The 115343-nt window shown below is 59.5% G+C and carries 100 protein-coding genes (2 of these 100 running past the window's edge); 54 read left to right on the top strand and 46 right to left on the bottom strand.

Annotated elements, in window-relative coordinates:
* The 4 genes from MRS74_RS03670 to MRS74_RS03660 form a co-directional block, all read left to right on the top strand.
* Window positions 1-357 carry the final stretch of a M24 family metallopeptidase gene (locus tag MRS74_RS03670; protein WP_254578918.1) on the top strand. The gene continues 858 nt to the left of window position 1, outside the view, so only the last 357 of its 1215 coding nucleotides appear in the window; its start codon lies off the left edge, out of view; it ends in the stop codon at window positions 355-357.
* A gap of 288 nt (window positions 358-645) precedes the next feature.
* Window positions 646-768: a hypothetical protein gene (locus tag MRS74_RS23965; protein ID WP_256557764.1), complete on the top strand. Its 123-nt coding sequence runs from the start codon at window positions 646-648 to the stop codon at window positions 766-768.
* Window positions 769-784: 16 nt separating this feature from the next.
* Window positions 785-2293: a sodium:solute symporter family protein gene (locus MRS74_RS03665; RefSeq protein WP_254578917.1), complete on the top strand. Its 1509-nt coding sequence runs from the start codon at window positions 785-787 to the stop codon at window positions 2291-2293.
* Between the two features lie 98 nt (window positions 2294-2391).
* Entirely contained in the window at window positions 2392-2919 is a 528-nt protein-coding gene (locus MRS74_RS03660) for an ACT domain-containing protein (protein ID WP_254578916.1), read from the top strand.
* 9 nt (window positions 2920-2928) lie between these two features.
* On the opposite strand, the gene MRS74_RS03655 is transcribed toward MRS74_RS03660, so the two are convergent.
* Both MRS74_RS03655 and MRS74_RS03650 read right to left on the bottom strand, forming a co-directional pair.
* Window positions 2929-3813, bottom strand: coding sequence for a LysR substrate-binding domain-containing protein (locus MRS74_RS03655; RefSeq protein ID WP_254578915.1), 885 nt, complete (start codon window positions 3811-3813; stop codon window positions 2929-2931).
* A gap of 156 nt (window positions 3814-3969) precedes the next feature.
* Window positions 3970-5394: a sigma-54 interaction domain-containing protein gene (locus tag MRS74_RS03650; protein ID WP_254578914.1), complete on the bottom strand. Its 1425-nt coding sequence runs from the start codon at window positions 5392-5394 to the stop codon at window positions 3970-3972.
* Window positions 5395-5628: 234 nt separating this feature from the next.
* Here MRS74_RS03650 and speB point away from each other — a divergent pair, with 234 nt between their 5' ends.
* The 4 genes from speB (at window position 5629) to MRS74_RS03630 (ending at window position 11279) form a co-directional block, all read left to right on the top strand.
* Complete coding sequence (gene speB, locus MRS74_RS03645; RefSeq protein ID WP_254578913.1) at window positions 5629-6585, top strand: agmatinase; 957 nt, start codon at window positions 5629-5631, stop codon at window positions 6583-6585.
* Between the two features lie 79 nt (window positions 6586-6664).
* A complete protein-coding gene (locus tag MRS74_RS03640; RefSeq protein WP_254578912.1) occupies window positions 6665-8074 on the top strand; it encodes a YjiH family protein in 1410 nt (469 codons plus the stop codon).
* 115 nt (window positions 8075-8189) lie between these two features.
* Window positions 8190-9812 (top strand): 5-guanidino-2-oxopentanoate decarboxylase, encoded by a 1623-nt coding sequence (locus MRS74_RS03635; RefSeq protein WP_254578911.1) that lies wholly within the window; start codon window positions 8190-8192, stop codon window positions 9810-9812.
* An 18-nt stretch (window positions 9813-9830) separates the two neighbouring features.
* Window positions 9831-11279 carry an aldehyde dehydrogenase family protein gene (locus MRS74_RS03630; protein ID WP_254578910.1) on the top strand — a complete coding sequence of 483 codons (1449 nt, stop codon included), beginning with the start codon at window positions 9831-9833 and terminating at the stop codon, window positions 11277-11279.
* A 400-nt stretch (window positions 11280-11679) separates the two neighbouring features.
* Here the strand turns inward: MRS74_RS03630 and MRS74_RS03625 are convergent, their stop codons facing one another.
* Window positions 11680-15126 (bottom strand): adenylate/guanylate cyclase domain-containing protein, encoded by a 3447-nt coding sequence (locus MRS74_RS03625; protein ID WP_254578909.1) that lies wholly within the window; start codon window positions 15124-15126, stop codon window positions 11680-11682.
* 370 nt (window positions 15127-15496) lie between these two features.
* Between MRS74_RS03625 and MRS74_RS03620 the strand changes: the two genes are divergently transcribed.
* On the top strand, window positions 15497-16678 hold the full coding sequence (locus MRS74_RS03620) for an acetyl-CoA C-acyltransferase family protein (RefSeq protein WP_254578908.1): 1182 nt from the start codon (window positions 15497-15499) through the stop codon (window positions 16676-16678).
* A gap of 141 nt (window positions 16679-16819) precedes the next feature.
* Here the strand turns inward: MRS74_RS03620 and MRS74_RS03615 are convergent, their stop codons facing one another.
* From MRS74_RS03615 to MRS74_RS03595, 5 genes are all read right to left on the bottom strand, one after another.
* On the bottom strand, window positions 16820-18013 hold the full coding sequence (locus tag MRS74_RS03615; protein ID WP_254578907.1) for a benzoate/H(+) symporter BenE family transporter: 1194 nt from the start codon (window positions 18011-18013) through the stop codon (window positions 16820-16822).
* Window positions 18014-18254: 241 nt separating this feature from the next.
* Entirely contained in the window at window positions 18255-19034 is a 780-nt protein-coding gene (gene benD / locus MRS74_RS03610) for a benzoate diol dehydrogenase BenD (protein WP_254578906.1), read from the bottom strand.
* 5 nt (window positions 19035-19039) lie between these two features.
* Window positions 19040-20056 (bottom strand): benzoate 1,2-dioxygenase electron transfer component BenC, encoded by a 1017-nt coding sequence (gene benC / locus MRS74_RS03605; protein ID WP_256557763.1) that lies wholly within the window; start codon window positions 20054-20056, stop codon window positions 19040-19042.
* 19 nt (window positions 20057-20075) lie between these two features.
* Window positions 20076-20567: a benzoate 1,2-dioxygenase small subunit gene (gene benB, locus MRS74_RS03600; RefSeq protein WP_254578905.1), complete on the bottom strand. Its 492-nt coding sequence runs from the start codon at window positions 20565-20567 to the stop codon at window positions 20076-20078.
* Window positions 20564-21943, bottom strand: a complete 1380-nt coding sequence (locus tag MRS74_RS03595) for a Rieske 2Fe-2S domain-containing protein (protein WP_254578904.1) — start codon at window positions 21941-21943, stop codon at window positions 20564-20566. The genes benB and MRS74_RS03595 overlap by 4 nt, the downstream gene beginning before the upstream one ends.
* Before the next feature lie 693 nt (window positions 21944-22636).
* Here MRS74_RS03595 and MRS74_RS03590 point away from each other — a divergent pair.
* The 6 genes from MRS74_RS03590 (at window position 22637) to MRS74_RS03565 (ending at window position 28308) form a co-directional block, all read left to right on the top strand.
* Window positions 22637-23821 (top strand): ABC transporter substrate-binding protein, encoded by a 1185-nt coding sequence (locus MRS74_RS03590; RefSeq protein ID WP_254578903.1) that lies wholly within the window; start codon window positions 22637-22639, stop codon window positions 23819-23821.
* Between the two features lie 143 nt (window positions 23822-23964).
* Window positions 23965-24828 (top strand): branched-chain amino acid ABC transporter permease, encoded by an 864-nt coding sequence (locus MRS74_RS03585; RefSeq protein WP_254578902.1) that lies wholly within the window; start codon window positions 23965-23967, stop codon window positions 24826-24828.
* A 22-nt stretch (window positions 24829-24850) separates the two neighbouring features.
* Window positions 24851-25810 (top strand): branched-chain amino acid ABC transporter permease, encoded by a 960-nt coding sequence (locus MRS74_RS03580; RefSeq protein ID WP_254578901.1) that lies wholly within the window; start codon window positions 24851-24853, stop codon window positions 25808-25810.
* On the top strand, window positions 25807-26634 hold the full coding sequence (locus MRS74_RS03575; protein WP_254578900.1) for an ABC transporter ATP-binding protein: 828 nt from the start codon (window positions 25807-25809) through the stop codon (window positions 26632-26634). The genes MRS74_RS03580 and MRS74_RS03575 overlap by 4 nt, the downstream gene beginning before the upstream one ends.
* Before the next feature lies 1 nt (window position 26635).
* Window positions 26636-27346 carry an ABC transporter ATP-binding protein gene (locus tag MRS74_RS03570; RefSeq protein ID WP_254578899.1) on the top strand — a complete coding sequence of 237 codons (711 nt, stop codon included), beginning with the start codon at window positions 26636-26638 and terminating at the stop codon, window positions 27344-27346.
* 146 nt (window positions 27347-27492) lie between these two features.
* Window positions 27493-28308, top strand: coding sequence for an IclR family transcriptional regulator (locus MRS74_RS03565; RefSeq protein ID WP_254578898.1), 816 nt, complete (start codon window positions 27493-27495; stop codon window positions 28306-28308).
* Between the two features lie 107 nt (window positions 28309-28415).
* On the opposite strand, the gene MRS74_RS03560 is transcribed toward MRS74_RS03565, so the two are convergent.
* From MRS74_RS03560 to MRS74_RS03540, 5 genes are all read right to left on the bottom strand, one after another.
* Window positions 28416-29696 carry a dicarboxylate/amino acid:cation symporter gene (locus tag MRS74_RS03560; RefSeq protein WP_254578897.1) on the bottom strand — a complete coding sequence of 427 codons (1281 nt, stop codon included), beginning with the start codon at window positions 29694-29696 and terminating at the stop codon, window positions 28416-28418.
* Between the two features lie 23 nt (window positions 29697-29719).
* The gene (locus MRS74_RS03555; RefSeq protein WP_254578896.1) at window positions 29720-31171 is read right to left on the bottom strand and encodes an aspartate ammonia-lyase; all 1452 of its coding nucleotides are present in this window, start codon (window positions 31169-31171) and stop codon (window positions 29720-29722) included.
* Window positions 31172-31491: 320 nt separating this feature from the next.
* Complete coding sequence (locus MRS74_RS03550) at window positions 31492-32904, bottom strand: sigma-54-dependent transcriptional regulator (protein WP_254578895.1); 1413 nt, start codon at window positions 32902-32904, stop codon at window positions 31492-31494.
* Entirely contained in the window at window positions 32894-34612 is a 1719-nt protein-coding gene (locus MRS74_RS03545; protein ID WP_254578894.1) for a transporter substrate-binding domain-containing protein, read from the bottom strand. The genes MRS74_RS03550 and MRS74_RS03545 overlap by 11 nt, the downstream gene beginning before the upstream one ends.
* Entirely contained in the window at window positions 34613-35542 is a 930-nt protein-coding gene (locus MRS74_RS03540) for a LysR substrate-binding domain-containing protein (RefSeq protein WP_254578893.1), read from the bottom strand.
* Window positions 35543-35836: 294 nt separating this feature from the next.
* Here MRS74_RS03540 and cuyB point away from each other — a divergent pair, with 294 nt between their 5' ends.
* The gene (gene cuyB, locus MRS74_RS03535) at window positions 35837-36547 is read left to right on the top strand and encodes a cysteate racemase (RefSeq protein ID WP_254578892.1); all 711 of its coding nucleotides are present in this window, start codon (window positions 35837-35839) and stop codon (window positions 36545-36547) included.
* A gap of 54 nt (window positions 36548-36601) precedes the next feature.
* Here the strand turns inward: cuyB and MRS74_RS03530 are convergent, their stop codons facing one another.
* Entirely contained in the window at window positions 36602-37558 is a 957-nt protein-coding gene (locus MRS74_RS03530; protein WP_254578891.1) for an AraC family transcriptional regulator, read from the bottom strand.
* A gap of 551 nt (window positions 37559-38109) precedes the next feature.
* On the opposite strand from MRS74_RS03530, the gene MRS74_RS03525 reads away from it, so the two are divergent.
* Window positions 38110-39081, top strand: coding sequence for an IS1595 family transposase (locus MRS74_RS03525; RefSeq protein WP_254578890.1), 972 nt, complete (start codon window positions 38110-38112; stop codon window positions 39079-39081).
* A 257-nt stretch (window positions 39082-39338) separates the two neighbouring features.
* Here MRS74_RS03525 and MRS74_RS03520 read toward each other — a convergent pair whose 3' ends face one another.
* The 9 genes from MRS74_RS03520 to MRS74_RS24160 all read right to left on the bottom strand — a co-directional run bounded on the left by MRS74_RS03520 (window position 39339) and on the right by MRS74_RS24160 (window position 48488).
* A complete protein-coding gene (locus MRS74_RS03520) occupies window positions 39339-40886 on the bottom strand; it encodes a HEPN domain-containing protein (protein WP_254578889.1) in 1548 nt (515 codons plus the stop codon).
* 314 nt (window positions 40887-41200) lie between these two features.
* Window positions 41201-42619 carry a KAP family P-loop NTPase fold protein gene (locus MRS74_RS03515; protein ID WP_254578888.1) on the bottom strand — a complete coding sequence of 473 codons (1419 nt, stop codon included), beginning with the start codon at window positions 42617-42619 and terminating at the stop codon, window positions 41201-41203.
* Window positions 42620-42995: 376 nt separating this feature from the next.
* The gene (gene upp, locus MRS74_RS03510) at window positions 42996-43631 is read right to left on the bottom strand and encodes a uracil phosphoribosyltransferase (protein ID WP_254578887.1); all 636 of its coding nucleotides are present in this window, start codon (window positions 43629-43631) and stop codon (window positions 42996-42998) included.
* 47 nt (window positions 43632-43678) lie between these two features.
* A complete protein-coding gene (locus tag MRS74_RS03505; protein ID WP_254578886.1) occupies window positions 43679-44914 on the bottom strand; it encodes a URC4/urg3 family protein in 1236 nt (411 codons plus the stop codon).
* Complete coding sequence (locus MRS74_RS03500; RefSeq protein ID WP_254578885.1) at window positions 44904-46178, bottom strand: GTP cyclohydrolase II; 1275 nt, start codon at window positions 46176-46178, stop codon at window positions 44904-44906. The genes MRS74_RS03505 and MRS74_RS03500 overlap by 11 nt, the downstream gene beginning before the upstream one ends.
* 191 nt (window positions 46179-46369) lie before the next feature.
* Entirely contained in the window at window positions 46370-46543 is a 174-nt protein-coding gene (locus MRS74_RS03495; RefSeq protein ID WP_254578884.1) for a hypothetical protein, read from the bottom strand.
* A 150-nt stretch (window positions 46544-46693) separates the two neighbouring features.
* The gene (locus MRS74_RS03490; RefSeq protein WP_254578883.1) at window positions 46694-47053 is read right to left on the bottom strand and encodes a hypothetical protein; all 360 of its coding nucleotides are present in this window, start codon (window positions 47051-47053) and stop codon (window positions 46694-46696) included.
* 541 nt (window positions 47054-47594) lie between these two features.
* Window positions 47595-47786, bottom strand: a complete 192-nt coding sequence (locus MRS74_RS03485) for a hypothetical protein (RefSeq protein WP_254578882.1) — start codon at window positions 47784-47786, stop codon at window positions 47595-47597.
* A gap of 57 nt (window positions 47787-47843) precedes the next feature.
* Window positions 47844-48488 carry a PEP-CTERM sorting domain-containing protein gene (locus MRS74_RS24160; RefSeq protein ID WP_254578881.1) on the bottom strand — a complete coding sequence of 215 codons (645 nt, stop codon included), beginning with the start codon at window positions 48486-48488 and terminating at the stop codon, window positions 47844-47846.
* Between the two features lie 831 nt (window positions 48489-49319).
* Here MRS74_RS24160 and MRS74_RS03475 point away from each other — a divergent pair.
* Window positions 49320-49538 (top strand): helix-turn-helix domain-containing protein, encoded by a 219-nt coding sequence (locus tag MRS74_RS03475; protein ID WP_254578880.1) that lies wholly within the window; start codon window positions 49320-49322, stop codon window positions 49536-49538.
* Here the strand turns inward: MRS74_RS03475 and MRS74_RS03470 are convergent, their stop codons facing one another.
* Window positions 49539-52940, bottom strand: coding sequence for an adenylate/guanylate cyclase domain-containing protein (locus MRS74_RS03470; RefSeq protein ID WP_254578879.1), 3402 nt, complete (start codon window positions 52938-52940; stop codon window positions 49539-49541).
* Between the two features lie 279 nt (window positions 52941-53219).
* On the opposite strand from MRS74_RS03470, the gene MRS74_RS03465 reads away from it, so the two are divergent.
* Both MRS74_RS03465 and MRS74_RS03460 read left to right on the top strand, forming a co-directional pair.
* Window positions 53220-54773 carry a PAS domain-containing sensor histidine kinase gene (locus tag MRS74_RS03465; RefSeq protein ID WP_254578878.1) on the top strand — a complete coding sequence of 518 codons (1554 nt, stop codon included), beginning with the start codon at window positions 53220-53222 and terminating at the stop codon, window positions 54771-54773.
* A 66-nt stretch (window positions 54774-54839) separates the two neighbouring features.
* On the top strand, window positions 54840-55457 hold the full coding sequence (locus tag MRS74_RS03460) for a response regulator transcription factor (protein WP_254578877.1): 618 nt from the start codon (window positions 54840-54842) through the stop codon (window positions 55455-55457).
* Between the two features lie 74 nt (window positions 55458-55531).
* Here MRS74_RS03460 and MRS74_RS03455 read toward each other — a convergent pair whose 3' ends face one another.
* The 3 genes from MRS74_RS03455 to MRS74_RS03445 all read right to left on the bottom strand — a co-directional run bounded on the left by MRS74_RS03455 (window position 55532) and on the right by MRS74_RS03445 (window position 58498).
* On the bottom strand, window positions 55532-56332 hold the full coding sequence (locus tag MRS74_RS03455; protein ID WP_254578876.1) for an alpha/beta fold hydrolase: 801 nt from the start codon (window positions 56330-56332) through the stop codon (window positions 55532-55534).
* A gap of 16 nt (window positions 56333-56348) precedes the next feature.
* Window positions 56349-56777 (bottom strand): PaaI family thioesterase, encoded by a 429-nt coding sequence (locus MRS74_RS03450; protein WP_254578875.1) that lies wholly within the window; start codon window positions 56775-56777, stop codon window positions 56349-56351.
* A 77-nt stretch (window positions 56778-56854) separates the two neighbouring features.
* Entirely contained in the window at window positions 56855-58498 is a 1644-nt protein-coding gene (locus MRS74_RS03445; RefSeq protein ID WP_254578874.1) for an AMP-binding protein, read from the bottom strand.
* Between the two features lie 235 nt (window positions 58499-58733).
* Between MRS74_RS03445 and MRS74_RS03440 the strand changes: the two genes are divergently transcribed.
* The 6 genes from MRS74_RS03440 to MRS74_RS03415 all read left to right on the top strand — a co-directional run bounded on the left by MRS74_RS03440 (window position 58734) and on the right by MRS74_RS03415 (window position 66356).
* Window positions 58734-59285, top strand: coding sequence for a TetR/AcrR family transcriptional regulator (locus MRS74_RS03440; RefSeq protein ID WP_254578873.1), 552 nt, complete (start codon window positions 58734-58736; stop codon window positions 59283-59285).
* A 429-nt stretch (window positions 59286-59714) separates the two neighbouring features.
* Window positions 59715-60881: an isovaleryl-CoA dehydrogenase gene (locus MRS74_RS03435; protein WP_254578872.1), complete on the top strand. Its 1167-nt coding sequence runs from the start codon at window positions 59715-59717 to the stop codon at window positions 60879-60881.
* 30 nt (window positions 60882-60911) lie between these two features.
* Window positions 60912-62519, top strand: coding sequence for a carboxyl transferase domain-containing protein (locus MRS74_RS03430; RefSeq protein WP_254578871.1), 1608 nt, complete (start codon window positions 60912-60914; stop codon window positions 62517-62519).
* A gap of 35 nt (window positions 62520-62554) precedes the next feature.
* Window positions 62555-63349, top strand: a complete 795-nt coding sequence (locus MRS74_RS03425; protein WP_254578870.1) for an enoyl-CoA hydratase/isomerase family protein — start codon at window positions 62555-62557, stop codon at window positions 63347-63349.
* 104 nt (window positions 63350-63453) lie between these two features.
* Entirely contained in the window at window positions 63454-65448 is a 1995-nt protein-coding gene (locus MRS74_RS03420) for an acetyl-CoA carboxylase biotin carboxylase subunit (RefSeq protein ID WP_254578869.1), read from the top strand.
* A complete protein-coding gene (locus MRS74_RS03415) occupies window positions 65448-66356 on the top strand; it encodes a hydroxymethylglutaryl-CoA lyase (RefSeq protein WP_254578868.1) in 909 nt (302 codons plus the stop codon). Before MRS74_RS03420 ends, MRS74_RS03415 begins: the two co-directional genes overlap by 1 nt.
* A 78-nt stretch (window positions 66357-66434) precedes the next feature.
* Here the strand turns inward: MRS74_RS03415 and MRS74_RS03410 are convergent, their stop codons facing one another.
* The 5 genes from MRS74_RS03410 to MRS74_RS03390 all read right to left on the bottom strand — a co-directional run bounded on the left by MRS74_RS03410 (window position 66435) and on the right by MRS74_RS03390 (window position 69803).
* On the bottom strand, window positions 66435-67166 hold the full coding sequence (locus tag MRS74_RS03410; protein ID WP_254578867.1) for a GNAT family N-acetyltransferase: 732 nt from the start codon (window positions 67164-67166) through the stop codon (window positions 66435-66437).
* 35 nt (window positions 67167-67201) lie between these two features.
* Window positions 67202-68212, bottom strand: a complete 1011-nt coding sequence (locus MRS74_RS03405) for an LLM class flavin-dependent oxidoreductase (protein WP_254578866.1) — start codon at window positions 68210-68212, stop codon at window positions 67202-67204.
* 367 nt (window positions 68213-68579) lie between these two features.
* Window positions 68580-68774, bottom strand: coding sequence for a hypothetical protein (locus MRS74_RS03400; RefSeq protein WP_254578865.1), 195 nt, complete (start codon window positions 68772-68774; stop codon window positions 68580-68582).
* Window positions 68775-68797: 23 nt separating this feature from the next.
* Window positions 68798-69328 (bottom strand): hypothetical protein, encoded by a 531-nt coding sequence (locus MRS74_RS03395; RefSeq protein ID WP_254578864.1) that lies wholly within the window; start codon window positions 69326-69328, stop codon window positions 68798-68800.
* A gap of 46 nt (window positions 69329-69374) precedes the next feature.
* Window positions 69375-69803 (bottom strand): CBS domain-containing protein, encoded by a 429-nt coding sequence (locus MRS74_RS03390; RefSeq protein WP_254578863.1) that lies wholly within the window; start codon window positions 69801-69803, stop codon window positions 69375-69377.
* A gap of 311 nt (window positions 69804-70114) precedes the next feature.
* Between MRS74_RS03390 and MRS74_RS03385 the strand changes: the two genes are divergently transcribed.
* Both MRS74_RS03385 and MRS74_RS03380 read left to right on the top strand, forming a co-directional pair.
* Window positions 70115-71041: an ABC transporter ATP-binding protein gene (locus MRS74_RS03385; protein WP_254578862.1), complete on the top strand. Its 927-nt coding sequence runs from the start codon at window positions 70115-70117 to the stop codon at window positions 71039-71041.
* Window positions 71038-71799 (top strand): ABC transporter permease, encoded by a 762-nt coding sequence (locus tag MRS74_RS03380; protein ID WP_254578861.1) that lies wholly within the window; start codon window positions 71038-71040, stop codon window positions 71797-71799. The genes MRS74_RS03385 and MRS74_RS03380 overlap by 4 nt, the downstream gene beginning before the upstream one ends.
* Before the next feature lie 35 nt (window positions 71800-71834).
* Here MRS74_RS03380 and MRS74_RS03375 read toward each other — a convergent pair whose 3' ends face one another.
* Window positions 71835-72350, bottom strand: coding sequence for a hypothetical protein (locus tag MRS74_RS03375; RefSeq protein ID WP_254578860.1), 516 nt, complete (start codon window positions 72348-72350; stop codon window positions 71835-71837).
* 486 nt (window positions 72351-72836) lie between these two features.
* Here MRS74_RS03375 and MRS74_RS03370 point away from each other — a divergent pair, with 486 nt between their 5' ends.
* Window positions 72837-73991: an extracellular catalytic domain type 2 short-chain-length polyhydroxyalkanoate depolymerase gene (locus MRS74_RS03370; RefSeq protein ID WP_254578859.1), complete on the top strand. Its 1155-nt coding sequence runs from the start codon at window positions 72837-72839 to the stop codon at window positions 73989-73991.
* Between the two features lie 30 nt (window positions 73992-74021).
* On the top strand, window positions 74022-74531 hold the full coding sequence (locus MRS74_RS03365) for a hypothetical protein (protein WP_254578858.1): 510 nt from the start codon (window positions 74022-74024) through the stop codon (window positions 74529-74531).
* Between the two features lie 65 nt (window positions 74532-74596).
* On the opposite strand, the gene MRS74_RS03360 is transcribed toward MRS74_RS03365, so the two are convergent.
* Entirely contained in the window at window positions 74597-75178 is a 582-nt protein-coding gene (locus tag MRS74_RS03360) for a hypothetical protein (protein ID WP_254578857.1), read from the bottom strand.
* A 142-nt stretch (window positions 75179-75320) separates the two neighbouring features.
* A complete protein-coding gene (locus MRS74_RS03355) occupies window positions 75321-77315 on the bottom strand; it encodes a sigma-54-dependent Fis family transcriptional regulator (protein WP_254578856.1) in 1995 nt (664 codons plus the stop codon).
* A 306-nt stretch (window positions 77316-77621) separates the two neighbouring features.
* Between MRS74_RS03355 and MRS74_RS03350 the strand changes: the two genes are divergently transcribed.
* The 11 genes from MRS74_RS03350 to MRS74_RS03300 all read left to right on the top strand — a co-directional run bounded on the left by MRS74_RS03350 (window position 77622) and on the right by MRS74_RS03300 (window position 88167).
* Complete coding sequence (locus MRS74_RS03350) at window positions 77622-78248, top strand: helix-turn-helix transcriptional regulator (RefSeq protein ID WP_254578855.1); 627 nt, start codon at window positions 77622-77624, stop codon at window positions 78246-78248.
* Window positions 78249-78589: 341 nt separating this feature from the next.
* Window positions 78590-79576, top strand: a complete 987-nt coding sequence (locus tag MRS74_RS03345) for a thiamine pyrophosphate-dependent dehydrogenase E1 component subunit alpha (RefSeq protein WP_254578854.1) — start codon at window positions 78590-78592, stop codon at window positions 79574-79576.
* Between the two features lie 75 nt (window positions 79577-79651).
* Window positions 79652-80680, top strand: a complete 1029-nt coding sequence (locus MRS74_RS03340) for an alpha-ketoacid dehydrogenase subunit beta (RefSeq protein WP_254578853.1) — start codon at window positions 79652-79654, stop codon at window positions 80678-80680.
* 1 nt (window position 80681) lies between these two features.
* Window positions 80682-80915: a biotin/lipoyl-containing protein gene (locus MRS74_RS03335; RefSeq protein WP_254578852.1), complete on the top strand. Its 234-nt coding sequence runs from the start codon at window positions 80682-80684 to the stop codon at window positions 80913-80915.
* Between the two features lie 65 nt (window positions 80916-80980).
* A complete protein-coding gene (locus MRS74_RS03330; RefSeq protein ID WP_254578851.1) occupies window positions 80981-81673 on the top strand; it encodes a 2-oxo acid dehydrogenase subunit E2 in 693 nt (230 codons plus the stop codon).
* A 4-nt stretch (window positions 81674-81677) separates the two neighbouring features.
* The gene (locus MRS74_RS03325; RefSeq protein ID WP_254578850.1) at window positions 81678-82439 is read left to right on the top strand and encodes a lipoate--protein ligase family protein; all 762 of its coding nucleotides are present in this window, start codon (window positions 81678-81680) and stop codon (window positions 82437-82439) included.
* Between the two features lie 115 nt (window positions 82440-82554).
* Window positions 82555-83109 (top strand): gluconate 2-dehydrogenase subunit 3 family protein, encoded by a 555-nt coding sequence (locus MRS74_RS03320; RefSeq protein WP_254578849.1) that lies wholly within the window; start codon window positions 82555-82557, stop codon window positions 83107-83109.
* Between the two features lie 2 nt (window positions 83110-83111).
* Window positions 83112-84692: a GMC family oxidoreductase gene (locus MRS74_RS03315; RefSeq protein ID WP_254578848.1), complete on the top strand. Its 1581-nt coding sequence runs from the start codon at window positions 83112-83114 to the stop codon at window positions 84690-84692.
* A gap of 170 nt (window positions 84693-84862) precedes the next feature.
* On the top strand, window positions 84863-86536 hold the full coding sequence (locus MRS74_RS03310; protein ID WP_254578847.1) for a pyrroloquinoline quinone-dependent dehydrogenase: 1674 nt from the start codon (window positions 84863-84865) through the stop codon (window positions 86534-86536).
* A gap of 243 nt (window positions 86537-86779) precedes the next feature.
* Window positions 86780-87247: a c-type cytochrome gene (locus MRS74_RS03305; RefSeq protein ID WP_254578846.1), complete on the top strand. Its 468-nt coding sequence runs from the start codon at window positions 86780-86782 to the stop codon at window positions 87245-87247.
* Between the two features lie 83 nt (window positions 87248-87330).
* The gene (locus tag MRS74_RS03300; RefSeq protein ID WP_254578845.1) at window positions 87331-88167 is read left to right on the top strand and encodes a substrate-binding periplasmic protein; all 837 of its coding nucleotides are present in this window, start codon (window positions 87331-87333) and stop codon (window positions 88165-88167) included.
* Window positions 88168-88228: 61 nt separating this feature from the next.
* On the opposite strand, the gene MRS74_RS03295 is transcribed toward MRS74_RS03300, so the two are convergent.
* On the bottom strand, window positions 88229-88828 hold the full coding sequence (locus MRS74_RS03295) for a cytochrome P460 family protein (protein ID WP_254578844.1): 600 nt from the start codon (window positions 88826-88828) through the stop codon (window positions 88229-88231).
* Window positions 88829-88945: 117 nt separating this feature from the next.
* Between MRS74_RS03295 and MRS74_RS03290 the strand changes: the two genes are divergently transcribed.
* The 3 genes from MRS74_RS03290 (at window position 88946) to MRS74_RS03280 (ending at window position 92104) form a co-directional block, all read left to right on the top strand.
* The gene (locus MRS74_RS03290) at window positions 88946-89761 is read left to right on the top strand and encodes an AraC family transcriptional regulator (RefSeq protein ID WP_254578843.1); all 816 of its coding nucleotides are present in this window, start codon (window positions 88946-88948) and stop codon (window positions 89759-89761) included.
* Between the two features lie 312 nt (window positions 89762-90073).
* Window positions 90074-90691: a VOC family protein gene (locus tag MRS74_RS03285; protein WP_254578842.1), complete on the top strand. Its 618-nt coding sequence runs from the start codon at window positions 90074-90076 to the stop codon at window positions 90689-90691.
* Window positions 90692-90745: 54 nt separating this feature from the next.
* Entirely contained in the window at window positions 90746-92104 is a 1359-nt protein-coding gene (locus MRS74_RS03280; RefSeq protein WP_254578841.1) for a HupE/UreJ family protein, read from the top strand.
* A 531-nt stretch (window positions 92105-92635) separates the two neighbouring features.
* Here the strand turns inward: MRS74_RS03280 and MRS74_RS03275 are convergent.
* The 10 genes from MRS74_RS03275 to paaN form a co-directional block, all read right to left on the bottom strand.
* Entirely contained in the window at window positions 92636-93376 is a 741-nt protein-coding gene (locus tag MRS74_RS03275; RefSeq protein WP_254578840.1) for a sulfotransferase family protein, read from the bottom strand.
* A gap of 1445 nt (window positions 93377-94821) precedes the next feature.
* Complete coding sequence (locus tag MRS74_RS03270) at window positions 94822-95514, bottom strand: RluA family pseudouridine synthase (protein WP_254578839.1); 693 nt, start codon at window positions 95512-95514, stop codon at window positions 94822-94824.
* A gap of 1235 nt (window positions 95515-96749) precedes the next feature.
* On the bottom strand, window positions 96750-98135 hold the full coding sequence (qhpG, locus tag MRS74_RS03265) for a flavin-dependent monooxygenase QhpG (RefSeq protein ID WP_254578838.1): 1386 nt from the start codon (window positions 98133-98135) through the stop codon (window positions 96750-96752).
* Window positions 98136-98264: 129 nt separating this feature from the next.
* Window positions 98265-99227 (bottom strand): MBL fold metallo-hydrolase, encoded by a 963-nt coding sequence (locus MRS74_RS03260; protein WP_254578837.1) that lies wholly within the window; start codon window positions 99225-99227, stop codon window positions 98265-98267.
* 127 nt (window positions 99228-99354) lie between these two features.
* The gene (locus MRS74_RS03255; protein ID WP_254578836.1) at window positions 99355-99579 is read right to left on the bottom strand and encodes a DUF2783 domain-containing protein; all 225 of its coding nucleotides are present in this window, start codon (window positions 99577-99579) and stop codon (window positions 99355-99357) included.
* Between the two features lie 14 nt (window positions 99580-99593).
* Window positions 99594-101270, bottom strand: coding sequence for an FAD-dependent oxidoreductase (locus tag MRS74_RS03250; protein WP_254578835.1), 1677 nt, complete (start codon window positions 101268-101270; stop codon window positions 99594-99596).
* A gap of 151 nt (window positions 101271-101421) precedes the next feature.
* Entirely contained in the window at window positions 101422-102357 is a 936-nt protein-coding gene (locus MRS74_RS03245; RefSeq protein ID WP_254578834.1) for a LysR family transcriptional regulator, read from the bottom strand.
* Between the two features lie 189 nt (window positions 102358-102546).
* Window positions 102547-103332, bottom strand: coding sequence for an enoyl-CoA hydratase-related protein (locus MRS74_RS03240; protein WP_254578833.1), 786 nt, complete (start codon window positions 103330-103332; stop codon window positions 102547-102549).
* A gap of 66 nt (window positions 103333-103398) precedes the next feature.
* Window positions 103399-103992, bottom strand: a complete 594-nt coding sequence (paaY, locus tag MRS74_RS03235; RefSeq protein ID WP_254578832.1) for a phenylacetic acid degradation protein PaaY — start codon at window positions 103990-103992, stop codon at window positions 103399-103401.
* Between the two features lie 78 nt (window positions 103993-104070).
* On the bottom strand, window positions 104071-105756 hold the full coding sequence (gene paaN / locus MRS74_RS03230) for a phenylacetic acid degradation protein PaaN (protein ID WP_254578831.1): 1686 nt from the start codon (window positions 105754-105756) through the stop codon (window positions 104071-104073).
* A 495-nt stretch (window positions 105757-106251) separates the two neighbouring features.
* Here paaN and paaF point away from each other — a divergent pair, with 495 nt between their 5' ends.
* The 10 genes from paaF to paaD form a co-directional block, all read left to right on the top strand.
* Window positions 106252-107025 (top strand): 2,3-dehydroadipyl-CoA hydratase PaaF, encoded by a 774-nt coding sequence (gene paaF / locus MRS74_RS03225; RefSeq protein ID WP_254578830.1) that lies wholly within the window; start codon window positions 106252-106254, stop codon window positions 107023-107025.
* A gap of 44 nt (window positions 107026-107069) precedes the next feature.
* A complete protein-coding gene (gene paaG, locus MRS74_RS03220; RefSeq protein WP_254578829.1) occupies window positions 107070-107861 on the top strand; it encodes a 2-(1,2-epoxy-1,2-dihydrophenyl)acetyl-CoA isomerase PaaG in 792 nt (263 codons plus the stop codon).
* 25 nt (window positions 107862-107886) lie between these two features.
* Window positions 107887-109410, top strand: coding sequence for a 3-hydroxyacyl-CoA dehydrogenase PaaH (gene paaH, locus MRS74_RS03215; protein WP_254578828.1), 1524 nt, complete (start codon window positions 107887-107889; stop codon window positions 109408-109410).
* A complete protein-coding gene (gene paaI, locus MRS74_RS03210) occupies window positions 109403-109906 on the top strand; it encodes a hydroxyphenylacetyl-CoA thioesterase PaaI (RefSeq protein WP_254578827.1) in 504 nt (167 codons plus the stop codon). The genes paaH and paaI overlap by 8 nt, the downstream gene beginning before the upstream one ends.
* Window positions 109903-111114, top strand: coding sequence for a 3-oxoadipyl-CoA thiolase (gene pcaF, locus MRS74_RS03205; protein WP_254578826.1), 1212 nt, complete (start codon window positions 109903-109905; stop codon window positions 111112-111114). Before paaI ends, pcaF begins: the two co-directional genes overlap by 4 nt.
* A 99-nt stretch (window positions 111115-111213) precedes the next feature.
* The gene (gene paaK / locus MRS74_RS03200) at window positions 111214-112527 is read left to right on the top strand and encodes a phenylacetate--CoA ligase PaaK (protein ID WP_254578825.1); all 1314 of its coding nucleotides are present in this window, start codon (window positions 111214-111216) and stop codon (window positions 112525-112527) included.
* Window positions 112528-113038: 511 nt separating this feature from the next.
* Complete coding sequence (gene paaA / locus MRS74_RS03195) at window positions 113039-114025, top strand: 1,2-phenylacetyl-CoA epoxidase subunit PaaA (RefSeq protein ID WP_254578824.1); 987 nt, start codon at window positions 113039-113041, stop codon at window positions 114023-114025.
* Window positions 114026-114040: 15 nt separating this feature from the next.
* Window positions 114041-114322, top strand: coding sequence for a 1,2-phenylacetyl-CoA epoxidase subunit PaaB (paaB, locus tag MRS74_RS03190; RefSeq protein WP_254578823.1), 282 nt, complete (start codon window positions 114041-114043; stop codon window positions 114320-114322).
* Between the two features lie 12 nt (window positions 114323-114334).
* Window positions 114335-115096, top strand: a complete 762-nt coding sequence (gene paaC / locus MRS74_RS03185) for a 1,2-phenylacetyl-CoA epoxidase subunit PaaC (RefSeq protein ID WP_254578822.1) — start codon at window positions 114335-114337, stop codon at window positions 115094-115096.
* 34 nt (window positions 115097-115130) lie between these two features.
* On the top strand, window positions 115131-115343 hold the start of the coding sequence (gene paaD / locus MRS74_RS03180; protein ID WP_254578821.1) for a 1,2-phenylacetyl-CoA epoxidase subunit PaaD. Its footprint extends 348 nt past the window's final position; only the first 213 of its 561 coding nucleotides appear in the window; the start codon lies at window positions 115131-115133; its stop codon lies off the right edge, out of view.

Raw genomic sequence — 115343 nt, 5'->3', positions numbered from 1 at the left:
CGTCGCGGCCTGGAGCTGATCAAGCCGGGCGCACGCTGCAGCGATATCGCCGCCGAGCTGAACGAGATCTTCGCCCAGCACGATGTACTGCAGTACCGCACCTTCGGCTACGGCCACTCCTTCGGCACCCTGAGCCACTACTACGGCCGTGAAGCGGGTCTGGAGTTGCGCGAAGATGTCCATACCGTTCTGGAGCCTGGCATGGTGGTATCCATGGAGCCGATGCTGATGATCCCCGAAGGGCGCGCCGGTGCCGGTGGCTACCGCGAGCACGATATCCTGGTGGTGGGCGACACCAGCGCCGAAAACATCACCCGTTTCCCGTTCGGCCCCGAATACAACATCATTAAAGGCTAACAGGCCTTTTACAGGCCACCTGCGCAACGGGAGCGCTCTACCCCACGGGGTGCTCTCGCCGGGGCCCTCCAGCCCCGGTGCACTTTCGGACCTTGGCCTGCGAGCACTCTGTGTCTCCCAGGCCAAGCGCCCGAATCTTCACCACAGCATCCAGCACTTAAACAAGCGCAGCTCAACAAGAGCACCGATACAGAGCCGAAAAATCGCCAATACAGTGCCTACAGCAACAGCTCGACTATAAAAATAATCCGCGGCGAGCACCGCTCCCGCAAGCAAAGGTAACTCATCATGCTCATCAACGCCTGGACCCTGGACTGGTTCCTTATCCTCAATGCCGTACTGCTGACGCTGACCGCGGCGTCCTATGGCTGGCGCGAACTTCGGGCCAATTCATCCGCCTCGGTAAACTGATAACAGGGAGACCGATATGGACACTTATGACTGGCTTAACTGGGGCCTGCTACTGGGCTCCTTCGCGATTCTGATCTATATAGGCTATGCCTCCAGCCGTACGGTAAAATCAGACGATGCAGCCGGATTTCTGGTCGCAGGCCGTTCCCTGGGGCCCTTCGTTGGCGCCGGCACCATCGTTGCCACCGGCTTTAGTGGCTGGGGCTTTATGGGCTCACCGGGCGTTGCATTCGAGTTTGGCGCCATCGAAATCCTCGGCAACTTCTTTTTCGCACCGGCCATGGTGATCGCCGTGCTGTATTTTGCCAGTTTTCTGCGCAAACAGGCCGACAGCCTCGGCAGCTGCACCATCCCGCAATACATTGCACAGCTGCACGGCAGCGGGCCTTTGTCCCGCCTCGTTCAGGGCGTGGCGGCACTGATCTCCATCGTCCTGCTGCTGGTCTTTCTCACCAGCCAGATCAAGGCCGTTGGCCTGCTGGGGGCCTCCTGGCTTGGCATCGATCTTGGCAGCAGCGCAACCATGATGATCGGCGTCATTATTCTCTACACCATGCTCGGCGGACTCGCCGCCGTGGCCTGGACCGACACCCTGATGGTCTGCGGCATGGCCCTGGGCGCCGTTGTCATGATGGTGCAGATGTTTACCGACCTGAGTCCGTCCGAGCTGGTCGCGCGCCTGGATGCCATTGATCCAGGCCTGCTTAACCCCAGCAGCGCCCAGCCCTACGGCGAGAACAAGAGCTCCGTCTTCCTGGTACTGCCCTATGCATTCCTGTTCACCGCGGTACTGCCCTATATGGCGGTGCGCTTTCTCGCGCTCAAGCCCGGCGTCAAGTTCCATCAGGTGGCCATCTGGGTTGCCCCACTGGGCTGCCTGCTGAGCCTGGTGCCGATCGTCGGTCTCTATGTGCGCGCCAAGCATCCGGAACTGGCCCAGGCCGATCAGGCCATGCCCTACTACCTGAGCCACTACCTGCACCCGATACTGGGCGGCATCATCACGCTCTTTATCCTGTTTGCGATGAAATCCACCGCCAACTCACTGCTGCACACCATCTCATCGGCGGCCTCCCACGATCTGCGCCTGGCGCTCTTTCCCAACAGCGGCGCCTCCAACGAAAGAGTCCTGTGGATCAACCGCAGCGCCGTGGCACTGCTGGGCATCACAGGCCTGGTCATGATGCTGTTCGCGCCGCCATTCATGTTGTCGTGGCTCGGTATTCTGGGCACCGGCACCCTGCTGGCAGTACTGATAGGACCGGTATTTATCTCGTCCATCTGGCGTGGGAACAGCTACGGTGCACTGGCGGCCATGTTCTCGGGGCTCATCACCAGCGGCGGCTGTCTGCTGTTTACGGATCTGGGCTGGGTTGAAGGGCCGCTGATCGGCTGCGCGGTATCGAGCTTCATGTACGTTGCGGTAAGCCAGATGACCTTCGCGCTATCACCCAGAACGCAGTCAGCGGGGCTCTCGCAGCAACAACTTCAGGGGCAACCCCGAAACCAGGCGAGCCATGGCTGAAATACCGACTGACTCAACCACCTGAGACCCCGGGGCCCGCTCGAAAGAGACGGGCCCCGGCCGATTTTCACAACCAAGAAATATGGAAAAGCGCACCCATGAATACCACCTGGCTGATTACCCTGGCAGGCCCTGACTGCCCCGATCTGCTGCAGCAGTTCAGTGAAACCATTGCCCTGAGTGAAGGCCTGTTACTGGACCGCCAGCTGGCGGTAATGGACGGCCGGATCAGCGGCCTGATGAAGTTGCAGCTGCCAGAGAGCTATGCCGACTGGGCCTGGCAACGGCTGGAAAGCTTCAGCGCCCAGGGACTGCATATCGTCAGCCGCCAGACCCTGGAGAATGCGCCGTTCGGCGGCCAGCAGTTGTCACTGGCAGTGCGGGGCAGCTTTCGGCTTGGGCTGGATCACGACATCCGCCAGATTCTGGAAAGCCACGGTGCAAGGATTGAGCAGTACAACCAGCATTTCGTTGGCGCGCCCCTGCTGGGCGAACAGGGCTTTCATGCCCGCATCCACGCCAGACTCACCCGCAAGCTGTCGCCGGTGCGCCTGACCTCTGCCCTGAATCGTCTGGCCCGCGGGCTTGAGTTTGATCTCAACACCGAAGACCTTCACCCTGCCTGATGGCAACTGTCAGACCCGGTGTGGCGGATGATACAGCTGACTCTGCTGCAGCCCGTCGCGCAGATATTCCAGCAGGCGGGCGCTGGCCGCCGACAGGCTCGCCACCTCGTAATTGAAACCGATGGTCACATCTCCCAGGGACGGCAGGTGCCCGAGCACCCTGTCGGCCCGCAACATACCCGGCACAGTGTTACTGGCCAGGGCACTGATGCCAAGCCCGGCCTCAATGGCCGACTGTATCCCCAGCAGGCTCGAGGTACAGTACAGAACGCGCCAGGCAATCCCGGCCCTGTTCAGCGCCTCGGTAATATGGTGGCGATAGACGCAGCCCTTGGGATAGAGCACCAGGGGAACAGGCTCCGCCGGGTCAAGCTGAAACCCAGGACCACTGACCCAGGTCAGCGGCTCGACAATGGCATCCCCCGGCAGAATCTCGGACGAGGGGTGCTCATCCATGCTCATCACCATGTCGTAGGCGCCACGCAGGTAATCCCGCCGCAGATTCAGGCTCAGGTCACTGCTGACATCCAGCATCACATTGGGATAGGCGCGGGAGAACTTGGACAGCATCATGGGCAGGAAAGACACTTCGAAATCATTCGGGATCCCCAGACGCACCGAGCCGCTCACCGCCGGGGTCATCAGCTGCGACACGGCGGTATCGTTAAGATCCAGTATCTTGCGGGCATAGCCGTAGAGCATCTGCCCCTCTTCGGTCAGACGCAGCCCCTGGTGACGATTGAACAGCTGCACCGCCAGCAGTTCCTCGAGCCGCTTGACCTGCAGGCTGACCGCCGGCTGCGAGCGCCCGAGCACCTCCCCCGCCTGGGTAAAACCGCCCAGGTCATTGATGGTGACGAAGGTGCGCAGCAAATCCATAGGCAGATTTTTCAAGCAATATCCTCACGCCGTTTTGTCAGCCTGGGCGCACGCTTTAACCCAGGCACCAACATTAACAAATCAAATGCCTCCGGCACCACCATTTGTAATGAATATACTAACTACAGAGGTGCGCCCCTTGAACCCGTGCCGTGCCGTGCCGTGCCTACGCTAGCCTTTGCTCACCTGCAAGCCATGCTTGCGCAGCCGTCGGAACACCGTCGGCTGGCTGATCCCCAGGTAATCGGCCAGCTCATAAGTGGTGTTGCAGCGCTTAAGTGCCTGCTGCAGCAGCTGCCTTTCAAATGCGTCCAGCGCTTCTGGCAATGAGCTGAAACCGCTCCCGGAGTCCAAGTCTGATGCGGGCTGCGCGGACGTCAACGAAGGCGCGGGAGCGGTGCCGCCGGCGCGGAGCACAGGGTCGGGTTCGTCATAGTGAATCACAGTGCCTGGGCTGGCGACATAAGAGCGCTCCAGCACATTCTCGAGTTCGCGCACATTGCCGGGCCAGGCGTAGTGAATCAGCTGATGCCGGGCGCGGCTGTCCAGTACCTTGTGCTGCTGGTAGCGGGCGTTGAGGCGTTCGAGTACCCGCTCCAGCAGCAACGGAATATCCTCCGGCCGATCGCGCAGCGGCGCAATGGTGACCGGCACCACATTAAGCCGGTAGTACAGATCCAGCCGAAAATGCCCCGCCTCCACCTGTTGTTGCAAGGGCTTGTTGGTGGCGCTGATCAGACGGAAATCCAGCACCCTGGGCTCAGTACTGCCAATGCGCGTAACCTTGCCATCCTGCAGCACCTTGAGCAACTTGACCTGCATGGACAATGGCAGATCGCCAACTTCATCAAGAAACAGGGTGCCCTGGTGCGCCTGTTCAATCAGCCCGGGTTTGCCCTGTCGCGACGCACCGGTAAAGGAGCCCGGTGCATAGCCAAACATTTCCGACTCGAACAGATTTTCCGGGATGGCGCTGCAGTTAACCTCGATAAAAGGCCCGTCCCTGCGCGGACTCAGGTGATGCGCCAGCTGAGCAAAGGCCGTCTTGCCGACACCGGATTCCCCCAGCATCAGCAGATTTGCATCCGAGGGCGCCACCCGTTGCAGCAGGGCGTACAGTTCCTTGAGCTGCGCGCTTTTAAACGTCAGCTCCTGCGCCTGTATGACCTCGGCATCGTGGGCAAGGCTGCGCTGCTGCAGCTTTTGCTGCAACAGCTCGTACTCCTGCTGTAGCAGCTGCAGATCGGTGAGGTCCTGGGAAAAACTGATGACGCGATACAGCGCCCCCTTTGCATCAAACAGCGGAAAACCCTCCGCCATCACGGTGCGGCCGGTTTCCGTCGTCTGCATCAGCTGCACCGCCCGGTGACTTTTGAGCACCTGCGCCGAAACCGACGGCTTGAGTACACCCTCGCGTTCCAGGTCGTAGATTGAACCCCCGAGCATCTGCTCGATTTCGCGCCCATAAATGACGGCGCACTTGCTGCCGGCCTTGAGAATACGACCGTCGCCATCGGTGATCATGATGTTGTCACGGGATTTCTCCAGCACCAGTTCCAGCTCAGCGTCAGCCACCGACGTGGTTTTCTCCGTCATCAAGCTCCCTCCGTTTCTGTGTGTTGGCGACAACCACTGTTCTCTGCGAGAGAACCCTGATTCAGTTTTGAATTTTAATTCAATTTAGAATTACAAAACAGACCCTGATAATTCACAACTGAATTAAAAACCCCTAATACATTGAAAATAATAGGTATTTTTATTGGCACGGTTTTCGCTATGTACAAAAGCATTACTCCACCGAACTGAACACAGAGAATAAAAGGTAACCCTATGAAGGACTCCCGCTTCAACCAGCCCCTGGGCGGTAACGAAATGCCCCGCTTCGGTGGCCCCGCCACCATGATGCGTCTGCCCGCCCAGGAAACCGCCGCGGGCCTGGATGTGGCCTTTATTGGAGTCCCCTTCGATATTGGCACCTCCAACCGCCCGGGCGCCCGCCTGGCACCGCGCCAGATTCGCGACGAATCCCGCATGCTGCGCCCCTACAATGTCGCCACCTTTGCCGCCCCCTTTGAAAGCCTGCAGGTGGCCGATATCGGCGACGTGCCGATCAACACCTTCAACCTGCTCAAAAGCATGGACATCATCGAAGCGTTCTACGACGACGTGCTGGAACACAACTGCAAGCCGCTGACCCTCGGTGGTGACCACACCATCGCACTGCCGATACTGCGTGCGCTACGCAAGAAATACGGCCCCATTGGCATGGTGCATGTTGATGCCCACGCCGACATCAACGATCAGATGTTCGGTGAGAAAATCGCCCATGGCACGCCCTTTCGCCGTGCCGCCGAAGAAGGCCTGCTGGACTGCAACCGCGTGGTGCAGATTGGCCTGCGCGGCACCGGCTACAGCGCCGACGAGTTCGACTGGTCCCGTGACCAGGGCTTTCGTGTGGTTCCGGCCGAGGACTGCTGGCACAAGTCCCTGACACCGCTGATGGAAGAAGTCCGCGCCAAGGTCGGCGGCGGCCCGGTTTACATCAGCTTCGATGTCGACGGCCTTGATCCGGCCTATGCGCCCGGTACCGGCACCGCCGAGATCGCAGGGCTGACCGTGCCCCAGGGGCTGGAAATCATCCGCGGCTGCCGCGGACTCGATATCGTCGGCGGCGATATGGTGGAAATTTCCCCGCCCTACGACACCACGGGCAACACCGCGCTGCTGGGCGCGAACCTGCTGTTCGAAATGCTCTGCGTGATGCCGGGCGTACGCTACGACAAGTAGCACTCACTCCGACAGGCGCAACCAAGACGGCGCCTGTCGGAATTTGAGACAATAACTACAATATTCGAGGAATCTCCTGATGAATCAACACCTGGACCAGCAGGAAGCCGCCGGCGTGCTGCTGAGCGACCGCGACTATGCCCACAGCGGGCACGGTCTTGGCGCCTATCTGAAGTTCATCATCCCGTCGCTGATCGGCGTGCTGTTCTTTCTGACCCCCATCCTGGTTGACGACAAGGTCACCATCGGCATGGGTGTACTGGCCGATATGCTGAAAAATGCCACCCAGGACTACCTGCCGGCCTTCGCCACCGCATTGCTGGTGATCTCGGCGCTCGCCGCGCTTGTCGCCGCACTCTTCAAGCCCGCCTGGGCGCAGAAGGACAGCACCCTGGTCGAGGTCTTCACGCCCAAAGGCATTTGGCTGGCGCTACGCGTTCTGGGTGCGGCCTTCGCTGCCATGACGCTGTTTGAAGTGGGTCCTGAATGGATCTGGAGTCGTAACACCGGCGGCGTGATGCTGATGGATCTCACCCCGGTGCTGATCACCTTCTTCTTTTTCGCCGCCATCCTGCTCCCCTTTCTGGTGGACTTCGGCTTCATGGAGTTCATCGGCACACTGGTGCGCAACATTTTTCGCAAAGTATTCAAGCTCCCCGGTCGCTCCTCGATTGATGCCATCGCCTCCTGGCTGGGCTCCGGCACCGTCGGCGTCCTGATCACCACCCAGCAGTACGAGCAGGGGTTTTACTCCAAGCGCGAAGCCGCCGTTATTGCCACCAATTTTTCCATCGCTTCCATCGCCTTCAGCCTGCTGATCAGCACATTCATGGGCCTGGATCATCTGTTCGTGCCCTTCTACCTGACCGTGGTGGTCACGGGGCTTGTTGCGGCCGTCATCACGCCACGGCTGCCACCGCTGAGCTGGAAAAAAGACGACTACAATCCGACTGCGGGCAAGCAGATCAAGGAATACGTGCCCAGGGGCCATTCCCTGTTTTCCTGGGGCCTTGAGCAGGCGGTTCGCCGCGCCCAGACAGCGCCTGGCGCCGGCGCTCTGGGCAAGAGCTGCCTGATGAACGTCACCGATATCTGGTTCGGCCTGCTGCCGCTGGTGATGGCTATCGGCACCGTCTCCCTGGCGCTGGCCGAATACACGCCTATCTTCACCTGGCTGTCCTACCCGTTCATTCCGCTGCTGGAATTACTGCGGATTCCGGAAGCCGCCGCTGCAGCCCCCACCATGCTGGTCGGCTTTGCCGACATGTTCCTGCCAGCAGTCCTGGGCAAGGGTATCGACAGTGAACTGACCCGTTTTGTAATCGCCAGCGTGTCGCTGACACAGCTGATTTACATGTCGGAAGTGGGCGTGCTGCTGCTCAAGTCGAAGATTCCGCTCAATCTGCTGGAACTGTTCGCCATCTTCATTCTGCGTACCCTGATCACACTGCCGTTGATCGCACTGATCGCCCACACACTGGTGTTCTGAACCTGAACCCGCTGCCGCTCATCCAGCGCCAGCGGGTAACGGCGGCACTGGCCGATACGGCCCCTATTCCAAATGTTTAACTGAACTCGCACTGACAGGTTCTCAGGAGAGCACGATGATCACCTGTGGAGAAGTACTGGTACAACTGCTGCAAGCCTATGGCATAGACAGGGTCTTTGGCATACCTGGCGTCCATACCGTTGAGCTTTACCGTGGTCTGCCGGCCACGCAGATTCGCCATATCACCCCGCGCCACGAACAGGGCGCGGGCTTTATGGCCGATGGCCACGCCCGAGTCACCGGCCAGCCCGGGGTCTGCTTTATCATTACAGGCCCCGGCATGACCAATATCGCCACCGCCATGGCACAGGCCTACGCCGACTCCATCCCGATGCTGGTCATCTCCAGCGTTAACCCCCGCGCCCAGCTTGGCCTGGGCAACGGTCGCCTGCACGAACTGCCATCCCAGCAGAATCTCATCGCAGGAATCAGCGCATTCAGCCACACACTGATGCGCCCGGATGAGCTGCCCGCGGTGCTGGCCCGGGCCTTTGCCCTGTTCAGCAGTGCCCGACCGCGCCCGGTACATATTGAAATTCCGCTGGATGTCATCACGGCGCCCGCCGACCATATCAGCCGCGCGCTCGCGCCAAGGCCCAGCCGGCCGGCAGCGGCACCCCAGGCGATCCAGCAGGCCGCAGCCATGCTGCGCGAAGCCCAAAACCCGGTGGTGCTGCTCGGCGGCGGTTGCGCCGATGCGGCGAATGATGCCCGCAAACTGGTCGAACTGCTTGATGCCCCCACCCTGCTGACAATCAATGCCAAGGGCGTGCTACCCGCCGGGCATGCGCTGTCACTGGGTTCGAACCAGTCGCTGGAACCGGCACGCACCCTGGTGCGCGAAGCCGATGTGGTACTGGCCATTGGAACCGAGCTTGGCGAGACCGATTACGACGTGGTGTTTGACGGCGGCTTTCAAATCCCCGGCACACTGATACGTATCGATATCGATAGCGAGCAGCTGAGCCGCAACTTCACTGCGGAACTGGCAATCCTCGGCGATGCAGGGCTTGCCATGCAGGCGCTGCGCCAGCAGCTTGAGCAGGAGAGCTTGCGCGCACCCGGCACTGGCGCACAGCGCTGCCTGGCAGTGCGGGCCGAGCTGGACGAGAGCTGGACACAACCGATGCGCGCCCAGCAACAGGTGCTCGAGCTGATACAGCAGAACCTGCCGGGTGTGGTGATCGTGGGCGACTCGACCCAGCCGGTGTATTCCGGCAATCATCTGTACGAGGCCGAGTCACCCCGCAGCTGGTTCAACTCGTCCACCGGCTACGGCACTCTGGGCTATGGCCTTCCGGCGGCGATCGGCGCCAAGCTGGCCCTGCCCGAACGCCCCGTTGTCGCCCTGATCGGCGATGGCGGCATCCAGTTTACCCTGCCGGAGCTGGCCTCTGCAGTTGAAGCCGGCGCCCCCATCATAGTGCTGCTGTGGAACAACAGCGGCTACGGTGAGATCAAGCGCTATATGCAGGAGCGCGAAATCCCGAGCATTGGTGTCGATATCTATACGCCGGACTTCCTGACCATTGCGCGGGGCTTTGGCTGTCACGGGGTTGCGCCTGAGAGCTTTGACGCGCTGCGCCAACAGCTGCTGGTCGCCGCCGATGCCAGGCGTCCGACCCTTATCGAAGTGCGTGAAGACGCCGACTTTATCGCAGGCTTCACTGCGGCCTGACCCTGGGGATACGAATTCATGTACGACACCTTATTTATCAACGGTGACTGGGTCGCCGCCAGCTCCGGCAAAACCCTGGCGGTGATTAATCCCGCCACCGAAGCGGTCATCGCCGAGGTTGCCGCGGGCAGCCCGGCTGATATAGACAGCGCCGTTAGCGCGGCGAAAGCGGCATTCACGCACTGGAGCAAAACCAGCGGTGCCCAGCGCGGTGCTTACCTGCGGGCTATCGCCCGGCGCATAGAGGCCGGCGCCGAAGAACTGGCGGCACTGTCATCCGGCAACAACGGCAAACCCCTGAGCGAGGCCCGCATCGATATAGACGATGCCATTGCCACCTGGGATTACTATGCGGGCCTGGCCGAACAGCTCGATGCGCGCCAGAACGCCGAGGTGCCGCTGGCCATGCCGGGCTATAGATCTTCCAGCCGGCTGGAGCCTGCGGGGGTTGTGGGCCTGATCGTGCCCTGGAACTTCCCCTTCGTCACCACCGCCTGGAAGGTGGCGCCGGCACTGGCCGCCGGCTGTACCCTGGTACTGAAACCATCGGAAATCACCCCCCTGGTCGAGCTGCAGCTGGGCGCTATTGCACAGAGCGTCGGCCTGCCCGCAGGCGTAATCAACATCGTCTGCGGCAGCGGTAGCGACGTCGGCAGCGCCCTGACCGCACATCCGGATATCGCCAAGATTTCCTTTACCGGCAGCAACCGGGTTGGCGAAATCGTCATGCAGAGCCTGGCGAAGCAGGTCAAGGGCCTGAGCCTGGAACTCGGCGGCAAGTCACCGATGCTGGTCATGGATGATGCCGACCTTGACCAAGCCACGGACTGGATCCTCGGCGGTATTTTCTACAATGCCGGCCAGATGTGTTCCGCCACCTCGCGCCTGCTGGTGCACGAAAGCATCGCGCCGCAGCTGCTGCAACGCCTCAAGGCCGCGACCGAAGCGCTGAAACTCGGCGATGCCTTCGAAGAAGGCGTACAGATGGGACCGCTGACGAGCAAGGCCCAGTTCGACACCGTGATGGGCTATATCGAACGCGGCCAGGCCGAGGGCCTGACACTGCTGACCGGCGGCCGGCGTGCAGAAGGCTTCGAGCGGGGCTACTTCATCGAGCCGACCATCTTTGTTGATGTGCCCACCGACTCAGCCCTGTGGCGTGAAGAGATCTTCGGCCCGGTGCTCTGCGTGCGTACCTTCAGCAGCGAGGCCCAGGCCATAACGCTTGCCAACGACTCCGACTTCGGCCTTGCCGCCGGCATCATCAGCCAGGATAACGCCAAAGCGCAGCGGATCGCCGAACAGCTGCAGGCCGGGCATATCTGGATCAACAGCTTGCAGCTGGTCTGCCCCGAAACCTCCTGGGGCGGCTTCAAGCGCAGCGGCATCGGCCGTGAACTGGGTCCCTGGGGTCTTGCCGCCTACCTCGAGGTAAAACATATCACCCAGCCCCTGGCAGAGCTCTGAGTCCGCTTAAAAAAGACTCTTTGCGGATTTAGCTGGAAAACACGATGAAGTCGTAGGATGGGTAAAACCGCCACGGTGGTGGCCTTGCCGTATACCAACCTAAGGAAATGGGATGGAGGGGGAGTCCATCCCATTTCCCTAGACTGAGGCGGTGCAACCCATCGTGGATGGCTCGGGACTTGGTTCCAGTAGTGCAGATGCGCCCACGCATAGCTGCATCGGATATCGGTGTAGCCTTGCCTGGGCGTCGAATATCGCCCTCGCCAACGATGGGTTAGGGTGCGTACTGGGCTTCGAGCAATGCCAAGGTTTGTGCAATGCGCGCCTAACCCATCCTACGGCTTTCCGCTAAAGCGCGAAGAACCTCAAAAAAGCAGCGCGCAAGCTCGCTGGAACCGAATCACTCTGTCTCAGGCAACCCCGAGCCACCCCCAAGGCTGTCGAGCAGAATATGGGCAGCCCGCAGATCCGCAGTTTCAAAGCCTTCTGAGAATCGGCTGTAAATCGGCGCCAGGCACTGCCGGGCAGCGTCGGCCTTGCCCTGCGCCTGCCACAGGCGGGCAAGCTCTGTCACCGCGCGCAACTCCAGCGCAAGCGCCCCCTGCTCCCGGGCAATGCTAATGGCCTGTTCGAAGCAGCGTTCGGCCTCACTCTGGGAAGCCGTGTTCAGATTGGAGTCGCGCGCAATATGCCCGCGCAGTCGATGCAGCTCGGCGACGTAAAAGCCCTCACCATTAGAGGTACAGAGTGCCAGGACTTCGCTGACCACCGCCTGCGCCTCATCGAACCGCCCTGCCCTGAGCAGGGCTTCAGCCAGGCGCGACATCAGGTAGCTGCACCCGAGTTCTGCCCCATTGGCACGATAGGCGCCAAGACCTGCGCGCATTTTCTCAATACCGCGGTCGGCATCGCCCTGCTCGGCCATTACCCAGCCGAGCAGCACGCCGCCCTGGGCCTGCCAGTACGGAAATCCCTGTTCGATCGAGAGCGCCACTGCGGCCTCGGCCCGTTCGCGCACCCGTTCGACCTCTCCGCGCAGCTGATACAGCTCGGCGGCATAGCCCAGGGCAAAGGCCAGACTAAAGGGGTGATTAACTTTTTCTGCCAGCGAGAGCATCTTTTCACAGCGACGCATGGCGGTATCCGGCTGACCGCAAAACCACAGCACCCAGGCCATGAAATTGTGTCCCAGCACACCGGGGTCCATGCCGTAATCGAACGCATGATGCCGGTGTCGCTGCGGGTTATAGCCCTGGCATACCGCCTCGAGGTGACGCCTGGCGGCAGCGAAATCGCCCATAAAAAAGCAGGTGGGCCCTATGGCCGCATGGGCCTCCAGCAGCAGATCCGGATCTGCGCTGCTCTGGGCCTGACTCAGCAACAGCAGGCCAACTTCCTGGGCACGGCCAAACTCTGCCCGCAGATTGTAGAAACGCCGCAAGCCCACCAGCACCGAGAACAGTTGCGGCGCTTCGCCCAGACGGCGGGCCAGCGTCAGTGCCCGACTATAGGTGCCTTCAACCTCGGGCGCGGCATAGCCAAGGCTGGCCATGTAGATAGGGCCCAGCACTATCTGCAGCGCCAGTTCGCAGTGGTCACGCTGGGGCGATTCGGGCAGAGACTGCAACAATTCCAGCGCCTGGCCCAGATGGGTCATGGCTTCATGATTGGCCGAGCGCTGTGCCGCCTGGTAGCCAGCGCGCTGCAGGTACTCCACCGCCTTGGCGGTGTTGTCGCTATGGCCATAGTGCCAGGCGAGCTCACTGCAGTGTTGCTCCAGCACATCCTGAAACAGGATCTCCATGGCCTGGGCCGTACGCTCATGTAACTGGCGGCGGCGTTGCAGCAGCAGGGTGCCGTAGGCCACCTGCTGCGTCAGGCCGTGCTTGAAGCTGTACTCAATCTCCGGGAATCCCGGATGCTGGTAGATAAACTCACCCGCCTGTAACCGGGCAAGCCCGCGCCGCAGAACGTCGTCCGGCTGCTCAACCACACGCTGTATCAGGCTCCAGGGGAAATCCTTGCCCATCACCGCCAGGGTTTGCAGCAGGGTTTTCTCCGTGGCCAACAGCCGATCAATACGGGCACACAGAACCCCCTGAACCGTGGTGGGAATATGCAGATTGTCCGGTGTCTGATCGAGCCGATAGTGCCCGGCACTGCCACTGAGCAGCTGCTCTTCCACCAGCGTCTGCACCACCTCTTCGATAAAGAACGGATTCCCCCCGGTTTGCGCCAGAATGCGGGGCTTGAGTGCGCCCAACGATGCATCGAGCCCCAGCAGAGCGTCCAGCAGTTCCTCTGTTTCCTGCTGCCCCAGAGGCTGCAGCATTAGCTGGGCGTAATTGCTGCTTTGCGCCCAGTCGTGGCGGTATTCGGGGCGATAGTTAACCAGCAGTAAAATACGCGCAGACGCGATGCCGGCGCGAAAATACTCCAGAAATGCCTCGGTTTCCTGGTCCAGCCATTGCAGATCCTCGAATACCAGCAGCAGTGGCTGGTTAACGCTTTCGCGCAGCAGCACCCGGCGCAACGCATCGAAGGTTCGGGCGCGCCGCAGTGCAGAATCCATCTGTGCCAGGGGCGAGTTCGATTCGGCCAGCCCCAGAAGATAAAACAGATAGGGCAGGCAGTCTTCCAGGGCGCGATCCAGCGTCAGTATTCTGCCGGTCATCATCTCGCGCCGGCGGCGCTCATCATCCTGCGGACTCAATTGCAGGTAGTTGCGCAGCAGCTCGATCAGCGGCCGGTACGCAAACGCCTTGCCGTGGGACACGGAAAAGGTTTCCAGCAACAGGCAACTGTCCTTAGACCCAAGGGTGAATTCGTAGAACAGCCGCGACTTGCCGACACCCGGCTCGCCAACCACGCCGACAACCTGCCCGAGCCCGGCACAAGCCTGATCGTACGAATACTGCAGCTGCGCCAGCTCCGGCCTGCGACCTACAAAGGGCACCAGCCCGCGCTCGGCAGATACCTGCAGGCGGGTTCGCAGGGGGCCGAGTCCCAGCACCTCAAATGCCGCCTGGGGTTCGGACATGCCCTTGACCGGTGTCACCCCCAGTGGCCTGAAGGCCAGATAGCCGTCGGTCAGCCGGTAGGTGGACTCACTGACAACGATCGACCCCGGAACCGCGATACCCTCCATGCGCGAGGCAATGTGGATGGTCTGTCCCACCGGGTCATAGTCCGTCTGCAGACTGTCGGTACGAATGGCCCGCACCACCACCTCACCGGTATGAATGCCGACGCGAATCTGCAGTGGTATAGCCTGATCCAGGCGCAGCCGGTCGGCATAGAGGCGCATGGCGTCCTGCATTCGAAGCGCCGCATAGAGCGCCCGCTGCGGGTGATCCTCATGGGCAATCGGCGCCCCGAACAGCGCCAGGATGCCATCTCCCAGGGATTTGGCGACATAGCCTTCGTAGTGGTGCACCGCATCCATCATCAGCGCCAGTACCGGGTCTATCAGCTGACGCACCTCTTCGGGATCCAGACCCTGAATCAGGGCAGTGGAGCCAGCCATGTCGGCAAAGAGCACGCTGATGGTCTTGCGCTCGCCGTTCGCCGCGGCACGGGCCTGCAGGGCGGCCTGTTCGGCAAGTATACGTTCGGTGAGGTGGGCCGGCGTGTAGCCAATCGGGGCCGATACCCGGGAAGTGCCTGTCACACCTTTGCGCGAAGGCTGGCCTTCTGCGTGGAGCGCGGCGCCACATTCGCTGCAGAATTTCGCCGTTTCCATAACACTGCTGCCACAGGCCGGGCACACCGGATCGAGCACTGCGGCACACTGGCCACAGACCTTGGAACCCGGCGGATTTTCAAAGGCGCACTGGCTACAAAACATAAGACCCCGGACTCCCGCTTGCGCCGCATCACACGGCAAAAACCTGTGCAGAAACCGGGTCTGTCGTTCCCTGATAACGCGATGCATCTGCTCTTTGGCTACTTGCTCAGCGCCCGTCAATCGATAACAAACCGGCGCTCTAACCTCTCCCCCTTAGAGCATAGCTTTATTTTCCCGCACCCCGGCCAGATGGCCCAGCCGAGTATATCAGTGGTAAGTCCGACAATCTGCTAGACCAATTCACGCTTGATTTACGCTGCCCAAACGCTTGTAATCAATGTCCCCCTCCGGTTACCGATGAACCTTTGCACTGGGCGAGACACGTCCAAAAGAAGACCCGGGCCGGCATCCACATCTGGAGAAAAGAACAATGAGTCATGATGTTGTTGTACTCAGCGCTACCCGTTCCGGCATCGGCACCTTTGGTGGCGGCCTGAGCCAGATAGAGCCTGCGGAACTGGCCGGCCAGGTGATGAAGGCGGCGGTAGAGCGCTCTAAAGTGGACCCGCAGCAGATCAACTATGTGACCGCCGGTCACTGTATTCCCACCGATTCGCGTTTCGCCTATGTGGCGCGCGTGGCCTCGATCCAGGCCGGTCTGCCGATGGAATCCGTCGCCATGGCGGTCAACCGCCTGTGCAGTTCTGGCCTGCAGGCCATCGTATCCACCTCCCAGTCGATCATGCTCGGCGACTGTGAATACGGCGTCGGCGGCGGCGTTGAGGTGATGTCCCGCGCCGGTTACCTGTCCCCGGCGATGCGCTCCGGCGCGCGCATGGGCGATACCACCATGATCGACATGATGGTAGCGACCCTCAACGATCCCTTCGGCGTCGGTCATATGGGTATTACCGCCGAGAACCTGGCGGAAAAATGGAACTTCAGCCGTGAAGACCAGGATGCCGTGGCCGTGGAATCCCACCGCCGTGCAGCCCTTGCCATCGAGGAAGGCCGCTTCAAATCCCAGATCGTGCCGGTGACGCTGAAAAGCCGCAAGGGCGATATCACCTTCGATACCGACGAGCACGTCAAAGCCGGCACCACTATGGAAACCCTGGCCAAGATGCGCCCGGCGTTCAAGAAGGACGGCACCGTTACCGCCGGCAACGCCTCAGGCCTCAACGATGGCGCCGCCTTCATGGTGCTGGCCAATGCCGACACCGCCGCCAAGGCCGGCCAGACACCCCTGGCTCGCCTGGTGTCCTACGCCGTGGCCGGCGTACCGAACCACATCATGGGTGAAGGCCCGATTCCGGCGTCCCGTCTGGCGCTGAAGAAGGCCGGCCTGAACCTCAACCAGATGGACGTAATCGAGTCCAACGAAGCCTTCGCCGCCCAGGCCCTGGCCGTGGCCAAGGGGCTGGAACTGGACCCTGCCAAAACCAACCCCAACGGCGGCGCCATTGCCATGGGTCACCCCATCGGCTGCTCCGGCGCTTTTATCGCAACCAAGGCGATTTATGAGCTTCACCGCACCAATGGCAAGTATGCCCTGGTGACCATGTGCATCGGCGGTGGTCAGGGTATCGCGGTGATCTTCGAACGGCTCTGATCCATCAAAAGAGTCTAAGCACGCCTTAATGATAAAGCGCTGACAGTTGTAGCAGACGATACAGAAAAAGGGCCATCAGCGAACTGATGGCCCTTTTTTCGTGCCCCGCCAAGGTGCCAGGTCTTTGCCGCCTGCCTGGCCCTATTCCCGGGCCAGCGCGCCGATCAGGGCGGCGCCCCGGTTCATCACGCCATAGGCCACAGAGCCCAGCACCACACCCCAGAAGGCCGCGCCTATGCCGAACACCGTGACCCCCGAGGCGGTGGTCATGAAGGTGATCAGCGTGGCATCAAGCTGCCCCCTGTCCTGCATTGCCGTGCTCAGGCTGGCGCTGATCGCCCCGAGCAGCGCCAGGCCCGCGAGGATCGCAATCATCTGGGCCGGAAAGATCGAGAAAAACAGCACGATGGAGCCGGCGAAGCAGCCGCCGATCAGATAGAAGACACCATTGGCGATACCGGCCACATAGCGCTTGGCGGGGTCCGGATGGGCATCGGGGCCGGTGCACAGGGATGCAGTAATGGCAGCAACCACTGTGGTAATGCCGCCAAAAAATGCCATGGGGATGGACACCAGGCTGGAAGCACTAATGATCGGACGCGTCGAGACCTGATAGCCCGAGGTTTTAAGTACCGCGAAACCCGGCAGGAACTGCCCGGTAAGGCTGACGATCACCAGCGGCAGCGCGAGGCTCAGGGTGGCATGCCAGGTCCAGACCGGGGCAATGAACTGCGGGCTCGCAAGGCTCCATTCCAGCCGGCTGAGATCGGCATCCAGCGCGACCAGCGACAGCAGTACACCGACACCGAACAGCAGCACCAGAAAATAGCTGCGGCTGAACTGCTTGAGCACCAGGTAGGCCAGCACCATGGCAATGGCCACCAGCGGAATGGATTCCAGTGCACGGAAGGCGCCGAGGCCGAAATCAAACAGTATGCCGGCCATCATGGCCGCCGCCACGCTGCGCGGAATCAGGCTGATGACGCGGTCAAACAGACCCGTTATGCCGATGACAAAAATGATCAGCGCCGCCGTGATATAGGCACCCACGGCCTCATTGATCGACAGCTGCGCAAACAGCGATACCAGCAGCGCCGTGCCCGGCGCCGACCAGGCGGTGACAATCGGCACCCGCAGCCAGAGGCTGAGTCCGATACCGGAAATGGCGGCACCGATGGAAATGGCCCAGACCCAGGACGTCATCATCTCGGGGGATATGTCGGCGCTTTGGGCGGCCTGGAAAAAGATCGCCAAAGGCCCCGAATAGGACACCAGCACGGCCACAAGACCGGCGACGACCGCCGGCACAGAAAGGTCTCGCAGAAGTCTCGACATAAGTATGAATCCGTTGTTGTTATCCGGGCAGGCTCTGCTTAAGAAAAAAAGACCCCGCACGCTTAAGCGCCGGGGCCATCGCCACTCTTGCGCATCCATGCGCCCGCGGCATACCGTACATCCTTGTACATACACAGTCAGACTGGCTGCCTAATAACTGAAACTTGTATCAAGGCGCCAAATCTCAGGTTGCTCGTCGCGAAACTCTTATGTCGCGTCGGACACTGAGTAGCGGCGCACCTTAACCCAGGTCTCCCCCTGCTACCGGGACAATGGTGCCGGTGATGAAACTGGCGGCGTCGGATGCCAAAAACAGGATTGGCTCCGCCTGCTCGTCCAAAGTGCCGTAGCGGTGCATCAGGCTGTTTTCCTTGGTCTGGTCAACCAACTGCTGATACCACCCCTTTTCCTGCTCGCTTTGCGCCTGTGTATTGCGTGGCGTCAGCCGCGGAGGCGCTTCGGTACCGCCAGGAGCTGTGGCATTCACCCTGATGTTGTGTGGCGCATACTCGTACGCCATGTTCACGGTCATGGCGTTCACGCCGCCCTTGGCCGCACCATAAGGCACTCGCATCAAGCCGCGCGTGGCTACGGAGGATACGTTTACAATCACCCCGCCCTTTTGCTCCAGCATGTAGGGCAATACAGCACGGCAGCACCAGAGCGTGGTAAACAGCGAGCGCTGGATTTCCTTTTCGATCTGCTCCGGCGTGTACTGGTCGAACGGCTGTGCCCAGATGGTGCCGCCAACATTGTTGATCAGAATGTCGATACGGCCAAAGTGCTTGTGGGCCTCGTCCATAATGGCTTGCGCCCCGGCCCAGGTTTCAAGGTTGGCCTGAACCGCTACGGCGTCGGCACCCTGCTCACGCAGCTGTGCCGCAACGCTCTGTATATGATCCGTGATATCGACCAGCAACAGCCTGGCACCTTCTGCGGCCGCCAGTTCTGCCACACGCTTGCCGATACCCTGCGCGGCCCCGGTAATCACCATTACCTTTTGAGTAAAACGGGCTTTCATGCGGCTTACTCCCCGGGTGCGCTGGCGGTGAATTTCTCATAGTGAAAGGAATTCGGTTTAATGCCCTGTTCCCGGAAATAATGCAGCACGGCATCCACCATTGGAGGCGGGCCACAGAGGTACACATCAACATCACCGTCGTTAATCGGTGCCTCATCCATATGATTGGTGACATAGCCCTTGTGTGGATGCCCACTCTCAGCACTGGCCACTACGGTGCGAACGCTGAAGTTGTCCATCTCTTGGGCAAACTTCTCAAGTTCGGCCACATACACCAGATCTTCGTCGTTGGTCACACCGTAAATCAGGTGCGTGGGCTGACTGGTAAGATTCTGGGCCTTCATATACTCGAGCTTGGCCAGGAAGGGTGCCAGCCCGGTACCACCGGCCAGCATCAGAATGGGGCGCTCGATCGGGCGCAGGTAAAACACGCCCATAGGGCCTGTCAGACTGACCTTGTCGCCGGGCTTGGCCGTATCCACCAGCCAGGAGCTCATCAAGCCGCCTGGCACATTGCGGATCAGGAAGCTGAGGTCCCGGCTACCGGTCAGGGAACTGAACGAATAGGCTCGAACTTCTTTAGTGCCCGGCACCTGGATATTCACGTACTGGCCCGGCAGGAAGGCAATATCACTATCGGCGGTGATTTTCAGTTCGATGGAGGTCGCTGAAATCAGCTTGACCTCCGCTACCGTGCCGGTCACTTGCGCCTTACCGGTCTTGCACATGGTGGACGCCACGGGCACGTCCACCACGCAATCGCTGGAGGGCACCATCTGGCAGGTCAGGACCATGCCCTGTTCGGCTTCTTCCTCTGACAGCGCTTCGTCAAGGTACTCATCACCCAGGTCGAACTTGCCTTGATGGCAGCTACCTTTACAGGTACCACAAACGCCATCGGAGCAGTCCATGGGTAGATTTATCTGCGCACGGTAGGCGGCATCAAGAACTGTTTCACCTTCCTTGCAGGTCACAAAACGGGTAACGCCGTCTTCAAAATTCAGGGCAATGTTATAACTCATGATGATGCTCTCCCATCAATTACAGGTGGTAAATGTCAAGCACCTGATTGATGCAATCGTTGCTCAGAACCAGCTTCTTCTCGCGGATCAGCGGCTGCGCACCAGTGATATCCAGGGTGCAGTAAGAGGTTCCGAAAAACTCAGCCATTGTTTTGTAGCGGTAGGCCTTGGTCAGCCAGTTAAACCGCAGCTTCACTTCCTTGTCATCCTGGGACAGAATCTCCAGGTTGCTGGTGAAGTGGGTGGTGCGTGGCTGTGGCAAGGTGCTGGCGCCAGAACGCTCGGTCTTGATCCGGTATACCCGGTCTTCCAGGCCCTTTTTATTGGGATAGTAGATGAGCGAGATCTCGGTTTGCGGATCTTCAGTCAGCTCATCCTCGTCATCCCAGGCGGGCATCCAGTAGCTCACGTCCTCGTGATAGCAGGCCAGCCAGTTGTCCCACTCCCGGTCGTCCAGAAAGCGGGCCTCGCGAATAATGAACTGCTCAATGTCGTGGTAGCTCTGGCTCATGCGGAGGTCTCCTCTGAAGTCACGGGAATTAAACGGGCACGTTCGGCATCTATGGCACGGATCATCTCAACCTGCCAGTGCTGGTGATGGTTCACGTACAGGCCTTCATCGTCCGGCCGGGAACCACTCATGATGGGCTTCAGGTCGATCTGTTTGGCGTGTTCGTCCGCGCCGTCAATCCAGTGCTGGTTGGCACCACGACTCATGTCGTTCCAGCGCATGCCGCCTGCTTCGTAACCGTTCTGGCAGGCCCGGAACTCTTCCAGGTCATCCGGGGTGCCCATGCCTGTCACGTTGAAGAAGTCTTCATATTGACGAATACGCTTGGCACGCAGTTCTGCCGGCTCGTTTTTCGGAGCAAAGGCGTAGATGGTCACTTCTGTCTTGTTGACAGCGATCGGGCGCGTCACCCGGATCTGTGTGGAGAATTGATCCATCAGATAGACGTTCGGGTACACTAAAAGGTTTTTGGTGGTGCCAACAATGGAATCGGCACGCGCCTCGCCAAAAGTCTTTTTCAGACGATCCAGCTGGGTGAAGATCGGACGTACTTGCGGGTTTAGCAGACGGGTCCACAGCATCATGTGGCCGTTTTCAAAGGAATAGAAGCCGCCATCGGCAGACCAGCTCTTGGCGTCTACCGCCTCGGTGCCACCCTTGTCGTAGTCCCGCTGCCCCATGGTGGACAGATAATTCCAGTGCACCGTGCCCACGTGATAGCCGTCAGCGCCGTTTTCAGCGGTCAGTTTCCAGTTGCCTTCGTAGGTGTAGGTCGAGCTGCCGCGCAGAACTTCCAGACCGTCTTCCGACTGATCCACAATGTTGTCGATGATCTTGGTTGTTTCACCCAGGTACTCTTCCAGTGGCGCCACATCGTCATTGAGACTGCCGAACAGGAAACCCCTGTAATTGACGAACTTCGGCAGCTGCTTCAGGTCATGTGAACCTTCGGTATTAAACTGTTCCGGATAGCCGCCCGTCTTCTGGTCTTTGGCTTTGAGCAGTTTGCCATCGTTACGGAATGTCCAGCCGTGGAACGGACAGGTGAAGGAGGCCTTGTTGCCACGTTTTTTGCGGCACAATGTGGCGCCACGGTGGGAGCAGGTGTTCAGCAGCGCCTTGAGTTCGCCATCTTTGGCGCGGGTGATAACCACCGGCTGGCGACCCACGGTGATGGTGTAGTAATCACCCGGATTCGGAATCTGATTTTCGTGCGCCAGATACACCCAGTTGCCTTCGAAGATGTACTTCATTTCCAGATCGAACAGTTCCTGATCCGTGAAAATGCCGCGATCGCACTGATAGCGACCGGTTTCTGGGTCGGCGACAACGGCGTTGCGCACCTTGTCTGCGAGCTTGTCGAGTTTGGTCGTCATATCGTTCACTCCCTCTTGTTTTAGATAGCACTTACGCAGCGTCTTTTTTGCAGGGCGCACTGACCTGCGTGGTAATCATCTGGGCGGCTTAACGGCCTTGGGCAGTTTGATACGACGGCGCAGGCTGAATTCCCTACCGCCACATGTATCCCTCGCCAATGACAAGGCTGGCACCTGGCTAACAGTTCCTGTGTAGCAGTCATCCCACGAATGGATGATGCCAACAGCTGAGAATGCATGGGGTGCCCTCCTCATTTGCATCCAGCTTACGGCGGGAGCCCTGCCGGCCACTATCCAGTTTGTGACAGCCTTTATCCCTTTCCTGCATGGCGTGAAATTCAGGTAAAAGTGGTGAGGTGAAAGGATCAAGGTGAAAAATGATTGGTGATTCGCCCGATCGCCGGGTCTTGTGGCCTGCATGACAACAGAGACAGTCTGCAGCCTGGAGCCGGGCGGTGCCTGCGGCTATGCGGCATCAGGTCTAATCAAATAACGCCCCATACGCCGATCCAGAAATCGCTGCGAGGCGCTTCTGCGAGGCTGAACCGGACAGCCTCCTAGAGAATAAGCGCCCACTATCCAGCCTTGCATTTAACGGATAGAAGGGTGCAGGCAATGGCTATTTCCCAGACAGAGCTCGATCTAATAATGGGTCTCCCGCCATAAATCGAATACTCAAGGGAGTCTTCCGCCATGCAGAACAACAAGAACAGACTGCGCCACCTCGTCACGGCCTGTGCAACCGCCGGCCTGCTCGGCGCTACTGCCACTACTGCCGTGAACGCCGCAGAGCCGGTGAAGGTGGGCGTCATGCTGCCATTCAGCGGTGTCTATGCCGCCCTTGGCAATGCCGGGCGCAATGGCTTGAAACTGGCACTGCAGCAGAACGCTGCCCAGCTGCACGGCCGCGAAATTGAATTTCTGGAACTGGATACCGAAGCCAAGCCTGAGCGTGCGCCGGAGCTGGCATCGTCCCTGCTGGACAAGGACAAGGCGGACTTTATTATCGGGCCCGTACATTCCGGTGTTGCCATGGGCATGTCCAAGGTACTGCGCAACACCGATGCGATCATGATCATCCCCAACGCCGGCGCCGCCGCCGCGACCGGGCCGCTCTGTGCGCCCAACGTCTTTCGCACCTCCTTCTCGTCCTGGCAGCCGTCCTACCCCATGGGCAAGGTCGCGCTTGATGCCGGCTACAAGAAAGTCGTCACCATGAGCTGGAACTACGGCATGGGCAAGGAAAGCCTCGAGGCCTTTGAGGAGTCCTTCACCGCCGGCGGTGGCGAGATCGTCAAGCAGATTCTGGTGCCCTTTCCCAAAACCGAGTTTCAGCCCTACATCACCGATATCGCAGCGACCGCACCCGATGCGGTCTTTGTCTTCTTTGCCGGCGGTGGCGCGGTGAAGTTCGTCAAGGACTACGATGCCCTGGGTCTCAAGGGCAAGATTCCCCTGCTCGGCTCCGGCTTTTTGACCGAAGGCACCCTTGACGCCCAGGGCGATGCCGCCGAAGGCATTCTCACCACCCTGCACTACGCCGACAACCTCGACAATCCCACCAACCAGAAATTCCGCCAGCAGTACCAGGACGCCTTCGGCAAGCCGGCCGATATCTATGCGGTACAGGGTTACGATGCCGGCCAGCTGATCGCCCAGGCGATAGACAAGCTCGGCGGCGATATCAGTGACCGCAAGGCGCTGATTCAGGCGATGGAGTCCAGCACCATTGACAGCCCCCGCGGCCTGTTCACCTTCTCCAAGGCACATAACCCGGTGCAGGATATCTATCTGCGCAAGGTTGAGCACGGCGAAAACCAGGTGATGAGCATTGCCGCTGCAGCCCTCGAAGACCCGGCGCGCGGCTGCAAGCTGTAGTCCTTTTCCTGTAGCCCTTTTCGACCAAGCACCCTTCCTGCAATCGACCTGAGCGAGCCCGCATCCTGCGGTTCGTACGGGTGACGGCTGCCGCCCGGACTCCCTGAGTCTGCGTGGGCAGCCGGACAACCTGGCGCACGACGATGGATATAACCCTGTTTCTGTTCCAACTGATGAACGGCGTGCAGTACGGCCTGCTGCTGTTTCTGATCGCCTCTGGCCTGACGCTGGTGTTCGGTGTCATGGGCATTCTCAACCTGGCCCACGGCTCCATGTATATGGTCGGCGCCTACCTGGCCTGGTACTTCACTAACACGACCGGCAGCTTCGGCATGGCGGCGGTGATTTCAGCAATTGTCGCCCTGTTGCTGGGCATACTGATCGAACGCACCTTGATCATCCGTCTGTACCGGCGCAACCACCTGGATCAGGTGCTGCTGACCATCGGCCTGATCTTCGTGTTCAATGCGCTGCAAAGCCTTCTCTGGGGTAACGACCCGCTGGGCGTCGCGGTACCGGCCTGGCTGGACGGCGCCATCCCGCTGACCGACATGATCGAGTACCCGGTGTACCGGCTCTTCGTATCCCTGCTCTGCATCCTGATTGCCATCGGCATGTACCTGACCATCAACCGTACGCGCCTGGGCATGCTGATCCGTGCCGGGGAATCCAACCGCGACATGGTCGAGTGCCTGGGGGTGGATATCAATCGCCTCTATACCCTGGTGTTTGCCGCCGGCGTTGCGCTGGCCGCCATTGCCGGCATCGTCTCGGCACCCATGGTCTCCGTGGTGCCCGGCATGGGCGAGCATGTGCTGATTTCCTGCTTCGTGGTGGTGGTCATCGGTGGCATGGGCTCCATCAGGGGTGCCTTTGTCGGCGCGCTGATGGTGGGCATTGTCGACACCTTTTCGTCAATCATGCTGCCGCAGGTATCCAGCATGATGATCTATATCCTGATGGCGGTGATCCTGCTGGTGAAGCCCAAGGGCCTGTTCGCCAGCTAACGCCAAGCCCGGAGAAAATCCCATGTTTACCAATCGTGCGGAAAAACTGTTTGTCTGGATGTTCTTCCCGCTGGCGCTGTTAATGCCCCTGCTGCTGGACCAGAACACCTTCTACGTCAACAAGCTGGCAACGATTCTGATTCTGTCGATCTTTGTCATGTCACTGGATTATCTGGTGGGCCGTTGCGGCCTGGTTACCCTGGGCCATGCGCTCTTTTACGGCCTGGGCGGATACCTGTTCGTAATGCTGACCCCCGAATATGAGGCGGTGAATTTCTGGGTCTACACCTTCTATGTGCTGGTCATCGCATCGGCCATTGCCCTGGTGGTCGGCTTTATCGTGCTGCGCACCAGCGGCATCTACATGATCATGATCACCCTGGCACTGGCGCAGATGTGCTTTTACTTCTTCTCGGACTCAACCGAATTCGGCGGCAACGACGGCGTCTTTATTTACGTCAAACCCGAGACCAGTGTTTTCGGCCTGAACCTGTTCGATCTCGACAACCCGACGCACTTCTACTATCTGTGCCTGCTGTCGCTGTTCAACTGCCTGCTGTTCTTCAAGCTCATTATGCGCTCCAAGTTCGGCCGCATTGTCGATGCGGTGCAGGAAAACCCTGAGCGCACCACGGCCCTGGGCTACAACGTGTTCCAGTTCCGTCTGGCCAGCTACGTCATCGCCTCGGCACTGGGCGCCTACGCGGGCTATCTGTTTGCGCTGCAATACGGCTTCGTCAATCCGTCGATGCTGTCCTGGCAGACGTCGGGCACCGCACTGGTGATGTCGATACTCGGCGGCCTGGGCACCCTCTACGGCGCCATTCTCGGCACCCTGGTGTACGAGGGCCTGCACTATGGCTTCGAGCACCTGACAGAACACTGGCTGTTGCCCATGGGTACGCTGATCATCCTGATGGTACTGGCGTTCCGGCATGGCCTGGCCGGATACCTGGAATCTCTGCTGGGGAAACGCAAATGACCAGTCGCATCGAATTACAAACAGCCAGCCTTGCTGATTCCCTCCCGCACGGGCACAGCCTGGCCGAGCCCAAAGTGGTGCTCGAAACCGAAGGCCTGTGCAAGTACTGGGGCGGACTCAAGGCGCTTGACGACCTGTCGCTGCAGTTTCATGACCGGCAGCTGCATGGCATTGTCGGCCCCAACGGCGCCGGCAAGAGCACCCTGCTCAACCTGCTGTGCGGCACCTACAAGCCGACCCGGGGCAAGATTGTGCACCTGGGGGACGCCATCGATTCGATCAAGCCCTATGAATTCAGCCGCCGGGGCATTGGCCGGGGTTTTCAGAAAACCAATATCTATCCCAGCGCGACCTGCCTGGAAAACTGCAGCATCGCGGCGCAGCGCCGCATCGGTGGTAGCTTCAATATTTTCCGCTCACGCCATAGCGAAAAACTGCTGACCGAAATGGCCGAGCAGGCACTGGCAAAAGTGGGTCTGGCACATAGGCGCGATGCGGTGGCCTCGCGCATCAGCTACGGCGAGCAGCGCCAGCTGGAAATCGCCACTGTGCTGGCAACAGCCCCCTCGGTGCTGCTGCTCGACGAACCCATGGCCGGCATGGGCCATGAAGAGTCGCAGCTGATCATCGCCCTGCTCAAGACCCTGAAGCAGGACTACTGCATCGTACTGGTGGAACACGACATGGACGCGGTGTTCGAGCTGTCGGACCAGCTCACCGTGATGGTGGACGGCCAGCACCTGATCACCGACACCGTAGACCAGGTGCGGGACGATGCCCGCGTAAAAATCGCGTATTTAGGTCAGGGCGACGAGGTGATTTGATATGAGTAGTTTATTGGAAGTGCGTAGTTTGCATACCCTTTATGGCGACAGCCATGTACTGCACGGTGTGTCGTTTGACATTAAAAAGGGCCAGGCCGTCAGTTTGATGGGAAGAAACGGCATGGGCAAGACCACCACGCTCAAATCCATTCTCGGCGTGCTGACGCCGCGCAGCGGACAGGTACGTTTTCAGGATCAGGATCTCGACGGGCTGCCGACCTGGCAGCGCATGCGCCGCGATATCGCCTACGTTCCCGAGGGCCGTGGCATGTTCCACAATCTCACCGTGAAGGAACACCTGCTGATGGCCGCAAGGCCCAATCAGCGCCGCGAAGTGCTGTGGGATTACGACCGGGTGCTGGCGACCTTCCCGCGCCTGCAGGAACGCCTGGGCAACCTGGGCACCCAGCTGTCCGGCGGTGAACAGCAGATGCTCGCCATAGGCCGGGCGCTGATGACCAACCCGGATCTGCTGATACTGGATGAAGCCACCGAAGGCCTGGCGCCCCTGATCCGCAAGGAGATCTGGGAGGTGATCCGCACCATCAAGGCCAGCGGCGTCTCCACCCTGATTGTCGACAAGAACATCCAGGTGCTGGAAAAAATCTGTGATCATCATATTGTATTGGTAAAAGGACGGGTGGTCTTCGAGGGCAACAGCCAGCAACTGCTCGAACAGCGCGACGAGGTCGAATCGCACCTGGGTGTGTGACAACCTGATGGCGAGGCGCCCGGCCACGGGTGGCCTCGACAACCGTTGACGGCAGCATGGCAGGCGTAGCAGACTGCGCGCCATTGACGCAAGTGCGCACGGCTGCGCATCGCAAGTCTGATTGCAATACTGGGGAAGGGGTAAGCATGGTATCAACCAAGACGTCACAGGCTTCCGTTGCGGAAACCAGCCGCCAGGGCATCGGCTCTCTGGAGATAGGCCTGCGGGTACTGAACGAAATTGCCCAGTCCCCCAAGCCGCTGAGCCTCAAGGAGCTGTCCCTGCGGCTCGACCTGTCCTCCAGCCGACTGCACAAATACCTGATCAGCCTCAGCCGCATGCAGTACATAGTGCAGGTACAGAACGCCCGCTACACCCTGGCCACTGCCAGCCTGACGCTGGGCATGGCGGCACTCAAGCGCATTGATCCCATGCCGATCACCTTCGATGCCGCGACCAGGCTCCACCTGGCCACGGACAAAACCGTGTCGGTGGCCATCTGGAACGGCAAAACGCCGCTGATCGTCAACTGGCTGGATTCAAGTCAGGTTCTGGCGGTCAATATCCGCCTGGGCAGCGAGCTGTCACCCTTTTTCTCCGCCGCCGGCCGGCTGTTTCTGGCCCATCTGCCGCCACAACGGCAACAGGAGATCATCGAAAGCTTCTATGAGGCACCCAGCGCCCTGCCCCGCCACCAGGGCAGGCAACTGGACAAAGAGGCGTTTTACGCGCAGATACACAGGACAAGGGAAGATAATCTGTCGTGCTTTTACGGGGATTTTTTGCCGGACATAAACGTCATCAGCAGCCCGGTGTTCAATCTCAGCGGACAGATACAGGCCGTGATCAGCCTGATGGGCATGGCCAGCAACACCGACGTGCGGCCGGGTCAGCGCCTTGAACGCCTGTTAACTGCAACGACCAAAGGCACGACCAAACTGATCTGCGGCACGGCGATTTAGCAGCGGTGTAACGGGCAGATGAACAGGCAGAGGAATCGCAGGTTCGATATCAGCGCAAGCTGACATCAGAGAGACGGAGGATACCCGGCCGGGTATCCTCCTGCAGGTCAGGCCAGCTCTGGCTGAACCGCCGTACTGGAGCGGTTATAGATGGTTTCATCCAGCTCGTTTTCGCTCTTGCCAACCAGCACCGTGACCATCAGGTCTCCGCAGACATTCACGGTGGTACGGGCCATATCCAGGATACGGTCAATGCCGGCGATGATGGCGAGGCCCTCCATCGGCAGCCCGACAGTGGTCAGCACCAGCGACAGCATGATCAGGCCCGCACCCGGCACACCGGCGGTACCGATGGACGCCAGGGTCGAGGTCATGATGATCAGCAGGTAGTCGGAGAACGTCAGGTCGATACCAAAGGCCTGGGCGATGAAGAGCGCACAGACCCCCTGGTAGAGGGCGGTGCCATCCATGTTGATGGTCGCGCCCAGCGGCAGCACAAAGCTCGAGATACCCTTGGATACACCCATTTCCTCGGTGGCGGCCTTGATCGTGGCCGGCAGGGTGCCGGAGCTGCTGGTCGTTGTGAAGGCCACCGCCGCCGGGTTGACCAGCCCTTTCAGGTAGCGCACCGGATTCAGTCGGCCCAGCGTGCTGATCAGGCCGGAATAGAACACCACCACATGGATGATGCAGCCGATATAGACCACGACGATCACCTTGATCAGCGGCAGCAGAATTTCCATGCCGTATTTGCCGGCGACCCAGGCCATCAGGCCGAAGACACCGTAAGGCGCCAGCTTCATCACCAGCTCGGTCAGCTTGTACATGCCTTCGGCCAGGCTTTCGAACAGCTGCACGGCGGGCTTCGCCTTCTCGCCACTGAGGTTCAGCGCAATGCCCAGGCCCAGCGCAAAGACGATGATCTGCAGGATATTGCCCGTCGCCAGCGCGTCGACCGGATTTTTCGGAACCATGTTGAGCAGGGTCTCGACCAGGGTCGGCGCCTCCTTGGCCGCAACGCCACTGTCGGTCGCCACCATGTTGATACCCTCACCGGGCGAAAACAGAATTCCCATCCCCAGACCGATGCTGATCGCGACGGCCGTGGTTGCCATATAGAGCAGCAGTGACTTGAGGCCGATGCGGCCGAGCTTGCGGGTATCCTGCATCGAGGTCACACCGACCACCAGCGAACAGAAGACCAGCGGCACGATCAGCATCTTGATGGCATTGATGAAGAGCGTGCCGATCGGCTTGAGCATCTCGGCGTCGGGGCCCAGGAGCGCACCCGCCAGCATGCCCAGGGCCATGCCGATGAGGATTTTCTTCCACAGTGCCAGCCGGCTCCAGAAACCTGCACGGAATTGCTCTATCGTTGCGTGTTGCATGGATCTTTCCTTCATTGTTGTTGTTAAACGCCTTTGGCGCTGCTCGGGCGGCGCCGTTGCGGGCGAATCATGTTGGCGGGCTTGAGCACCTCATTGAGCTCTTCTTCGCTCATCAGCTCCTCTTCGCGGATCAGTTCCAGTACGCCACGCCCGGTTTCCAGCGCGTTCTTGGCGATGCGGGTGGAGTTCTCGTAACCGATGTAGGGCACCACGGCGGTGATAACGCCGATGCTCATGTCCACCAGTTCCTGACAACGGTCGCGGTTGGCGGTAATACCGCGCACGCAGCGATTGCGGAACATGTCCATGGCCTGGGTCAGCATGCGGATCGATTCCAGCACGTTGTAGGCGATCAGCGGCTCCATGGCGTTGAGCTGCAGCTGACCGGCTTCTGCCGCCATGGTGATGGCGATATCATTGCCGATCACCTGGTAGGCGACCTGGTTGACCGCTTCCGGGATCACCGGATTGATCTTGCCGGGCATGATGGAACTGCCGGGCTGCTGCGCCGGCAGGTTGATCTCGTTCAGGCCGCAGCGCGGTCCCATGCTTAGCATGCGCAGGTCGTTGGCGATCTTGGAGAGCTTCACGGCCAGGCGCTTGAGCATGCCGGAAAACAGCACGAAGGCGCCCATGTCGGAGCTGGCTTCCACCAGATCGGTGGCGCGCTTGAATTCGAAGCCGCTCAGCTGCGACAGGTAACCCACCGCCAGGCGTGCATATTCGGGGTCGGTGTTGATACCGGTTCCTATGGCCGTACCGCCCAGGTTCACTTCCTTGAGCAGTTCAGAAAGCCCATCGATGCGCTGGATATCCTCGCCCAGGGTGCTGGCAAAGGACTGGAACTCCTGTCCCAGGGTCATGGGTACCGCATCCTGCAACTGGGTACGGCCCATCTTGATGATGTCGGCAAACTCCTCGCCCTTGGCGGCAAAGGCGTCCCGCAGGGAGGCCAGGGCTTTTACCAGATCGCTGTGTTTCAACAGGATCGACAGGCGCACCGCCGTGGGATAGGCATCGTTGGTCGACTGGGACATGTTGACGTCATTGTTGGGATGCAGGTAGGCGTACTCGCCCCGGGCATGACCCAGACACTCAAGGCCGATGTTCGCCATGACTTCGTTGGCGTTCATGTTGGTTGAGGTACCGGCGCCCCCCTGAATCATGTCAACCACGAACTGGTCATGGTACTTGCCATCAAGCAGCATCTTGCCAGCGGCCATGATGGCATCGGCCTTGGTGTCGTCCAGCAGACCCAGCTGATTGTTGGCCTTGGCGCAGGACATCTTCACCAGCGCCAGCGCCTTGATCAGCTGCGCAAACAGATTGAGCTTGATGCCACTGAGATCGAAATTGTCGCGGGCACGCTGAGTCTGAATGCCGTAGTACGCCTCAGTGGGAACCCAGGCTTCGCCAAGCAGATCCTTCTCCCGCCGCCGGTTGTTCAACTGTTGCACTGGTTGGTGTTGGCCCATCGTGTTTATCCCCTGCTGTTTATTGTTGTAGCGGCCATGCCACCGATCCCGAAGGCCGGAACCCGGAACCCGGAACCCGGGGTGATGGCGCGCTCTCTGACAGGTAAATAGCAAGGACGATGCCAAGACAAAGAAAATATCTTATATCTTTGTTTTTATTGGATTAAATAAACAAATAAAGCAGCATTGAAAAACACAGCAGGGGTATAACGAAAGTTATGGACAGCGCGAAATAACGCCTAATTACATATTTATATCAATGAGTTACAGAAGTATTCCAGATGTATGGCTATAACCCTGGTTATAGGGGTGCCACCGGCTCAACCGGGCTGGGACTTTTTCAGCCGTTTACTGAGCGCAGGCTGCGAGACGCCCAGCAGCCGCGAGGCCAGGGACTGATTGCCCTGGGCCCTTTTCATCGCTTCGGCCACCAGCAGATCGGCCGCCTCCTGCAGGGTCGGCAACGGCTGATCAGGGGCGAACAGCGGCGACGCAGCGACCGTTTCAGGCTCCGGCGTCGCGCCGCTCTGGCCAACCACCCGACGGAAGACGTCCATCGACAGCACACCGGCGCGGTGCTGGCTCAGGGCGTCGTAACAAAGAGCCCGCAGTTCCCGCACGTTGCCGGGAAAGGCATAGTTCTTCAGCAGTACCGGCAGCTCCTTGGGCACCGTCGGCCTGGTGCGGCCCAGTTCCTCTGCCGCCTGTGCCAGGAAATAGTCAAGCAGCAGGCCGATGTCATCCTGGCGCCGGCGCAGCGGCGGCAACTCCACCTGGTGGGTGCGCAGCCGGTAGTAAAGATCCTTGCGAAAGGCGCCGTCGCGCTGCTTGTGTTCCAGGTTCTGGTGCGTCGCCACCAGCACCCGCGCGCGGATGCGCTTGGGCCTGTCACTGCCCAGGGCATAGTATTCGCCCTCCTGCAGCAATCGCAGCAGCTTGACCTGCGAGGCCAGGCTGAGATCACCGATTTCGTCCAGAAACAGGGTGCCGTTGCCGGCCTGCTCGATCATGCCCGCCCGCGCCTTGTCGGCACCGGTAAAGGCGCCACGGTGGTGGCCGAACAGGGTATCGGCGAAGATGTTGTCGTCCAGGCCCGCAACATTGACGCAGACCAGCGGGCCGTTACGCCCGCTCAGCGTATGAATGGCCTGGGCGATGGCCTCCTTGCCGGTGCCGCTTTCGCCGGTGATCAGCACCGGCTGACTGCTGCCCGCGACCGCCTCCAGGTACTGGAACACCGATCGCATGCCCTTGTCCCTCGTCACTATATCGGCGAAGACCTCCGGCCGCTCCAGCGTATCGCTGAGAAAGCGCCGGCGCATCTCCTGGTTCTCCAGCCGCATCTCCTGCATCCGGATCGCACGGCGGATGCCCTCTATCAGACGGTCCTCCTCGGAGGTCTTGACGAAGTAGTCGTAGGCACCCAGGCGGATGCAGTTGACGGCGGTTTCCAGCTGGTTCAGGCCGCTGATGATGATGACGCCGATATCGGGGTGCTCTTCGACGATTCGCTGCAGCAGTGCCTCGCCGGACAGGTGCGGCATGGTCAGATCAAGCAGCACCAGCCCGATAGGCTCACGGGCGATAATGCCCATGGCTTCACGGCTGTCTTCGCAGCGCACTATATGATTGATGCCGCCACGGCGCTCGAGCGCAATGCTGAGACTGCGCAGGAAGGGGGCCTCGTCATCGACCAGCAGGACGCCGAAGGTCGGATACAGATTACTGCTCATGTTGATTCGGTCCCCTGGTTGGCAGGCAGTGACAACACCGCGCGGGTGCCCTTGCCGGGCTGGAGTAGTATTCCAGCATGCCGGCATGCTCCTTCACGATGCTGACTGAGACCGAGAGACCCAGCCCCATACCGCCCTGCTCCCGCTTGGTGGTAAAGAAGGGGTCGCTCAGCTGCGATAGATTTTCCGGCTCGATACCCCGCCCCTCATCCAGCACTTCAAGCCGCAGCATGCCGTCGGCCGAATCATAGCGGGTGGTGACGGTGATGGCATTGTCGCGCGACTCCAGCGCCTGGCAGGCATTGACAATCAGATTGATCACCACCTGTTCGATTTTCTGGCCGTGGCCCCTGAAGGCCGGCGCGGTTGCGGCGTAACTGACCCTGAAATGATCGGTGGCATTGCGAATGGTATTGTCGACCAGCCGGATGGCGGTGGCAACGACCGCGTTGAGGTCAACCGATTCACTCAGCTCCACCGGCCCCTGGCGGGCGAAATCCCGCAGATCATCCACAATACGGCGGATGCGCTGGGCGCCGGCCAGCATGTCATCCAGCATCAGCGGGACCTCGTCGCGCATGCGGGCGTAGGAAAGGCCGCCCAGATCGAAATCGCCATGCTCGTGGTAATGAGCTTCCAGGATATCCGCGCTATCCCGGTAGACTTCCTCCAGCACCGGCAGATTCAACAGCAGCAGGCCGCAGGGATTGTTGATTTCATGGGCCACGCCCGACACCAGTACACCGAGGGAGGTCATCTTGTCGGCCTGGATCAGCTTCTGCTGCTGGATCTGCAGCTCCTGCGTGCGCCGGGTCACTTCACGGGTCAGCATCCGGTTCCAGATCACGATAGCGCCCAGCACCAGCAGCAGCACAATCGACACCAGGCCTGCGACCTGGCCAATCTTCTTCCAGGGCACGCCGGAACTCTGCAGCGGGCCAAACCACTTGTCGTAGATCGCCTGCTGACGCCCGGTATTCTTGAGAATGGCCAGGCCTTCGCTGAACTGCGCCAGCAGCTCGGCATGGCCCTTGAGAACAGCGTAGCCATAGCGCTGCGCCGCAAAGGTTTTGCCCACCGGCACTATATTGGAAAGCTCCAGCTCGCGGCCCAGATAGAGCCCCGGCAGGTTGGCGACCAGGGCGTAATCGTGCTTGCCCGATGCCAGGAGGCGCAGCGCATCGGCATGGGTGTCCGCCAGAATCAGCTTGGCGCCGACATCATCGTGCAGCATCAGGTCGTGCAGAATACCCTGCTCCTGCACGATCACCTCCTTGCCCCGCAGCTGCGTCAGGTCGGTGATCTGGGCGTCGCCCTTGCGGGCAAAAACCGAATGGTGAACGATGGCATGGGGCGGCGAAAATGCGTAAATCTTCGCCCGGTCGGCCGAATAGGACACGCCCTGCAGCGCATCCACCTCGCCGTTATCCAGGCGCTGGCGCATCTCGGCCCAGCCGCCGAGCTGAATCTCGACGTCCATGCCCATGACTTCGGCAATGGCCCGGGTCAGGTCGGTGTTATAGCCATCCGGCTGGCCATCGGCATTGATAAACTCGTAGGGCGGATAGTTGTGATCACCGGCCACGATGATGACATCCCTGGATGCCTGGCCGCGGCCGGCGGCCTGGGCAGCGCCGGCAAGGGCGACGGCAAACCCCAGCAGCAACGGGATCAGGCGTCGTACGACGGCGATCTGCAACGCTGCCATCTACAAGCTCCCGCTCACGTCTGCCACCGCAGCGCCATAGCGATGCTCCAGCACCTGCCACAGCATTTCAACGTCCTGGCTCAGCGCCCGACTGCAGCGGTACAGGCTCACCTGCAGTGGAACCTGCCAGGCCGCCCCGCCACAGACCGTCAGGAAGCCCTGGCGCAGCTCTTCACGGATCGCGAACGACGGCACCCAGGCGACCCCCATCCCCTGCAGCGCCATCACCTTGAGACTGTCGGCCAGCGGCGATTCGAAGGTGGGTCGCAGCGTTACCGGATGCGGCGCACGCGCCAGCAGCCGCTCCACGCAGCGCCCGAGATAGATCTCCCTCGGGTAGCTGAGATAGGGCACCTCTTGTGCCCCGTCCGCATCGAGATCGAACAACGGCCGGCCTTCCTCATCGCTGCGGCAAACGGGCACCAGCGTTTCGGTTTGCAGTTCAAGCCTGCGGAACTGCTCCGAGGCCAGGGTGGGATCTTCGAACGCCAGCAGGAAGTCACAGATGCCGTTTTTCAGGGCCTGCACACTGTCATCCACATTGGCCACCAGCTGCCGCGTGCGCGTGTCTTCGAGTTCATGCTGGAGCGACTGAATAAGGGCCGGAAACAGCGACAGCGACAGCGTGTGGGAAACAGCGACATCGATAACGCGCGTCCCCTTTTTGCGCAGGGACTGCAGATGGCTAACGCATTCGCGCAGCTGGGCCACCAGGTTCCTGGCCGTCATCCGGAACAACGCCCCTTCATCGGTCAGGTGCACCGGAACGCTGGTCCTGTCGACCAGCTGAGCGCCCACGGCGGCCTCCAGGGCCTTGATGCGCCGGCTGAATGCCGGCTGGGTCAGGTGGCGCTCTTCGGCAGAGCGGGAAAAACTCTGGCTGTCGGCAAGAGACAGGAAATCTTCCAGCCATTTGGTTTCAATGTTCATCAGGAAACTGCCCTTTGACGTCGTCAAGCGCCCTTGCCGGCACGGAACCCAACCGCAAGTCGCCCGGCCATGTTATCGCCCAGTATAGGCTGCAGCCAAAACGGTTTCGCGCTCCGACAGCCCCTATGCCAACATTGCCTGCCCCATACCGGGCAGGTATATAACCAATATCCTGTTGATTAGCAAACGGATTTCATCAGCCCATGCAGAACCGGCATGGGCCCTGCGCAGCCGGCATTGGCCGCGCCCGGCACCGCCGCTGTAGCTTTGGCCCTGTCAATCAGGGAGCAGCAGATGAACATGACTATGGGTATTCTGGGCGGTATGGGTCCACTGGCAACGGTCGACTTCGTGCGCAAAATCATCAACCAGACGGCCGCGACGCGGGACCAGGAGCATCTTCCGCTGCTGATACACAGCGTGCCCCAGATACCGGACCGGACCGCCTGCCTGATGGGGAACCGGGAGTCGCCGCTGGCGGCACTGGAAAAGGGATTGCAGACCCTGGTCGCAGCCGGTGTTGGCTGCATCGCCATCCCGTGCAATACCGCCCACTACTGGCACGGGGATCTGGCCAGGATAAGCCCCGTGCCGATACTGCATATTGCCCGCGCCTGCGCCGAACCGCTGGCGGCGCAGGGGATTTGGTCGGTCGGACTGATGGCAACGGATGGCACCCTGAAGGCGGGCTTCTATGCCAGGGAACTTGCGCGTTACGGCATTCGCCTGGTCGAGCATCCCGCCGCGCTGCAGCAGCGGATCATGCAGGGCATTTACCGGGTCAAGTCTGGCGCACTGACAGAAGGCGCACAGATACTGGAATCCTGCCTGCGTACGCTGCTGGAAACGGGTGTGGAGCGCGTCATTCTGGGGTGTACCGAGATTCCGCTGGCGCTGGACTCACTGGGCTCGCACCCCGGCAATGCGGGAATCGATGCCACCGACGCCCTGGCCAAGGCCTGCATCGACTGGTACCAGGCCCAATCGAACGCCCAGGCCGCTTAGCAGGTATCATTTCAAGAGCCGGTCAGGCTGGTTGCCTGGATGCCTGGCAAGCAACTAACGAACCCTGCGCAGGGTTTCGGATGGCAGCTCGCCAAACATCTTGCGGTAGTCTGATGAAAAACGCCCCAGGTGGCTGAAGCCGTAATCCAGCGCGATCTCGGTTACATTTCTGGCATTGATGCCCTGCTTCAGATCGGCGTGCAGGCTTTGCAGTTTCATCTGCTTGATGAACAGCTTGGGCGTGGTGCCGACTTCCTTGGCAAAGACGTTATAGAGGCTGCGGACACTGACATGACAAAGGCAGGCCAGCTCCTCCACGGTAATATCATCGCGAATACGATCCTGCAGGTAACGGCGAATCAGCTGCAGCTGTTTATCGGCACCCGGAGCTGCGTTTTCCTGTAACAGGTTACAGGGGAAGATCGAGAGCAGCTTGTTGGCCAGCAGGTCGGCATAAGCCTGGGACACACTGGCAATATCCACACAGGTCTCGGAGGCTTCTTCATACACCGCCTCCACCAGGCGCATAAAGGCCATGGACGCATTCAGATCCATTACCTGACGTTGAAAACGCAGACCATCCCTGGGCAGGGCCCGGCCGTTGTCGACACAGGCGGCTTTCAATATGGCTTCGGGGATTTTTACGATCAGCTTCTGACAATCGCTGGAATAGGTCAGGTCGCTCTTTTCCTGGGGGTTCATCATCAACGCCTGACCGGCGGACAGCGACAACCGATCCTCGTCGAAATTCCAGGTGCAGGAACCACTGGTCACCACCTGAAGATGGTAGACCTCTTCAAGATCCGGTGAATGCACCCGTACCTGGCCGCCATAGGAAATGTGCGACAGCCCCAGCTGGGCAAAATTGGCATAGCGCAGCGACGACCGTATCTTGCCTGGCTCGAGCAGCGTGAGCCGGTGCTGCCCGATATGGGTGTTCACGTAGTCCGACACATCCTCCGGACACACATCCTTGCGCACGACACTATTGGCAAGTACGTGATTCAGCATCCGGAGCACCTTTTGTCATTATTGTAATGTCGTCAATTATATGTGAATCACCTGCCGCGCTCAATACATCAGCACTTTTAATCCCCGTCCATGCCGCTGTGAATTCCAGCCTGTACCTGTACCCCGCTGAGGTTGATGCGATGCAACGGGTACTCTTGCTTCGCTTGTATCTTCATCCAAATCGAAGTGTCACGTGCCAGGGCGGAGCGAGCCCCAGAATCCGGCCCAATAGACAGTGCTGGTCCATGCAGGTCCACAACTGTGAGAAGGGCCGATCATGCAGAACTGCGAGAGGGTCAGAAACGCTACCCACCAAGATTGGTGGAACCACACAACTGCACCATTTGGCGACAGATTGGATGCAGAGTCGTCAGCGGTTTCACTTGTCCGTTTTGAATCGGTACCTGACCTGCAGGCACTGCACCTAGCCGATGCGTCCAAATCGGTCGCTTACGGCACAGAGCAGACATTTACGACTTGGGCTATGTTCGGCTCTATTGTTGAAGCTCCACTATACTTCATAGAACCCCAGCCACAGCCGGAGGTCTCCCATGAAGCAGGACGAGTTTGACCAACTGACGGTCGCCATTGACTCGCTGAGCCCCAGTCAGCGCCACCAACTGCTTGAGCGGTTGCAGCATCCAGACACCATTCCCGCGATCATCGAACACCTGGAACAACAGCTGCAATCCCAGCTCAGATGCCCCCACTGTGACCATGATCAGGTCTATCGCTGGGGCACCCTCAGGGGCATACAGCGCTATCGCTGCCGTAGTTGCCATAAGACATTCACGGCCCTGACCGGCACGCCGCTGGCGCGGCTGCGCAAGCGCGAATTGTGGATGGACTATGCGCAATCCATGCTCAACTCCGAAGTCTTGCGGACCGCCGCCGCGCGTTGCCATATCCATCTGACGACGTCCTTTCGCTGGCGCCATCGTTTCCTCAAGCTGGCGGATACGCTCAATGCGGGGGCCCTCAGCGGCATCGTCGAAGCCGATCAGACACTGTTCCGCGAATCCTTCAAAGGGCAGCGTCAGATCCCTCAACGCCGTGCGCGCAAACGCGGCAATGCCAACAAGCAAGAGGCAAAGTGGGTGCCGGTACTGGTGGCGCGTGACCGCAGTGCCGGCGAAGCCGATTTTGTGCTCGACCACTTCACGCTGAAAAATGTCGAGCAACATCTGCTACCACGATTGAGCCCGGATATTGTGCTCTGTACCGACGGCCACCTGACTTTCGAGGCGCTGACGGCCAAGCATCACCTCGCGCACCAGGTGATCAATGCCAGCGCCGGCGAACGCCTGAAGGCACCCGCCTTTCATATCCAGGGCGTGAACAATTATCACCAGCGCCTCAAAGGCTGGATCCAGCGATTCCATGGTGTCGCCACCAAATATCTACCTCACTATTTGGGCTGGTACCGCTGGTTTGATCAGCACCGAGCGAAACTGAGCCAACCGTCTGATTTTATGGAAGATTTAATCATGGCCGAGCATCTTCAACATTTATCCCGAACATAGTCTACGACTTGGGAATAGGTATTCTATTCCCAAGAATTCCCCAGATAGACGTACCCTATGCAAAGAGGGCTATTACAGAACTCACTACACCCGTCACTATCTGCCAATATGAAATACTATCGCCAACTTCCATGTACCATCAGCCTTGTTATCTCTTCACTACCTCGACCACCACCACGATCGATTGTGCAATAAAAACCTGTTGCTTTGCTGTACCAAAATACCACCGCATCTAGGGCAGCGCCAATTACACATATTTACTTCATAACAAGTAGCCTCTTTACTCTAGCAGCTGGCTTCAGAGGCAAAAGAATTTCATCTTGAAGCAGCTTTTTCAAGCAAATTATTCCAACCTCTATAGCCTCCAAGCTAATTTCTTCTATATTTTGTTTTTTCAACTCATTTGGCATTGTCCCATGAACTAAGTTGCTTCTCCAACCATAAAGCTTCTTTAATCTGCCATATCTATCTTCTCGCTCTTTCACATTGTAGATATACACAGCAATACTTGAGGTCACTTGAAATGTCGTTTCTAGCTTATCGCTAAATATTGCTTCCCAAGCTATAACGGCATCGACAAATGCATCTTGCGGTCGCTTTCTCTCATATATTGCATACTTTAAGCGAGTCAACGGTACTTCAATACTCCTTAAATCTTTATTTAGAAGCATGTTAAACCACGTTACCACTCCCTCTATACGATCTTCCTGTATCGATACATGCCTATTTGGCATAGATGTATCGAGAGAGCTATTACCACATGATAGTAGAGGAAAACCAAACTCTGAAAAAGATACGGAAATGCCTATTTCTCCGAGAAGCTCAAATGCTAATGAAAATTTCAGATTATCAATGGCTCGCTCCTGCACAAAAAAACGATTATTAGCTAGCTCTGCCTCATCACCAAAAGGAAGAAATTTAGTCTTATGCTTGATCTCGAATACGGTTTCAGCTGTATATAGCCCGCCGCTTGCAGAGTAATGCCGAACCGACGGCAATCGTATAACATTCCCCTCATCGTCGATCTTAAGCATATTAATCAGTTTCGCTGAGATGAAATCTATCTTCTTTACTTTATTAAGCGACAGCCCGACAACACTAACAAAACTAGAGTACTCAACCTCATTGCCAAGAGCTAGATTCCTTAGAATATTTAAATTTTCTTTTATTTCCTCAATAACTCCTTCATATGAGAGGTTATTTTTAAAACACGCATTGCGAAAAGATCTACCGATAATCCCAACCAAGCTAAATACGACCGACTCGCCAAAACTATGACCGTCATCAGTTTGAAAGTAAAAACTATACAAATTTCCCTCTTCATGATTAGTCAGTGAATCTACCTGATCCTCCTTGACAAGTCGAACAAACGTTTCCTTTTCTAGCTGCGAAACTCCATAATTAAGAACATTATCTGGAGTTAGATATTTGGAAGTAACCAACAAATTCGGAAATTCTCTTATAAGAATTGTCACGAGGAGTTCAAGAAGCTTATCATCTGCCTCAAACCTTGGGATCTCACCACCACACCTTACATGATATTCATTGAATAAATTAGGATTATCATGGCTCAAATCATATGAAAAATACCCACGACCGTCCCCAATACCACAACCCTCAACGAACGAATGCCTGCACTCTTGGATTCTTTTAAAAAGATCGTCAGCGACAAGCTTTTGATCTTCACTCAGTTCAATCGACTTGTGGTTTGTTCTATAGTGATAGGAATCTTTCAGGTTAAGAACAAAGTTCAGCAACAAAAATCCTACGTTGTGTTTGATTACCTCATACTGTTTATATTCCATATATCTTAGCTCTCCATTTCCTGTTGTTAAAGAGGTGTCTTTTTAAGATGATGTTGAATTAAGGGAACAGGATACCTGACTTACTTCTGCTTTGGGCTTAGTCGCCAGACCTTCATTACCCCAAAAATCAGACTTACTGATTTTCCGCACATTCGGATAATACCAAATTGATATCCGCGTCGGGTTGTTGGGTGACCCTACCACCCGAAAGTTGATCAAAGCAAGTAGACCACATCCGGCACAAAGCGGACATAGCGCCCGCATTTTTGGCCGGTTTAAAGTGGAGCTTAAAAAAGTTTGACAATATGCACTTATTAGTCTTGAATATCTAAAAAATCGAACCTACTTAGCCATTCAATACGGTCTTTAAGTTGCTTTAGGTTTACTCCATGCCCCGTCCCTGCTGGTCTGTTAACAATATTTATAACTGTATCGGAGTATTGTTTACCCTTATTGTCTAATTCTGCATCCTGGAGAATCTCTCTGTGTCTGAGGAATATGGCTGATTCGCCTTTTGAAAACCTACTCTTTTTTGCCGCTATTAGAAAACCTTCAACTAACGCACATTCAAAACTGTCATTTCTATTCTTTTCTGGGACAATTTTATAGAGATAGTCGATTAGCTCTTTTTCGTCACCGTCATCTGAAATATATCGCTGATAGGCATCTGGTTTGAAATGCTTTGATATTATCAAAAAAACCAGCAGAGCCGGAAAAATGTATTCATTTTCTTTTGCGGTTCTGATAGCAATGTTAATACTTGCAAGAAACTGCTCGATCTCTCTTAATGAAAGTTGGAGACCTAAAGCAAGCATTATAAAAACTTTCTTCAGATATTCTTGATCGCACTGAAGCTCTCTATATTTTACTCTTGGATTAAAAAACTCTTCTAGATCTAACGACGATATTAGCGATTCAATATAATTAGATATGTCGGGCTTCTTCAGTTGGTACTCAAAATCAATGAACCGACGAAGATATCCAGTCGAATCAATTCCGTTTCCATAGACAGCCGCGATAGAGTGGCCTAACTGCTCTTTATCGAGAGCCAGTACAAAAATCAAGCCCTCTATGTTGAATAGATGCTTAATTCTTTCCAGCAACTCAATTGCATAGTTAGGCCTACATCGGTCTAACTCATCGACAAATATTACAAGCTGCCTCCCGTTTGCGGAATTCTCAATAAAATTAGCTAGCGCATTATGAAATTCGTATATTGCCTCTTTTTGTTGTAGGTAGTTATCGAGCGCATCACCAGCCAATGAACCAGCAGCTTTTACAGCTTCCTCTTCGATTATTTTGTCGGCATCAATAATACCTGCAGTTGCAACTCTTATTAATGCTGGAATTCCTCGTTTAGCAACCTGCCTACCGGCGGCCTTGGTTTTTTCCCAGGCTTCGTTAGCCTTATCCGAAGAGCCAATCAGGTTTTTTAGTCCTTCATTCATTTCACCCAAAAAGGAAACCAAGGGATCATCAGAAAAATCGGTTTCCCATGCATTAAAATACAGTCTAGGCTTGTTCTCTGCCTTGAGGTATTGCTCCCACAACTTAATAAATGTTGTTTTCCCTGTTCCCCATCGCGAATCAATTGCTATTACTGCTGGAGAATTTACATTTGATGCCAATAACGAAAGATTGAGTATTTCTTCTTTTCTACCTAAAAGGTCAAATTTGAAAGGATCATTCGGGTCAAATTGAAATTGCTTTAGCTTTAAATTCAAAATATTCATCCTATTGATGCTAAAATCCTGTTAATGAAGCCTACGAGCTCATAATATTTATTAAAAGCTATCCCTTTTAATATTCGCCAGACTATATTGGTTATATTCAATTAGCTGACTAAAAATAGTATAAATGTATCCATTTAAGTTTCACACCTTCTTTCATGTATACATTTCATCAATCAGCCGGTCTAAAAGGTATGTTATAAATTGGCTGTATCTGGTCGCCTGCTTGTTTGATTCTTGTACAAAAGCGAGAAAATTGCTAGTACTCAAGATAATAGCCGTATAACTGATGGCAGAGCCGTCGGCTGCCATCGGTTTAGGCAATGGAAATGTCCGCTATGGGCACTGAGCGGACGATCCTTTTCATTAAAAATGTCGATCACTTGGTACCGAACATCCGGTCACCCGCATCCCCCAGACCTGGCATGATGTAGCCATGATCATTCAGGCCTCGATCAATGCATGCCGTGTAAATGGGCAGGTCGGGATGGGCTTCCGATAAATTCCTGATACCTTCCGGCGCCGCCAGCAAACAGACAAAACGAATGGAGCGGGGATTGGTTTCCTTCAACCGGTCTACCGCTGCCACGGCGGAATTGCCGGTGGCCAGCATGGGGTCGAGCACAATAGCGTCGCGTTCGTGCATGCTGTGGGGCATCTTGAAATAGTACTCCACCGCCACCAGGGTTTTGGGATCGCGATACAAACCGATATGCCCGACCCGCGCCCCTGGCACCACATTCAACATGCCGTCCAGAAAACCCGCACCCGCACGCATGATGCTGACGAACACGGTTTTCTTGCCGTCGATCACCGGGCTTTGCATTTTCTCCAGCGGTGTTTCGATTTCGATTAACTGAGTCGGCATGTCCTTTGTGACTTCATAGGCCATAAGCATGCTGATTTCGTTCAGCAAACGACGAAAACTGCTGGTGCTGCTACTTTGTTCCCGCATGAGCGTGAGTTTATGCTGAATCAGTGGATGGCTGATGACGTGGACTTCAGATTGACTCATGGTGGCATTCCCTTCTTCCGCTGATGTTGGTATCGATCGTAGATTCCTTAAAAAACCGTACCATCGCTGGCAATATTGAGTGGCGGCCCCCCGCCCTCACGCAACTGCCGGGCTACTTCGCGTCCCGCAGCCCAGGTGCCACCTTCCAGAATACAGGCCAGGGGCATTTCGTCCGCCGACTTTTGCAATTGCTGACGTATGCGTGGGGCGAGCTTGTCAATCAGCGCAACCGTTAGCGCCCGCCATTCGATGATGGCGTCGTCGGCCGCCGTAAATTGTCGTGCGAAAAAATCGGCCTGCCTGGGAACAATGACACCCATATCCAGCAGTAGACCGCCATTGCGATATTCCGGCAAACCGGTGAGCCCGTCCAGATCGGTCAAGGTGATACCGGCCCACTGAAACGGCTCCAGCAACGAATAGGTGAGCCACTGACTAAGCTTGTGAAAGGGCACCCAGCCGGCAGACTCGCCTTCCCCACCCGCCAACGGATGACGCCAGCAATCCCCCAGGGGTTCAGCATTCAGTGTATTGCCGGTCAACCAAATGGCACTGAGATGATCAAGCAACGCCTGCAGCACGCAGGCGGCAGGCAGCTGCCGGACCTGAGCATTGTGCGTCAGCAGATCGAACAGACATCCTGGACGCCCCTCTGCACCAAACACCGTGGGATTCGCCGACAGACTCTGTCCCAGTCGCTGCAACAACTCTACACGCCCTTCCAGTCCCACCAGCGGATTGGATGCGCTGACCTGAAAAAGCGCGACCAGATCAGCCATGTTGATTTGTTTCAGTGCCTGCGCATCCACGCGGTAAGGATCATCGCGCCGGGATGAAAATGTTCCCTGCATAAAGCCATGGAAACTGGCAACGCCCAAACCTTCGGAGCGCACAAAGGTTTGGCCGCTGCCGGTTTCATGATAGGACCACTGCGCACCGGCCCCCGCATCCAGCAACACACTGATAAGCGTCAGATCAATGCATGCGCGTGCCTGGGCGGCAGAATCGAGATGTGCAATGCACGCATCCAGTTGTGCCTTGCGATCTACCGCACCGGCTTCGAAGTGCCGCCAGCGGCTGTGATAGGGAATGTTCAGATCCGGATATTGCCTGCGGGTAACGGCTTCCACCTGGCGCGCGACAGCGTCGAGTTTTTCCAACTGCAGGTCAAAATGCGTCGACTGACCGGCTTCGACCGCCTGCAGAATATTGTGGCAGCGCTCGCGAATGGTGGCGGGAGAACGTAACCTGGCAACGGCATCGGCCGTGACGTCATTTTTCAAGGCCGCGCCCCTTGGTGCTCGCCAATGATTCTGCATCCGGCACGGTGCCATCGGTGTAATAACCGGCTGCAATCTTGGCTTCGATTTCCACCTGTGCATCATCGGGGACCAATGCTTCAGGAATTTTGATCCGCTGCTCCACTTCGATACCGCTGTCGGTGATGGCGCGGTACTTGTCGTTGCTCATGCTGACCAGACGATGAATCTTCTTAATACCCAACCAGTGCAGCACATCCGGCATCAGTTCCTGAAACCGCATATCCTGCACACCGGCGACACATTCAGTGCGCAGAAAGTATTTGTCCGCGCTGTCACCGCCGACCTGTCGCTTGCGGGCGTTGTACACCAGGAATTTGGTCACCTCACCCAGCGCGCGGCCTTCTTTGCGACTGTAAGCGATCAGCCCCACACCACCGGTTTGCGCGCCCCGCACGCACTCTTCAATGGCATGCGTGAGATAGGGCCTACAGGTGCAGATATCCGAACCGAATACATCGGAACCATTGCACTCATCGTGCACGCGGGCGGTCAGGGTGACGTCAGGATTGGCCAGATCATGGGGATTACCAAAGATATACAGTGTTTGTCCGCCGATGGGCGGCAAAAACACCTCGAAATCACTGCGGGTCACCAGCTCCGGATACATACCCCCGGTTTCCTCGAACAGGATACGCCGCAAATCCGATTCGCTGACGTTGAAACGTTTGGCAACGCCTGGCAGCCACCATACCGGCTCAATGGCCACTTTGGTCACGACGGCCGATCCGTTTTCCAGCAGGATGCGATTGTCGGGAACCAGGCGGTGAAATGCCAGTGCGTGATGAATTTCCGGCAGGTTGATGTGCGCCTTGGTGACAGCGATGCTGGGCCGAATGTCGTAGCCCTGGGCAATATAGTCGGCAAAGACATCGGCCACGCTGGCGCCCCAGGGATCGATCGAGACGATAGTGTCTGCACCGCCCCACTGGGGATTGGGGCCAATCAGGTCAGTGGGTGAGGTATTGGTCAGGTCGGCCTTGTGGTCTTTCAACAGGGTGCCGGCAGCAATCGCCAGCGCACGATAAACGCCGTAACTGCCACTGTGAGCGCCAATGACGTTGCGCTGGCTGCGGTTGGTGGTAGTGCCGATGACAGGCCCGCGCTCTGCCGCGCTGGCCGCTCCCCAGTGAATCGCGGGAATGCCACTGGGGCCTTGCCGCTGGGGATGACTGGTCAACCTGATATGCCGGGACGGCCTATGTTTTTCATCCTTGCCAGTAGTCATGAATACGGCTCCTGATTTCATAGCTGGTTATTCAGTATAACCGCCCATCTTATTTAGCTCCGAAAATGAACCAGTGGCAAGACAGCAAACTGCAGTATCCTTTTGATATTGCTGGGCCAGGGACAGGAACTCAATCTTCAGATCAGTCGGTCATGCAGCCTCTGCGCAGCAGGGTCGTCAAAGGATAGGGTCTAGGACCGAAGTGCCCTATGGGTATTACCGGCTTTTGGATAATGCGGTTCGATGACCGCCTCCAAACGCTGCCAGGTCACCAACGCCTCCATCCGGGCGAGGAGTTTTTCCTTACGCGTGAATTGATGCTTATGATGATAATCGCTGTCGGCGTAGCTCAATTGCTGTTCCATGCCTCAGGCTCTGGTCGATTGAAAACGCGAGATTCTCCCATGGCCGGGGACTTGTTCGCATTTTCCGTAGTGAAGTTATAGTTTCATGCGGGACGATATACGCCTTTGGGAACTGTTAAAGCCTTTTGTCTTTTATTTCAAGAGAGAGCATCAATTGTCACAGATTAACAGAACCAATGGATGCTCATCCTCGTTGCGTAATCGCGTTATACATTCGCTTCCACTAATCTTCTTATTTTTTAGCATTTCTATAAGATACGGCTTTGTATTTGCGCCATCTGTAATATCGTGCAGCGCTTCAACCAAGGCGTCAGTATTTACCATGATTCGACTCGAACGATCATGCCCTAAGTCGTGATGCACCATTTTTTTTTGGGAAAGATAATATGGTGTCAGATCGTCAAACAACCGGACATAATTATCCCCAATCAGTTCTGCCGAGCGATAAGCTGAATCGAGTTCATCTGCCCGCAGTAACGCCTCAACCCGTGCAGAATCACTGAGGGGCATCTCTAAAAACCTACTGCGCGACTCATATGCTGCGTTACGCGGTGCTCGGAATCCTCATGTATACCCCATACACTGCGGTTCCTGCGCGCCGTGCGCCTTGCCTCTGAACCGCTCGTTAGGGTTTTTCGAGGCGCCCTGAGCATAAGTGTACGCGTTAAAAGGGTGAAAAGTTCCTGATCGAAACTATTAACCTGGCGATGAAAAAGGTCGTTCTGCCCTGTTTCATCATCGCCCTTGAAAATCGGGCGGAATTTGTGAAATCCCTGAATTTTCAAGGGCTCGCATTGGCCGTTGGCCAATGGCGGCGCATCCTTCGCCACAGTATTAAACCGGCTCTACAGATGTAAAATTCCACTGGCTTAATATCGAGGGATAACCGGTATTCGATCTCCCCGCGCAGCACAGCACTGGCTTCTGTCAAGCTGGAAGAGGCCGGCCTTAGCGCACTCAAACAGCGTGAAAAGCTGACTAGCGAATTGAACCTGTCTCTCTGAAACTGGCACGCGGCGGGTCTAAAGCCTCAAGCCTCAAGCCTCAACCCTCAACAGTCAGTCTGCCGCCCAGGGCTGAATTTTATGACCTTGCAGATAACGACGAATAGCTGCAGCTGCTTGCCGGTGGTCGCGACGCCGGCCTGCCTGCCGATGCTCCGGACCCGGTGCAGGAAATGATCGACGGACACAGGAATCAGCTTTGCCGAGCGACCATGGTGCAGGCTCATAGCACAGCTCATGGCACGGCTCATAGCACACAGCAGAGTTGATGAATTTCGGGGCAGCCACCAGGCTTGTCAGGTTTTCCGGCGCCAGAAGCCGATACCCAGGATACCCAACACCAGCAAGGCCAGGGTCCCGGGCTCCGGCACCAGTACAATCTTCGCGGCTGGGGCTAGGCTTCGATCCAGGCGCGGTGTTTGAGAGGCATAGAGGAAATCATCCGCAGTATACTTCTCCGGACCACCCCGTTGCGTTCCTGCAGAAAGAACGAGCTGCGTGAACCCGACATCCGAAATAAACCCAAAAAATTCCCCCGCATGGCCATGAGGAATCTCTATCGGGATCAAGACGCCTCCTGCGTTTATCTGGATACCGCGCCCTGCTCCCCGAAAATTCAAATCCCAGTTACCCCCGAAGGCATAGATCTCGAAGTTGAAAGTAATGGTCGTAGTACTTCCCGATGCCAGCCGGTCAGTTAATTGGCCCATGGTATCAAAACCGTTATGAAGCCTGCCGGCAATGGAAATGCTGAAGTCGTCCGGAACACCGCCGGTAAAATCCTCCTCCATGAAGGCGCCGACCTGGGACTCCCAGTCGGAGCGCAACTGGCCGCTCCCAACGCCATGAAACAGGCTGATGATCCCGGCCTGTGCCGCGCTGCTGACGCCACCAATGGCGAGCACGAGGCCGACAACCAGAACTTGCTTGTGTACTTTCACAATATCTCTCCCTGATCGATGGTCGTAAGGCGGTACGGGCCTGAACAATGACATTATAGCTACCCACCAGCTCAGGCCGCGTACCAAGCGGCCGTCCCAGCCTCATTCTCCCGCATCATGTCTGCGCAGGCGTCTCGAGGATCCCCTACAAGCTTGCCGGGTTTCAATTCTAAGCCTGTCAAACGCACCAGCGTTTGCAGATGCACTAGCCATCAACCCACAAAGAGGGCAGAAACAATTCCCTCATTTCATACATCGAAATGTAGAGAATGGAGCCATACATGCAAGAAAATGCACAAAACGCACCACTATTAGCAGCACATTGTTTTTTATAACATTAAGTTATAGCAGCAATAATCACGTCTCCTACATTGTAAAATATTTTGACAGTGCTATTCGAAGAAGTAGTGATTCAGATGCCCCGGCAAGGCATGTGACAGGCAGCGCCGATCAGCTTGTCCAAATCAGGACTGCCACCTGTAGAGCCAGACTGATTGACGGTTACAGTAACTACAGCGGAGGTCACCCTTGAGCGTCCGTCAGCCTGTTTCGGCCGCCTTTTTGGGACCTGCGGAAGTCGGAAATAAGGCTCCCGCGACCCCCAAGGCGTGACTCGCACAACGGATTTGAGCCCTTCTGATGCGATACGCCTCATTCGTCGCAGGCGTGGCGCTGCTCCAGCAGCCGTGACCAATTCGGTTATGAACTCAGCATAATTTATCGGTTAGCCGAGACGCCATTATGTAATCAAGTTCCATTTTTATCGTTCAGATACCTCTGAACCTACATGCATCCAGGCTTAACACTATTAACCGGGCGGGCAAAATCGGCATGGACAGCGCGACTATTGATGCAGCGGCCGCCGCCACGTCCATACAGGCCCTGTGTGACCAGGCCATCAAGCATGAAGTCAGCCTGGAACAGCTTGAAACCCGGCTGATCCTAAGCGCCATGACCAAGGCGGACAACAATGTCGCCCGGGCCGCCCGCCTTCTGGGCATGACACGGCCGCAACTGGCCTACAAACTGAAAAAGCACCAAACGGAATAATCAGGGCGACAGCTTTTCGAGCAATGCCAGGGCGACATCGAGGTCACCGTCACGACCGTCGCCCAGGCTGGCGCAGATCCTGGCGAGCACTGCACGGGCCTCCGCCGTGCGCCCCTGATGCAGCCAGACTCGACTGCGGCTCAGCACCGCACGCAGTTCCAGCGACCGGGCGCCCTGGCGGCGCGCTGTCTCGACCGCACGCTCGAAACAGGCCTGAGCCAGCAGCTCCTCATCTCCGTCCCTGCCCGCATCACTGCGCTGCAACAGCATCAGATCACCCTCGAGCCGCTGCAGCTCGGCCTGGTACATCCACTCACCGGTCACCGCCACCGAGTCCCGGGCCTGCGCCAGCCGCTCCAGGGCCGCGTCGGTCCTGCCGGCCCGACCCAGGGCTTCGGCCAGCAGCGCCAGAAAATGCGGGCACCAGAGCTCCGCCCCCGTTGCACGGAAAGACACCAGCCCCGCCTCCATTCGGGCGATGCCGTCATCGCTATGCCCGCCCTGACACAGGCCCGCTCCCAGCAGCACAGCCGCCCAGCTTCCCCAGAAGGGATAACCGTATTCGCCGGCCAGTGCGACCGCAGCATCAGCGCGTTCGCAGGCCCGGTCGGCGCGCCGCTGATGCACATCGACCTCAGCCGCGAGCACCAGAGCGTAGGTGGTTACGTAGGGAATATTCAGCTGCTGCGCCAGCGTCAGGGCCTCGTCGGCACGCTGGCGGGCAGATTCGGGATAGCCCAGTAACGCCAGTACCCAGCCCAGATAGCCCAGCGCAAACACGCCGGGATCCAAACCATAGCGGAACAGATGGGACTGGTGTGCGCCGCGGTCGTACAGCTCGACCACCCGCTCGAAATGCGCTCTGGCCTCTTTCGGCTCGCCCTGATTGAAACAGCTCGACCCCAGCGCCCGGTACGCCTCCAGCAACAGGGATGGGTCCTGCGAACGCTGCGCCAGCGACAGCAGGCATTGCGCGTAGTCCCGGCCACTCTGCATCTGGCCCCGCACATGGTGGTAGTTGCGCAATCCCAGCAGCACCGGAAACAACTGCTGCTCGGTACCCGCGCCACCTTTCAGCTCCAGCGCCCGGCTGTAACTCTCCCCAACCTCAGGCGCGGCATAGCCCTGAACAGCGATTAGCGCAGGACCTAGGTCGAGGCGGATGGCGAACTCCAGGCGGTCGCGTGCACTGCTGTCCGGCAAGTTGCGCAGCAGCTTCAGCGCCGAACCGAAGTGCCGTACAGCCTCCGCCACCGATGACTGCTGCATCGCCTGCCCGCCGGCGCGATGCAGGTACTCAACCGCCTTGTCGATATTGCCGCTGCGGCTGTAATGATGCGCCAGCTCCTTGCAGTGTGCCTCCAGGCGTCCTTCAAACAGCGTTTCGATGGCCCGACCGATATGCTCATGCAGCTCACTGCGCTGCACCCGAAGCAGGGAGTTGTACGCCACCTCCTGGGTCAGGGCATGCTTGAAGGTATAATCAATCTCCGGAAAGGCCGTGCGCTCGTAGAGAAATTCGCCGCGCTGCAGCCGCGCCAGCAGGCCACGCAGCTTATCCTCCGGCAGCGCCACAACCTGGCGCACCAGGCTCCATGGAAACTCCTTGCCGATCACCGCCAGGGTCTGCAGGAGCGCCTTCTCCCCGCCATCGAGCCTGTCCATGCGGGCACAGAGCACGCCCTGTACCGTGGTCGGTATCTGCAGGCTATCCAGCTCCCGCTCGAGACGGTAATGCCCCAGATCGCCGCCGAGCACCCGTTCTTCGACGAGCGTCTGTACCAGCTCCTCGATAAAAAAGGGATTGCCCTGGGCCTGGCCTCGGATCAGCGGTTTCAGGGGTAGCAGCGAAACATCCTTGCCGAGCAGGGTTTCCAGCAGCGCCTCGGACTCGGACGGCCCCAGGGGCTGCAGCCGTACCCCGCTATAGTTACTGCGCCCGTCCCAGTGATGGCGGTACTCCGGCCGGTAGTTCATCAACAGCAGGATGGCGGCGCCATCAAGGCTATCCACCAGCGCATTGAGAAACCCCTCGGTTTCGCTGTCCAGCCACTGCAGGTCTTCGAAAATCAGCACCAGAGGGCCGTTGCGGCTTTCGCGTATCAGCAGCCGGTGGATCGCCTCCAGCGTGCGCTGACGCCTGAGCTTGGCGTCCATCTGCGCCAGCGTCGCGTCCGGTTCGGCCATACCCAGCAGGTAGGAGAGGTAGGGCAGGCAGTCCTCCAGCGCCGGATCCAGCGCCCTCAGTCTGTCACTCAACTGACGGAGCTGCAGGCGATTGTCGTCCTGCGGACTGATCTGCAGATACTGCTTCAGCAGCTCGATTAGCGGCAAAAAAGCGAAGGCCTTGCCGTGAGACACCGAGAAGGTTTCCAGCACCCGGCCGCGCGCCTGTACCCGTTGCTTGAACTCCAGCAAGAGCCGCGACTTGCCGACACCGGGCTCGCCCATCACAGTCACGACCTGGCCCCGCCCGGCCTGCACCCGGCCGAACGCCCGCTCGAGCCTGGCCAACTCCGGCCGGCGGCCAACAAAGCGAGCCAGGCCCCGGCGCGCCGCGACCTGCAACCGCGTTCGCAGGGGCCCGTTACCCAGTACTTCGTAGGCGTTCACCGGTGCGTTAAGCCCCTTGACCGCCGTAGCACCGAGATCGCGAAACTCGAAATAGCCCCGCACCAGGCGGTGGGTCGCCGCGCTGACGACGATGCTGCCGGGGGCCGCCAGCGTTTCCATGCGCGACGCCAGATTTATCGAAGGTCCCACGGGGTCGTAATCGACCTGCAAATCCTCGGTCCTCACCGCCCGCACCACCACCTCGCCGGTGTTGACGCCGACGCGGATCTGCAGCCCGATACCCTGCATACGCTGAACCCCATCGGCATACAGTCGCATGGCCTGCTGCATGCGCAGTGCGGCGTAGAGCGCACGCTGGGGGTGATCTTCATGGCTGATGGGCGCACCGAACAATGCCAGGATGCCATCGCCCAGGGATTTGGCAACATAACCCTCGTAGTGATGCACCGCCTCCATCATCAGCGACAATACCGGGTCTATCAGACGGCGGGCATCTTCCGGATCAAGATCGGCCACCAGCGCGGTTGAGCCTGCCATATCGGCAAAGAGTGCAGTGACGATCTTGCGTTCGCCACCAGCTGCGCCGCGGGCTGCCAGCAGTGCCTGTTCGGCGAGGATACGTTCAGCCAGGTGCGCCGGGGTGTACTGAATGGGCGCGGCAGCTGCGCCAGCGCCGGCCTCCAGAGGGCTACCGCAGCTGTCGCAAAACCGCGCCTCAGGGCGCAGCCGCTGACCGCAGCTCAAGCAGGTTTTGAGCAGCGCGCCGCCGCAGCTGCCACAGTGACTCGCATTGGCCTGATTGTCGTACCCGCAATGCTCACAGTGCATGACGCCTCATCGGGCGGCGGTTCATTATGGCGCCGCACCCTGACCGGAAACACAAGACTCAACCCTATCCCTGCAAGCTTCAAAAAGCCGGTCACCCATAATCTGACTCCTCTGCCCGCGGCACGCCTTTGCAGCCATTACGGACACTATCAAGCATAGTTCAGGCACGTGAGCAGCCCGTTCAGCGGGCCACCAGGAGCAGTTTCCTAGGGTATTCCCCTAAGGCTTTGGGTACACTGGGGTCTCCAGCTGCCGTATCTTGTTCCGACAGAAACCGCCATGACCCTGACCGCCGCACAACACGAAAAACTGCTCGCAGAACTCGATGAATCCCGCCGCGAGGCGCAGCGTTATCGGCTGCTGGCAGAACAGTCCACCGACATGATTTCACGCCATACGCCCAGCCCAGAGTGGACCTATGTCGATGTCAGCCCCGCGGTTGAGCGGCTGCTGGGCTACAAACCCAGCGAGATTATCGGTACACCGGGCTACGATCTGTTCCACCCGGATGACGCCGACAACCTGATAACCCGGGCTGAATCGGTGAGTTATCGCCGTGGCCTCTACACCAACGTGTACCGTTATCGCCACAGGGAAGGTCACTATGTCTGGCTCGAAACCACCAGTCGCACCATCCGCGATGACAGTGGCGAGCCGATTGAAATCATCTGCGTGTCCCGCGATGTCACCCAGCGCGAACAGGCCCAGCGCGCCACCCGCCGCCTGGCGCGGGTAGTGGAATCCAGTTCCGACATGATCATGTTCTGCAGCCCCGACACACTGCAGCTGACCTACCTGAACGAGGCCGCCTCCAGCACCCTTGGCAGCGGCCCGGACGGCACCATCGCACTCAATCTGCGTGAACTCGTCGATGCCCACAGCTACAGCACCCTGCTGCTTGCAGGCCTCGAGCACGCAGCCCAGCACGGCTGCTGGTATGGCAGCATTGCGCTGCAGCTACCCGCGGGCAAGGATTCTCGCATCGCCGAAATTCGCGAGATCATCGCCCACCGCAACCATGTGGAAAACCGCCGGGTGGAGTACTACTCCATCATTGGCCGCGATATCACCCTCAAGCGCAGGGCCGAAGACGCCGCACGGCGCCAGCAGCTGGAGCTGGCCCATATGTCGCGTCTGCTGTCGGTCGGGGAAATGGCCACGGGGCTCGCCCATGAAATCAACCAGCCGCTGGCCGCCATCCTCAACTACTGTCGCGGCACGCTGCGCCGGGCAGAAGACGGCAAGGACCTGAGCCTTGCGCAGGCATTGCACGCCATGCAGCTGATCGGCGACCAGGCCAAGCGCGCCGCCGAGATCATCAAGCGCATTCGCAGCTATGTAAAACGCACCGAATACCAGCGTGTCGAATTTTCCATCAACGACAGCTGCCAGGATGTGGCCGGCTTTCTGCGCCAGGAAGCCAGCGACAACAGCATCGAATTCATCTTTGACCTTGACCCCGAGGACCCAAGTCTTACCGCCGACCGTATTCAGATCGAACAGGTGCTGCTCAACCTCATACGCAACGCCATCGAGGCTTACGGCGATTGTGAGCTGGCACAACGAACGGTTAACATTAGTAGCCGCTGCGATCAGAGCTATATAGAGGTGGCGATCACCGACTGCGCCAAAGGCGTGGGAGCCGCAGCGCTGAGTCAGCTGTTCGATGCCTTTTTTACCTCCAAGCCCAGCGGGCTTGGCATGGGGCTGGCCATATCCAGAACTATTATCGAAAGCCATGGCGGCCAGCTGTGGGCCCAGAGCGATGGCCACAGCGGCACTGTGTTCAAGTTCCGGCTGCCCGTCAGCCGGCATCAGGATCAATGGCCCTGACCCCATGAGCACACACAAGGGCACGCCCTACTCTATCTATATCTATTCAACTATTCAGGATGAGCTATGAAGACTCCACCGGACGGGACGGTTTTTATCGTCGATGACGACGATGATTTCCGCGCCTCCATGCAGTGGCTGCTTGAGTCAGACGGCCTTAGGGTTACCAGTTTCAATGGTGCCCAGGCCTTTCTCGATGGCTACGATGGCAGCCCCGGCTGCATGCTGCTGGATGTGCGCATGCCGGAAATCAACGGCCTGGCGCTGCAACAGATGCTGCTGGAAAAGGGCATTGAGCTACCTATCATTGTGCTCAGTGGCCACGGTGATATTCCCATGGCGGTAACCGCCATCAAGAACGGCGCCATGGATTTTCTGGAGAAACCCTTTGACGACGCCCTGTTGCTGCACCGGGTTGACCTGGGCCTGCGCCAGGCCTGCGAACTGCAGCAGCAAAAGCAACAACAGGCCCATGCTCGTGGCCGCTACGACAGCCTCAGCCGGCGGGAAAAGGAAGTGATGGCGCTGGTCGTCGCCGGCCGTGCCAACCGCGAAATCGCCGAGGATCTGGGCATAAGCCCGAAAACCGTGGAAGTTCACCGCGCCCGGGTGATGAGCAAAATGGAGGCCAGCAGCCTGCCGGTGCTGGTGACCCAGGCAGCACAGCTGGGACTTTCAGCCTAGACCGCCAATCTGGGCGCTTGTCCAGATCGGGCAAGCAAAGCTTTAAGCTTAAGCCGGAGTGCTCAATGTGACTCTTACAGACGCGCCATGAAGTCGGCAATCGCCGGCAGAGTGACAGCCGGCGCTTCCAGGTGCGGGATATGGCCGCAATCACGTATCAGCAGCGACTGCGCCCTAGGCCCTATGCCGACACAGATATCGCTCACCTGCTCCGGCACGCCATACTGATCGTCCTCACCCTGCATGATCAGCGCCGGACAGCGGATATCACTGAGCCAGGGACCGAGATTGAAAGTGGTATAGGCCGGCCGGGCCCAGGTTTCATGCCAGGCCCGGAACAGCAGATCGGTACGCTCGCCGTGATAGCGGGCCAGACGCTCCGGCAGGTCACTGCCGGGCTCCCGGTAACGCGCCACAGTCGCGCTGATCCCGGACAGGGTCAGATGGTCAATATAGATATGCGCCGCCATGGTCACCAACCCGGTCACCCGCGCGCCCAGTACCGCAGCACCGACCAATGCGATGGAACCACCATCGCTGTGCCCCACCAGAATCAGCGGGCCGGATATGCCGGCGCTGTCCAGTATCCGGGGCAGCCAGTCACGGCCCTCCTGCTCCAGATAGTCATCCGGGCGCGGCAGCGTAATCGGGCTGGAGCCGCCATAACCCCTGCGTTCGTAAACAAAGACATCAGCGCCGGTCAGCGCCATCAGCCGCTGCGGCACCTCTTTCCACATGGGGATACAGCCCAGGGCTTCGTGCAGCAGCACCAGGGTTGGACGCTGCGCTTTCGCATCGGCATGGCGGCCGTGCAGCGCGCGGATACGAACATCCGGCTCCAGCACCAGCTCAACGGTTTTCCATTCAATGCTCATGGGTCATCCCTCCAGATCACTGCGGAATGGCATAGGTCAGGCTCGCGTGGGCAACCGGGTTAGACCCCTCTGCCGCCGCCGCTTTACCGGAATACAGATACACCTCACCCACCGCCAGCATTCGGCCCACCTTGAGCATGCGGGCATCGGCAATCAGATCCGCATCCGCCAGGGGTTTGTGCAGAAAATTGATATTCAGATTGCTGGTCACGGCTAGCGCCACCGGGCCAATGCGGGTCAGCAGGGCCGCATAGACCGCAACATCGGCCAGTGCCATCATGGCCGGCCCCGACACCGAACCGCCGGGGCGCAGATGCTGCTCCGACACCGCCAGGCGCATCACCGCCGAACCCCGCCCCACCGACTCCAGCAGGCCGTATTGATCGCCCTGGGGGAAATGCTCGGCGAGAAACTGATTCAACTGCTTCAAATCCAGTACGGGCATGGATTCATTCCTTGTTGGTTTGACATGCATCAGCGGCGCCCAGGGCGCCGCTGACAGGGTTGCGTACCAGGTGAGAGCTAATCCGCCTCGCTCTCTTCCCGTGCCTGATTGCGCAGTACAAAACGCTGGATCTTGCCGCTGGGTGTCTTGGGCAGTGCCTCGATAAACTCGATTTCACGGGGGAAGGCATGGGTTGACAGACGCGCGCGTACCAGCTGTTTGAGTTCGTCCGCCAGGGCATCGCTTGCCTCAAACTTGGACTTGAGCACCACATAGGCCTTGATGATGGAGCCGCGTTTCAGATCCGGCTTGCCCACCACAGCACTTTCGGCCACCGCCGCGTGCTCCAGCAGCGTGCTCTCGACATCAGCGGGACCAACGCGGTAGCCCGCGGTGGAGATGATATCGTCATCGCGCCCGGTAAAGGAGTAGCTGCCATCGCCATGGCTGATCACGACATCACCAGTGAGGTAATAGCGGCCGTGGAAGGGGTCTTTCTCACCCCAGGTATAACCCTGGAAAAAGAACAGCGGTGACTGGGATCTATCCACCGCCAGCTGGCCAATTTCGCCTTCGCCGATTTCGTTGCAGTCCGTATCCAGTGCGACAACACGATGCCCCGGCATCGAGAAGCCCATGGAACCGACCCGCAGTTGATGCTCCAGCTTATGATGATTGCAGCAGGTCATGCCGGTTTCGGTCTGGCCGTAGTGATCCATCACCGGGCAGCCCATACGACGCTTCACCCAGCTGATAACCTCCGGGTTCAGCGCCTCGCCGGCGCTGCTGGCCAGGCGCAGCCCCAGACCCTCCCCGGTGCCATCGTCATTGGCCATCAGCAGCCGATAGGCCGTGGGCGCCGCCGCCAGGTTGGTGATGCGATACTTGCGGATCATGTCGTAGGTGCTGTCGGCGGTAAAACCGTTCTCGTTGAAATGGGTGGCATTGCCCAGCAGCAGAGGGCCAACCACCGCGTAGTACAGACCATAGGCCCAGCCCGGATCCGCCACGTTCCAGTAACGATCCTGTGGCTCAAGACCCACGGCATGGCGCATATAGACATAGAAGGACAGCAACGCCCGGGCCGGCACCGCTACACCCTTGGCCTTGCCCACGGTGCCTGAGGTAAACATCTGCAGAAAGGGATCATCGGCGCCGATACGCACCGGCTCAAAGCTGTCCGATTGGGCGGCCAGTTCAGTGGCAAAGTCCGCATCAGCCGCATACTCAGCCGCCGCATTTTCGCGCCCGACCAGCAGAATCGGCGGGCAGGCTTTTAGGCTATCGAGCTTGCTTCGATTGGCAGCATCGGTCACTACCAGGCGGGTGCCGGCGCGCTCCAGACGATACTCGATGGCGCCGGAACCAAAGGCAGTAAACAGGGGCTGATAGACGGCACCGGCCCGCAGAGTCCCCAGAATAACCACCAGCAATTCGGGCGTACGGGGCAGCAAACCGGCTACCCGATCACCCTTGCCGATGCCCTGGGCGCTGAGATAGTTGGCAAAACGCGCCGCCTTGTCCCGCAGTTCAGCAAAGCTGTGTTCGCTCGCGGGCCGCTCTGCACCTTCGTAGTAAAGGCCGATTCGATCACCCTCAACCCAGCGGTCGCAGATCTCCTCACACACATTGAAACCCGTTGCCAGATCGCCGATCAGGTGCGTTTCCACCTGTGCCGGCGTAAAGCCTTCGCTGAATGCTGCATACGCTTGAATGCTCATGGTGCCCTGCCTCGCTTATTAATGTTGTCAGGCCAGTTCATATCGAGCCTTGCCAGAGGCTCGCATAAGAAACACGAAATAAGGGAATACCCCTAGTAATACCATCATGTTTACGTAAACGTAAAGATTAAATTGACGAAATCTGCAACAGGGCGCCTTGCACGCCATGACCATACGTTTACGTATATTTGGGTTTTAAGGTACCCTGTGCCAGAGCGTATCGAAGGATTAAAAGATGAACGTCAAACTGAGTCGCGAACAGTGGATCAACGAAGCCTTTACGGTACTGGCCGAAGGCGGCGTCGACAGTATCAAGATCGAAGGACTTGCCAAACGTCTGCGCGTCACCAAGGGCGGCTTCTACTGGCATTTTCGTAACCGCGACGAGTTGCTGCAAAACATGCTGGAGCAGTGGCGCCTGCGCCGCATCGAGATTATTCATGAGCAGACGCGCGATGAGGAACACGCCGCCGATACGCTGAAGTACCTGATTCGCCTCTACACCGACAACGCCAACCCCAGAGGCAACGCCATTGAACTGGCGGTGCGGGCCTGGGCGCGCATCGATGCTCAGGCGGCCGGTACCGTGCAATCCGTGGATGAAGAGCGTCTGAAATGCGTATCCGGCCTGTTTGAAAAGCTCAAGTTGTCAGCGGAGGAAGCCTATTCCCGCGCCTATCTGTTCTATGCCTTTGTTTTTGGTCAAAGTCTGCTGAATGATCAGAGCTGCAGCCTGGACCCTAAAAAAATCAAGCAGCACTGCACCCGCTTTCTGATCGAAGACTGACGCCTTTGGGCGTGCGAGAGGCAAGACTCCACAGCTTCGCTGCGGCTGTCGGAATTCGCTACGCTCATTACCAACCTACGGAGTGCAGTTTGTAGCCTGGAATGAGCCTGCAAATTCCGGGAAATGAGCCCCAGGCGAATTCCGGGAAACAGGGTAAAACCTGCGGCGTTCGAGCAGGCAATCTAACGGTGTGTCCACTTTTGTGGGTCACATCCCCCCTTGCTCCTTTCATCTTGTCCCTTGCTCTGCTTCTCAAACCTGCCCCTGCCCCTCAGTGTCCAGCATTGGTCTACGCTTGTAGTCAGATGTCGACTTCAAACATACGCACCCGTATTGACACAGCAACAAAGCGAACATACGATAGCGTATAGTTAATTTTAGCGCGGGTTTTCCCGTATCGAATATTCCCGCAATGCGAGGGCTGGCAAAATGATTTCTCAATACTCCGAGCTGAACTTTGGTCTGGGCGAAACACTGGACATGCTGCGCGAACAGATAAACGCCTTCGCGGCCAAGGAAATCGCCCCGCTGGCCGAGGAAACCGACCGCAAGAACGAATTCCCCAACCAGCTGTGGCGCAAGTTTGGCGACATGGGCCTGCTGGGCATCACCGTCAAGGAAGAGTACGGCGGTGTCGACATGGGCTACCTGGCCCATGTGATTGCGATGGAAGAAATCAGCCGGGCTTCGGCCTCCATTGGTCTTTCCTACGGCGCCCACTCCAACCTCTGCGTTAACCAGATTCACCGCAACGGCAGCGAAGAACAGAAACAGCAGTACCTGCCAAAACTCATCAGTGGCGAGCATATCGGCGCTTTGGCGATGTCCGAACCCAATGCCGGCTCCGATGTGGTTTCAATGAAGCTCACCGCCCGCGACAACGGCGACCACTACGTTCTTAACGGCAACAAGATGTGGATCACCAACGGCCCCGACGCTCATGTCTATGTGGTCTACGCCAAGACCGACCATGCCAAGGGCCCCCACGGCATCACCGCCTTTATCATCGAACGTGACTACCCCGGTTTCTCCCGTGCCCAGAAGCTCGACAAGCTCGGCATGCGTGGCTCCAACACCTGCGAGCTGGTGTTTCAGGACTGCATCGTGCCCAAGGAAAACATCCTTGGGCAGCTCAACGGCGGCGTAAAGGTACTGATGAGCGGGCTGGACTACGAGCGCCTGGTTCTATCCGGTGGCCCCCTGGGTATCATGCAGGCGGCCATGGACGTGGTGGTGCCCTATATCCGTGAGCGCACTCAGTTTGGCCAGGCCATCGGTGAATTCCAGCTGGTCCAGGGCAAGGTCGCCGACATGTACACCCTGATGAATGCCGCCAAGTCCTACGTCTATATGGTGGCCCTGGCCGCCCAGCGCGGCGAAACCAGCCGCAAGGACGCCGCCGGCGCCATCCTGTATTCCGCCGAGAACGCCACCAGGCTGGCGCTGGATGCCATCCAGCTACTGGGCGGCAACGGCTATATCAATGAATTCTCCACCGGGCGCCTGCTGCGTGATGCCAAGCTGTACGAAATTGGCGCCGGCACCTCCGAAATCCGCCGCATGCTGATCGGCCGCGAACTGTTTCTCAACAAGTAAGCGCCCCTTCAAGCTTTCGAGGATTAAGCCATGACCCAGTTACAGTCCAAGATCAATCCGCGCAGTGATGAATACCGTTACAAGTACGACGCCATGGCCAAAGCCGTGGGCGATCTGCGTGAAAAGGTCGCCATCGTGGAACAGGGCGGCGGCCCGGCCTACCAGGCGCGCCACACCGCCCGCGGCAAGCTGCTGCCGCGCGAGCGCATCAACCGCCTGCTGGATGAGGGCTCGGCCTTTATCGAGCTGTCACAGCTGGCGGCCTACAAGGTCTATGAACAGGATGTGCCGGCCGCCGGCATCATTACCGGCATAGGCCGGGTATCCGGCCTCGAATGCATGATCATCGCCAACGATGCCACCGTGAAGGGCGGCACCTACTTTCCGCTGACGGTGAAAAAGCATCTGCGCGCCCAGGAGATCGCCGAGCAGAACCAGCTGCCCTGCATCTACCTGGTGGACTCGGGCGGCGCCAACCTGCCACAGCAGGACGAGGTTTTCCCGGATCGCGATCACTTCGGCCGCATTTTCTACAACCAGGCGCGCATGTCGGCCAAGGGCATCGCCCAGATCGCCGTGGTCATGGGGCTCTGTACCGCAGGCGGTGCCTATGTGCCGGCCATGGCGGACGAATCCATCATCGTGCGCAACCAGGGCACCATCTTTCTGGCCGGCCCGCCGCTGGTCAAGGCCGCCACCGGTGAAGAGGTCTCGGCCGAGGATCTGGGCGGCGCCGATGTGCACTGCCGGGTGTCCGGCGTCGCGGACCATTATGCGGAAAACGATGTGCACGCGCTGCAGATCGCGCGCAGCTGCATCGCCAATCTGAACCGTACCAAACCCATGGAGCTGGCCATCAAGCCGGTACAGGCACCGCTGTACGACAGCGAAGAGCTATACGGCATTGTCGGCACCGATCTGAAAAAGCCGTTCGATGTACGCGACGTGATCGCCCGGCTGGTGGATGGCTCCGAATTCGACGAATTCAAGAAGCTCTACGGCACCACCCTGGTCACCGGATTCGCCCATATCCACGGCTACCCGGTGGGCATTATCGCCAACAACGGCATCCTGTTCGCAGAATCCGCCCAGAAAGGCGCTCACTTCATTGAGCTGTGCTGCCAGCGCAAGATCCCGCTGCTCTTCCTGCAGAACATCACGGGCTTTATGGTGGGCCGCAAGTACGAAGCCGAAGGCATCGCCAAGCACGGCGCCAAGATGGTGACGGCCGTGGCCTGCGCCGATGTGCCCAAGCTCACGGTGCTGATTGGTGGCAGCTTCGGCGCCGGCAACTACGGCATGTGCGGCCGCGCCTACAGCCCCAACTTCCTCTGGATGTGGCCCAACGCCCGCATCTCGGTCATGGGCGGCGAACAGGCCGCCGGCGTACTGGCGACGGTCAAGCGTGATGGCCTGGAGCGCGACGGCAAGGACTGGTCTGCCGAGGATGAAAAAGCCTTCAAGCAGCCCATCGCCGACAAGTACGAAGCCCAGGGCCACCCCTACTACGCCAGCGCCCGCCTGTGGGACGACGGTGTCATAGACCCCGCCCAGACCCGCGATGTCATTGGCATGGGGCTTTCGGCTGCACTGAACAAGCCCATCAGCGACAGCAAATTCGGCGTCTTTCGGATGTAACCGAACGAATGTCACGGGATCTAACGGAGAGCTTCATGAGCGATGCAACAGTTCTGCTGGATATTCAGCCCGATGGCGTTGCCCGCCTGACGCTGAACCGGCCCGAGATTCACAACGCCTTTGACGATGCCATTATCCAGCGTCTGACCGAGCATCTGGTCGCGCTGGATGCGAACCCAGAAGTACGGGTGCTGGTACTGGCCTCCAATGGCAAGAATTTTTCCGCCGGCGCGGACTTCAACTGGATGCAGCGCATGGCCGCCAACAGCCATGCAGAAAACCTGCAGGATGCCCTGGGCCTTGCCGGTTTGATGGCGACACTCAACAACCTGAGCAAGCCGACCATTGCCCTGGTACAGGGTGCCGCCTACGGCGGCGCCGTGGGCCTGGCCGCCTGCTGCGATATCGTTATCGCCACCCAGGCCAGCCGGTTCTGCCTGTCCGAGGTGCGCATTGGCCTGACCCCGGCCACCATCAGTCCCTATGTGGTCAGGGCCATTGGCGAGCGCCAGGCCCGGCGCTACTTCCAGAGCGCCGAGGCCTTCAGCGCCGAACAGGCGCAGCAGTTTGGCCTGGTGCACGAGGTGGTGGCAGACAACACGGCACTCGATAGCGCCTGCAGCACCCTGGTGCAATCCCTGCGCCGTAACGGCCCCCGCGCCATGCGCGCCGCCAAGGAGCTGGTGTTTGCGGTGAGCCAGAAACCAATTGATGCAACCCTGATCAACGATACTGCCCGGCGCATCGCCGATATCCGCGTCAGCGAAGAAGGCCAGGAAGGACTCAGTGCCTTCCTGCAAAAACGCGCCCCGAACTGGATCGAGGAATAGGCTCATGTTTAACAAGATTCTGATTGCAAACAGCAGTGCAGCGGCGCAGCCATTTTGCATGAGCTGCGCAGCAGCTGCAGGCAATCTCGACACGGAGACCCGCCATGTTCAGTAAAATATTGATCGCCAACCGGGGCGAGATTGCCTGCCGGGTCATAAAGACGGCCCACCGCCTGGGAATCCGTTGTGTTGCCGTCTACTCCGAGGCCGATATCAATGCCCGCCATGTGGCCATGGCGGACGAAGCCTTTCTGCTCGGGCCTGCCCCCAGCAGCGAGAGCTACCTGCGTGCCGACAAGATCATCGAGATCGCCAAGGCCTGCGGTGCCGAGGCCATACACCCGGGCTACGGTTTTCTGTCCGAGAACACCGGCTTTGCCCGCGCCTGCGAAGACAACGGCATCGCCTTTATAGGCCCGCCGGCCTCCGCCATTGCCGCCATGGGTTCCAAGTCTGCCGCCAAGGCCATCATGCAGGACGCCGGCGTGCCACTGGTGCCCGGCTACCACGGCGATGACCAGACGCCCGCCGTCCTGAAGAAGGAAGCCGAGAAATGCGGCTTTCCGCTGCTGCTCAAGGCCGTCGCCGGCGGCGGTGGCAAGGGCATGCGGGTGGTCGAGTCACTGGCCGAGTTTGACGAAGCCCTGACCTCGGCCTGTCGCGAGGCAAAAAACGCCTTCGGCAATCCGGACATGCTGATCGAGCGCTACCTGACGCAGCCGCGTCACGTCGAGATTCAGGTGTTCTGTGACAGCCAGGGCAATGGCGTCTACCTGGCCGAACGCGACTGCTCGGTGCAGCGCCGCCACCAGAAAGTCATTGAAGAAGCACCGGCACCCGGGCTGTCCGATGCCACCCGCAAGGCCATGGGCGAGGCCGCGGTACTGGCCGCCCAGGCCATCAACTATGTGGGTGCCGGCACCGTCGAGTTTCTCTACGACGTCGACGGTTCCTTCTTCTTCATGGAAATGAATACCCGCCTGCAGGTGGAGCATCCGGTCACCGAGATGATCACCGGCCAGGATCTGGTGCAGTGGCAGCTGCTGATCGCCGCCGGCGAGCCGCTGCCGCAACTGCAGCACGAGATCAGCATCAACGGCCACGCCTTTGAAGCGCGTATCTATGCCGAGGATCCGGACAACGACTTCCTGCCGGCCACCGGGCGCCTGAACTATCTGCGCACGCCCACCGAGTCGCCCCATGTACGGGTCGATACCGGCGTGATCGAGGGCGATGAGGTCAGTGTCTATTACGACCCGATGATCGCCAAGCTGATTGTCTGGGATGACAACCGCGACCGCGCCCTGGCGCGCCTGGCCAAGGCGCTGGGCGAGTACCGCATTGGCGGCATCAAGACCAACGTGCGCTTTTTGCGCAACCTGGCCCTGGCTGCGCCCTTCAAGGCAGCAGACCTGGACACCGGCTTTATCGACAAGCACCAGAGCCTGCTGTTCCCGCCGCCCAAGCTCGACACCTCTGAATGCCTGCTGATGGCTGCCTGCATGTTTCTGGAAAGCGACAAGCTCAGTCACAGCACGGGTAACGACCCCTACTCGCCCTTTGCGCGCCAGACCAGCTGGCGTCTCAACTCCAGCTTTGCGCGGCCCATGCAACTGGTTCACGGCGAACAGCTGCATGAGCTGAGTATTCTGGAACAGGACGGCGGCTACGACATCAGCCTGGGTGGTGCCCGTTACAAGGTCAGCGCCACGCTGCATGGCGACACCCTGGATGTGATCATCAACGGTCATCGTCGCACCCTGTACGGCTACCGCGATAACAGCCAGCTAACCCTGATGGACCAGGGCGAACAGTTTTCCTGCCAGTTGCACGTCGAAAACTTTGGCGAAACCGACCACCAGAGCGATGCGTCCCTGGCCGCCCCGATGAACGGTGCCGTGGTTGCAGTGCTGGTTGAACCCGGCCAGGCCGTCAGCAAGGGTGAAACCCTGGTGGTGATGGAAGCCATGAAGATGGAGCACAGCATTCGGGCGCCGCGCGATGGCATTGTCAGCGCGGTGTTTTTTGCCGAAGGCGAGCTGGTCGCCGACGGCGCGGAGCTGGTATCGCTGGCAATCGAAACCGAGGAGGCCTCCTGATGGCATTGCCCAGTGACGTTCGACTGGTGGAGGTCGGCCCACGGGATGGGCTGCAGAATGAAGCCAGCCAGATCAGTACGGCGGTCAAGATTGAACTGGTGGCGCGCCTGGGCGCCGCCGGCATCCGCCATATCGAGGCCGCGAGCTTTGTCTCGCCCAAATGGGTGCCCCAGATGGGGGATGCCCGTGAGGTCATGGCGGGCATCGAGCGCCGTGACGGCGTCATCTATGCCGCGCTGACGCCTAATTTCAAGGGGTTTGAGGGCGCTCTGGCAAGCGGCGTGGATGAGGTGGCGGTCTTCACCGCCGCCTCAGAAGCCTTTACCCAAAAGAACATCAACTGTTCCATCGCCGAGAGTCTTGCACGCTTCACCCCGGTGATCGAGGCCGCCAAGGCCAACGGAATCCGCGTGCGCGGCTACGTCTCCACCGTGCTGGGCTGCCCCTACGCCGGCGACATCGCCCCGGCCCAGGTAGCGGCGGTTTCGCGTGAATTACTCGACATGGGCTGCTTTGAAATCTCCCTGGGAGACACCATCGGCACCGGCACGCCGCTGAAAGCCAAGCGCATGCTCGAGGCCGTCGCCCGCGAGCTGCCCATCAACCAGCTGGCCGCCCACTTCCATGACACTTACGGGCAGGCGCTGGCCAACCTCTATGCGGTACTGGAAGAAGGCCTCGCTGTAGTGGATGCGTCTGTCGCAGGTCTTGGCGGTTGCCCTTACGCCAAGGGTGCGTCCGGCAATGTCGCCAGTGAGGACGTGGTTTACATGCTGCAGGGGCTGGGAATCACTACCGGCATCGACCTGCAGCAACTGGTCGACACCGGCCACTGGATCACAGGCCAGCTTGGGCGCAGTAACGGCTCCAAGGTCGGACTGGCACTGGGCTGCAGCCACCGGGCATGATGTCCGGTCAGATCTGGTTCTTTGGAGCAGCGCCACTCCCAGGGTCTGCGCACGCTCGAACACCCCGCCCTTTTTGCATTACCCAGCACGAAAGCCGCGGGTCAGCTCGCTGAGCCCGTGGCGCTGCCGGCCCGCGGCGTCGAAATTTTCCGGCGCCAGCCACTGCTCGAAGCAGCGGCGCAACAGGGGCCATTCGCTGTCGATCACCGAATACCAGGCCGTGTCGCGGTTGCGCCCCTTGTAGACCGTCGCCTGGCGAAAGGTGCCTTCGTACGCAAAACCCAGCCGCTGCGCCGCCGCCCGCGACAGCGCATTCAGGGCATCGCACTTCCACTCGTAGCGTCGGTACCCCAGTTCGAAGGCATGGCGCATCAACAGGTACATGGCCTCGGTGGCCGCGCTCTGGCGCTGGAGCTGCGCCGAGTAATGGATATGCCCGACCTCGATGGCACCGCTGCGGGGCGTGATTCGCAGATAGCTGGCCACACCCAGTGCCCGGCCATCGGACGGCTGCACGATGGCATAGAACTGCGGATCGCAGCCCTGGCTGGATGCCTCGACCCAGCGACGGTAATCTGCGGCCGACGCAAAGGGACCATAGGGCATATAGGTCCAGCTGCGCCCATCAGTATCCTGACTGTTGGCCGCAAAGAGGTCGTCGGCGTGGCGGCTCTGCAGCGGCTCCAGCTGACAGAAGCGCCCCGTCAACAGGGTTCGCGCCGGCGGCGCGGGTGCTGTCCAGTCGCTTAAGGGTTCTCCGATCGGCTGCCCCAGGGGATTAAGCCGGCCCTGCTTGTGCTGCTCCGTCATGATTGCATCTCCGTCAAGGCCTCAATTCCGGCCGCTCAGTTATGTGCCGCCAGCAGCGCGTAGCTGCGCAGCCGGTGCTCGAAATCGTGGGTCACCGTCACCAGGCCGATCTCGTCGGTGCCGTAACGCTCGCCCAGACCCTGCAGACGCGCCAGGCACTGCGATGGCGATCCACACACGACCGAAGCCAGTGTCTGGTCAAAATACGCCTGATCAGAAGGCCCAAGTTTTTCTTTTAAATCAAGTGCCTCGCTGGGGGACTTGATAATATCCCGCACCCCGTGACGAAAGGCTCTTACCTTCCAGTACACCTGGGAGGCCGCCAGGTATTCCGCTTCCTCCCCTGTATCCGCACAGACCGCCGCCACCGCGATGAGCGTCTCGGGCTCACCTTGATGACCGGCTTCACGCCAGGCGTTCTGGTAATCATGCACAATGCTCACAGGCCTGTCTTCAGGACCGATAAAGAGCGCCAGCGCCATCTTCATGCCCACCTGCCCGGCCAGCTCTGCACTGCCGCCACTGGAGCCCAGCATCCAGAGTTCGGGACAGGGCGCCTCATCGGGCATGACCTGCAGCTCATGGTAAGGATGCTGGTTCGGTATGCTGCGGGTCAGAAAGCCTTTGAGCAGCGCCGCCTGCTGGGCGTAATGATCTTCCCGGGCCTGAGCATGAGGATAGGCCAGGGCATGACTCGCCAGGCCATCGCCGCCCGGCGCCCGCCCTATCCCCAGATCAATACGCCCGGGAAAGAGCGTTTCCAGCAGTTTGAACTGCTCCGCAACCTTGTAGGGACTGTAGTGCGGCAGCATCACCCCGCCGCTGCCCACCCGTATCCGTTCGGTAATACTGGCGATATGGCTAATCAGAATCTCGGGGCTCGGGCCTGCAAAATTGATGCTGTTATGATGCTCTGCCACCCAGTAGCGGGCGTAGCCTGCCTGCTCGCAGGCCTGGGCCAGCCTGGCGGAAAGCGCCACGGCGGACAACGGTTGTGGCTTGCCGGGTACCGGCGACTGGTCGATCACAGTAAGTTTGAGTGTCATAACAGGGTAAGCCCGAATCCTTAAACTGGGGAACAGAGCGACCGCACGTCAGGCCGCTGCAGGGTTAGGAGGCTATCCGAGACTGCTGGCCGTAGCGAGAGCCCGCTGATTTGAACTGGTTTTTGCGATGTTTTAAGGCGACAAATCGGCAGGATTGCCGATTTACACAGCGTTAGCTTCCCACCGGGCAAGCAACAGGGATGTCGCTTGTGAATAGTGGTTTTAGTTAACGCAAAGCAGCACGAAAAACAGCTCCCTTTATTTTTAGAGAGCCAGGTGGCTCGCAGCAGGTTAAGTGTTGTCGGACAGCCTCCCAAGCTAAACTAATGGGGCTTTTATGGCCATGCCGGCAAGTTAATGTCCGGCGCTATCTTAGCATCATCCGGGCCAACCCGAACAACGCCAACAGCAATGCATAAATCAGCCCATAACACAGGCCGGCGGGCCCGGAATGCCCCACCAGCTCAAGTGCCAGTGTCGCCTCCAGCCAGGACCAGAGCGGCATCAGCAACAGCGTTAGCACCAGCGCCAGGGGAATCAACGCCAGCAACACCGCCAGCAATTTGAAACATCCCCCCGCCCTGATCATTCGACATCTGCACAGCGGTGCTCGGGCAGCTTCAGGCTCAGGCTGTAATAGGTGTAGGGCTTGCCGCCCACATGGGGCAGCGGCACCCACCAGAGCAGCCAGTCGGCCGCATACTTGCGCACCCTGACCGGCACCGCCGGCCCGTCGCAGGTTGCGGTACTCAGGCTGACGCTGTTCACGCGGTCGGCCCAGCGGGGAATCCAGCGCGCCTGCTGCTCGAAGCACGCCTGCCATGCTTTGCGCCCCGCGGATGAACCGGCTGCGGCCTGCTCGGCTGCATTACAGTCACCCACCTGGGGGTGAATCAGGCGCACAAAGTTGTACTGCATAGCGTTACGCCCGCGTGCCAGTTCAAGGCCAGCGGCATCGCGCAATATGATCTCGGCACCCGGCACAAAACCCCGTCCTCCAGTCGCGCCGGGCATCTGAGTGCTGATGGAAAACGCGGCGTGGGTGACGCCATGCCAATAGCCATAGCCCAGCACCGCCAGGGCAACCAGAACCGCCAGCAGAAGCAGGCGCTTCATGCCTCACCTCTGAGCGGCCATGACAGGGTCCTGTTACCGAATCGCATCAGCCAGGACGTGACATCTCGGAGAGTTTGCCGAGCAACATTTTAAGAATATGCCGCCTGGTGATAACACCAATGACCCGGCGCTGCCCATCCAGCACAGGGTAGGACTTGGGCTTCTGATTGGGTATTGGGCTCAGCATCTGCCGCGCCAGATCCAGCGGAGAATCCGCCAGCGACACCGTCAGCACGTCGGTACGCATGATGTCACGCACATTGGCGACACGCTGATTGTGATAGACCACCTGAATGGTGACCTGCAGACACTCCTGCTCCGAAATCCAGCCCACGAGCTCGCGGTTTTCGTTTACCACTGGCCCCCCCAGCATGGCTTTCTGGATGAGTTTCGCCGATGCCTCAACCACCTGCATGCCGGGCGTGATAATGGCGAAATCGGTACTCATGTACTCACGTATCGAACCTGAATCCATCGTTCTCACCTCGATCTGGTTGACCTGCACTCAACCGGGAGAGCAGCCTGCCCGGCCATGGCATCGACACCAGGGATATTTTTGTGCACTGCACAAAAATAGCAAATACACCGCTGTAACCGCTACTGCATGAAACACTCAGGCTGCACATGGTCTGTTTTATGCGGATACAAGCAGTCTCTCAGCTACTGTTAAAACATAGCCCATGGCCTGCAAACCGGCCGCTACAGGGTCCCCCGAGATCCGCGCTTTGGGTTACACTCCTGTCTGGCTGTTGTCGTACGGCCGTTATAAGGACGCAAGGAGCCCGCGTGCAGAAAGTTATTTCGGTTCAAAACATCAACAAGACCTATGCGTCCGGGTTTACCGCACTGCATGATGTCAGCCTCGATATTCGCCGCGGCGAGATCTTTGCACTGCTGGGCCCCAACGGGGCCGGCAAGACTACGCTGATCAGCATTATCTGCGGTATTGTCAACGCCACCCGTGGCACCGTTACCGCCGATGGGCACGATATCAAGGCCGACTATAGAGCCGCCCGCAGCAAGATCGGGCTGGTACCCCAGGAGCTGGCCACCGACGCCTTCGAGAGTGTGCTGGCGACGGTAAAATTCAGCCGCGGACTCTTTGGCAAGGCACCCAATCCAGCCTATATCGAACAGCTCTTGCGTCAACTATCTCTCTGGGACAAGCGGGATTCGCGCATCATGGCGCTGTCCGGCGGCATGAAACGCCGCGTCATGATCGCCAAGGCCCTGTCCCACGAACCCTCCATCCTGTTTCTCGACGAACCCACCGCCGGTGTCGATGTGGAACTGCGCCGGGACATGTGGAACATGGTACGCGGGCTGCAGGAGCGCGGCGTGACCATCATACTCACGACCCATTACATCGAAGAGGCCGAAGAAATGGCCGACCGCATCGGTGTCATCAACAAGGGCCGGCTGGTACTGGTGGATCACAAGACCAGCCTGATGGAAAAGCTCGGCACCAAACAGCTGCGCCTGCAGCTGCAGACACCCCTGGATGCCCTGCCTGCCTCCCTGGCGCCCTTCCAGCTGGAGCTCAGCACAGACGGCCAGCAGCTGACCTACAGCTTCGATGCCCAGCATGAAAACACCGGCATCACCGAGCTGATGCGCGCACTCAGCGAGCAGGGGCTGGACTTCAAGGACCTGCACTCAAAACAGAGCTCGCTGGAAGATATCTTCGTCAATCTGGTGAGGGAACAGGCATGAACCTTTACGGAATTGCGGCTATTTACCGCTTTGAAATGGCCCGGACCGGCCGCACCCTGATGCAGAGCATTGCCTCGCCGGTACTGTCAACATCGCTGTATTTCATCGTCTTCGGTACCGCCATAGGTGCGCGTATGGGTGACATAGACGGCATCAGCTATGGCGCCTTTATTATCCCGGGCCTGCTGATGCTGTCGCTGCTGAGCGAGAGTATTTCCAATGCCTCCTTTGGCATATTTTTTCCAAAGTTTTCCGGCACCATCTACGAAGTACTGTCGGCGCCGGTCTCACCCTTTGAAATTGTTGCCGGCTACGTCGGAGCTGCCGCCAGCAAGTCGATCATTCTCGGGCTGCTGATTCTCGCCACCTCCCGGCTCTTCGTCGATTACAGCATCGAGCATCCCGTCTGGATGCTGTCCTTTCTGGTGCTCACGGCCATTACCTTCAGCCTGTTTGGCTTTGCCATTGGCATCTGGGCCGATGACTTTCAGAAGCTGCAGATCATTCCGCTGATGGTCATCACGCCGCTCACCTTTCTGGGGGGAGCCTTCTATTCCATCAACATGCTGCCGGAACCCTGGCAGAGCCTGACCCTGTTCAATCCCGTGGTATACCTGATCAGCGGTTTTCGCTGGGCCTTCTATGGCGTATCAGATGTGAATATAGGCCTGAGTCTGGCCATGACCCTGGGCTTCATGGCGCTGTGCATGACCCTCATCGGCTGGATCTTTCGCACCGGCTACCGCATCAAACCCTGAGCCGGCCATCCAGCCTGAAATCTGCGCCGCACCCCTCAGGGATTGCGGCGTACATAGGCTTCGCCATTCCAGCGATACAGCGGGAAGGCCGCGAAGCCCGGCCCCCCGACCTCAATATCCGGCCAACCCTGATTGCCAGTCTCCCTGATCACCGGGATACCCGCCGCTTCAACAAGAATACGCCAGCCGTTCTGCTCTCGGGTCAGCAGCACGAAATACTGCTCCGTATTGCCGTAGCAGTACAGACTGCCTTCGGTCACCCAGGCTTCATCTTGACCATCGCCGTTCAAGTCCGCCAGCTCCGCTTTGCCGGGCTGATAGGACAGGGTCACCGGCTCTTCTCTACAGCGCTGATACTGGCCATTGCCGGCCAGGCTAAAACCCGCGGCAGCAAACAGCGCTGCCTCTTCACTGGCGGACAAGCCCTCCACCACACTGCTGCCCCGCACCGGCCCGACCGCCAGCATGCTGGCCGTTGTCACCAGGGCTGCGGCCAGCGTCAGCCATCCTGTGCCGCCTTCCCGTATTAACCCACTTCGACCGAGTTTCATAACAGCTACTCCCCTTGCACTGAACGGGCCCGCCGGCACAACGCTGCCGGACAGCAATCCGCGCCCATTCGCTGCCTTTAAGTATGGCCGCCAGCCTTCGGGCTTCAAGCAACTGCCAGGCACCATTCAACTAATAAAGCAGACAGACAGCAGGCTGTGACACATCATCTGTGATACACCATGAACCGCCACAGACAGTCTCACAGACACCCGACAATGCATAATGCAGCGCAACATAAGCGTCTCTTAAGCACGACATAATGGGCTATATCGACCTGGACACTCCACAAACGAGCATTCAATAATGCACAAAAAATCGGAAAAAACGGCATTTTTATCAATTTTTAGTGCCATTAGTACGGTCGTTTAACTTTCATGCGGCAATGAGAATAAAGCACTACAATAATTTGTGCATGTGCGTTATAACATCGATTACGATGACACTGCCACAGGCATAAATCAGCGACTCAGGGACAGGTAAAAACCATGAAACCAGCTCATAGCCAGATTGACGGCCAGATCAGATCCTCGCGCCACTCAGGACAGCACAACACCAAGACTCGCCTTCTTGCGGCGGCCATCCTTGCCACGGCAGGCCTCGCCTCAGTCGGCCTTGCGACCCACGCCCTGGCAGCAACTGAAGCCAGTGCCGCTGTCGCCGCCCTGCCTGCAATAGGCGCGGATATCAAGCGCACTTCGGTGTCAGGCCTGTCATCCGGCGCCTTCATGACCTCGCAGCTGTATGTGGCCTATTCCGACATCATGGTGGGTGCGGGCATCATCGCCGGCGGCCCCTACCTCTGTGCCAAGTCCTGGTCTCTGAGCCCACTGGTCATCAATGCCACCACCACCTGCATGAGCCCGCTCACCCCCGCAGTCGGCCCCAATACACCGCTGCTGGTAACGCTCAGCCAGGCACTGGAAAAGACCGGTGACATTGCGCCGCTGGACAATCTGAAAGACGACCACCTCTATATTTTCAGCGGTCAGAAAGACAAGACCGTAACCACCGCGGTGGTTGATCAGACCGAGAAATACTTCGAGACCGTCGGGGTTCCGGCCAGCGCCATACAGTACGACACCAGCGTCGACGCGGGCCATGCCATCATCACCGACAGAAGCCAGGACACCGACTGCCCGGTGACAGCCGCCCCCTATATCAATGACTGCAACTTCGAGCAGTCGACCCGCATTCTCGATCAGATTTACCCCGGCATGAAACCGCCTGCCACCTTGCTGAGCAGCGCCGTACTGGCATTTGATCAATCCGCCTTTATCGACTCCAAAACCACCAGCATGAGCGACACGGCCTACGCCTATATTCCGGCCACCTGCCAGGCAGGCAAGCAATGCGCGGTGCATGTGGTGTTTCACGGCTGCAAGCAGGGTGCTGCAGTAATCGGCGACAAATACTATGCCCAGACCGGTTATAACTACATGGCCGAAGCCAATGACCTGATCATGCTCTACCCCCAGGTACAGCCCTCCAATGGCGCACCGCTGAACCCTGAAGGCTGCTGGGATTTCTGGGGCTACTCGTCCCCCACCGCTGCCGAGCCGGATTTCTATTCGCGCAATGCGCCGCAGATCAGCGCCGTGTACCGCATGATCGAACGTCTTTCCCAGCCCCGTGCACTCTGACGCACTCTTTAAAACAACAGGAAACCTGCCATGACCACCGAAACCACACCACTGCTAGACCCTGATCTGACCGACGCACTGCAGCACTGGAATCAGTACTGCGACCAGAGCCGTCAGAACGCCCTCATCCTGCTGAATGCCATCACACCGTTAAAGGATCAGATACAGGTCACCGGGCAGTTGCTGGAAGTTGCCCAGAAGACCAACTGGCTGGAAGCGAGTAGCAAGCTTGCCGACCCGACGACTATCGCCGGTGCCTTCAGTGAGCTGGCGGATATACAGATCGCAGCGCTCGGGAAAATGCAGGAGGGTTACAGCGCCTTTCTGAAAACCGCCCAGGCATCGGGCGATCAGTTAAGTAAGCTGGGCAAGGATGTTGACTCCCCCCAGGCACTGCTGGCCGCGAGCCTTGAGACCAGCCTGAACATTCTGAAGCAGTACGAAGCCGATGCCACGGAAGAGGCCAGCAGCATGAGTGCAATCCAGGCCGCCTACCGTGCCTGGCTGCAGAAAAACCTGCAGGCCCTCGGCGGCGCCTGAACCAGGTCAGCAGGCCTGGGCCTCAGGGCTCAGGCCTGCTTATTCAGACCCTGTACCAATGCGTCTCAGGGCCAGACGTCCCCTGCAGTACAGTCCGCCACATGCAGCACATTGTTGCGTGCATCGTTGGGGATATACACCTGATTGACGGCGGATTTGGCGTAGGTCATTTGTTTGCACTGCGCACTCTGACCAGGCCCCACCACCAGTTTTGCACCCACTTTGAGGGTACAGGCACTCATGCGGTCCAGCTCGCTCCAGGACGGGCAGATACTGTTATCCTCGCGGTACTGAAGGCGCGGCCCCTCCGGCATCTGAAACGACCACCAGCTACCGTAACGGGTATAGTCCCGCGCACTGTCCCACACCCGATACACAGTAACTGGCTGCTGCGCCACCAGCACCTGGCCTGCACAGAGCTCACCGGCGCCACTGGCCCCGAGGGCTTCCTGCAGCAGGGCATCATCCGCCACCAGCGCAAGACCCGGTGGCGGACTGTTAATCTGGCCGACACAGGCCACACCATCAATACCCTCAAGCGCCTGGGCATCAGCTTGTCTATCGGTACTGTTGAAACCGGCGCAACCGGTCAGCAACAGTAACAGCGTAATTCCAGCGCCTCGCACCACGCGTCCTTGTGTACTCACGACGAACTCCTTTTCATGCAGAAGATAAAAAATGGAAGGTAAAATTTAGCCTGCGCGGCCGCTACAGAAGCGCCAACAGCCCGGCAGGATCAGCGAACAGAAGCGCTGACCCTGAACAAGGTTACAAGGCCCACTCTGGAATTCAAGCCTCACTCAGGCCGTATTTTTTAATTTTACGGTGCAGTGTCGAGCGGCTGATGCCCAGCGCCTGGGCGGCACGCAGAACCACCCAGCGATGCTGTTGCAATGTCGCCAGAATACGGGCGCGTTCACCCTGTTCAGCGGGAACATTGCCCTGCACAGAGGTGCCCAGCGACACCAGCCGGTCCGGTGGCAGCTGATCCGCCAACGGCTCGCTCTGCGTCAGCATGGCAGCAGCGGCCAGGGTACCAGCCCCCTTATCCGTCGGCTCACCGGGGGCCTGCGGAAAAACCTCATCCGGCAGATCGGTAATGCGCAGGGCGCGCCCGTCACACATGCACAACGCAAACTGCAGCGCGTTTCTGAGCTGGCGGATATTGCCAGGCCAGTGATAGGCGCTGAGCACCTGCAGCGCCGGCTCGTCCATCTGTATGGCGTCGGATTCGCGCAGCTGCCAGAAGACCTTCTCGATCAGAGACTGCCGGTCCTGACGGTCACGCAGCGCCGGCAGGCCAATGCGTACACCGCTGATGCGGTAATACAGATCCTCGCGAAATTCCCCCTGGCTCACGGCGTCGATCAGATCCCGGTGGGTGGCGCAGATCACGTGCAGGTCAACCGCGATCGGCTTGATCTGACCCAGCGGCGTGATCTCCCGTTCCGCCAGAACCCGCAGCAGGCGCGCCTGCAACATCAATGGCATATCGCCTATCTCATCCAGAAACAGGGTACCGCCGTTGCTGGCCTCAATCTTGCCGACCTTGCCACCTTTCAATCCACCGGTAAAAGTACCGGCGCTGTAGCCAAACAGCTCGCTTTCTATCAGGGATTCAGGGATGGCGGCACAGTTAAGCGTAACGAAGGGCTTGTCATGCCGCGTACTGCTGGCATGAATCGCCCGGGCCCAGACTTCCTTGCCCGTACCCGTTTCGCCCTGCAGCAAAATGCAGATATCGCGGTTCAGCACTCTATGGCAGATATCGGCATTGCGTTGCAACGAGGGATCGGTGCCGGCGGCATGATAAAGCGGCGAATCGAGACTGGGCCTGGGCGTCGCACTTGCAACAGCCGGCGCCACTGAAACCGCCGCCCGCCGCGTCTCAACTGCCAGGCGCATCAGCCAGCAGCCATTGCTGCCGCCGTGCTGCAACGACCAGGGCGCGCGCTGCACGTCCTCAAGAGTCGCGCCGGTCAGGGCCGCCAGCCCCTGCCCGACGATCAGGCAACGCTCGGGGACACCCAGCTGCATCAGAGCCGCCGAGGTGGCCCCCAGTATCCAGCCGGAATCATTCACCGCCAAGAGCGCATTGGACTGGCTGGCATCGGCCAGCGGTGAGCTGACCAGTGCCAGTAAATTATGGCGGGCAAAGGCATAACGAAACATGGAGGCTTCGATCTGGTCGGCGGTATCGCACACCAGATTCAACGCCAGCCCCTGGCCGATCTTGTCGCCCTGGGCATAGGTCGAGATATCCAGCGCGCCTATGATGTTGCCGTCGGGCGCAATCAGCGGTGCCGTGGAGCAGCTGAAACGCTGCAACTCGCGGCCAAAGTGTTCACCGGCATAAACGGTCAGCGCCTCACCGGTGGCCAGGCAGGTCCCCAGACCGTTGGTACCGACCAGGTTTTCAGTCCAGACCGTGCCCAGACTCAGCCCTTTTTCCGCCAGCTCCTGGCCACGATTCGAATCGATGTATTCACGCAGGACGATGCCGCTGGCATCGGTGACCAGCACACAGTAACCGGAATTTCCGCCCAGGTAACGCAGGCGTTCAAACACGGGTTCAGCCGAATGCAGCAGGCTGTCCTGCAGGCTGCGGGCCTCGCGTACTTCGCTGTCGCTCAACCGTGGTGCCCGTAAGCTACGGCCCGGATCCAGCTGGTAGTCTTCAATACAGCGCTGCCAGGATCCGAGTATTTCGGGGCCCGCCTGCTCAGGTGCGCTGCGCTGCGAAGCAGCTTGGGGATGGTTTCGCGGAGAATTGCGGCTAGTCATGGGAGATTCGGATTATTCCCGTCAGTTTATTGTTGTTATCTGGCCCATCATAGGCTCAGGCAAAGGCGACTGTCCACAGGCCCGCGGGCAGCGGCGGCGACTGGAGTGCGACACTGTCACCGCAGTGTTGCGACACCGCAATGGAACAGTTCGTCGCATTGTACAGCCCGCTACCCCGCCTCCAGGCCCCGGACGCCCCCTATCCGCTGCCATTCCGTGAACTGGTTCGTTTCTTGCTGCGAGCTCTGACAATGCGCATTGCGATTGAAGCGCAAATTTCGCACAACAACAAGAAGAGGCCCGCCCATGAACCCTTGCCTGAACATTCTCATCGCCCACCGCTCGCCGCTGTATCGCCGCGGTCTGGAGCTCGCCCTGGAGCAACAGGGTATTCACTACCAGAGCCGCCACTGCGATCACTTTCGTGACCTGTCACAGCACTGGCTCGCCGCCACGGGCCATAGCCTGCTGCTACTGGATGACAGCCTGCCGGGCCTGTCCTGTCTATGCAAACTGACCGACCTGGTTGAACAGCATACTGCTCCTGTATTGCTGTGCAGCGCCGCCACCGACCCCGCCCTGATCGCAAAATTTCGCCGCAGCGGTGTACGCGGCCTGCTGCCCGCCACCATGCAGGCAGCGCATCTCGCGGCCGCACTGGCGCAACTGCACGAGGGTGAGCGCTGGGTCCAGCCTGCACTGGCGCCGGCACGGCCTGAACTGAGCCCGCCCTCGCTGCACCGCCTCACCGCAACGGAAATGCGTGTGCTGCACTCCCTCGGCGATGGCCTTGCCAACAAGCAGATTGCCGACAGTCTCAACCTCAGCGTGCATACCGTGAAAACCCATATGAGCAGTATCTTTCGCAAGCTCGATATCAGCAACCGCACCCGCCTGGTCATGAGCCTGCAGCAGATACGGCTGTCCGCCTGACTCCGGCATCTGCTTTTCACTCGCACCCTTGCACTTGTCTCTCGAACCCGTCGCTTGCCCCCCTGTTGCTGGCCCCCTGTTGCTAGCCACTGGCACCCTTCCTGCCCATCCTGCCCATGCGCCCGGAAACTGTGTCACCGGGCGCGACAGTCTGTGTCAGGACTGCGGCAGCCATCGCGACAGCCTGTACCACCACCGTCGACCCGGCTCCGGAATTTATTACAAATACCATTAAAAACAGTAACTTAAAAAATTGGCACGGTGGTTGCTCTACTAATTACAGGCATCAGGCGTGCACCTGAGCCGCCATCCGAATATCAAGAATAAAAGGAGTGGTTTCCATGAAGCCCAGCAAAGAACAACAACTCTGGATGTACGAGCACATGCTCATCAGCCGCTACTTTGAGGAATCCATCGAAACCATCTACATGGAAGGCAAGACTCCCGCCTTTAACATGGCCAAGGGCCCCATCCCCGGCGAAATGCATCTGTCCAACGGCCAGGAACCCTGCGCCGTGGGTGTCTGCGCTCACCTTAACGCCTCCGATATCGTCACCTCCACCCACCGCCCGCACCATGTCGCCATCGCCAAGGGTGTTGACCTGGACCGTATGACCGCAGAGATCTTCGGCAAGAAAACCGGCCTGAGCGGCGGTCGCGGCGGCCATATGCACATATTCGATGCGGCAGTGAACTTCTCCTGCTCCGGCATCATTGCCCAGGGCATGGGACCCGCCGTCGGCGCCGCCCTGTCGCGCCAGATGCAGCAAAAAGACGGCGTTGCCGTGGCCTTTCTGGGTGAAGGCGCCGCCAACCAGGGTGCCTTCCACGAGACCCTGAACCTGGCCGCGGTCTGGAAACTGCCGGTGGTGTTCGTCATCGAAGATAACGCCTGGGGCATCTCGGTTTCCAAGAGCGCCTCCACCGCCATCGAGCGCAACGACCAGCGTGCCGCCGCCTACGGCATGCCAGGTCACTTTGTTCCCGGTAACGACCCACTGGCGGTGTTCGAGGTGGCGGGTGAAGCCATCGAGCGCGCCCGCCGTGGAGAGGGCCCAAGCCTGATCGAAATCGAAACCTACCGTCTGGCCGGACACTTTATGGGGGATGCCGAAGGCTATCGCCCCGAAGGCGAGAAAGACGCTCTCTTCGCCAAGGATCCGATTCCCAAAATGCGTGCACAGCTGCAAGCCCAGCACGGCTGGACCGACAGCGACGATGCCGCCCTGGTGACACGCTGCCACGCCAGGGTCGACACCGCCATTGCCTTTGCCCGGGACAGTGCCTTCCCGGCACCGGAAGAAGCAATGGAAAAGGTCTTTGTGTAATCCGGTCTTCAAGACGGCCTTGCCCGGATCCATGCCGCAAGAAACCCCCTATTCCAAGAACAAGAGGAGCAGCAAATGACTGTTGCCACTAAAGAACGCAAGCTCACCATTGCCCGCGCCATGGCAGAAGCCATCGCCCAGGAAATGCGTATCGACGAAAAAGTGTTCGTCATGGGTGAGGATGTAGGCCCGCTCGGCGGTGTCTTTGGTAACACCCGCGGCCTGCACGAAGAATTCGGTTCAGTGCGCGTACGCGATACGCCTATCTCCGAAACCGCCTTCATGGGAGCCGCTGTGGGCGCCGCCTCCGATGGCATGCGCCCGATCGTCGAACTGATGTTCGTCGACTTCTTCGGCGTCTGCTTCGATGCCATCTATAACCTGATGGCCAAGAACACCTATTTCTCCGGCGGTGAAACCCCAGTGCCGGTAGTACTGATGACCTCCACCGGCGGCGGCTACTCGGACGCCGGCCAGCATTCCCAGTGCCTGCATGCCACCTTCGCGCACCTGCCGGGCATGAAGGTGGTGGCGCCGTCCAACGCCTACGACGCCAAAGGCCTGATGACCGCAGCGATTCGTGACAACAACCCGGTGATCTTCATGTTCCACAAGGCGCTGCAGGGCATGGGCTGGCTGGGCACCGAGAAGGACGCCATCGTCCATGTGCCGGAAGAGGCCTACGAAGTGCCCATCGGCAAGGCCGCCGTGGTGCGTGAAGGCAGCGATGTCACCATCGTCGGCATTACCTCCGGCGTGCACCACGGCCTCAAGGCTGCCCGGGTACTGGCCGAGCGCGGCATCAGTGCCGAAGTTGTGGATCTGCGCTCCCTGGTACCGCTGGACCGCGAAACCGTGCTGGCATCGGTACGCAAGACCGGTCGCCTGATCGTGGTGGATGAGGACTACCAGAGCTACGGCATGAGCGCCGAAATCATCAGCAGCGTGGCTGAACAGGGTGTGGCGCTGAAAGCCGCGCCCCAGCGCGTGGCCTATCCTGACATCCCCATTCCCTTCACCCCGGTGATGGAGCAGTGGGCGTTGCCGAGTCCCGAAAAGATCATTGCCGCCTTTGAAAAAATGCAAAAAATGGAGACCCGCTAAGATGAGTATTGAAGTCCGTGTTCCCGAAACCCTGTGGGAAGAAGACAGTGAAGCTGTCATCACCGCCTGGCTCGCCAGCGAAGGCGGCAACGTACAGCAGGGTGATGTCATCGCCGAGCTGATGGTGCAGAAAATCCAGTACGAGCTGGAAGCACCGGCCAGCGGCACGCTGCAGATCCTCAAGGATGTAGACGACGTCATCGCCAAGGGCGAACTGATCGGCCATATCGGCTGATAGAGCCCTGCCCGGTTAACACTGCAAGGGGGACAGCTGCATGTCACCCTTGCCGGAGAATAATAATGTCCACCAGCACACTCGAGGCCCTGAGCCTTAAAATCATACCGCTGCGCGGTGTGCGCGGCATGATCGCCGACAATATGCGCAAAAGCCTCGATGAGGCCGCGCAGTTGAGCCACCATGCCGACTGCGATGCCACGGCACTGTTTGAAACCAAAGTGCGCCTGGCCGAACAGGGTATCAAGGTATCGATTGAAGACCTGATCGCCCAGGCCGTGATCACAACCCTGGCCCGGCACCCCGATGTTAACGGTCGGGTTGAAGGTCGGGAAATACAGCTCAATCCCTCGGTGCACCTGAGTCTGGCGATGACCCTGCCCGGCAATCTGCTGGTCGCGCCCACAATCTTCAATGCCTGCGCCCAGTCACTCACGGAGCGCAGCGATGCACGCCGCGAGCTGCAGACCCGCGCCCGCAGCGGCAAGCTCAGCGTACCTGAGATGACCGGCGGTACCTTCACCATCAGTAACCTCGGCCTGTCCCGGGTGCGCCACTTCACCCCCATCGTCAACCTGCCACAGATCGCCATTCTGGGCATCGGCGAAACCCGCCTCAAACCCTGGGTCATGCAAGATGGCCAGATCAGCGTGCGCCGCATTATGGGGCTGTCGCTGAGTTTTGATCACCGCGCGCTGGACGGCGGCCCCGCCGGCGCCTTTCTCAGCGATCTGTGCGATCAGATCGAACAGGGGTGAACCCATGATCAGCCCGATGCCTGCAACAACAGTCGTGTCGACACAGGCCTGTCAGCCCGCTCTCAGCCCGGATCTACACCCTGCTCTGGACCCTATGGAAGGCCTGAAGCAGGAACTGGCGCTGCTCGAGCGCGTGGTACAGGGCCAGCAAAGCTCCGGCGTTTTCCTGTGGCGCTGCGAACCGTCCCTGGTCGTACCGCGCAGCCTGTGCCGCAGGCCTGGGTTCGATCAGGCCAGTGCGGCCATGCAGGCCCAGGGCTGGCCGGTGGTGGTACGGGACACCGGCGGCGATCTGACGCCCCAGGCACCCGGACTGATCAATATCGCCATCGCATTTCGTCAGCGACGCACACCGGGCGCCATTCGCGACAGCTACCTGCGCCTGTGCCAGCCGCTGATCGAGAGCCTGGCGAACCTGGGTATTGAGGCCTACTGCGCCTCGGTGGAAGGCGCCTTCTGCAACGGTGACTACAACCTGGTGGTGGAGGGGCGCAAGCTGGCCGGTACCGCCCAACGCTGGCGCAAGATGGCAAGCCACACGGGCGCCGCAGCAGACGAATTCGCCGTGCTGGCCCATGCCGTGATCCTGTGTGATGAAAATCTTGCTGCGCTGTGGGCCGCCGGCAACAACTTCTACCGCGCATGCGACATGCCCGATCGCATCGACCCAGGGCTGCATGTCTCCCTGGCCGAGTTGCTGCCAGGCAGTACCCAAGACCTGATCCAGCAGAGCCTGCAGCGCTTCGGCGCTTGCCTGCAAAGCTGACGTCACAGCCCGAACATAACGCCATCCAACCCGGACAAGCCCAACTCAACCCACAAAAAAAACAGCTCGACAGGCGCACCGACCCTTTGGCCGGACGCCATCTGAAGGAGGCTCCATGAACAAGAATAAAACCGCAGTTCCCAGCCCCAACACCAACCTGAGTCGTCGCCGCTTTCTGGCGCGCAGCACAGTCGCGGCGGTGGGCGTTGGCGCCCTTGGCAGCACCCTGTTGTCACCGGCTGCCTGGGCCGCCAGTGCCATTGGCGATCATGCCAGCGCCACCCTGTTGCGCATGGCTCGGGATGTATTTCCCCACGACAAGCTCGAGGACAAATACTACGCCCAGGTGATGAGTCCGCTGGCCGAACAGGCCGCAAAGGACACGGATCTGCAGACTCTGCTCAAGGACGGCGTTGCGACGCTGGATGAGCAGGCGAAAAAACGTTTTGGCAAAGTCTACCTCGAGGTTGCCACCGAAGCCGACCGCGTCACTGTTCTCAAGGCGCTGGAAGACACCGCCTTTTTCCAGAAGATCAAGGGCGACCTGATGATGGGCATCTACAACAACCAGGAGCTCTGGCCCCGTTTCGGTTACGGCGGCTCCGCCTGGGAAAAGGGTGGCTATATCAACCGCGGCTTTGATGAAAACGACTGGATTGAGGGGGTCTGAGCATGACAACTAAATTTGATCTCAATGACGACAGCCTGGTGGTTATCATCGGCTCCGGCGCCGGCGGCGGCACCCTGGCCAACGAACTGGCCCAGAAAGGCATCAAGTCGGTGGTGCTCGAAGCCGGCAGGCGCTTCAAATTGGACGACATCGAAAACGACGAGTGGAAGATGTTCGGCAAGATCTCCTGGCTCGACAAGCGCTACGTCGAAGGCCCGGCGCGCCTGGCGAAGGATTTCCCCAACCTGCCCGCCTGGATCGTCAAGGGCGTGGGCGGCGCCACGGTGCACTGGGCCGGCGTAGCCATGCGCTTTCAGGAACACGAGTTCAAGATGAAGACCACCAACGGCGTGGTGCCCGGCGCCAATGTGCTCGACTGGCCCGTCACGCTCAAGGAACTCGAACCCTATTACGTCAAGGCCGAGATGAAGATGGGCGTCTGCGGCACTGAAGCCACCGGCATGCCGTTCCACGGCCAGAGCAGCCACTACAAGGTGGTCGCCGAGGGCGCCAAGCGCATTGGCGCCAAATGCGAACAGGCCACCCTGGCAATCAATACCCAGGTGCGCGATGGCCGTCCGTCCTGCCAGGTCAACGGCTTCTGCATGCAGGGCTGCAAGATAGGCGCTAAATGGTCGACCATGTACACCGAGATCCCCAAGGCCGAGGCCACCGGCAATGTCGAGGTACGGCCGCAATCCATGGTGCTGCGCATCGAACACGACAAGACCGGCAAGGTCACAGGCGTGCTCTATGCCGACCAGGACGGCAACCAGCAGCTGCAGAAAGCCCGCATAGTCGCGGTGGCCGGCAACTCAATCGAGTCACCGCGCATGCTGCTCAACTCCGCCTCGTCGATGTTTCCCGATGGTCTGGCCAACGGCTCCGGCCAGGTCGGCCAGAACTACATGACCCACACCACCGGCGGCGTTTACGCCGAGTTTGAAAAACCGGTGCACATGTACAAGAGCACCGTGGTGCCCGGCATCGTCCACGAATGGAAGGACAACGACCCCAACCGCGGTCACCTGGCCGGCTACGAGCTGGAAATCCTGCACCTTGGGCTGCCCTTCATGTCGGCCTTCATGAAACCTGGCAAGGGCGGCTGGGGCCGTGAACTGGCCGACTCCCTGGCCAACTACGACAACATGGCGGGTTTCTGGATCTGTGGCGAAGACATGGCGGTGGAGTCCAACAACATCACCCTGCATCCCACGGAAAAAGACCAGTACGGCCTGCCGGTGCCGGTGGTCTACAAGACCGACCATATCAACGACACCCGCATGCGCAACCATGCCTACGACCGCTCCAAGGAGCTGTTCGACTCCATCGGTGCCATCAAGGTCAACAACCTGCCGCCCTACCCGGCCAGCCACAACATGGGCACCAACCGCATGAGCGAACACGCCCGCGACGGTGTGGTCAACAAGTGGGGACAGAGCCACGAGATCAGCAACCTGTTCGTCTCCGATGGCAGCCAGTTCACCTCCAGCGGCACCGAAAACCCGACTCTCACCATCGTCGCCCTCGCCATCCGCCAGGCCGACTACATCGCCGATCAGATGAAACAGCAGCTGATTTAAGACCCGACCTACAAGGTCACCTTGGCGCGCACTCCGCGCGCCCTTTTTAATTCCATCGTGTATGGCAACGCCCAGGGTGAAAAACCCCGGGCGCGGCTTGCCACGCCTGCTGGCTGACCGCTGTCAGCCAGCCGCTGTCTCCCTAAAAAAATTACAAAGAGGCCTTTTCCATGCGTGCACTGAAAAAACTGCTTTTGATCTCGGCACTCAGCTCAGCCGCCCTGCTCAGTGGCCCTCATTCGGCTCAGGCGGGCGAGCCCGCCGTCGACAACCCGGACAACTGGCCGCAGTACCACCGCACCTCCAATGCCTGGCGCTACAGCCCGCTGGACCAGATCAGCCCCGACAACATCAAGAACCTCAAGGTCGCCTGGATTCATCAACCCGGCGATATTCAGATGGGACTGCAGGCCACCCCCATAGTGATTGACGGCATCGTCTATTACATAGGCCCCAACAACAATGTGTTTGCCGTGGAGGCAGACAGCGGCAAACAGATCTGGCACTACCAGCCGGATCTCGATGACGTGGCCTATGAGGTGTTTTACGTCGCGGCCAGTCGCGGTGTCACCGTAGGCCACGGCAATGTCTATATAGGGTCCCTGGACGGGCGCTTTATCGCCCTGGATCAGAAAACCGGCAAGGAAAAATGGTCCACCCAGATCACCGAGCCACGGGAATGCTATGGCTGCCTGTTCTCGTCCCCGCCGCAACTGGCCGGCGACATACTGTTCGGCGGCACCACCGGCGGCGATCAGCCTACCCAGGGCAAGATCTATGCGGTTAACGCCATCACCGGCGAAAAAGCCTGGACCTTCGATATCCTCGACAAGGACAACCCCGCAAGCTGGCCCGGAGACTCCGGCGAGGTGGGTGGCAGCGGCGCCTGGCTGCCCGGCACCTACGATGAGAAGAGTGACACCATCTTTATCGGCACGGCCAATGCGGCACCGGACTTTTACGGCGCCGAACGCGAGGGTGACAACAAGCACAGCGCCAGCGTGCTGGCACTGTCACCCAAGGATGGCTCACTCAAATGGGCCTACCAGGAAATCCCCCATGATGTGTGGGATTTTGACTCCGCCTACGAGGTCATCAGCCTGAAGCGCGACGGCAAGGATCTGCTGGTACACCTCAACAAGAGCGGCTTCGTGTTTGTGCTGGAAAAAGACACCGGCACCCTGGAAAACGTCTGGCCACTGGCGCAGAACATCAACTTTGCCGAGGGCATCGACAAGAAAACCGGCGCCCTGATCGGCCGTATTGACATGCCCGAAGGCGAGGAAACCACCGTCTGCCCTTACCTTTTGGGTGCGCGCAGCTGGAACCATGGCGCCTACAACCCCGATACCGGCCTCTGGTACACCAATGCCATGGAAGTCTGCAATCAGGTGGTACCGGCGCAGCAGGAACACGAAAGCGTGGGCATTGCCGGCCTCTACCTGGGTGTCAGCAAACTGGTGGCAGTACCACCGCCGGGCGGCAAGGCATCGGCACGCCTTGATGCTCGCGACCCTATTACCGGCGAGCTGAAGTGGACAGTCGACTACCCGCTGCCCGGCCTTGGCAGCGTACTGACCACCGGCGGCAACCTGGTCTTCAACGGCGATCCCCGCGGTGTTATCCATGCCTATAACGCACAAAATGGCGACGAAGTGTGGAACTTCAACGCCGGCTCCGGCCTGCGCGGCGGTATCGTCAGCTATGCCGTGGATGGCAAGCAGTACATTCTCGCGTCCACCGGCTTTGGCTCCCATGCACCTGGCTTCATGGCCAGCGCCTTCCCCGACGTAAGCGGCCTGCCAGGCGGTGCCGCCCTGGTGGCCTTTACCCTCGCAGATTAGGAGGCTGTCCGACAACACTCAACCTACTGCGAACCACCTGAGATTGGCTGTTTTTTGTGCTGTTTTTCGTTAAATAGAACCACTATTCGCCTTAAAACATCGCAAAAACCAGCTCAAACCAGTCGGCTCTCGCTACGGCCAGCATTCTCGGACAGCCTCCTAGCGCCCGTTAAGCGGACTCATCAACTCATACGCCACCCGGGGGCCTGCTCCCGGGTATGGCTTTACTATCGGTACACCCCCATGACTTCCAACAGGCTCAACAGATTCCATACCTTCAATACCCTCAAGGCGACGGCACTCGGCCTATCGCTGTCGCTGCTGTCGGTGACCAGTTTCGCCGTCGCCCCCCCGATCGATGCGGGCAAAACCCACCCGGCCCCAGGCGCAGCGGCCAAGGCCTCCACGGCAACCGCCGATGCCGCCGCCAAAACCCTGGTGTTTGACGATCTCGAACAGTCGGTCGCCAAAGGCGAAAAGCGCTTTAACCAGTCCTGCGTTTACTGCCACGGCAACCGGGGCTCAGGCGGCAAGGCGAAACAACTGCAGGGACGCAATTTCGACGCCGACTATCTGTTCAAGACCATCACCAAGGGCAAACGCCGCGGCGCCCTGGTCATGCCGCCCTGGGAAAAAACCTTTTCGGATCAGGAACGCTGGGAACTGGTGACCTTCATTCTGTCGCTAAGTCCGCCAGACAGCACCCGATAGCCAAGCGGCACAGCGGCTTCACCACTGTGCCACAAGGCTCCATCGACTCACCCAAGATCCATACGCAACAAGGGACACTCACCATGACCATAGCGCGACTGCACCCATCGCTCCTGCTGGGGCTGGCGATTCTAACGCTTGCGGGCACCGGCGTCCGGGCGGGAAGCCTGGAACATATTCAGAGCAGCCAGCAGCTGGAGCTCTGCGCTCACCCCGATATGCTGCCCTTTTCCAAACAGTCTGATCCGCCCGCGGGCTTTCAGGTCGAGCTGGCCCAGGCGCTGGCTGAGCGGCTGGGCGTCGAGCTGGAAATTTCCTGGATCATCAGCCGGCGCAGCGCCAGCAAAACCGGCTGCGATCTGTACGCCGGCGTCGCCCGCATTGATGACACGCCATCCAGATACCTCAAGCTGACCGATGCCTTCGTGCGCATGGAATCCGTGCTGGTAACACGCCCGGACCTGCCCGCTGTGGGCTCCATCGCCGACCTGCAGGGCATGACCGTGGGCGTGGCCCCTGGCAGCGTTGCCGCTCACCAGCTAAATCAGCAGGGCATCAGCACCTCGACGCGCTTTCTGGATGAAAGCAAACGCCTGCAGGCACTGCTCAGCCAGGATATAGACGCAGCCGTGGTCACCCAGCTATCCGCCGGCTGGCTACAGCAGCAGTTACAACAGGAACAGGATGTTAAGAATGACCCGCAGAATAAGACACAGAGCGCACTGAACATTATCGATGCTGAGCAGCTGCTTGGCACCAGGCTGAACTACGACTATGCCCTGGGCCTGCGCAAGGCTGACCAGAACACGCTGGATCACTTCAACGCCCTGCTGACCAAGATGAAAGCCGATGGCAGCCTGGCCACCCTTTTGCGCCGCTACGGGCTCGATGCCGCCGGCCATATAGCCCTTAACCAATAACCAATAACCAATAACGACTCACCAAGATAGCCCCTGGCTCCAAAAGCCAGGGGCTATACCATTACTTCACCATGGGCGCCTGCAGGGTCGGGTAACCCTCGGTAAACACCCAGTCATTCTGCTGCGCAGGCAGATGGCAGCCCTTGCAGGTCTCGGCAAAGCTCGCCGATGCATTCATGCCACTGTCCCCGGCCTTGAACAGCGCCCAGCCCCAGCCCTCACCCCAGTGGGGGTTATCAAAACGGGCCTGGTTATCCTTCACCATCACAAACCAGACCACCGGGTCCCTGGCCCAGAGCGCAGGACCCGTGGTCTTGGCGCCGGATTCAATGCTGCGGATTTCCTTGATCAGTACGGCGCCATCGGGAAAGACACCCTTTTCACGAAAGGACCTGGCCGCTTCTGCCTGGGTGTAGACATCATGAAAGCCGGCCCCCGGCGCCGTCGCCTCCGACACTACCCAGGACCCCAGATGGGTCCATTCAAGGCGAAAATCCTGCGGCAGTGAAATGCTGCCGCTGGCGTCGACATAACGGCTGTAGGTGTCTTCTGCCAGTGACTGCGACTGTGCCGCGCCCGAGCCCGCCAGCAGTGCTGCCAATGCGCCTGCCTTCAACGCTGTCTTCAAACCTGGTAACACCCCTTCCATCATCCTGTTCATGCTGCACCTCCGATGCATTGTTTTGGCTAAAGCCCCTGAATCAGCCATGCCAGTGTGGACGACAAAACGAGACTGCTGGTATCTTTTAGTCTCCATTATTTATCCAGGCGTATCTTTATGGACAGGCTCGCCGCCCTGCTGCAGCACTTTCATTTGCGTGCCCGCATCTTCAACAGCGGCCCCCTGTGCGAAGCATCCCGCTACGACAGCACGGATGGCCTAGGCCACATACATCTGCTGAAAAAAGGCAGCCTGCGCCTGCAGGTCGATGGTGCCCCCGACCGCCTGGTGACAGAGCCCAGCCTGATCTTCTTTCTGCAGCCCACCGGCCACAGCCTGGTTCCAGGCGCGGCCGGTGCCGAGACGGTGTGTGGCGATTTCAGCTTCGGCTCGGCCCGCAACCCGCTTTCCCGTGCCCTCAGCGGCCCAATTCTGCTCGAACTGGCACAGCTCGACGGCCTGAGTCGCACCCTGGAGTTGCTGTTTGATGAAGCTCTCATCGAGCGTTGCGGCCGCCAGGCGGCGATGGATCGGTTGTGCGAACTGCTGATTATTCAGCTGTTTCGCCACCTGATGGACAGAGAGGAAATCGACGTCGGCCTGCTGGCAGGCCTGGCTGATCCGCGCCTGGCCCGCGCCCTGATGGCGCTGCACGACCAGCCCCAGGCCCCCTGGACCCTGGCACAGATGGCCTCGGAGGCCGGCATGTCCCGCGCCCGCTTTGCCGCCGCCTTTCGCGAGACTCTCGGACAGACGCCCGGCGACTACCTCACCCAGTGGCGCATCAGCCTGGCGCAATCGCTGCTGCTGCAAGGCCGCCCCACCGACTGGGTCGCCCATGCCGTGGGCTACAGCGGCCCGCCGGCACTGGCCAAGGTGTTCCGCCAATCCCTCGGACTGTCGCCAACCCAGTGGCTTAAAAGCAGCGACTGAGGAGCCCGGCCTGCTCCCGTGCCCCAGCAACAAGACCCCAGGCAATACCGGCAATAAAAGCAGACCGGCCCTGCCACAGACTGTCGCACAGATCGCTGCGACACTCTGAGCCTGGCGTAGCGCCACTGCGGCACTTCCTTCCCCTTGGGCGTCCGAAGATTTGTCCCTGAACATCTGGCCAGGCCCTCGTGAACGGGCTGGAAGGCCCGTGGTTTCTGGCGATTCCAGTAATTAGCCCGGCCAAAAGTCGTACTGGCATCTTATTTGCCTTGTCTTGCTGGCAAACCCATAACCACAAAAAGGAAAATATTTATGGCTTCCCGTTATCGCAAGGCGCTCTCCGTGCTGCTGCTCGGCTCTGTCGCCTATCTCGGCTCCCTCGGTACTGTCGGCTCAATAGCCAATGCTGGCAGCACCCCCGGCGTGCGCGGCACCGATCATTTCGGTTTTACCGTACCGGACACCGATCAGGCGGTGGATTTCCTGGTGGATGTGATGGGCTGTCAGGCCTTTTTCACCATAGGCCCCTTCGGCCCCTTTGAAGACAACTGGATGCAGGACAATCTGGATGTAAACCCCCGCGCCACTATCCCTGTGGCCCACCTGGTGCGCTGTGGCAACGGCACCAACTTCGAGATCTTCGAATACACATCCCCGGACCAGCGCAAGACCCAGCCCAAAAACAGCGATATCGGTGGTCACCATATCGCCTTTTACGTCGATGACCTCGATGCCGCCATCGCCTCGATGAAGGCCGAGGGTGTGCGCTTTCTGGGCGAACCCCATCCCTTCACCGACGGCCCCCTGGCCGGCCTGACCTGGATATACTTCATGTCGCCCTGGGGCATGCAGATGGAGCTGGTTTCGGCACCGAATGGCAAGGCCTACGAGAAAAACACCCCGGACCGTCTCTGGGATCCGCGCAGCTGATCGTACCTAAACAACCGCCGCCCGCCGGGCGGCGCTTTCGGGAGTCTACCGATCATGCATTCATTCACTGGCCGGATCAGATCCGTACTGACACCGACACTGGCGCTTTGTCTGCTGCTGGGCGCGACACAGGCCCAGGCCCACTTCCAGAATTTCCTTGCCCGCATAGTCCATATCGAAGCCCATAACGGCGGCACTCTGATCCATGCCCGCCTGCCACTAGCAGCGGTGCTGCTCCCCCGTGACTGGAACCCGAACGCGCCTTTGCACGGCGTCCCTTATGTCGCGCCAAACAGCGCAGTGGACAGCCCCGATGCGCTGCTGCTGGATACAGCCGCACTGCAGGCGGCACCCCAGCAGCTGCAGGCGCGTTTAGCCCGGGCCTTGCAGCTGGTGCGGCTCACGCAACAGCAGGACAGAAGCACGACGCCCGTTGAAACCCTGCCGCTCATCAGCGCCATCCGCATTCAGCCTGTAACCGAGCGCAGCCCCTTCACCCATCTGCCGCAGATTCGCGCCGCCCTGAACCTGCCGCTCGATACGAGCCAGGCGCCGCGGGAGATGGCCGATGCCCTGGTGGATTTTCGTGCTTTTTATCCCGACACTCCGCTGGATGAGCTAATCGAAATCCGCAGCAGCCCGGATGAGTGGCCGGATATCGCGGCGCGTTCGATCAATATCATTACGCTTTATAAAAACGCCAGGGACAGCAAGGGCGACAAAACCGACCAGAGCGGTATCAGTAACAAGGGCGCCGAACGCACCCGGCTCACCTCATCCGGCGTGCTGGCGCAACACCTTGGCAGCGACAGCCAGCCTGAATGGCGCTTGCGCGACAGCCTGGGCTCCGGTTTCAAGCATGTGCTGATAGGGCTGGATCATGTGCTCTTTATGCTGATTCTGATTCTGGCGGCACGCCACTGGCGCGGTTTTTTGCGCAACTCCCTCGCCTTTACCCTCGGCCACTCCATCACCCTGGCCATAGGTGCCGCCGGGCTGCTTGGCAGCGCGCCCTGGTTTATCCCGCTGATCGAAACCGCCATCGCCCTGTCAATCCTCTACAGCGGCGCCTGCCTGCTGCTGGGTCTGGAACAGCGCCTGCTGGCCGGGCGGGTGTTTTTTATCGGTCTGCTGCATGGCCTGGGCTTTGCCTTTATGCTGCAGCAGGCCAGTGGCCAGGCCCCCGGCGATCTGCTGATGCTCTGGTTTGGCTTCAACGCCGGCATCGAGCTGGCCCAGCTGTCGATCTATGCCCTGGCCCTGCCGCTGCTCTGGCTACTGGGGCGTTACTGGCCCCTGCCGCAACTTCCGTTTCGCACCCTGCTGGCCACACCCTGCCTGCTGGCGGCACTCTTCTGGTCGGGCCAGCGCAGCCTGGATCTGATGAATGCCCTGGGATGGAGTCTGGCTTAGCGACGCAGGGCGTCACAGTGCCCGCTCTGTATCCGGATAAATGTGGTGATGGGCGGGCATATCTGGCCAAAATACCGGATTTTAATTGGCCTTGCGGCAAACATGGAGTTACTGGCTTTTTATCACTAAAAAGATGACTTTTGGTTTTATGGCGGGAATGAGCGAGGGAATTGAACTGAGCGACTGAGCGCCGCTTTATTGTGATGGGAAATAAAAAAGCGGATAGGATGATCGGTGCGGGCGGACGCTTTGAGAGAACTTGATGGTTCATGTTACGCCTTTCTGGCGTGTCACTTTCTTTGCTCGTGCAAAGAAAGTATCCAAGGCTCTTTACCTTGAAGAATGCGCCCCAATGAAGTTTTTTTCTGCGCTCTGAGCTCATTTTTCGGGAGCAAAAGGAAAGACTGACCCCGAAACCCAATTATTAAAGAGCAAGTATGGGCGAAAAGCCTGGAATTTTTTAATGCCTATTGACGTGGGGACGGCTCATAGGTGTTATGGCAGCCCAATACACACAATACATTGTTGTCTCTAGGCCACTGCATGCACTAACCCGTAAATCAAGCCAGCAGCAGCGATGGCGGCTATGCCGAGGATAAAATAGGCCCCTCGGGTGATACCCGCTATTGTTTGCTTGATGGCGGCACGATCATTCACATTGGGAAAGTCAATAGATGGCTCGGTGACGCCTAAAAAATCGCAAAGCGGTTTCCATCCTTGATCTACGGAAAAGACCAGAAGCCTTTCCGCTGGTACTGACGCTTTCACCTCCTCGATGTGTTGTTGATAATGAGCAATTGCTTTGCTCCGATCTTCCATGGTTCCTTTGTGCGATCGTTGCCAAATCAGCTTGCGGGACATGTCACCCATCTTCCTTCCGAATGGCGTCAATAGTTCCAGAACTTTGAACTGCCACATAGATTCGGTGAAGTAAATAGTATCCATGGTGCTTTCGTACCAAGCTTCAGCTCCGCGCGGATGCACGGTTAGCAAAACCTTGGCGTCAGGATAGGCGGCCATGAGCTCGCGCCACACACAACATGCCGGATTATCTACAGTGGCCGAGTACTTTGAAAAAACCTGATCCCACTCAAATTGGGTGCCAGGTTCTTCGTTGGCAACTTTTCGCCAGAAATCGAGGTGTGACTTGTTTTCCTTATTCTCGAGCACCTCAAACATGTGATAACAAGGAAAGCCCAGCTGGTTCAGCGCCGTACATACCGACAAAGTACCGGTCCTACCAAAACCGACACCAATGACTTTGAGATTCATACTTCACCCACCGTTTTTTATTTTGAAAGAGTCACGGGGTCACCCATTCGCTTCTGTACTCGATACCTCACCACATTGCCCTGCTCTTCTCTTCTGAACGGGCTGAAAAACCACGCTACCGCCCTAACGATGACGAAATACGGTCTTGCATTCGATGCAGGCAGAGCCAGGAATAACGGAGGGATTGAGATTGGGGAGGGAGAGTTCACCCAGCCTGGCTTCCGTTGCTCAGCTGACGATTGTGCTTTTATGACGATCAAAACATGCACCGGTACACCGTTGGCGCTCAAAGCATGATGCCCAAAACAGATTCAAGTTGGAAGGAAAAAGGAGCGAGTATAGAAAGAGCAGCAGTGATGCTGCCCTCCATAGCTGGCTGGCGGGCATGACGACTGGTAACCATCCGGAATTACAAAGCTGAACTCAACCCACCGAAACATCAGAACGGCTTTCAACCCCCTCAGCAGCCGACGAGCACCGGGATTATGTTCCGATCAGACCCGAAGGGGCGAGGCAGGGACTGCCGAGCCGCCGATTGGGGACATGGATGTCCCCCTGAGCGGCGTCCGGGGCATCATTCCGGCGCGCAGTGTAGCCGCAGGCCGGCTGATGGGTGGCGCATTCTTTATGGTAGAGAGGTTTGCACTCTTCCCCTTGTAAAAAGTCCTTGTCGCGTAACAAGGACTCTCTACAAGGTGAAGTGGGTCGCCGAAAGGCGAAATACAGACTCGAAAATTCATCAGAGTTTCCGGCCGCTGGCGCGATCTGCGATAAACAGCGCTTTGGCTTTAACGCCTATGAACTTATCACAGCCATTCGGCATGCTGGCGTACCGCCCCACGGTGTAATTCGCAGGCTCATTGACACCCTACGAAAGCAGCCATTGCTACACCTACAGGAAAATATCTACCACCGAAACAGCAGAGCAGCTCCCTTCCCCCTTATGAAGCCGGCGAGCACTGAGGTCATTCGGCGAAATGGCCCGCAGGGGCGCAACAGGGACTGTTGCGCCTCCGATGAGGTACATGGATGTACCGTCAGCGGAGCCCGCCGAATGATCTCAGAGCGCAGCGAAAAGGCTTCTCCGGGGGCGCCTTTCTTTGGTTACTTTCTTTGCGCGTGCAAAGAAAGTAACACGACCGAGAGGTCGTAACAGGGATTACCAGACAGTTACTGTAGCCAGATATACTGCAGATCCCGTCGAAAAATACCTCTCCACACCGACGAGCAAGGCGTGGAAGTGTTACCCATGTCGTTGAACTGAACTGTTACCTATGTGGGTGAACCGTGCCGTAAGGAGCTTTGGATACTTTATTTGCACGAGCAAAGAAAGTAGCACTACCAAGAGGTCACAACAGGGATAACCAGCAAGCCACCATGGTTGGCTATATTGCCGCCCCCCCTCGATGGATACACCTCCACAGCGCCAAGCAAGACCTCACTGGTCAAAACGGACAAGCACAGCCCCCATGAAACGCCTCACCAGTACCTGGATGCTCAAAATACAAGTCACTGGCATGCAACAGCAAACGCTCTGCCATCTGTTCACTATGCCCACTTTTATACAGATCACACCCAAGAATAGGATGGCCCATCTCCAGGCTGTGAATCCGCAACTGGTGTGTACGCCCGGTAAGCGGGGTGAATTGCACCAGGCTCCTGCGCGGTTGCTCCAGGCGCTCCAATACCCTGAACTCACTGACGGCCGCTTTGCCGGTGCTGTGGCAAATTTTTACCCGGGGAAAATGGTTTTTATCTTTCGCTATGGGCGCAGTAAACTGCCCCTGATCATCGGACACCCAGCCTTCCAGCAGGGCCAGGTAGCGCTTTTGAATCCTGCGCGATTGAAACTGTTGATTGAGATGTTGTGCCGAGGCTGCATTCAGCCCCACCACCATAATGCCCGATGTCCCGAAATCCAGTCGATGGGGTAACTTTGCCTGCGGGAATGCCGGGCTCGCCCCCGCCTGGCCCTGTACCAAACGGTGATGCACCGAATCCCAGTTAAGGGGGTTTTTACCCGACAAACTGAGCAGGCCACTGGGCTTGTTGATCAAGAGGATGTCGTCATCCTGATACAGAATCACCACTAGTTCGTCACACACCGGCGCCACAAAGTCATCAACGATGGCAATCACCGGCGAGCCTGCACTGGACATTTAATATTGCCGCTCCTGGAATGCATAACGCCTCACTCACCGCTTTGGGTGGGCTGGCGATTTTTGTGGTGTTGTTCAAAAAAGTGGCAGCAATTATCACACCGACTGAACCGTGACTACCACCGAAACATCAGAACGGCTTCCTTTCCCCATTCTGAGCAGAAAATTGCTCCTGCATTTTCTGACTACCGGCCATCCATGGCCATATGCCGGCGAGCATTGAGGTCATTCGGCGAAATGGCCCACAGGGGCGCAACAGGGACTGTTGCGCCTCCGATGAGGTACATGGATGTACCGTCAGCGGAGCCCGTCGAATGATCTCAGAGCGAAGCGAAAAGGCTTCTGCGGGGGCGCGCTTCCTTTGCCTACTTTCCTTGTCGCGTAACAAGGAAAGTAGGTCGCCGACAGGCGAAAATACAGACTCGCAGAAAACCCGCAAACCATCCGCCGCCAGGCATGGTAATAGAACCAAAAACCGCATGACAGTACGCCAGCCAATACCGAAGCACTGCCTCCATTTTCAGAGCTTCGCCGCGGGACGCGGCTCCTACGGGAGTTCGACGGCATATCGCCGAAAGGCGAACTACAGACTGACAGAAAACCTCAAGGTTATCCGTTCACAGAGCCGGTTATATAGTCCTACCGTATGCTTGCCATTCATGGCCATATACCGCGAGCGACCAGCCAGCCGGCGCGAAGACAGGGACTGTCGAGTTGCATATTAGGAACAGGATGTTCCGACTATTCACCTTGAAGTCAGGCACCCGCACAATGGCGTCAGAGCGCAGCACAAAGGCTTCTTCGGGGCGCCAGCTTTCAAGGTAAAGAGTCTTGCGCACTTTTGTTTGTAAAAAGCCCTTGTCGCGTAACAAGGAAAGTAGGTCGCCGACAGGCGAAATACAGACTCGCAGAAAACCCGCAAACCATCCGCCGCCAGGCATGGTAATAGAACCAAAAACCGCATGACAGTACGCCAGCCAATACCGAAGCACTGCCTCCATTTTCAGAGCTTCGCCGCGGGACGCGGCTCCTACGGGAGTTCGACGGCATATCGCCGAAAGGCGAAATACATACTCGAAAAAATCAGCGAACTCCACCAGCTGGCACGATCCAGCAGACAACTTGCTCCAGCTTCATTCACTTTTACACATGTCACCTCCAAGAGGCATCGAGGTGTACCGCCGCAAGCCGCAATTCGCAGGCTCATCAGCACCCTACACCCAGCCCCCATTCCTCATCCACTGCAACAAGGCCCCCGCCCGGGCCCGGTGCTGGCCCAGAGCCTTGGCCAGCGCCTGTTCCGGCGCATCCGGTGCATCCCGACAGGCCTGCAACAATGGCGCCAGGGCAACACCATTGAGGTGCCACATGCCCAGCGGCTGATCCGGCGTAACCACGACCTCGGCCTCGTCGATCAGATCACCATTGAGCACCGCCCGGCGGGCGATCTTCACCTGGGCGGGCGTTACACTCTGGTGCACCGCCTCGGTATCCGGCCAGGCACGGCGCGCCTGCCAGAAGGGCTCGGCGGCACAGTCCTGCTCCATGTCATAAAAATCCCGCCCGATACGGGCAAAGCGATAGAACAGATGCTCCACCCGGGCCTGGTGAAAGGCCCGGGCCTGGGCGCTGCGCTCAGGGTGGCGCAGCAGCGTATTGATTACCGCCGGCGCCTGCAGGGCACTGGAGAGTGACTGGAAAATGCCGTTGCCAGACAGGGGATCCACCGCCATGGCCGCATCCCCCACGCGAATCCAGTTGTTCCCCACCGGCTCCCGACACAGAATCGGTGTGCTGGTGCGGGCATGGGGCTGGCCCAGGGGCCTGGCATCCTGCATAAAGGGCTGCGCCTGGGAAAGGCGCGCAAGGCGCTTTACGCAAAACTCCGTGAGCTGCTCCTTGGGCGGCAGGGCTGCACTGGCGACATCCAGTGTCAGCTGCAGATAGCGTTGCCCGTCCGCCGTTGCGGCCATCCAGGCCCAGCCGGCATCGAAACTCTGCACCGCCGAGCGCGGCGCCATGGCGGGCCCCTGCCAGGCCTGCAGCAGGCTTACGGTTTCAGGCCCGCGCAGGCGCTCAAGCCCGGCGCCGGGGGCTGCTCGGCCCCGCGCTTCCACCAGGAAATCCGCCTCCAGCATGAACGGGGGTGCGCTGCCGGATTGCATCTCGACGCTGTACCCCTCGCGCTCGCCCCCGCCATCACCCTGCACCTGGGCAAGGGACTGGGCACGGCAGCTGCGCACGCGCCCCGCAATCAGCTTCACGCCCTGGGCCACAAGCTCGGCACCGATGGCCCGGTCCAGCTCGACGCGGCGAATCAGGCGCTCGGTATTGGCACCACTGGTCTCGCCGTTCCAGGTAACCTGGCGCGGTGAAGGCTCCGGCATCGCCGCCACGGCGTTGGCAAAGCCCGCCTGGCTTAACCCCGCCAGCACGCGCTCGGACACACCTTCAAGGGCGGCAAAGGGCCTGGGCTCGGCCACCACCGACACCCGGTAGCCCAAACGCCGCAGGCCGAGCGCCACGGCACCGCCGGCAGGCCCGGCCCCCAGCACCACTATATGCGGATCGGCTCTGTGCAATTTTCCAGTCGCCGCCATGCATCAGCCTCCAAGCCTTAACCAAAGGTGAAAAGTGAACCAGTGTAGCGGCTGCGCCTCACCGGATACAGACGCAAAAAAGCCGATGAGGCCTGGCTCTCATCGGCTTGAGTTAATCAGACGACAGTATCAGTCCTGCAGCTTGTCCCAGACTTCCTGATCACGCTCGTCGGTCCAGATACGCGGCCAGTCGATACCATCGAACTCGTCCCACAGGCGCTGCACGTCGAACGGCAGGCAGTGCTCGAAGATCGGCCACATGCCGAACTTGGGCCCCAGGTGATCGCGGGTCGCCTCGAAGGCTTCCTTTACGGTGCCGCCACGCTTGTGAACTTCACCGACCTTTTCCTTCATGCCATTGAGGAAACCACGGGTCTGTTCGATAGCGGCATCCACCTCGTCGCGGCCATGAGCCACGGCACCGCGGCCACCGATCAGGGTTTCGGCGCCATACGCCTTGACCTTGTCCAGGGTCTCGGTAGACCAGTCGAAGTGGAAGGCGTCCCCGGTGTAGAGGGCGGCGGCCGCTTCCACCAGGTCGCCGGCGAAGAGGATCTTGTGCTTGGGCAGCCAGGCGACGATATCGCCGGCGGTGTGGCCACGGCCACAGTATTCCAGAATCAGGCTGCCGCGATCGCCACCGAGCGGAATTTCCAGCCGCTCGTTAAAGACGATATCCGGGTGGGTCAGGCCCGGGATGCCTTCGGGTTCGCGGAACAGGCGCGGCATGCGGCCGTACTCGCTGGCCCAGTCCTGCATGCCGCGCTCTTCGATCAGGAACTTGGTCTTTTCGTGGGCGATGATGCTCTGGGCTTCATAGGCCGAGGCACCCAGCACACGCACGGCGTGGTAGTGCGACAGCACCAGGTATTTCACCGGCTTGTCGGTATGCGCACGCAGCTGTTCCAGCCAGTCGCGGGCGGCCTTGGGGGTGGCGCGGGCTTCAAAGGCGATCAGGAAGTCTTCGGCTTCAATCACGCCAACGTTGGGGTCCCCTTCCGCCGTGAGGGCGAAAACGCCATCGGCCAGCACTTCGAGGGTTTCTTTCTTGTCGCCAAGGTCCGCAGAGGACGCAAAAGGTTTTTTAGCCATGGTTTTCATTCCTGTATCTAGTCTGTTATCCGCCAGGCCCTTGGGCCCGCCGCGATAGGGTTTGGCACCGGGCTGCGCTGTACAGTCCCCCCGGATACCTGCTTAAAATTCTGTGTAGCGCTATTTACTAAATATCTTTCGCCAGGGTACTGGCCGCCGGCAGATGTTCACGGGCGATACGGGCCGCCTCGGCCAGCACGTCCATGTCCCCGATGTGGTTGCCCAGCAGCAGCAGCAGGCGTGCATTTACATCCTGGCACTGAGCCGGCTCCAGCTCGCGGTACAGTTCCGTGAGCAGGGCGTAGTAGTCGTCCGGCACGGCCAGATTGTTGTCGGTTATCAGTTGTGGCATCTGTCCTCTCCTCTTCAATGTCCGGTTGCGGTGCCTTGCATGGTCTGGATGCGCAGCGGATCGAAGCTGCGCCCGCGCCCGCAGACATGCTGATCGGGCCGCATCAGGTAGAAGGTGCCGGGCCTGGCATCGAAACGCTCGGCCACAACGCCCAGATGATCCACCAGCAGCTCAACCCCCGCAGGCAGCTGGATATCGAGCGCCACCGGGGACACCAGGCGGGTTTTGATCGGCAACGCCTGGGTGGCTAGCTGCGCCAGAATGGCCATGTCGGCGGCATCTGGCAGGCTGGCATGGTCGATAAACCAGAGCGCATTGAAATCGTTACCCAGGGCGCTGAGCAGGTAATCATCCTGGCCGTTGCGCTGTACCGGACCATCGGTGCTGGGCGCACCCGGCACCATAGAGCCTGCAAAGGGCTCGGTATCCGCGGTATTCAGGCTGGAATCGGCATACACCGAAGGCAGTGACAACCGGCCGGAATTCACCATGCTGCGGGCAAAGGCATAACGGCGCGAGAGGTTCAGCACGGCATCGCGCAGCGCCCGGCTGGCATCGTTCTTGGGCGTAATAAAATCGGTGGAACGGGTCGAGTTAAGGATGTTTTCATCCGCCGCCTGCAGACGCTCGCGGGTGTAGGAATCGAGCAGTGCTGCGGGGGCCTGGCGCTTCAGTACCAGGGCCAGTTTCCAGGCCAGGTTGTCGGTATCCTGCACGCCTGAGTTGGCGCCGCGGGCACCAAAGGGCGATACCTGGTGCGCCGCATCACCGGCAAAGAGCACCCGGCCGTGGCGAAAATCATCCATGCGGCGGCAGCAGAAGGTGTAGACGCTGGCCCACTCCAGTTCAAACTCGACGTCCTCGCCGAGGAAGGCCCGGACCCGCGCATTAATATTCTCGGGTTTCTTTTCCTCCTCCGGGTCCGCCTCCCAGCCCAGATCAAAGTCGATGCGCCAGACGTTGTCGGGCTGGCGATGCAGCAGGGTCGACTGGCCATTGTGGAACGGCGGGTTGAACCAGAACCAGCGCTCCGGCGGGAAACGCTTGGGGTCCATCAGCACATCGGCGATCAGGAAGCGGTCCTGGAACACCTGGCCGCTGGAACCCAGGCCGCAAAGCGCGCGAATTCCGGAGTTGGCGCCATCACAGGCCACCAGGTAATCGGCTTCCAGCTGATAGGGCCCCTCGGGCGTATCGATGCTCAGCAGCACGCCGTCGTCCTGCTGCTCCAGCGCGGTAATCTTGTTTTTCCAGCGCAGGTCGACCTGCTCCAGATCGCCGATACGCTCCACCAGATACTGCTCGACATAGTACTGCTGCAGATTGATAAAGCCGGGGCGACGGTGGTGGGATTCGGGCAGCATGTTGAAGCTGTAGACCTGATCGTCTTCAAAGAACACCTTGCCGACATTCCAGGTAACGCCCTTTTGCATCATGCGCTCGCCAACCCCCAGGCGATCCATGATTTCCAGTAGGCGCTTGGCATAGCATACGGCCCGGGAGCCGACGCTGACGGTGTTGTTGTCATCCAGCACGACGACCGGAATATCGTGCAGCGCCAGGTCAACGGCCAGCGCCATGCCAATGGGGCCGGCACCGCCAATCACCACAGGGCGACGCACGGGCGCCGCGCTGTCCTGATCGGCGCTGCGCACATAGGGGTAGGTCGGAAATGCGTAGGTTTTTATCATAGTACCGCTCTTCTTCTTGTGGCCCGTCCCGGAGCTGCAACCCTGGCTGCGGCGGGAATCAGTCTTGAGTGGGACCAGCATAACCAAGCAGTACGGCGGGATAATCAGGCGAAGAAGAACAACTTTATTTCCATAAAGGAAACAAACCGGCTCAGATGGCGCCCTTGTCAGGCGTCGGCAGGCTCTGGGGCAGATGCTCACTGAGCCAGGCGGCAAAGAAGTCGACAAAGCGGCTCACCTTGAGCGTGGCCGATTCACGGTTGGGGTAAAACGCATAGGCCGCCAGCCGTTCTGGCTCAGCCGCGGGAAACACCGGCACAAGTTCACCCCGCTCCACATGGGGGGCTATAACAAAGGAGGCGAGGTTGGCAATACCCCGGTGCGCCAGCAGGGCTTCGCGCACCACCAGACTGTTGTTGGCGCGCAGGTCGCCGTTGACCGTGGCCACCTGGGGCGCTTCGCCGGGGGCGGCCAGCTGCCACTGGTGGGCATTTTCGGCATGAACAAAGATCAGGCAGTTGTGTGCCGCCAGCGCCTGCGCCGAATCCGGCACACCCTGTTCGGCCAGGTACTGCGGCGTGGCAACGATGAACATCGGAATATCACAGAGCTTGCGCGCCACCAGGCTCGAGTCCGGCAGCTGTGAACCCTTGATGCGAATCATCAGATCGTAGCCCTCGCGCACCATGTCCGGCATGCGATCATCCAGCGTCACCTCCAGCCGTATCTCGGGATAGCGTGCCATGAAGGCCGGCAGCGCCCGGGACAGCAACAGCTGGCCAAAGGTCATGTTGCTGGAGATGCGCAGCAGGCCGCGGGGTTCGCCCTGCATTTCGGCCACCAGATTGTCAGCTCCGGCCACCTCCTCCAGCACTACCTTGCACTGGCGATAGATGGCATCGCCGATATCGGTAACATTGAGGCTGCGGGTCGTGCGGTGCAGCAGCCGGGCCTTGAAGTGCTGCTCCAGCATGGCGACCTGCTTGCTCACCGCGGAGCTGGACACCCCCTGATCATCCGCCGCCTGGGTGAAGCTTTGCAGCTCCACCACCCGCACAAAGACCCTCATTGCCGACAGCAGATCCATCCTTCAGCCTCCCACATGCGTTAACCGGCGTCGCCGGCAGAGCGCCAAGGCTGACATATTTATTCCTGATTAGCATCAATCCGCGTTCAGACCGCAGTACCCGCAACAGCAGTACCGCCCGGCGCGACCACGCCCGGAATGCAAAACGGCGCCCGAAGGCGCCGCTGGGCAAAAACTGGAGCACTGCACTCAGCGGTGCTTGAACTCTGGCCGGCGTTTTTCGGCAAAGGCCGCCATGCCTTCGGTCCTGTCCTCGAAACTGAAAGTGGACGCAAAGGCACGGCGCTCAAACTGCAGCCCGGCAGTGAGTCCGGACTCGAACGCCTGATCCACCGATTCCTTTACCATCATGGCAATGGGGCGGGACATGGCGGCAATGCGCGCGGCGGTTTTAATCGCTTCGCCTTCAAGCTCGGCCACCGGCACTATACGGCTGACCAGCCCGACCCGCTCGGCCTCCTGCGCATCCATCATGCGCCCGGTCAGGCACATTTCCATGGCCTTGGACTTGCCCACCGCCCGGGCCAGGCGCTGGGTGCCGCCGGCACCCGGCAGGGTACCGACGCTGATCTCCGGCTGGCCGAAGCGCGCCGTGTCGCTGGCCAGGATGAAGTCGCAGGCCATGGCCATCTCGCAGCCACCGCCCAGGGCATAGCCGGACACCGCGGCAATTACCGGCTTGCGACGCCGCTCCAGCCGCTCCCAGCCCGATCCCGGCAGCTGCGGGAAATCGCTCAGGTAGAGTTCGGCAAAGTCCTTGGCCTGCATTTCCTTCAGATCCGCACCGGCGGCAAAGACCTTCTCGCCACCGCTGAGCACCATGGCGCCAATGGCCTCGTCCTGCTCCAGCGCCAGCATGGCCTGCCCGACCTCATTGATCAGGGCCACCGACAGCGCATTCATGACCTCTGGCCGGTGCAGCCGGATCAGCCCCACCGCCCCCTGAATTTCAACCTGGATCAGCTCATAGCTCATATCATTGATTCACTCTGTAGGTCGTCCGTCCGGTTCAGGACTGATGCTTTTCAGGATTGATGCTTTTCAGGACTGATACTTGGGTTTGGCGGCACCCGCATCACACCGGGGCCGGTCTGGCTCCACCTCGGTCTGGGCTTCGCACAGCTCCATGCTGGCCAGGCAACGACGCGTCAGGCGGTGATATTCAGCGGTGCCCTCGCTCTTCCATTGCACTTCCTCGGCGCTGAGCGATCGCCTGACCTGCGCCGGCGAGCCCACCAGCATGGAGCGCGGCGGGCAGTCAAACCCGGCCTTGACGAAGGCATTGGCAGCGACAATGGATTCAGCGCCAATGCAGGCACCGTCCATCACCACGGCGTTCATGCCCACCAGCGCATTTCGCCCCACCCGGCAGCCGTGCAGGATGGCGCCGTGGCCGATATGACCGTCCACCTCCACCACCGTATCGGTGCCCGGAAAGCCGTGCATCACACAGTTGTCCTGCACATTGGCCCCCGCCTCCAGCACCAGGCGACCGAAGTCGCCCCGCAGGCTGGCATTGGGACCCACGTAACAACCGGGGCCAATAATCACATCGCCGATCAGCACCGCCGTGGGATGCACATAGGCGCTGGGGTCAATCACCGGTGTCACACCGTCAATTCGATAAACGGGCATATCCACGTACTCCGGGCGTTGAGCTGTACAGGTACCGCGCCTTCGGCACCCGCGTGGCACCGCAAGACGCAGCAGCGTTTAGGCCGCAGGCGGCGGCACATCGCGGCGACTCTGCACCACCACAAAGCGGCGACTGACGAAGGCGCCATCGGTCAGGCTGGCGTTGGCCGCAGGGTTGCCGCCGGTGGCATGAAAGTCACTGAACGCCGCCGACTGGTTCACAAAGACACCGCCGGTCAGGTTGCACGACAGCGCCACCTTCACATCCAGCGACAGGGCTTCGGCCTGATCCAGCACCGCCTCGTCTGTCGAGTAGACGCCCAGCGTAATGGCGCCCTTCTCGCTGATCACCTGGCGGGCCAGCTCCAGGCTGTGCGCCGTGTTATCGGTGGCAATCAGGAAGCTAATGGGGCCAAAGCGCTCTTCGCTGTAGCTGTCGATATCGGTGGCATCGACCTTCAGCAGCATGGGCGTGCGGATACGGGCATGCGGAAAGTCCGGGTGCTCCAGCGCCTGGCTGGCCAGAACCACTTCGCCAAGTTTCGCGCAGTCGTCGATGCGAGCCTGCGTATCGGTGCTCTGGATGGCGCCCAGCACGCTGACGGCCACCTCGGTATTGGCGGTGAATTTGGCGATGCCGCCGGCGAGGAACTCGGCCACTTCATCAAAGCTCAGGCGGCCATCGGCGGTCTCGATGCCATCACGCGGGATATAGATCGCCTGGGGCGTAGTACACATCTGGCCGGAATAGAGGCTCAGCGTGAAGGTCAGGTTGCGCGCCACCGCCTTCATGCTCTGGACGCTGTCGATGATGATGGTGTTGACGCCGGACTTCTCGGTAAAGACCTCGGCCTGGGGGCAGTTTTGCTCCAGCCAGTTGCCGAACGCCGAAGAGCCGGTGAAATCAATCAGCCGGACGGCCGGATGCTGTGCCAGCTCCTTGGTGATTGGCTGCGCCTTGCTGTCCGGCACCATGGACACCAGACAAGGGTCGAATCCGGCTTCGGTCAGCACCTGCTGGGCAATCTGCACGCTGATGGCTACCGGCAGCACGGCACCGGGATGCGGCTTGATGATCACCGGATTGCCGGTCACCAGGCTGGCGAACAGGCCAGGATAGGTGTTCCAGGTCGGGAAGGTGGCGCAGGCCACAACCAGGCTGATGCCCTTTGGCACCACGCGGAAGGTCTTCTGCATCGCCAGCGCCGGCTGCTTGCCCTGGGGCTTCACCCAGCTGGCGCTGTGCGGCACCTGCTGCATTTCACTGAAGGCGCGGGCCACCGCTTCCAGACCGCGATCCTGTGCATGGGGGCCGCCGGCCTGGAACGCCATCATGAAGCCCTGACCGGTGGTATGCATCACTGCATAGGCCATTTCAAAGCTGCGCTTGTTCAGACGATCCAGTATTTCCAGACAGACCCCGGCACGTGCCTGCGGCCCGGCATCGCGCCAGGCCGGCAGCGCAGCCTGCATGCGGGCGATCAGCGCCTCGGTATCCGGACGGTCGTAACCTACATTCAGCGCCAGGCCATAGGGTGATTCTTCTTCACCCACCTGCTGCGCCACGGCCGGCACCGCCAGCTCAAAATGGCGACCCAGATAACCATCAAAGCATGCGCGACCATCAACATTGGCGGTTTCACCGTAGATGCGCCCGCTGGCGGCTTCCGGATAGGGTGACCAGAATTCCCGCGACCGGTTGGTCGCCATGGCCTGCTCCAGTGTGCCCTGGTGCGCCTCGTAAAAAACCTGAGCCTTGGACATATAGCGTTTCTCCTGTGGATGGTCTTAAACGGGCGCTGCAATCAGCGCCGCGCCCCGGACGTGGCCGCAACAATGCGACCCCGGCACGGAACAGCAACGCCGTCGCTGCCCGCCAAGCAATACTGGAATCCTAATTACACGATATTTGTTTGTCAAAGTAATATTTGGTAACACAAATAAACCACAGCTTGATATCACCGGGATTCGGCGCCGAACCAGGGTTCAGGAAAATGCATCAAAAAAAGCCACAAAAACCTATATATACAACTAGTTACATTATAGTTCATGACCATTAACCGGCGTTCAAACCCCGCCATACAGGGCCCTTCAGGGCGACAGATCAGAAATTGAAATATGTTACCGACATAACCAAAAGACACGAAATTTTTGTATATTTATATTTATTCGTATCTCTTTGAGGGTTATCCTGATCGCCTCAGGTAACAACTGTCCGCCCAGATCGACCGGCAGGCAGATAGAAGACGAGAGAGGCCCATGCTGAAATTCCTGCTTGCCGAGACGCCCGCCGACGGCGTTCTGCTTATCCGGCTGAACCGGCCCGAGGCACTGAATGCACTCAACACTGCACTGCTGGGTGAACTGGCGACCCTGCTGGGCCAGAGCGCAACGGACAGCCGGGTGCGGGCCGTGGTGATCACCGGCAACGACCGCGCCTTTGCCGCCGGTGCCGATGTAAAGGAAATGGCAGCGCTCAATGCCGTGGGTGTGCTGCAGGATGCCCGCGTCGCCCACTGGGCCCGCATCGCCGCCTTCCCCAAGCCACTGATCGCGGCCGTGAACGGCTTTGCCCTGGGCGGCGGCTGCGAACTGGTCATGCAGGCCGACATTGTCGTGGCCGGGCGCACGGCCCTGTTCGGCCAGCCGGAAATCAATCTGGGCATCATTCCAGGCGCCGGCGGCACCCAGCGCCTGATCCGCGCCCTGGGCAAGGCCCTGGCCTCCCAGATGGTCATGACCGGCGAGCCCATCAGTGCCGAACGGGCCCTGCAGGCCGGCCTTGTCAGCGAAATCACCGAACCCGAACTGACCCTGGAACGGGCCCTCGCACTGGCCGACACCCTCGCCGCCAAGGCGCCCATCGCATTGCAACAGGCCAAGGATGTACTGGCCCAGGCACAGGAAACCCATCTCAGCGGCGGCCTGGCCTATGAGCGCAAGGCATTCTGCCTGCTGGCGGCCACGGATGACCGCAACGAGGGCATCAGTGCCTTTCTCGAAAAACGCACGCCGACCTATCACGGATGCTGATGCAGCCCCCGAATCCAACAATAATCGCCGAGAGAACACCCCTAATGACTTACCAGCATATTGAATACAGCGTTGAGCACGGGGTTGCCCTGCTGACCCTGAACCGCCCCGCCAGCCTCAACAGCTTTAACAGCGACATGCATGAAGAGGTGCGCGAGGCCCTGAAGAGTGCCCGCAAGGATCCTGCGGTGCGCTGCCTGATGATTACCGGCAATGGCCGCGGCTTCTGTGCCGGCCAGGACCTGTCGGACCGCAATGTGGCACCGGGCAGCGAAAGGCCTGACCTCGGCCTCTCCATCGAGCAGTACTACAACCCCATGATCCGTGCGCTGCGCAGCTTTCCGGCGCCGGTCATCTGTGCCGTCAACGGCGTCGCCGCCGGCGCCGGCGCCAATATTGCCCTGGCCTGCGACATCGTCTTCGCGGCACGCTCCGCCAGTTTTATCCAGGCTTTCTGCAAGATCGGCCTGCTGCCGGATTCCGGCGGCACCTGGACCCTGCCGCGCCTCGTCGGCCAGGCCCGGGCAACGGCCCTGGCCATGCTGGGCGACATGATCAGCGCCGAACAGGCCGCCCAGTGGGGCATGATCTGGTCCTGCGTGGATGACGACGACCTGCAGGAAACGGCCCTGGCCTGTGCCCGCCATTTGGCCACCCAGCCGACCCAGGGCCTGTCGATGATCAAGCGTGCCCTCAATGCCAGCAGCACCAACAGCCTGGATCAGCAGCTGGACCTGGAGCGGGACCTGCAGCGCCTGGCCGGGCGTACCGATGACTACCGCGAAGGTGTCGCCGCCTTCATGGCCAAACGCCGCCCCGCCTTCAGCGGCCACTGAGCGTGCATCGAGAGGAGATCCAGCGATGAATGCATTGAACACAGGGCATACCGTGGCGGTGATCGGCGCCGGCGCCATGGGCGCAGGCATTGCCCAGGTTGCCGCCAGCGCGGGCCACCCGGTGATGATCTACGACAAGGCCCCGGGCGCTGCCCAGGCAGGCATTGCCGGCATCGCCAAAGGGCTCGACCGCCAGGTAGAGCGCGGCAAGCTGGACAGCACCCAGCGCAATGCCATCCTGGCGCGCCTGAGCCCGATCAGCGATCTGAAGGATCTGGCACCGGCGGCGCTGGTGATCGAGGCCATCGTTGAGAACCTCGCCATCAAGCAGCAGGTGCTGACGCAGGTCGAAGCCATCTGCAGCACCGACTGCATTCTGGCCAGCAATACCTCGTCGATTTCCATCACCTCCATCGCCGCCGGGCTGCAACGGCCACAGAATCTGGCCGGACTGCATTTCTTCAACCCGGCACCGGTGATGAAACTGGTGGAAGTGATCAGCGGGCTCGATACGGACCCGGCCATCACCGACTGCCTGCTGGCAACCGCCGGCGCCTGGGGCAAGCAGGCGGTACAGGCCAAATCCACACCGGGCTTTATCGTCAACCGCCTGGCCCGCCCTTTCTATGCCGAAGGCCTGCGCCTGCTGGACGAAGGCGCTGCCGACAGTGCCACCCTGGATGCGCTGATGCGCGATGCCGGCGGTTTTCGCATGGGCCCCTTTGAACTGATGGATCTGATCGGGCACGACGTCAACTACGCCGTGACCCGCTCGGTTTTCGATGCCTATTACGGCGACGATCGCTTTACGCCGTCGCTGACCCAGCAGGCGCTGGTGGAAGGCGGCCGACTGGGACGCAAGAGCGGCCGCGGCTTCTATGACTACGCTGCGGATGCGCCGCGCGCGGAACCGGCCAGGCTCAGCGCCGGCACACAGGCCGTGGTGGACAGCATCGTCGTCGAGGGCAGCCTCGGACCGGCCGACGGCCTGATTGCGCGCCTGCAGGAGTGCGGCATCAAGGTGATTCGCCGCGATGGCCCGGGCCTGATCCGCATCGCAGACAGCGTACTGATGCTCAGCGACGGCCGCATGGCCACCGAGCGCGCCGCCATCGAGAGCATTCATAATCTGGTGCTGTTTGACCTGGCGCTGGATTACAGCCGCTGCAGCCGCATAGCGATCAGCCTTTCAGATCAGGCCGACAGCAGCGCCCTGGCGCCGGTTGTGGCCCTGCTCAGTGCCGCCGGTATTGAAGTCTCTCTGCTGGATGACGCACCGGGCCTGGCGGTTTTGCGTACCGTCGCCATGCTGGCCAACGAAGCCTGTGATGCCGTACTGCAGGGCGTCTGCAGCGCCCGTGATGCCGATACCGCCATGCAGTTTGGCGTCAACTACCCGGCAGGGCCCCTGGCCTGGGCCGAACAGGTTGGGCTGGGATACATTCATCGCACCCTGACCCACCTGCAACAGAGCTATGGCGAAACACGCTACCGTCCGTCCGCCCTGCTGCGCCGCAAAGCCTTTTCAGGAGAGTCCATCCATGACTGATTCAAGCATCCGGCCAGATCCGGCCTGCATGACCCCGCAACAGCTGGCCGACGCCTGCGCCCAGGCCATGTTTGCCAAGGATACCGCTACCCAGGCCCTGGAGATGGAAATCCTGGAGGTTGCACCGGGCAGCGCGGTCATTCGCATGCCGGTGAGCCCGCGCATGATCCAGGGTCACGACAGCTGCCACGGCGGCTACATCTTTACCCTGGCCGATTCCGCCTTCGCCTTTGCCTGCAACACCTACAACGCCATCACCGTGGGCGCCGGCTGCACCATCGACTACCTGGCGCCGGCCAGGCTCGGCGACCTGCTGTGCGCACGGGCCCAGGAGCGCTCGCGCAGCGGCCGTACCGGCATCTATGACGTGACCATCGAGAACCAGCACGGCGACTGTATCGCCCTGTTCCGCGGCAAGTCACATCAGGTGCGCGGCACCCTGCTGGCAGAACCGCAGCCTACCAAACAACAATCAGCGCCGGAGACTTCTGCATGAAAGACGCTTTGATTATCGACGCCATCCGCACCCCCATCGCCCGCTATGCCGGCAGTCTCGCCAGCGTGCGGGCCGACGACCTGGGCGCCGTGCCGATCAAGGCACTGATGGCGCGCAACAGCAGCGTGGACTGGAGCCTGGTGGATGACATCCTGTACGGCTGCGCCAACCAGGCCGGCGAAGACAACCGCAATGTGGCACGCATGTCCGCGCTGCTGGCCGGCCTGCCGGTCACGGTGCCGGGCACCACGATCAACCGCCTGTGCGGCTCTGGCATGGATGCCGTGGGCCTGGCCGCGCGCACCATCAAGGCCGGTGAAGCGGACCTGATGATCGCCGGCGGCGTGGAATCGATGTCCCGCGCCCCCTTTGTCATGGGCAAGGCGGAATCCGCTTACAGCCGCAGCGCCAACCTGTTCGACACCACCATTGGCTGGCGCTTCGTCAACCGGCTGATGAAGGCCCAGTTCGGGGTGGACTCCATGCCCGAAACGGCGGAAAACGTCGCGGCTGACTTCAATATCTCGCGCCAGGACCAGGATGCCTTTGCCCTGCGCAGCCAGCAGCGCACCGCCGCCGCCATTGAAGCCGGCCGCCTGGCCGAGGAAATCGTGCCGGTGAGCATCCCGCAGCGCAAGGGCGATGCAGTGCTGTTTGACACCGACGAGCATCCCCGCGGCGACACCCGCCTCGAAAGCCTGGCCAAACTGGCCACACCGTTTCGCGAGGGCGGCAGCGTGACCGCCGGCAATGCGTCGGGCGTCAACGACGGGGCCTGCGCTTTGCTGCTGGCAAGCCCAGCCGGCGCCTCACGCTATGGCCTGCGCGCCCGTGGCCGCGTTCTCGGCATGGCCACGGCCGGTGTGGAGCCGCGCATCATGGGCTTCGGTCCGGCGCCTGCGGTTCGCAAGGTACTGGCGCAGACCGGCCTCAACCTCGACCAGATGGATGTGATCGAGCTCAATGAAGCCTTCGCCGCCCAGGCGCTCGCCGTCCTGCGCGACCTGGGCCTGCCGGACGACGCGGATCATGTGAACCCCAACGGCGGCGCCATCGCGCTCGGCCATCCGCTGGGCATGAGCGGTGCGCGCCTGATCACCACCGCCCTGCACGAACTGGAGCGACGCCAGGGCCGCTACGCCCTGTGCTGCATGTGTATTGGCGTGGGCCAGGGCATTGCCCTGGTGATCGAGCGCCTGGGCGACTGATCCTGGGCTGCTGATGAGTAAGGAGTGCCGGGTGCCTCGACGCGGTAAACGCGACAGCACCCGACAAAGCGACAACAATTAAGAACAAGAGTGATTGCCATGAACAGCACGGTGAAATCCATGACCCACCTTCTGGACCCGATCGAAACCGCCAGCATCGACGAGCTGCGCCAAACCCAGCTCGAGCGCATGCGCTGGAGCCTGATGCATGCCTATGAGAATGTACCCTTCTACCGCCAGGGCTTCGACGCCGCCGGCGTGCATCCGAGCGAGCTCAACAGCCTGGCGGATCTGGCGAAGTTCCCGTTCACGGTCAAAAACGATCTGCGGGACAACTATCCCTACGGCATGTTTGCCGTGCCGATGCGCGATATAGTTCGCCTGCACGCCTCCAGCGGCACCACCGGCAAGCCGACCGTGGTGGGCTATACCCAGAAGGATATCGACACCTGGGCCAATGTCGTGGCGCGCTCGCTGCGAGCCGCCGGCGCCCATGCCGGCGACATCGTGCATGTGGCCTATGGCTACGGTCTCTTTACCGGCGGCCTGGGTGCGCACTATGGTGCGGAGCGCCTCGGCGCAACCGTGATTCCGATGTCGGGTGGCCAGACCGAGAAACAGGTGCAGCTGATCCGCGATTTCAACCCCGACGTCATCATGGTGACACCTTCCTACATGCTCAACCTGGCGGACGAAATGGACCGCCAGGGCGTTGACCCGCACAAACTGAACCTGCGTCTGGGCGTATTCGGCGCCGAACCCTGGACCGGCACCATGCGCACGGAACTCGAAAAACGACTGGGGATCGACGCCATGGACATCTACGGCCTGTCCGAAGTGATGGGCCCGGGCGTGGGCATGGAATGCCTGGAAACCAAGGACGGCCCCACCCTCTGGGAAGACCTGTTCTACCCGGAAATTATCGACCCGATCAGCGGCGAAGTGCTGCCGGATGGCGAATACGGCGAGCTGGTGTTCACCACCCTCACCAAGGAAGCACTGCCCATCATCCGCTACCGTACCCGCGACCTGACGCGCCTGCTGCCGGGCACCGCGCGTCCCATGCGCCGTATCGACAAGATCACCGGTCGCAGCGACGACATGCTGATCATCCGTGGCGTCAACGTCTTCCCGACCCAGGTCGAGGAACAGATACTGCGCCTGGCAGAGCTCTCGCCCCACTACGAAATGCTGGTCACCAAGGACGGCAACCTCGACAAGGTGGAAGTAAAGGTCGAACTCAAACCCGATGCCGCCGGCATTGGTGCCGAGGGCGAGGCCCGCGTGATCAAGGAGCTGTCACACCACATCAAGTCCTATATCGGCATCAGCACCGCGATCCGCATTACGGCGCCAGGCACCCTGGTCCGCTCCGAAGGCAAGGCCAAGCACGTCACCGATCTGCGCAAGTGAGCGGGAGGCGTGACAGGTGACAGGTGACAGCATATCGTACCGGGGCGGCGCTTCTCCTACCGGGACGGTTAGGTCGTCAATCGCCGCAGGATATTCTAGAGCGCCAGACAGACCCTGTTCACGGGAACGGCTTTAGCCGCGAATAGCCGCCATGGGCGCATTTCCTCTTCGCGGCTGAAGCCGCTCCCACAGGGCTTTCCGCCAGTAGGAGCTCCGCACCCATAGGGCACTTTCCGGCGCCTTCTTTTTCTGTACGGCACCTTGAGCGTAGCGAATCGTGGCGCAACGGATCTATGCCGCGGTGCCATTCTGCGCTCAGGGCACCCTACCCCTGTCTTGAAAAACGCCGCTAACGCGTCACGCCTAACAACTCACCACTCACCACTCACCACTCACCACACTGCATATAATGACACGCTAATAATTCTTTACTTATATTTTTTGTGTCATATAATCATAAACATCGTCAGCGACAGGGCACCCACGCCCGCCACGAACCACAGGAGCCGCCATGTACGCCCAACTGGTAGATACCGGCGTTAAACGCGTCAAGACACTGAATGAGATGTCGCCCGAAGAGCGCCACTTTCAGGAAAAGATCGATGCCGACATCAAGATCGAAGCCAAGAACTGGATGCCCGAAGCCTATCGTCGCACCCTGATCCGGCAGATGTCCCAGCACGCCCATTCCGAGATCGTGGGCATGCTGCCCGAGAAAAACTGGCTGACACGCGCCCCCAACCTCAAGCGCAAGCTGCAGTTGCTGGCCAAGATCCAGGATGAAGCCGGACACGGCCTCTATCTCTACAGCGCCATGGAAACCCTGGGCGCCAACCGGGACGAGGAACTGGAAAAGCTGCACAGCGGCGAAGTGAAATACTCCAGCATCTTCAACTACCCGTCCCGCAGCTGGGCCGACATGGGCACCATCGGCTGGCTGGTGGATGGCGCCGCCATCGTCAACCAGGTTGTATTACAGAGAACATCTTATGGCCCATATTCACGTGCCATGATACGCATCTGCAAGGAAGAGAGCTTTCACCAGCGCCAGGGCTACCAGATCCTGCTGGAAATGATGCGCAACGGCACCGACGAACAGAAAGCCATGGTGCAGGACTCGATCAACCGCTTCTGGTGGCCGGCCCTGATGATGTTTGGCCCACACGATACCGACTCCCCCAACTCGGCGCAGTCGATGCAGTGGAAGGTCAAGCGCATGAGCAACGACGACCTGCGCCAGCGCTTTATCGACCAGACCATCCCGCAGCTCGAACTGCTGGGCTGCACGGTGCCGGACCCGGACCTGAAGTGGAACGAAGCACGCGGTCACTACGACTTCGGCGCCATCGACTGGAGCGAGTTCTACAGCGTCCTCAAGGGCAATGGTCCCTGCAACAAAGACCGCCTGAAGACACGCCGCAACGCCTACGAAAACGGCGCCTGGGTACGCGAAGCCGCCAAGGCCTACGCCGACAAACAGAAACAAGCAGCCGCTTAAAGCGAGGACAACACCATGTCTGACTGGACTCTTTTTGAAGTATTCGTGCGCAGCAAGCACGGCCTGAATCACAAGCATGTCGGCAGTGTGCACGCCGCCGATGCCCCCATGGCGCTGGAAAACGCCCGCGAGCTCTATACCCGTCGCAGCGAAGGCGTGAGCCTCTGGGTCGTACCCTCGGCGCAGATCACCGCCTCGTCCCCGGACGAGAAGGAGCCGCTGTTCGATCCCAGCGATGACAAGGTCTATCGCCACGCGACCTTCTACGATCTGCCCAAAGAAGTTGGCCACATGTAACGGAGGCTCAGCATGACTACGCAACACGCCTTGACCGAATACCTGCTGCGCCTGGGCGACAGCGACATCATCCTCGCCCAGCGTCTGTGCGAATGGATTGGCAATGCCCCGGCGCTGGAAGAAGAGATGGCCCTGGGCAACGTGGCACTGGACCTGATCGGCCAGGCCCGCAGCTGGCTGGAATACGCCGCCGAGCTGCAGGGTGAAGGCCGCAGTGCCGATGACCTGAGCTTTGGCCGCAACGAGCGCGAATACCGCAACCTGCTGATCACCGAACAGGCCAATGGCAACTACGCCGATACCCTGGCGCGCCAGTACCTGTTCGACGCCTGGCACTACTATCTGCTGCAGGCGCTGTGCGACAGCAAGGATGCGCGCATCGCCGCAATTGCCGCCAAGGCCCTGAAGGAAGTGACCTATCACCTGCGCCGCTCCAGTGCCTGGGTCAAGCGCCTGGGCGATGGCACCGACGAAAGCCACCAGAAAATGCAGCAGGCCATCGACGACATCTGGACCTACAGCGGTGAAATGCTGCTGGCCGATGACATCGACAACCTTCTCTTCGAGGCCGGCATAGCCCCGGATAGCGCCGCCATCAAGGCGCAGTGGCAGGCCCATGTCAGCGCCACTCTGGAAGAGGCAAGGCTCGACTGCCCGCCCATGGACAGCTACATGCAGCAGGGCGGCAAGCAGGGCCTGCATACCGAGCAGCTGGGTTTCCTGCTGGCCGAAATGCAGTTCCTGCCGCGCGCCTACCCGGATGCCGTCTGGTAAGAATGCCTAACGTCGATAACAGGAGGGGTCTCCCATGCGTCAGCCACCGCTTATGAACCACAGGGCCAACAGCCTGATTGCCAGCGACCGCCGGCCGGCCACCAGCGCCTCGCAGCTGCCCCTGGCGCGCGTCTGGCAACTGCTGGATGAGGTGCTGGACCCGGAAGTCCCGGTGGTCAGCGTGGTGGAACTGGGCATCGTGCGCGACCTGCAATGGCAGGAGCAGCAGCTGCAGGTCACGCTGACG

The organism is Marinobacterium sedimentorum (assembly GCF_024267675.1).
Classification (GTDB): Bacteria; Pseudomonadota; Gammaproteobacteria; order Pseudomonadales; family Balneatricaceae; genus Marinobacterium_A; species Marinobacterium_A sedimentorum.
Note: the sequence above shows the minus strand (reverse complement) of the source record. Positions and strands in the feature narration are given on the sequence as shown.

Coding starts and splice junctions, on each gene's coding strand:
- MRS74_RS03485 (WP_254578882.1), bottom strand. CDS start 47,786: ATGAGCTGTGCTATGAGCCTGCACCATGGTCGCTCGGCAAAGCTGATT.
- MRS74_RS03355 (WP_254578856.1), bottom strand. CDS start 77,315: ATGACTAGCCGCAATTCTCCGCGAAACCATCCCCAAGCTGCTTCGCAG.
- MRS74_RS03275 (WP_254578840.1), bottom strand. CDS start 93,376: ATGAATCTCAAAGTCATTGGTGTCGGTTTTGGTAGGACCGGTACTTTG.
- MRS74_RS03245 (WP_254578834.1), bottom strand. CDS start 102,357: ATGGATCTGCTGTCGGCAATGAGGGTCTTTGTGCGGGTGGTGGAGCTG.
- MRS74_RS03390 (WP_254578863.1), bottom strand. CDS start 69,803: ATGGATTCAGGTTCGATACGTGAGTACATGAGTACCGATTTCGCCATT.
- benC (WP_256557763.1), bottom strand. CDS start 20,056: ATGAGTTATAACATTGCCCTGAATTTTGAAGACGGCGTTACCCGTTTT.
- pcaF (WP_254578826.1), top strand. CDS start 109,903: ATGAAAGACGCTTTGATTATCGACGCCATCCGCACCCCCATCGCCCGC.
- MRS74_RS03615 (WP_254578907.1), bottom strand. CDS start 18,013: ATGTCGAGACTTCTGCGAGACCTTTCTGTGCCGGCGGTCGTCGCCGGT.
- MRS74_RS03365 (WP_254578858.1), top strand. CDS start 74,022: ATGACCACCGAAACCACACCACTGCTAGACCCTGATCTGACCGACGCA.
- MRS74_RS03500 (WP_254578885.1), bottom strand. CDS start 46,178: ATGACTACTGGCAAGGATGAAAAACATAGGCCGTCCCGGCATATCAGG.
- MRS74_RS03540 (WP_254578893.1), bottom strand. CDS start 35,542: ATGAACATTGAAACCAAATGGCTGGAAGATTTCCTGTCTCTTGCCGAC.
- benD (WP_254578906.1), bottom strand. CDS start 19,034: ATGAAAGCCCGTTTTACTCAAAAGGTAATGGTGATTACCGGGGCCGCG.
- MRS74_RS03490 (WP_254578883.1), bottom strand. CDS start 47,053: ATGCCCCTCAGTGATTCTGCACGGGTTGAGGCGTTACTGCGGGCAGAT.
- MRS74_RS03260 (WP_254578837.1), bottom strand. CDS start 99,227: ATGGCTAAAAAACCTTTTGCGTCCTCTGCGGACCTTGGCGACAAGAAA.
- MRS74_RS03250 (WP_254578835.1), bottom strand. CDS start 101,270: ATGATAAAAACCTACGCATTTCCGACCTACCCCTATGTGCGCAGCGCC.
- MRS74_RS03475 (WP_254578880.1), top strand. CDS start 49,320: ATGGACAGCGCGACTATTGATGCAGCGGCCGCCGCCACGTCCATACAG.
- MRS74_RS03630 (WP_254578910.1), top strand. CDS start 9,831: ATGTACGACACCTTATTTATCAACGGTGACTGGGTCGCCGCCAGCTCC.
- MRS74_RS03255 (WP_254578836.1), bottom strand. CDS start 99,579: ATGCCACAACTGATAACCGACAACAATCTGGCCGTGCCGGACGACTAC.
- MRS74_RS03305 (WP_254578846.1), top strand. CDS start 86,780: ATGACTTCCAACAGGCTCAACAGATTCCATACCTTCAATACCCTCAAG.
- MRS74_RS03585 (WP_254578902.1), top strand. CDS start 23,965: ATGGATATAACCCTGTTTCTGTTCCAACTGATGAACGGCGTGCAGTAC.
- MRS74_RS03375 (WP_254578860.1), bottom strand. CDS start 72,350: ATGAAACTCGGTCGAAGTGGGTTAATACGGGAAGGCGGCACAGGATGG.
- MRS74_RS03325 (WP_254578850.1), top strand. CDS start 81,678: ATGATCAGCCCGATGCCTGCAACAACAGTCGTGTCGACACAGGCCTGT.
- MRS74_RS03315 (WP_254578848.1), top strand. CDS start 83,112: ATGACAACTAAATTTGATCTCAATGACGACAGCCTGGTGGTTATCATC.
- MRS74_RS03660 (WP_254578916.1), top strand. CDS start 2,392: ATGAATACCACCTGGCTGATTACCCTGGCAGGCCCTGACTGCCCCGAT.
- MRS74_RS03470 (WP_254578879.1), bottom strand. CDS start 52,940: ATGCACTGTGAGCATTGCGGGTACGACAATCAGGCCAATGCGAGTCAC.
- MRS74_RS03450 (WP_254578875.1), bottom strand. CDS start 56,777: ATGCCCGTACTGGATTTGAAGCAGTTGAATCAGTTTCTCGCCGAGCAT.
- MRS74_RS03295 (WP_254578844.1), bottom strand. CDS start 88,828: ATGAACAGGATGATGGAAGGGGTGTTACCAGGTTTGAAGACAGCGTTG.
- MRS74_RS03520 (WP_254578889.1), bottom strand. CDS start 40,886: ATGGAATATAAACAGTATGAGGTAATCAAACACAACGTAGGATTTTTG.
- MRS74_RS03570 (WP_254578899.1), top strand. CDS start 26,636: ATGAGTAGTTTATTGGAAGTGCGTAGTTTGCATACCCTTTATGGCGAC.
- MRS74_RS03635 (WP_254578911.1), top strand. CDS start 8,190: ATGATCACCTGTGGAGAAGTACTGGTACAACTGCTGCAAGCCTATGGC.
- MRS74_RS03415 (WP_254578868.1), top strand. CDS start 65,448: ATGGCATTGCCCAGTGACGTTCGACTGGTGGAGGTCGGCCCACGGGAT.
- MRS74_RS03515 (WP_254578888.1), bottom strand. CDS start 42,619: ATGAATATTTTGAATTTAAAGCTAAAGCAATTTCAATTTGACCCGAAT.
- MRS74_RS03345 (WP_254578854.1), top strand. CDS start 78,590: ATGAAGCCCAGCAAAGAACAACAACTCTGGATGTACGAGCACATGCTC.
- MRS74_RS03350 (WP_254578855.1), top strand. CDS start 77,622: ATGAACCCTTGCCTGAACATTCTCATCGCCCACCGCTCGCCGCTGTAT.
- paaC (WP_254578822.1), top strand. CDS start 114,335: ATGACTACGCAACACGCCTTGACCGAATACCTGCTGCGCCTGGGCGAC.
- MRS74_RS03445 (WP_254578874.1), bottom strand. CDS start 58,498: ATGAGCATTCAAGCGTATGCAGCATTCAGCGAAGGCTTTACGCCGGCA.
- MRS74_RS03565 (WP_254578898.1), top strand. CDS start 27,493: ATGGTATCAACCAAGACGTCACAGGCTTCCGTTGCGGAAACCAGCCGC.
- MRS74_RS03560 (WP_254578897.1), bottom strand. CDS start 29,696: ATGCAACACGCAACGATAGAGCAATTCCGTGCAGGTTTCTGGAGCCGG.
- MRS74_RS03330 (WP_254578851.1), top strand. CDS start 80,981: ATGTCCACCAGCACACTCGAGGCCCTGAGCCTTAAAATCATACCGCTG.
- MRS74_RS03440 (WP_254578873.1), top strand. CDS start 58,734: ATGAACGTCAAACTGAGTCGCGAACAGTGGATCAACGAAGCCTTTACG.
- MRS74_RS03625 (WP_254578909.1), bottom strand. CDS start 15,126: ATGTTTTGTAGCCAGTGCGCCTTTGAAAATCCGCCGGGTTCCAAGGTC.
- MRS74_RS03595 (WP_254578904.1), bottom strand. CDS start 21,943: ATGACGACCAAACTCGACAAGCTCGCAGACAAGGTGCGCAACGCCGTT.
- MRS74_RS03425 (WP_254578870.1), top strand. CDS start 62,555: ATGAGCGATGCAACAGTTCTGCTGGATATTCAGCCCGATGGCGTTGCC.
- MRS74_RS23965 (WP_256557764.1), top strand. CDS start 646: ATGCTCATCAACGCCTGGACCCTGGACTGGTTCCTTATCCTCAATGCC.
- MRS74_RS03495 (WP_254578884.1), bottom strand. CDS start 46,543: ATGGAACAGCAATTGAGCTACGCCGACAGCGATTATCATCATAAGCAT.
- MRS74_RS03280 (WP_254578841.1), top strand. CDS start 90,746: ATGCATTCATTCACTGGCCGGATCAGATCCGTACTGACACCGACACTG.
- MRS74_RS03240 (WP_254578833.1), bottom strand. CDS start 103,332: ATGAGCTATGAGCTGATCCAGGTTGAAATTCAGGGGGCGGTGGGGCTG.
- MRS74_RS03580 (WP_254578901.1), top strand. CDS start 24,851: ATGTTTACCAATCGTGCGGAAAAACTGTTTGTCTGGATGTTCTTCCCG.
- MRS74_RS03640 (WP_254578912.1), top strand. CDS start 6,665: ATGAATCAACACCTGGACCAGCAGGAAGCCGCCGGCGTGCTGCTGAGC.
- cuyB (WP_254578892.1), top strand. CDS start 35,837: ATGAACATGACTATGGGTATTCTGGGCGGTATGGGTCCACTGGCAACG.
- paaA (WP_254578824.1), top strand. CDS start 113,039: ATGTACGCCCAACTGGTAGATACCGGCGTTAAACGCGTCAAGACACTG.
- MRS74_RS03545 (WP_254578894.1), bottom strand. CDS start 34,612: ATGGCAGCGTTGCAGATCGCCGTCGTACGACGCCTGATCCCGTTGCTG.
- MRS74_RS03575 (WP_254578900.1), top strand. CDS start 25,807: ATGACCAGTCGCATCGAATTACAAACAGCCAGCCTTGCTGATTCCCTC.
- paaF (WP_254578830.1), top strand. CDS start 106,252: ATGCTGAAATTCCTGCTTGCCGAGACGCCCGCCGACGGCGTTCTGCTT.
- paaH (WP_254578828.1), top strand. CDS start 107,887: ATGAATGCATTGAACACAGGGCATACCGTGGCGGTGATCGGCGCCGGC.
- MRS74_RS03430 (WP_254578871.1), top strand. CDS start 60,912: ATGACCCAGTTACAGTCCAAGATCAATCCGCGCAGTGATGAATACCGT.
- MRS74_RS03395 (WP_254578864.1), bottom strand. CDS start 69,328: ATGAAGCGCCTGCTTCTGCTGGCGGTTCTGGTTGCCCTGGCGGTGCTG.
- MRS74_RS03335 (WP_254578852.1), top strand. CDS start 80,682: ATGAGTATTGAAGTCCGTGTTCCCGAAACCCTGTGGGAAGAAGACAGT.
- MRS74_RS03370 (WP_254578859.1), top strand. CDS start 72,837: ATGAAACCAGCTCATAGCCAGATTGACGGCCAGATCAGATCCTCGCGC.
- MRS74_RS03550 (WP_254578895.1), bottom strand. CDS start 32,904: ATGAGCAGTAATCTGTATCCGACCTTCGGCGTCCTGCTGGTCGATGAC.
- MRS74_RS03380 (WP_254578861.1), top strand. CDS start 71,038: ATGAACCTTTACGGAATTGCGGCTATTTACCGCTTTGAAATGGCCCGG.
- MRS74_RS03620 (WP_254578908.1), top strand. CDS start 15,497: ATGAGTCATGATGTTGTTGTACTCAGCGCTACCCGTTCCGGCATCGGC.
- paaI (WP_254578827.1), top strand. CDS start 109,403: ATGACTGATTCAAGCATCCGGCCAGATCCGGCCTGCATGACCCCGCAA.
- paaB (WP_254578823.1), top strand. CDS start 114,041: ATGTCTGACTGGACTCTTTTTGAAGTATTCGTGCGCAGCAAGCACGGC.
- MRS74_RS03525 (WP_254578890.1), top strand. CDS start 38,110: ATGAAGCAGGACGAGTTTGACCAACTGACGGTCGCCATTGACTCGCTG.
- paaY (WP_254578832.1), bottom strand. CDS start 103,992: ATGCCCGTTTATCGAATTGACGGTGTGACACCGGTGATTGACCCCAGC.
- MRS74_RS03405 (WP_254578866.1), bottom strand. CDS start 68,212: ATGACACTCAAACTTACTGTGATCGACCAGTCGCCGGTACCCGGCAAG.
- MRS74_RS03300 (WP_254578845.1), top strand. CDS start 87,331: ATGACCATAGCGCGACTGCACCCATCGCTCCTGCTGGGGCTGGCGATT.
- MRS74_RS03665 (WP_254578917.1), top strand. CDS start 785: ATGGACACTTATGACTGGCTTAACTGGGGCCTGCTACTGGGCTCCTTC.
- MRS74_RS03340 (WP_254578853.1), top strand. CDS start 79,652: ATGACTGTTGCCACTAAAGAACGCAAGCTCACCATTGCCCGCGCCATG.
- benB (WP_254578905.1), bottom strand. CDS start 20,567: ATGAGCCAGAGCTACCACGACATTGAGCAGTTCATTATTCGCGAGGCC.
- MRS74_RS03465 (WP_254578878.1), top strand. CDS start 53,220: ATGACCCTGACCGCCGCACAACACGAAAAACTGCTCGCAGAACTCGAT.
- paaG (WP_254578829.1), top strand. CDS start 107,070: ATGACTTACCAGCATATTGAATACAGCGTTGAGCACGGGGTTGCCCTG.
- MRS74_RS03530 (WP_254578891.1), bottom strand. CDS start 37,558: ATGCTGAATCACGTACTTGCCAATAGTGTCGTGCGCAAGGATGTGTGT.
- MRS74_RS03460 (WP_254578877.1), top strand. CDS start 54,840: ATGAAGACTCCACCGGACGGGACGGTTTTTATCGTCGATGACGACGAT.
- MRS74_RS03555 (WP_254578896.1), bottom strand. CDS start 31,171: ATGGGCCAACACCAACCAGTGCAACAGTTGAACAACCGGCGGCGGGAG.
- MRS74_RS03320 (WP_254578849.1), top strand. CDS start 82,555: ATGAACAAGAATAAAACCGCAGTTCCCAGCCCCAACACCAACCTGAGT.
- MRS74_RS03455 (WP_254578876.1), bottom strand. CDS start 56,332: ATGAGCATTGAATGGAAAACCGTTGAGCTGGTGCTGGAGCCGGATGTT.
- paaN (WP_254578831.1), bottom strand. CDS start 105,756: ATGTCCAAGGCTCAGGTTTTTTACGAGGCGCACCAGGGCACACTGGAG.
- MRS74_RS03310 (WP_254578847.1), top strand. CDS start 84,863: ATGCGTGCACTGAAAAAACTGCTTTTGATCTCGGCACTCAGCTCAGCC.
- MRS74_RS03290 (WP_254578843.1), top strand. CDS start 88,946: ATGGACAGGCTCGCCGCCCTGCTGCAGCACTTTCATTTGCGTGCCCGC.
- MRS74_RS03420 (WP_254578869.1), top strand. CDS start 63,454: ATGTTCAGTAAAATATTGATCGCCAACCGGGGCGAGATTGCCTGCCGG.
- qhpG (WP_254578838.1), bottom strand. CDS start 98,135: ATGGCGGCGACTGGAAAATTGCACAGAGCCGATCCGCATATAGTGGTG.
- MRS74_RS03410 (WP_254578867.1), bottom strand. CDS start 67,166: ATGACGGAGCAGCACAAGCAGGGCCGGCTTAATCCCCTGGGGCAGCCG.
- MRS74_RS03435 (WP_254578872.1), top strand. CDS start 59,715: ATGATTTCTCAATACTCCGAGCTGAACTTTGGTCTGGGCGAAACACTG.
- MRS74_RS03650 (WP_254578914.1), bottom strand. CDS start 5,394: ATGACGGAGAAAACCACGTCGGTGGCTGACGCTGAGCTGGAACTGGTG.
- speB (WP_254578913.1), top strand. CDS start 5,629: ATGAAGGACTCCCGCTTCAACCAGCCCCTGGGCGGTAACGAAATGCCC.
- paaK (WP_254578825.1), top strand. CDS start 111,214: ATGAACAGCACGGTGAAATCCATGACCCACCTTCTGGACCCGATCGAA.
- upp (WP_254578887.1), bottom strand. CDS start 43,631: ATGAGTCAATCTGAAGTCCACGTCATCAGCCATCCACTGATTCAGCAT.
- MRS74_RS03590 (WP_254578903.1), top strand. CDS start 22,637: ATGCAGAACAACAAGAACAGACTGCGCCACCTCGTCACGGCCTGTGCA.
- MRS74_RS03285 (WP_254578842.1), top strand. CDS start 90,074: ATGGCTTCCCGTTATCGCAAGGCGCTCTCCGTGCTGCTGCTCGGCTCT.